The organism is Niallia sp. Kr1 (assembly GCF_050389805.1).
Classification (GTDB): domain Bacteria; phylum Bacillota; class Bacilli; order Bacillales; family Cytobacillaceae; genus Bacillus_BD.
In genome coordinates this window covers 3675145-3790487 of the sequence record NZ_CP130945.1, presented here as the reverse complement: position 1 = coordinate 3790487, position 115343 = coordinate 3675145, and the positions used below count along the sequence as shown (strand labels likewise).

At 37.5% G+C, this 115343-nt stretch carries 124 protein-coding genes, 1 other RNA gene, 2 pseudogenes, 1 riboswitch and 1 other annotated feature (1 of these 129 running past the window's edge); of the genes and pseudogenes, 107 read left to right on the top strand and 20 right to left on the bottom strand.

Annotation, left to right across the window (positions count from 1 at the left end; all coding sequences use genetic code 11):
- Positions 1–125: 125 nt before the first annotated feature.
- Positions 126–758: an MBL fold metallo-hydrolase gene (locus Q5760_RS18605; RefSeq protein WP_428909108.1), complete on the top strand. Its 633-nt coding sequence runs from the start codon at positions 126–128 to the stop codon at positions 756–758.
- A gap of 353 nt (positions 759–1111) precedes the next feature.
- The gene (locus tag Q5760_RS18600; protein WP_428909107.1) at positions 1112–2170 is read left to right on the top strand and encodes a class I SAM-dependent methyltransferase; all 1059 of its coding nucleotides are present in this window, start codon (positions 1112–1114) and stop codon (positions 2168–2170) included.
- Between the two features lie 545 nt (positions 2171–2715).
- Here the strand turns inward: Q5760_RS18600 and Q5760_RS18595 are convergent.
- Positions 2716–2961 carry a DUF2626 domain-containing protein gene (locus tag Q5760_RS18595; RefSeq protein ID WP_428909106.1) on the bottom strand — a complete coding sequence of 82 codons (246 nt, stop codon included), beginning with the start codon at positions 2959–2961 and terminating at the stop codon, positions 2716–2718.
- A 173-nt stretch (positions 2962–3134) separates the two neighbouring features.
- A complete protein-coding gene (locus tag Q5760_RS18590; RefSeq protein ID WP_428909105.1) occupies positions 3135–3836 on the bottom strand; it encodes a helix-turn-helix transcriptional regulator in 702 nt (233 codons plus the stop codon).
- A 263-nt stretch (positions 3837–4099) separates the two neighbouring features.
- On the opposite strand from Q5760_RS18590, the gene comGA reads away from it, so the two are divergent.
- The 8 genes from comGA to Q5760_RS18550 all read left to right on the top strand — a co-directional run bounded on the left by comGA (position 4100) and on the right by Q5760_RS18550 (position 8350).
- Positions 4100–5167 (top strand): competence type IV pilus ATPase ComGA, encoded by a 1068-nt coding sequence (gene comGA, locus Q5760_RS18585; protein WP_428909104.1) that lies wholly within the window; start codon positions 4100–4102, stop codon positions 5165–5167.
- Positions 5157–6185, top strand: a complete 1029-nt coding sequence (gene comGB / locus Q5760_RS18580) for a competence type IV pilus assembly protein ComGB (RefSeq protein ID WP_428909103.1) — start codon at positions 5157–5159, stop codon at positions 6183–6185. The genes comGA and comGB overlap by 11 nt, the downstream gene beginning before the upstream one ends.
- Positions 6186–6207: 22 nt before the next feature.
- Positions 6208–6507: a competence type IV pilus major pilin ComGC gene (comGC, locus tag Q5760_RS18575; protein ID WP_428909102.1), complete on the top strand. Its 300-nt coding sequence runs from the start codon at positions 6208–6210 to the stop codon at positions 6505–6507.
- Positions 6504–6953 carry a competence type IV pilus minor pilin ComGD gene (comGD, locus tag Q5760_RS18570; RefSeq protein WP_428909101.1) on the top strand — a complete coding sequence of 150 codons (450 nt, stop codon included), beginning with the start codon at positions 6504–6506 and terminating at the stop codon, positions 6951–6953. The genes comGC and comGD overlap by 4 nt, the downstream gene beginning before the upstream one ends.
- Positions 6937–7269, top strand: a complete 333-nt coding sequence (comGE, locus tag Q5760_RS18565) for a competence type IV pilus minor pilin ComGE (protein WP_428909100.1) — start codon at positions 6937–6939, stop codon at positions 7267–7269. The genes comGD and comGE overlap by 17 nt, the downstream gene beginning before the upstream one ends.
- Positions 7220–7699 (top strand): competence type IV pilus minor pilin ComGF, encoded by a 480-nt coding sequence (comGF, locus tag Q5760_RS18560; RefSeq protein ID WP_428909099.1) that lies wholly within the window; start codon positions 7220–7222, stop codon positions 7697–7699. The genes comGE and comGF overlap by 50 nt, the downstream gene beginning before the upstream one ends.
- Entirely contained in the window at positions 7689–8075 is a 387-nt protein-coding gene (gene comGG, locus Q5760_RS18555) for a competence type IV pilus minor pilin ComGG (protein ID WP_428909098.1), read from the top strand. The genes comGF and comGG overlap by 11 nt, the downstream gene beginning before the upstream one ends.
- An 86-nt stretch (positions 8076–8161) precedes the next feature.
- Positions 8162–8350: a YqzE family protein gene (locus tag Q5760_RS18550; protein WP_428909097.1), complete on the top strand. Its 189-nt coding sequence runs from the start codon at positions 8162–8164 to the stop codon at positions 8348–8350.
- 57 nt (positions 8351–8407) lie between these two features.
- On the opposite strand, the gene Q5760_RS18545 is transcribed toward Q5760_RS18550, so the two are convergent.
- Positions 8408–9193 carry a YqhG family protein gene (locus Q5760_RS18545; RefSeq protein WP_428909096.1) on the bottom strand — a complete coding sequence of 262 codons (786 nt, stop codon included), beginning with the start codon at positions 9191–9193 and terminating at the stop codon, positions 8408–8410.
- The gene (locus tag Q5760_RS18540; protein ID WP_428909095.1) at positions 9171–10859 is read right to left on the bottom strand and encodes a DEAD/DEAH box helicase; all 1689 of its coding nucleotides are present in this window, start codon (positions 10857–10859) and stop codon (positions 9171–9173) included. The genes Q5760_RS18545 and Q5760_RS18540 overlap by 23 nt, the downstream gene beginning before the upstream one ends.
- Positions 10860–11003: 144 nt before the next feature.
- Positions 11004–11092: riboswitch (glycine riboswitch) on the top strand.
- Between the two features lie 180 nt (positions 11093–11272).
- Between Q5760_RS18540 and gcvT the strand changes: the two genes are divergently transcribed.
- Genes gcvT through gcvPB form a run of 3 tightly spaced genes read left to right on the top strand, consistent with a single transcriptional unit; the run spans position 11273 to position 15212 of the window.
- Positions 11273–12376 (top strand): glycine cleavage system aminomethyltransferase GcvT, encoded by a 1104-nt coding sequence (gcvT, locus tag Q5760_RS18535; protein ID WP_428909094.1) that lies wholly within the window; start codon positions 11273–11275, stop codon positions 12374–12376.
- A 15-nt stretch (positions 12377–12391) separates the two neighbouring features.
- Complete coding sequence (gene gcvPA, locus Q5760_RS18530; RefSeq protein WP_428909093.1) at positions 12392–13738, top strand: aminomethyl-transferring glycine dehydrogenase subunit GcvPA; 1347 nt, start codon at positions 12392–12394, stop codon at positions 13736–13738.
- The gene (gene gcvPB, locus Q5760_RS18525) at positions 13731–15212 is read left to right on the top strand and encodes an aminomethyl-transferring glycine dehydrogenase subunit GcvPB (protein WP_428909092.1); all 1482 of its coding nucleotides are present in this window, start codon (positions 13731–13733) and stop codon (positions 15210–15212) included. Before gcvPA ends, gcvPB begins: the two co-directional genes overlap by 8 nt.
- An 81-nt stretch (positions 15213–15293) precedes the next feature.
- On the opposite strand, the gene Q5760_RS18520 is transcribed toward gcvPB, so the two are convergent.
- On the bottom strand, positions 15294–15641 hold the full coding sequence (locus tag Q5760_RS18520; protein ID WP_428912627.1) for a rhodanese-like domain-containing protein: 348 nt from the start codon (positions 15639–15641) through the stop codon (positions 15294–15296).
- 202 nt (positions 15642–15843) lie between these two features.
- Between Q5760_RS18520 and Q5760_RS18515 the strand changes: the two genes are divergently transcribed.
- From Q5760_RS18515 to Q5760_RS18500, 4 genes and pseudogenes are all read left to right on the top strand, one after another.
- A complete protein-coding gene (locus Q5760_RS18515; protein ID WP_428909091.1) occupies positions 15844–16680 on the top strand; it encodes a lipoate--protein ligase family protein in 837 nt (278 codons plus the stop codon).
- 362 nt (positions 16681–17042) lie between these two features.
- Positions 17043–18998, top strand: a pseudogene (locus Q5760_RS18510) (vitamin B12-dependent ribonucleotide reductase); the annotation flags it as partial.
- A 289-nt stretch (positions 18999–19287) separates the two neighbouring features.
- A pseudogene (locus Q5760_RS18505) lies at positions 19288–19905 on the top strand (vitamin B12-dependent ribonucleotide reductase); the annotation flags it as partial.
- A gap of 118 nt (positions 19906–20023) precedes the next feature.
- Positions 20024–20923 (top strand): patatin-like phospholipase family protein, encoded by a 900-nt coding sequence (locus Q5760_RS18500; RefSeq protein ID WP_428909090.1) that lies wholly within the window; start codon positions 20024–20026, stop codon positions 20921–20923.
- Positions 20924–21213: 290 nt separating this feature from the next.
- Here Q5760_RS18500 and Q5760_RS18495 read toward each other — a convergent pair whose 3' ends face one another.
- The gene (locus Q5760_RS18495; protein WP_428909089.1) at positions 21214–21645 is read right to left on the bottom strand and encodes an SA1362 family protein; all 432 of its coding nucleotides are present in this window, start codon (positions 21643–21645) and stop codon (positions 21214–21216) included.
- Positions 21646–22100: 455 nt separating this feature from the next.
- Between Q5760_RS18495 and Q5760_RS18490 the strand changes: the two genes are divergently transcribed.
- From Q5760_RS18490 to Q5760_RS18355, 28 genes are all read left to right on the top strand, one after another.
- Complete coding sequence (locus Q5760_RS18490; RefSeq protein ID WP_428909088.1) at positions 22101–22613, top strand: YqhR family membrane protein; 513 nt, start codon at positions 22101–22103, stop codon at positions 22611–22613.
- Positions 22614–22747: 134 nt separating this feature from the next.
- Positions 22748–23809, top strand: a complete 1062-nt coding sequence (locus Q5760_RS18485; protein ID WP_428909087.1) for a M24 family metallopeptidase — start codon at positions 22748–22750, stop codon at positions 23807–23809.
- A gap of 12 nt (positions 23810–23821) precedes the next feature.
- Complete coding sequence (gene efp / locus Q5760_RS18480) at positions 23822–24379, top strand: elongation factor P (RefSeq protein ID WP_428909086.1); 558 nt, start codon at positions 23822–23824, stop codon at positions 24377–24379.
- A gap of 88 nt (positions 24380–24467) precedes the next feature.
- A non-coding RNA gene (ssrS, locus tag Q5760_RS18475) (6S RNA) lies at positions 24468–24651 on the top strand.
- 179 nt (positions 24652–24830) lie between these two features.
- Positions 24831–25754 (top strand): stage III sporulation protein AA, encoded by a 924-nt coding sequence (spoIIIAA, locus tag Q5760_RS18470; protein ID WP_428909085.1) that lies wholly within the window; start codon positions 24831–24833, stop codon positions 25752–25754.
- The gene (gene spoIIIAB / locus Q5760_RS18465; RefSeq protein WP_428909084.1) at positions 25755–26270 is read left to right on the top strand and encodes a stage III sporulation protein SpoIIIAB; all 516 of its coding nucleotides are present in this window, start codon (positions 25755–25757) and stop codon (positions 26268–26270) included. It abuts the gene before it with no gap.
- A gap of 19 nt (positions 26271–26289) precedes the next feature.
- Complete coding sequence (gene spoIIIAC, locus Q5760_RS18460; RefSeq protein ID WP_009794945.1) at positions 26290–26496, top strand: stage III sporulation protein AC; 207 nt, start codon at positions 26290–26292, stop codon at positions 26494–26496.
- Positions 26497–26516: 20 nt separating this feature from the next.
- Positions 26517–26900: a stage III sporulation protein AD gene (gene spoIIIAD, locus Q5760_RS18455; protein ID WP_428912626.1), complete on the top strand. Its 384-nt coding sequence runs from the start codon at positions 26517–26519 to the stop codon at positions 26898–26900.
- 60 nt (positions 26901–26960) lie between these two features.
- A complete protein-coding gene (spoIIIAE, locus tag Q5760_RS18450) occupies positions 26961–28166 on the top strand; it encodes a stage III sporulation protein AE (RefSeq protein ID WP_428909083.1) in 1206 nt (401 codons plus the stop codon).
- An 11-nt stretch (positions 28167–28177) separates the two neighbouring features.
- Positions 28178–28810, top strand: coding sequence for a stage III sporulation protein AF (spoIIIAF, locus tag Q5760_RS18445; RefSeq protein ID WP_428909082.1), 633 nt, complete (start codon positions 28178–28180; stop codon positions 28808–28810).
- Positions 28810–29472, top strand: coding sequence for a stage III sporulation protein AG (spoIIIAG, locus tag Q5760_RS18440; protein WP_428909081.1), 663 nt, complete (start codon positions 28810–28812; stop codon positions 29470–29472). Before spoIIIAF ends, spoIIIAG begins: the two co-directional genes overlap by 1 nt.
- 4 nt (positions 29473–29476) lie before the next feature.
- Entirely contained in the window at positions 29477–30079 is a 603-nt protein-coding gene (locus Q5760_RS18435) for a SpoIIIAH-like family protein (RefSeq protein ID WP_428909080.1), read from the top strand.
- 217 nt (positions 30080–30296) lie between these two features.
- Positions 30297–30812: an acetyl-CoA carboxylase biotin carboxyl carrier protein gene (gene accB, locus Q5760_RS18430; protein WP_428909079.1), complete on the top strand. Its 516-nt coding sequence runs from the start codon at positions 30297–30299 to the stop codon at positions 30810–30812.
- Positions 30813–30827: 15 nt separating this feature from the next.
- The gene (gene accC / locus Q5760_RS18425; RefSeq protein ID WP_428909078.1) at positions 30828–32183 is read left to right on the top strand and encodes an acetyl-CoA carboxylase biotin carboxylase subunit; all 1356 of its coding nucleotides are present in this window, start codon (positions 30828–30830) and stop codon (positions 32181–32183) included.
- Between the two features lie 19 nt (positions 32184–32202).
- A complete protein-coding gene (locus Q5760_RS18420) occupies positions 32203–32610 on the top strand; it encodes an Asp23/Gls24 family envelope stress response protein (RefSeq protein ID WP_428909077.1) in 408 nt (135 codons plus the stop codon).
- Between the two features lie 458 nt (positions 32611–33068).
- The gene (gene nusB / locus Q5760_RS18415) at positions 33069–33464 is read left to right on the top strand and encodes a transcription antitermination factor NusB (protein WP_428909076.1); all 396 of its coding nucleotides are present in this window, start codon (positions 33069–33071) and stop codon (positions 33462–33464) included.
- Positions 33465–33581: 117 nt separating this feature from the next.
- Positions 33582–34922, top strand: coding sequence for an exodeoxyribonuclease VII large subunit (xseA, locus tag Q5760_RS18410; protein WP_428909075.1), 1341 nt, complete (start codon positions 33582–33584; stop codon positions 34920–34922).
- Between the two features lie 5 nt (positions 34923–34927).
- Entirely contained in the window at positions 34928–35164 is a 237-nt protein-coding gene (xseB, locus tag Q5760_RS18405) for an exodeoxyribonuclease VII small subunit (RefSeq protein ID WP_428909074.1), read from the top strand.
- Positions 35165–35167: 3 nt separating this feature from the next.
- Positions 35168–36061: a polyprenyl synthetase family protein gene (locus Q5760_RS18400; RefSeq protein WP_428909073.1), complete on the top strand. Its 894-nt coding sequence runs from the start codon at positions 35168–35170 to the stop codon at positions 36059–36061.
- Between the two features lie 57 nt (positions 36062–36118).
- Positions 36119–38011 (top strand): 1-deoxy-D-xylulose-5-phosphate synthase, encoded by a 1893-nt coding sequence (gene dxs / locus Q5760_RS18395; protein WP_428909072.1) that lies wholly within the window; start codon positions 36119–36121, stop codon positions 38009–38011.
- A gap of 5 nt (positions 38012–38016) precedes the next feature.
- Positions 38017–38844 (top strand): TlyA family RNA methyltransferase, encoded by an 828-nt coding sequence (locus Q5760_RS18390; protein WP_428909071.1) that lies wholly within the window; start codon positions 38017–38019, stop codon positions 38842–38844.
- An 80-nt stretch (positions 38845–38924) separates the two neighbouring features.
- Positions 38925–39374, top strand: a complete 450-nt coding sequence (gene ahrC, locus Q5760_RS18385; RefSeq protein ID WP_428909070.1) for a transcriptional regulator AhrC/ArgR — start codon at positions 38925–38927, stop codon at positions 39372–39374.
- A gap of 18 nt (positions 39375–39392) precedes the next feature.
- Positions 39393–41090, top strand: a complete 1698-nt coding sequence (recN, locus tag Q5760_RS18380) for a DNA repair protein RecN (RefSeq protein ID WP_428909069.1) — start codon at positions 39393–39395, stop codon at positions 41088–41090.
- A 227-nt stretch (positions 41091–41317) separates the two neighbouring features.
- The gene (gene spoIVB, locus Q5760_RS18375) at positions 41318–42616 is read left to right on the top strand and encodes a SpoIVB peptidase (RefSeq protein ID WP_428909068.1); all 1299 of its coding nucleotides are present in this window, start codon (positions 41318–41320) and stop codon (positions 42614–42616) included.
- 528 nt (positions 42617–43144) lie between these two features.
- Positions 43145–43945: a sporulation transcription factor Spo0A gene (gene spo0A / locus Q5760_RS18370; protein ID WP_428909067.1), complete on the top strand. Its 801-nt coding sequence runs from the start codon at positions 43145–43147 to the stop codon at positions 43943–43945.
- A gap of 205 nt (positions 43946–44150) precedes the next feature.
- Entirely contained in the window at positions 44151–45140 is a 990-nt protein-coding gene (locus Q5760_RS18365) for a tyrosine-type recombinase/integrase (RefSeq protein ID WP_428909066.1), read from the top strand.
- Positions 45141–45347: 207 nt separating this feature from the next.
- Positions 45348–46115: a hypothetical protein gene (locus tag Q5760_RS18360; RefSeq protein ID WP_428909065.1), complete on the top strand. Its 768-nt coding sequence runs from the start codon at positions 45348–45350 to the stop codon at positions 46113–46115.
- A gap of 74 nt (positions 46116–46189) precedes the next feature.
- Complete coding sequence (locus tag Q5760_RS18355; protein ID WP_428909064.1) at positions 46190–46855, top strand: hypothetical protein; 666 nt, start codon at positions 46190–46192, stop codon at positions 46853–46855.
- Between the two features lie 349 nt (positions 46856–47204).
- On the opposite strand, the gene Q5760_RS18350 is transcribed toward Q5760_RS18355, so the two are convergent.
- A complete protein-coding gene (locus Q5760_RS18350; protein WP_428912625.1) occupies positions 47205–47759 on the bottom strand; it encodes a recombinase family protein in 555 nt (184 codons plus the stop codon).
- A 567-nt stretch (positions 47760–48326) separates the two neighbouring features.
- On the opposite strand from Q5760_RS18350, the gene Q5760_RS18345 reads away from it, so the two are divergent.
- Positions 48327–48563: a hypothetical protein gene (locus Q5760_RS18345; protein WP_428909063.1), complete on the top strand. Its 237-nt coding sequence runs from the start codon at positions 48327–48329 to the stop codon at positions 48561–48563.
- A gap of 89 nt (positions 48564–48652) precedes the next feature.
- Here Q5760_RS18345 and Q5760_RS18340 read toward each other — a convergent pair whose 3' ends face one another.
- The gene (locus Q5760_RS18340; protein WP_428909062.1) at positions 48653–48886 is read right to left on the bottom strand and encodes a helix-turn-helix domain-containing protein; all 234 of its coding nucleotides are present in this window, start codon (positions 48884–48886) and stop codon (positions 48653–48655) included.
- Between the two features lie 281 nt (positions 48887–49167).
- Here Q5760_RS18340 and Q5760_RS18335 point away from each other — a divergent pair, with 281 nt between their 5' ends.
- From Q5760_RS18335 to Q5760_RS18275, 13 genes are all read left to right on the top strand, one after another.
- Complete coding sequence (locus Q5760_RS18335; protein WP_428909061.1) at positions 49168–49407, top strand: hypothetical protein; 240 nt, start codon at positions 49168–49170, stop codon at positions 49405–49407.
- Entirely contained in the window at positions 49404–49634 is a 231-nt protein-coding gene (locus tag Q5760_RS18330) for a hypothetical protein (RefSeq protein ID WP_428909060.1), read from the top strand. Before Q5760_RS18335 ends, Q5760_RS18330 begins: the two co-directional genes overlap by 4 nt.
- A gap of 565 nt (positions 49635–50199) precedes the next feature.
- The gene (locus tag Q5760_RS18325; RefSeq protein WP_428909059.1) at positions 50200–50418 is read left to right on the top strand and encodes a helix-turn-helix transcriptional regulator; all 219 of its coding nucleotides are present in this window, start codon (positions 50200–50202) and stop codon (positions 50416–50418) included.
- A 519-nt stretch (positions 50419–50937) separates the two neighbouring features.
- Positions 50938–51867, top strand: a complete 930-nt coding sequence (locus Q5760_RS18320) for a hypothetical protein (protein ID WP_428909058.1) — start codon at positions 50938–50940, stop codon at positions 51865–51867.
- A gap of 69 nt (positions 51868–51936) precedes the next feature.
- Entirely contained in the window at positions 51937–52071 is a 135-nt protein-coding gene (locus Q5760_RS18315) for a hypothetical protein (RefSeq protein WP_428909057.1), read from the top strand.
- 111 nt (positions 52072–52182) lie between these two features.
- Positions 52183–52782: an HNH endonuclease gene (locus Q5760_RS18310; RefSeq protein ID WP_428909056.1), complete on the top strand. Its 600-nt coding sequence runs from the start codon at positions 52183–52185 to the stop codon at positions 52780–52782.
- A 375-nt stretch (positions 52783–53157) separates the two neighbouring features.
- Complete coding sequence (locus tag Q5760_RS18305) at positions 53158–53328, top strand: hypothetical protein (RefSeq protein WP_428909055.1); 171 nt, start codon at positions 53158–53160, stop codon at positions 53326–53328.
- 172 nt (positions 53329–53500) lie between these two features.
- Positions 53501–53698, top strand: a complete 198-nt coding sequence (locus Q5760_RS18300) for a hypothetical protein (protein ID WP_428909054.1) — start codon at positions 53501–53503, stop codon at positions 53696–53698.
- 12 nt (positions 53699–53710) lie between these two features.
- Complete coding sequence (locus tag Q5760_RS18295) at positions 53711–54025, top strand: hypothetical protein (RefSeq protein WP_428909053.1); 315 nt, start codon at positions 53711–53713, stop codon at positions 54023–54025.
- Between the two features lie 49 nt (positions 54026–54074).
- Positions 54075–54692, top strand: a complete 618-nt coding sequence (locus Q5760_RS18290) for a hypothetical protein (RefSeq protein WP_428909052.1) — start codon at positions 54075–54077, stop codon at positions 54690–54692.
- Between the two features lie 166 nt (positions 54693–54858).
- Positions 54859–56868, top strand: coding sequence for a hypothetical protein (locus Q5760_RS18285; RefSeq protein ID WP_428909051.1), 2010 nt, complete (start codon positions 54859–54861; stop codon positions 56866–56868).
- Positions 56868–57047, top strand: coding sequence for a hypothetical protein (locus Q5760_RS18280; protein ID WP_428909050.1), 180 nt, complete (start codon positions 56868–56870; stop codon positions 57045–57047). The genes Q5760_RS18285 and Q5760_RS18280 overlap by 1 nt, the downstream gene beginning before the upstream one ends.
- A gap of 619 nt (positions 57048–57666) precedes the next feature.
- Complete coding sequence (locus Q5760_RS18275) at positions 57667–57888, top strand: hypothetical protein (RefSeq protein ID WP_428909049.1); 222 nt, start codon at positions 57667–57669, stop codon at positions 57886–57888.
- 49 nt (positions 57889–57937) lie between these two features.
- Here the strand turns inward: Q5760_RS18275 and Q5760_RS18270 are convergent, their stop codons facing one another.
- A complete protein-coding gene (locus tag Q5760_RS18270; protein ID WP_428909048.1) occupies positions 57938–58279 on the bottom strand; it encodes a helix-turn-helix domain-containing protein in 342 nt (113 codons plus the stop codon).
- A 265-nt stretch (positions 58280–58544) separates the two neighbouring features.
- Here Q5760_RS18270 and sipW point away from each other — a divergent pair, with 265 nt between their 5' ends.
- From sipW to Q5760_RS18235, 7 genes are all read left to right on the top strand, one after another.
- A complete protein-coding gene (gene sipW / locus Q5760_RS18265; RefSeq protein ID WP_428909047.1) occupies positions 58545–59123 on the top strand; it encodes a signal peptidase I SipW in 579 nt (192 codons plus the stop codon).
- A gap of 79 nt (positions 59124–59202) precedes the next feature.
- A complete protein-coding gene (locus tag Q5760_RS18260; RefSeq protein WP_428909046.1) occupies positions 59203–59817 on the top strand; it encodes a TasA family protein in 615 nt (204 codons plus the stop codon).
- A gap of 66 nt (positions 59818–59883) precedes the next feature.
- The gene (locus Q5760_RS18255; protein WP_428909045.1) at positions 59884–60609 is read left to right on the top strand and encodes a TasA family protein; all 726 of its coding nucleotides are present in this window, start codon (positions 59884–59886) and stop codon (positions 60607–60609) included.
- Between the two features lie 375 nt (positions 60610–60984).
- Entirely contained in the window at positions 60985–63078 is a 2094-nt protein-coding gene (locus Q5760_RS18250; RefSeq protein ID WP_428909044.1) for a hypothetical protein, read from the top strand.
- Positions 63071–63652 carry a signal peptidase I gene (locus Q5760_RS18245; protein ID WP_428909043.1) on the top strand — a complete coding sequence of 194 codons (582 nt, stop codon included), beginning with the start codon at positions 63071–63073 and terminating at the stop codon, positions 63650–63652. Before Q5760_RS18250 ends, Q5760_RS18245 begins: the two co-directional genes overlap by 8 nt.
- Positions 63625–64233 (top strand): TasA family protein, encoded by a 609-nt coding sequence (locus tag Q5760_RS18240; RefSeq protein WP_428909042.1) that lies wholly within the window; start codon positions 63625–63627, stop codon positions 64231–64233. Before Q5760_RS18245 ends, Q5760_RS18240 begins: the two co-directional genes overlap by 28 nt.
- A gap of 47 nt (positions 64234–64280) precedes the next feature.
- Complete coding sequence (locus tag Q5760_RS18235) at positions 64281–65018, top strand: glycerophosphodiester phosphodiesterase (protein ID WP_428912624.1); 738 nt, start codon at positions 64281–64283, stop codon at positions 65016–65018.
- Between the two features lie 12 nt (positions 65019–65030).
- Here the strand turns inward: Q5760_RS18235 and Q5760_RS18230 are convergent, their stop codons facing one another.
- On the bottom strand, positions 65031–65282 hold the full coding sequence (locus tag Q5760_RS18230) for a DUF2627 domain-containing protein (RefSeq protein WP_428909041.1): 252 nt from the start codon (positions 65280–65282) through the stop codon (positions 65031–65033).
- A 178-nt stretch (positions 65283–65460) separates the two neighbouring features.
- Between Q5760_RS18230 and Q5760_RS18225 the strand changes: the two genes are divergently transcribed.
- The 12 genes from Q5760_RS18225 to Q5760_RS18170 all read left to right on the top strand — a co-directional run bounded on the left by Q5760_RS18225 (position 65461) and on the right by Q5760_RS18170 (position 78672).
- Complete coding sequence (locus Q5760_RS18225) at positions 65461–67524, top strand: sigma 54-interacting transcriptional regulator (RefSeq protein ID WP_428909040.1); 2064 nt, start codon at positions 65461–65463, stop codon at positions 67522–67524.
- A gap of 184 nt (positions 67525–67708) precedes the next feature.
- Positions 67709–68809 carry a butyrate kinase gene (gene buk / locus Q5760_RS18220; RefSeq protein WP_428909039.1) on the top strand — a complete coding sequence of 367 codons (1101 nt, stop codon included), beginning with the start codon at positions 67709–67711 and terminating at the stop codon, positions 68807–68809.
- A 196-nt stretch (positions 68810–69005) separates the two neighbouring features.
- Complete coding sequence (gene lpdA / locus Q5760_RS18215) at positions 69006–70424, top strand: dihydrolipoyl dehydrogenase (protein ID WP_428909038.1); 1419 nt, start codon at positions 69006–69008, stop codon at positions 70422–70424.
- Between the two features lie 33 nt (positions 70425–70457).
- On the top strand, positions 70458–71453 hold the full coding sequence (locus Q5760_RS18210; RefSeq protein ID WP_428909037.1) for a thiamine pyrophosphate-dependent dehydrogenase E1 component subunit alpha: 996 nt from the start codon (positions 70458–70460) through the stop codon (positions 71451–71453).
- Positions 71454–71464: 11 nt separating this feature from the next.
- Positions 71465–72448 (top strand): alpha-ketoacid dehydrogenase subunit beta, encoded by a 984-nt coding sequence (locus tag Q5760_RS18205; RefSeq protein ID WP_428909036.1) that lies wholly within the window; start codon positions 71465–71467, stop codon positions 72446–72448.
- 21 nt (positions 72449–72469) lie between these two features.
- Positions 72470–73723, top strand: a complete 1254-nt coding sequence (locus tag Q5760_RS18200; protein WP_428909035.1) for a dihydrolipoamide acetyltransferase family protein — start codon at positions 72470–72472, stop codon at positions 73721–73723.
- 336 nt (positions 73724–74059) lie between these two features.
- Positions 74060–74497, top strand: a complete 438-nt coding sequence (locus tag Q5760_RS18195) for a BrxA/BrxB family bacilliredoxin (protein ID WP_428909034.1) — start codon at positions 74060–74062, stop codon at positions 74495–74497.
- A 283-nt stretch (positions 74498–74780) separates the two neighbouring features.
- Positions 74781–75554 (top strand): transporter substrate-binding domain-containing protein, encoded by a 774-nt coding sequence (locus Q5760_RS18190; RefSeq protein WP_428909033.1) that lies wholly within the window; start codon positions 74781–74783, stop codon positions 75552–75554.
- A 99-nt stretch (positions 75555–75653) separates the two neighbouring features.
- Complete coding sequence (locus Q5760_RS18185; RefSeq protein WP_428909032.1) at positions 75654–76313, top strand: amino acid ABC transporter permease; 660 nt, start codon at positions 75654–75656, stop codon at positions 76311–76313.
- Positions 76306–77028, top strand: coding sequence for an amino acid ABC transporter ATP-binding protein (locus tag Q5760_RS18180; protein ID WP_428909031.1), 723 nt, complete (start codon positions 76306–76308; stop codon positions 77026–77028). The genes Q5760_RS18185 and Q5760_RS18180 overlap by 8 nt, the downstream gene beginning before the upstream one ends.
- 104 nt (positions 77029–77132) lie before the next feature.
- Positions 77133–78134, top strand: a complete 1002-nt coding sequence (locus Q5760_RS18175; RefSeq protein ID WP_428909030.1) for an aromatic acid exporter family protein — start codon at positions 77133–77135, stop codon at positions 78132–78134.
- 25 nt (positions 78135–78159) lie between these two features.
- Positions 78160–78672 carry a L,D-transpeptidase gene (locus Q5760_RS18170; RefSeq protein WP_428909029.1) on the top strand — a complete coding sequence of 171 codons (513 nt, stop codon included), beginning with the start codon at positions 78160–78162 and terminating at the stop codon, positions 78670–78672.
- A gap of 53 nt (positions 78673–78725) precedes the next feature.
- Here the strand turns inward: Q5760_RS18170 and prli42 are convergent, their stop codons facing one another.
- Positions 78726–78827: a stressosome-associated protein Prli42 gene (gene prli42, locus Q5760_RS18165; RefSeq protein ID WP_428909028.1), complete on the bottom strand. Its 102-nt coding sequence runs from the start codon at positions 78825–78827 to the stop codon at positions 78726–78728.
- Between the two features lie 400 nt (positions 78828–79227).
- Between prli42 and Q5760_RS18160 the strand changes: the two genes are divergently transcribed.
- From Q5760_RS18160 to gndA, 3 genes are all read left to right on the top strand, one after another.
- Complete coding sequence (locus Q5760_RS18160) at positions 79228–80349, top strand: tripeptidase T (RefSeq protein WP_428909027.1); 1122 nt, start codon at positions 79228–79230, stop codon at positions 80347–80349.
- A gap of 94 nt (positions 80350–80443) precedes the next feature.
- Positions 80444–81709, top strand: a complete 1266-nt coding sequence (locus Q5760_RS18155; protein WP_428909026.1) for a DNA polymerase IV — start codon at positions 80444–80446, stop codon at positions 81707–81709.
- Between the two features lie 301 nt (positions 81710–82010).
- Positions 82011–83429 (top strand): NADP-dependent phosphogluconate dehydrogenase, encoded by a 1419-nt coding sequence (gndA, locus tag Q5760_RS18150; protein WP_428909025.1) that lies wholly within the window; start codon positions 82011–82013, stop codon positions 83427–83429.
- A gap of 312 nt (positions 83430–83741) precedes the next feature.
- Here the strand turns inward: gndA and zwf are convergent, their stop codons facing one another.
- A complete protein-coding gene (zwf, locus tag Q5760_RS18145) occupies positions 83742–85241 on the bottom strand; it encodes a glucose-6-phosphate dehydrogenase (protein WP_428909024.1) in 1500 nt (499 codons plus the stop codon).
- Between the two features lie 153 nt (positions 85242–85394).
- Between zwf and rnz the strand changes: the two genes are divergently transcribed.
- Together rnz and Q5760_RS18135 are read left to right on the top strand one after the other, a co-directional pair.
- Complete coding sequence (gene rnz / locus Q5760_RS18140) at positions 85395–86315, top strand: ribonuclease Z (RefSeq protein ID WP_428909023.1); 921 nt, start codon at positions 85395–85397, stop codon at positions 86313–86315.
- An 84-nt stretch (positions 86316–86399) separates the two neighbouring features.
- Positions 86400–86610: a binding site (T-box leader), on the top strand.
- A gap of 124 nt (positions 86611–86734) precedes the next feature.
- Positions 86735–88069 carry a sodium-dependent transporter gene (locus Q5760_RS18135; protein WP_428909022.1) on the top strand — a complete coding sequence of 445 codons (1335 nt, stop codon included), beginning with the start codon at positions 86735–86737 and terminating at the stop codon, positions 88067–88069.
- Positions 88070–88249: 180 nt separating this feature from the next.
- On the opposite strand, the gene namA is transcribed toward Q5760_RS18135, so the two are convergent.
- Both namA and proC read right to left on the bottom strand, forming a co-directional pair.
- Positions 88250–89269: an NADPH dehydrogenase NamA gene (gene namA, locus Q5760_RS18130; RefSeq protein ID WP_428909021.1), complete on the bottom strand. Its 1020-nt coding sequence runs from the start codon at positions 89267–89269 to the stop codon at positions 88250–88252.
- A gap of 60 nt (positions 89270–89329) precedes the next feature.
- The gene (gene proC, locus Q5760_RS18125) at positions 89330–90175 is read right to left on the bottom strand and encodes a pyrroline-5-carboxylate reductase (protein ID WP_428909020.1); all 846 of its coding nucleotides are present in this window, start codon (positions 90173–90175) and stop codon (positions 89330–89332) included.
- Between the two features lie 87 nt (positions 90176–90262).
- On the opposite strand from proC, the gene Q5760_RS18120 reads away from it, so the two are divergent.
- Positions 90263–91060: an SDR family NAD(P)-dependent oxidoreductase gene (locus tag Q5760_RS18120; protein WP_428909019.1), complete on the top strand. Its 798-nt coding sequence runs from the start codon at positions 90263–90265 to the stop codon at positions 91058–91060.
- A gap of 34 nt (positions 91061–91094) precedes the next feature.
- On the opposite strand, the gene Q5760_RS18115 is transcribed toward Q5760_RS18120, so the two are convergent.
- On the bottom strand, positions 91095–92273 hold the full coding sequence (locus tag Q5760_RS18115) for an MFS transporter (RefSeq protein ID WP_428909018.1): 1179 nt from the start codon (positions 92271–92273) through the stop codon (positions 91095–91097).
- Between the two features lie 531 nt (positions 92274–92804).
- Between Q5760_RS18115 and Q5760_RS18110 the strand changes: the two genes are divergently transcribed.
- The 10 genes from Q5760_RS18110 (at position 92805) to Q5760_RS18065 (ending at position 101564) form a co-directional block, all read left to right on the top strand.
- Complete coding sequence (locus tag Q5760_RS18110) at positions 92805–93596, top strand: amino acid ABC transporter substrate-binding protein (protein WP_428909017.1); 792 nt, start codon at positions 92805–92807, stop codon at positions 93594–93596.
- A 67-nt stretch (positions 93597–93663) separates the two neighbouring features.
- Complete coding sequence (locus Q5760_RS18105) at positions 93664–94323, top strand: amino acid ABC transporter permease (RefSeq protein ID WP_428909016.1); 660 nt, start codon at positions 93664–93666, stop codon at positions 94321–94323.
- Positions 94324–94338: 15 nt separating this feature from the next.
- Complete coding sequence (locus Q5760_RS18100) at positions 94339–95085, top strand: amino acid ABC transporter ATP-binding protein (protein WP_428909015.1); 747 nt, start codon at positions 94339–94341, stop codon at positions 95083–95085.
- Between the two features lie 211 nt (positions 95086–95296).
- A complete protein-coding gene (locus Q5760_RS18095; RefSeq protein ID WP_428909014.1) occupies positions 95297–95743 on the top strand; it encodes a DUF1641 domain-containing protein in 447 nt (148 codons plus the stop codon).
- A gap of 27 nt (positions 95744–95770) precedes the next feature.
- Positions 95771–96952, top strand: coding sequence for an NAD(P)/FAD-dependent oxidoreductase (locus tag Q5760_RS18090; RefSeq protein ID WP_428909013.1), 1182 nt, complete (start codon positions 95771–95773; stop codon positions 96950–96952).
- 106 nt (positions 96953–97058) lie between these two features.
- Positions 97059–98483, top strand: a complete 1425-nt coding sequence (locus Q5760_RS18085; RefSeq protein WP_428909012.1) for a tetratricopeptide repeat protein — start codon at positions 97059–97061, stop codon at positions 98481–98483.
- 115 nt (positions 98484–98598) lie between these two features.
- Complete coding sequence (locus Q5760_RS18080; RefSeq protein WP_428909011.1) at positions 98599–99858, top strand: DNA polymerase thumb domain-containing protein; 1260 nt, start codon at positions 98599–98601, stop codon at positions 99856–99858.
- Positions 99859–99900: 42 nt separating this feature from the next.
- Entirely contained in the window at positions 99901–100233 is a 333-nt protein-coding gene (locus Q5760_RS18075; RefSeq protein WP_428909010.1) for a YolD-like family protein, read from the top strand.
- Between the two features lie 94 nt (positions 100234–100327).
- Positions 100328–100660, top strand: a complete 333-nt coding sequence (locus Q5760_RS18070) for an iron-sulfur cluster biosynthesis family protein (protein WP_428909009.1) — start codon at positions 100328–100330, stop codon at positions 100658–100660.
- Between the two features lie 73 nt (positions 100661–100733).
- The gene (locus Q5760_RS18065; protein WP_428909008.1) at positions 100734–101564 is read left to right on the top strand and encodes an MBL fold metallo-hydrolase; all 831 of its coding nucleotides are present in this window, start codon (positions 100734–100736) and stop codon (positions 101562–101564) included.
- A gap of 15 nt (positions 101565–101579) precedes the next feature.
- Here the strand turns inward: Q5760_RS18065 and Q5760_RS18060 are convergent, their stop codons facing one another.
- From Q5760_RS18060 to Q5760_RS18050, 3 genes are all read right to left on the bottom strand, one after another.
- Positions 101580–102515, bottom strand: a complete 936-nt coding sequence (locus Q5760_RS18060) for an alpha/beta hydrolase (RefSeq protein ID WP_428909007.1) — start codon at positions 102513–102515, stop codon at positions 101580–101582.
- A gap of 219 nt (positions 102516–102734) precedes the next feature.
- The gene (locus Q5760_RS18055) at positions 102735–103670 is read right to left on the bottom strand and encodes an alpha/beta hydrolase (RefSeq protein WP_428909006.1); all 936 of its coding nucleotides are present in this window, start codon (positions 103668–103670) and stop codon (positions 102735–102737) included.
- Positions 103671–103756: 86 nt separating this feature from the next.
- On the bottom strand, positions 103757–103888 hold the full coding sequence (locus Q5760_RS18050; protein ID WP_428909005.1) for a hypothetical protein: 132 nt from the start codon (positions 103886–103888) through the stop codon (positions 103757–103759).
- 141 nt (positions 103889–104029) lie between these two features.
- Here Q5760_RS18050 and Q5760_RS18045 point away from each other — a divergent pair, with 141 nt between their 5' ends.
- Positions 104030–104266: a YqkE family protein gene (locus tag Q5760_RS18045; protein WP_428909004.1), complete on the top strand. Its 237-nt coding sequence runs from the start codon at positions 104030–104032 to the stop codon at positions 104264–104266.
- A 31-nt stretch (positions 104267–104297) separates the two neighbouring features.
- Here Q5760_RS18045 and Q5760_RS18040 read toward each other — a convergent pair whose 3' ends face one another.
- Positions 104298–105218 carry an aldo/keto reductase gene (locus Q5760_RS18040; protein WP_428909003.1) on the bottom strand — a complete coding sequence of 307 codons (921 nt, stop codon included), beginning with the start codon at positions 105216–105218 and terminating at the stop codon, positions 104298–104300.
- A 77-nt stretch (positions 105219–105295) separates the two neighbouring features.
- Complete coding sequence (mciZ, locus tag Q5760_RS18035; RefSeq protein WP_428909002.1) at positions 105296–105493, bottom strand: Z-ring formation inhibitor MciZ; 198 nt, start codon at positions 105491–105493, stop codon at positions 105296–105298.
- Positions 105494–105564: 71 nt separating this feature from the next.
- Between mciZ and Q5760_RS18030 the strand changes: the two genes are divergently transcribed.
- The 12 genes from Q5760_RS18030 to sigF all read left to right on the top strand — a co-directional run.
- Positions 105565–106113, top strand: coding sequence for an NUDIX hydrolase (locus Q5760_RS18030; RefSeq protein ID WP_428909001.1), 549 nt, complete (start codon positions 105565–105567; stop codon positions 106111–106113).
- A 2-nt stretch (positions 106114–106115) separates the two neighbouring features.
- Positions 106116–107288 (top strand): TIGR00375 family protein, encoded by a 1173-nt coding sequence (locus Q5760_RS18025; protein WP_428909000.1) that lies wholly within the window; start codon positions 106116–106118, stop codon positions 107286–107288.
- Between the two features lie 81 nt (positions 107289–107369).
- Positions 107370–108011 carry a stage II sporulation protein M gene (spoIIM, locus tag Q5760_RS18020; RefSeq protein ID WP_428908999.1) on the top strand — a complete coding sequence of 214 codons (642 nt, stop codon included), beginning with the start codon at positions 107370–107372 and terminating at the stop codon, positions 108009–108011.
- Between the two features lie 100 nt (positions 108012–108111).
- Positions 108112–108570 carry a Fur family transcriptional regulator gene (locus tag Q5760_RS18015; RefSeq protein ID WP_428908998.1) on the top strand — a complete coding sequence of 153 codons (459 nt, stop codon included), beginning with the start codon at positions 108112–108114 and terminating at the stop codon, positions 108568–108570.
- 143 nt (positions 108571–108713) lie between these two features.
- Positions 108714–108941, top strand: coding sequence for a YqzK family protein (locus tag Q5760_RS18010; protein ID WP_428908997.1), 228 nt, complete (start codon positions 108714–108716; stop codon positions 108939–108941).
- A gap of 5 nt (positions 108942–108946) precedes the next feature.
- Positions 108947–109840: a site-specific tyrosine recombinase XerD gene (gene xerD, locus Q5760_RS18005; RefSeq protein WP_428908996.1), complete on the top strand. Its 894-nt coding sequence runs from the start codon at positions 108947–108949 to the stop codon at positions 109838–109840.
- Positions 109841–110217: 377 nt separating this feature from the next.
- A complete protein-coding gene (deoB, locus tag Q5760_RS18000; RefSeq protein ID WP_428908995.1) occupies positions 110218–111417 on the top strand; it encodes a phosphopentomutase in 1200 nt (399 codons plus the stop codon).
- A 7-nt stretch (positions 111418–111424) separates the two neighbouring features.
- Positions 111425–112732 (top strand): pyrimidine-nucleoside phosphorylase, encoded by a 1308-nt coding sequence (locus tag Q5760_RS17995; RefSeq protein ID WP_428908994.1) that lies wholly within the window; start codon positions 111425–111427, stop codon positions 112730–112732.
- A 320-nt stretch (positions 112733–113052) separates the two neighbouring features.
- On the top strand, positions 113053–114219 hold the full coding sequence (locus Q5760_RS17990; RefSeq protein WP_428908993.1) for a D-alanyl-D-alanine carboxypeptidase family protein: 1167 nt from the start codon (positions 113053–113055) through the stop codon (positions 114217–114219).
- A gap of 134 nt (positions 114220–114353) precedes the next feature.
- A complete protein-coding gene (gene spoIIAA, locus Q5760_RS17985; protein ID WP_428908992.1) occupies positions 114354–114704 on the top strand; it encodes an anti-sigma F factor antagonist in 351 nt (116 codons plus the stop codon).
- A gap of 3 nt (positions 114705–114707) precedes the next feature.
- Complete coding sequence (gene spoIIAB, locus Q5760_RS17980; RefSeq protein WP_428908991.1) at positions 114708–115148, top strand: anti-sigma F factor; 441 nt, start codon at positions 114708–114710, stop codon at positions 115146–115148.
- Positions 115149–115160: 12 nt separating this feature from the next.
- Positions 115161–115343: the 5' portion of an RNA polymerase sporulation sigma factor SigF gene (sigF, locus tag Q5760_RS17975; protein WP_428908990.1), read on the top strand. 576 nt of this gene lie beyond the right edge of the window; the window shows 183 of its 759 coding nt (coding positions 1–183); the start codon lies at positions 115161–115163; its stop codon lies beyond the right edge, outside the window.

Genomic DNA, 115343 nt, shown 5'->3' with positions numbered 1-115343 from the left:
TGAAAGTTTGTCGAGATTAAAAAGTAAGACTTTTCTAAATAGTGCATATAAAATCAATCATTTCGCTTTTATTTGTAGTTAGTGTAAAATAATTTTGAATAGTTAAAAGGGGAGGAACTTGTTAAATGGAATGGAAGCAAATTCCACTAGGACCAGTGCAAACGAACTGCTATGTCCTAAAGAGGGAAGATTCATCGTGTTTAATTGTCGATCCAGGAAGTGAAGGAGAAAAGCTGATTCAATATCTTCAGAAAGAAGATTTAAATCCAGTTGCTGTCGTATTAACCCATGCTCATTTTGATCATATTGGGGCGATAGATACAATTCGAAGTGCCTATCATATCCCTGTGTATGTACATGAAAAGGAAAAGGACTGGCTGTCTTCACCAGAGCTTAACCTATCTGAACATATGCAAGTTGGAAAAGTTCAAGTAAATGGAGCAGATGAAATCATCAAGGGAGAGCAAGAATTAACGATCGGTTCATTCACATTCCAAATATATGAAACACCTGGTCATTCACCAGGGAGTATTTCTTTATACTTTGAGAGTGATGGGATTATCTGCAGTGGTGACGCTTTATTTAAAGGTAGCATTGGACGAACGGACTTGCCAGGGGCTAATCATGAACAACTATTGAAAAGCATTCATGAAAAGCTATTAACCTTGCCTGAGGACACGGTTGTTCTATGTGGACATAATGATGTTACAACTATCGGGAATGAAATGAACTCAAATCCATTTCTCAATGGTTTTTAAGAGACGAATCTGTAAAAGGGATTGTTGATTTTTGGATGACTGTTAGAAAGCAGGAAGACTCTTGCGGAAGAAGTAAAACCAGACAAGCCACCTTGGAGAAGAAGCGTCAAGGTGGCTTGGTATAGCTAAGCAGAAAGTAATGTGTCTGAACGGAAAATCAACAACCCATACAGTCTTAAGAAATAAATCTTTTTCTTAAAACCAGAGAAAATAGAAAAACCCTTTCAATAAGAAAGGGTTTTTCTGGGGATATTCGAATTCTAGTAATGGGAGGGTTATTGTTTTGCTATTACATATACAATATAACAAACATAACACTATGTCAATAGTGTTTACTCGATTTGGTGATAAAAATGCAGAAAATTCTTAATGATCTTATTCTCTCTAAATCATCTAAGATGATCACTTACCATGAATATATGAATTTGGTCTTATACGATCCACAATATGGTTACTATATGAAGGAAAAAGAAAAAATCGGTTCTAAAGGGGACTTTATAACATCTAGTAATTACGCAGACATCCTCGGTTACTTATTCGCAAAGTGGTTTGAAAAGAAAATCAAAGAAAACTCGTTAGCCCCTATATTTTGTGAGATTGGGGCAGGGAATGGTCGATTTGCTAAGGCGTTTATGGAAGAATGGTATAGCTGTCCCCGAGAAGAGTTAACGTATATCATTATTGAAAAAAGTCCATATCATAAACAACTTCAACTAGATCAATTTGAAGAAAATTGGAATGTAAGATATGTAAATAGTGTCCAAGACTTAAATCAATTTAAAGGAATGGTTTTTAGCAATGAATTATTTGATGCATTTCCCGTACATGTGATTGAAAAAGATCAGGGACAGTTATATGAGATCATGGTAAGTATTGAAAATAACCTTTTGGTAGAAAAAAAAGTGCCGTTAACAGATGAGGCTATTTTTAATTTTATCGAGGATTACGACATTATCATCACGGACGGACAGCGAATCGAAATTTCGCTTGATATGGAAAATATGATCTCTGATATCAGCTCCGCCTTAGAGGCTGGGTTTGTTGTTACGATTGATTATGGGTATTCCAATGAAGAATGGCAGGTACCTGTTCGGAAAGAGGGAAGCTTGAGGGGATACTATCAACACAAGTTAGTAAAGAATGTGCTAACACATCCTGGAGAAATGGATATGACGAGTCATATTCATTGGGATGCATTGGAGAAGGTTGGTGAAAAATACAATCTTCAGAAAATAAATAGATGGAGACAACATGATTTTTTACTCTCAATTGGCATTTTAGAGGAATTGAAGAATCATGGGGACTTAAACCCGTTTTCTGAAGTAAATAAACGGAATCGTGCCATCCGCAGTTTGATTATGCCGCAGGGAATAAGCGATGCTTTCCATGTGTTGCTGCAGAGAAAGATTTAACATCATTAAGCAGAAGTCTTCCAGTTCTATACGTAGAGGATGATGCTGAAAGGTTCTAATTCAGTGGGGTTCAAACTCTAGCTGAATGAAGTTAAGCCTCAGGCGAGCCTTGCGATTTTTTATGGTATTTTATCGAGCGAGCTCGGTAAAAATTAGGGCGCAAATTTGATTCCACCCATATAAAAAAGTGATGTAGTTCCACATCACTTTTTTATATGGGCTTTTCTAATGTCCAGCTCCAGCGCCTACCCCCTCGAGGTCGCAAGCGTGTCTAGTGTCGGCTCCTAGGGACTGGGGTCATAAGCCAAGTACTTCTGAAGGCAAAGAACGCCTTAAGAATTACTCGTCTAGACCTGAGTCCCTGGACAGTCGCCTATACATTTCTTACAATTCCGTCAAGAAGATTAAGAACAATCTTCATGCCGGCTCGTCTTGCGCTTGGCCTTACAGGCATAAGTGCAACTACTCCTCTGTCTTCGCCTAAAGGCTTGCCAGTCGGAGAGTTTTCTTTATCGGGGGTGAGTGAGCAAGGCGCTTGCGCATTTCTAATGTCCGTTGGCACCAGGGATCATCATAAACGTTGTCCAGTATGTGAACCCGATGAAAAAGACCGTTAAATATGCCCCAAAAATGTAAATATACATACGCTCAGTAAGTTTTAAATAGCTAAGAAGTACGAAGAAACCTGTTTGTACGAGGAAAATTAAAGAAGTTGTATACATATCTCCTACATAAAACATAATGGTAAAGATTCCTGTCCAAAAACCAAGTACTCGAAACATTCGATCCAAGCGTATACCCCCTTTATAAACGTGTGACTTAAATCAGTTCACCACTATTATAATGAAGTATTCTGAAAAAGTAAACAAATCTTTATATTTAAAATAATTCAAAAAGAAGAAGCTGTGTGTTAACTTCTTCTTTTTGAAAATTATTAGATTTTAATTTGTGCTTACATAGTTAATTAATGAGCAAAAACAGCTTGGTATGTACAAGCCTCGCAACCTTTAAGCATGTTCTCGCCTTCTACTAATTCAATATCAGTAAATAGGGCTTGGAACATTCCTTTTAAGAATTGAACATGCATTTCACAAACATTTTCCATATGTTCTTGTGCGACTTCTTTAAATGGACAATTAAAAATCTGGAAATGTACTTTCTTTTTGTCGTCGCTCACTTGAAAATCTGGTGAAAGACCTGCAATCATAGATGCTGTTTTAATAATGTTAATTTTCTCATCAAAAGTTAATTGATCAACGGACTGAAGATTTTTAGCAAGCTCTTGCTCGATCAATTCGAGACCAAATTTTCTGCCTGTATCATAAAGAGCTTTTTGTCCGACTTCACCTAATGAGGCCATCGTTTCAATCGCAATGTTTGATAGCAGCTGATAATCACGATATGGAAAATGTAGCTGAATGACCTCGTTTGAAAGTCGATAGAGTCTACTAGGTCTTCCACCTTTACCTGTTTTTTTTGTTTCCGACACCAACATATTGACATCTTCAAGTTTTGTTAAATGAAGCCGTGCAACATTAGGATGAATGTTAAAGTTATCTGCAATTTCTTGAACCGTAACTTCCTGATGTTTTGTTGTAATGTAATTATAAATATAATATCGCGTTGGATCAGATAAAACATTTGTTATCTTTAGTGTTTGTTCCATGAAGTTCACCTCGGGGTCACTTTACTTTACTCTATTATAATACTGGTTTTAAAGGTTTACACTATATTCATCATAATTTTAGAAAATGTTCACAATTGACGTTTACATTTTGTAATATTTTGTTAATTAGACGGCTAAATGGTTATGAATAATTTGTGAACATTCATCAGAAATAATGTATTTATTTTCTTGAAAAAAGGAGGAAAAGACAAAGAAGAGGAGAATCTATCTTGGTATAATAATAAAAAGGCGGTGTATGTTAGTTGAGTTTAATCGAAACCCTTGCTGACAAAATCATTACAGATGCTGTCAGAAGCCATGCCACTGATGTCCACATTGTCCCACGTCGAAATGATACGCTTGTCCAACTTCGAATCTCCAACAAATTAGTGCCAAAGCTTCATTTACCAAAAGATGAATGCGATCGACTTGTATCCCATTTTAAATTCACAGCTTCCATGGATATAGGAGAACGGAGACGTCCCCAAAGTGGTGCTTGTTCCTATGTAATTGATGGTAAAATGGTAGGTCTTCGCCTATCGACTCTCCCGGCATCTCAAAATGAAAGCCTAGTTATCCGACTACTCCCCTTACATGAACACATTCCAATTTACCAAATTTCACTTTTTCCATCTATGACTAGAAAATTATTAGCATTATTAAAACATTCACATGGTTTGATTATTTTAACAGGTCCTACAGGAAGTGGGAAAACCTCAACCTTGTATTCACTTCTTAATGAAACGTCCCACTTATATAATCGCAATGTAATCACCCTCGAGGACCCCATTGAAAAAGAAAATGAACTTGTCTTGCAAGTCCAAGTAAATGAAAAAGCAGGGTTAACATACACGACAGGCTTAAAGGCCATATTACGGCATGATCCAGATATAATCATGGTTGGGGAAATTCGTGATGCCGAAACAGCTAAAATTGCGATTCGAGCTGCATTAACAGGTCATTTGGTACTAACTACAATGCATACAAGAGATGCAAAGGGGGCGATTTATCGGTTAGTGGAATTTGGAGTCAACTGGCAGGAAATTGAGCAGACGCTGGTCGCCATAACGGCGCAACGACTTGTTGAGTTGACTTGTCCTTATTGTTCAGGAGAATGTTCCCCATTTTGTTTGAGCTACGACAAAGCCAAAAGAGCGAGTGTTTTTGAATTACTTTCAGGCAGATCTCTATCATCTACATTAGGTGAGGTGAGAGGAGTAGGTAGTGGAGACCATTATCAAACATTAAAGGAGGTCATTAGAAAAGGAATTGCTTTAGGGTATGTAAAGGAAAGTGAGTATGATCGATGGGTGTTTTCAGATGAAGAGTAAATGGTCCTTACTTGAACAGTCCAATTTACTTAAAATGACAGGAGAATTATTGTTAAGAGGGTATCCTTTAGCGGAAGCTCTTGAATCCGTCATCTTTCATTTGCCGAATCACCGACGAAGGGAAATCAAAGAGGTTCTTGTTACATTGAAAGAAGGTTATCCCTTTTATCAGATTTTACAAAAGTTGAGATTTGATAAGCATGTTATCGGCTATGTCTTTTTTGCTGGGCAGCACGGCAGTCTAGCGATTGCCTTTATTGAAAGTAGCAAAATGATTCAAAACCGAGCAAATGACTTATTAAAATTAAAAAAATTATTATCTTATCCATTATTTCTTGTAGGGACGACCATTTTATTATTCGTCTTTGTCCAAAAGTATTTATTACCACGGTTTTCTACGCTATTTTCATCCATGAACCTAGAAGTGAATGTTTTTATCAAGCTACTCCATTATGTTGAGCATTTCTTACCTTTCATTTTCGTTCTTTTCCTTTTATTAATAGGGGTCTATGTTTTTTATTATTTGTATCGGTTTCGCAAGCTGTCACCCCTGGAACAAAAAAATATTTTAATGAAAATACCTTTCATTTCTACGTATTTACGCTTATTTTATACCCACTACTTTTCTGCGCAATTGAGTTATCTATTAGCTGGGGGATTAAGCGTCTATGAAGCATTAACGATGTTCGAAAACCATGAGGAGCAACCTTTTTATCAACAATTAGGAGAAGTGGTAAAAGGAAATCTAAGAAGGGGAGATAAATTGGAGAAGATTCTCCTACAATATTCTTTTTTTGAAAAAGAGTTAGCGACGATCGTAAAACACGGTCAAGAAAATGGAAAATTACCAGAAGAACTTATGTTTTTTGCTTCGCAATGTTTGCAGCGTTTAGAGGATAAGACGGAAAAATTAATGAAACAATTACAGCCGATTTTGTATAGTTTTATTGGCATTTTAATTGTGTCCATGTATTTAGCTGTATTGCTGCCGATGTTTCAATTACTAGATGGAATCTAATTTAATTATGGGAGGGCTTAATATGTTAAAAAAACAAGCGGGATTCACGTTGATTGAAATGATGATCGTTTTGATGGTGATTTCTATTCTGCTATTGATTACGGTACCGAATGTAACAAAGAACAATTCTAGTATTAATAAAAAAGGATGTGAGGCCTATTTAAAAATGGTTCAAAGTCAAGTACAGGCCTATCAAATGGAAAATGGAAATCAAACACCTACAGTTGAACTGCTTAAGCAGAATCAATATATTAGTACTACTACGTGTCCATCTGGTGAAACCATTGTGATTGTAGATGGAACTGTACAACTGGAACAATGAAAAATAATCAATTTGGTTTTACTTTAATCGAAACTCTGATTGTCTTAAGTGTTTTTCTGCTAATCGCCTCTCTATCTTTGTTCTTCCTGAAACCTCATTATGATTTTATTGAGAAGGAACGGTTTGTTTCATTATTTACCTCTGACATTCTTTATGCTCAACAGTATGCTATTTCTACACAAAAAGGTTTATATGTCTTTATTGAACCGAATCAACGTATGTACTATGTAGAAGAAAAGTACTCTCAAAACTATGTTGTGAAACGTGAATTACCGGCTTCTATTAAATTAGAACGGGGGTCATTAGGAGTTCGAACGATTAATTTTGAAATATTACCCGATGGCGGGGTTACAGATTTTGGGACATTTTTCTTTATTATTGGAAAGAAACGATATAAAGTGGTTTTTCAAATTGGAGCGGGGAGATTTTATGTTACGAGAGAATAAAGGCTATTTTTTACTTGAACTACTCATTAGTCTTTCCGGATGGATCTTAATCGCAAGTGTATTCGTTCCGATGATGATTGTATTCAATAAGCAATCAGTTGAGACACAAGAGAAATCAGAGGCACTACATATACTTTATGATTATTTGCAAGAAGCAGTCGTTGAAAATTCTGAGAGAAACGATTTTAGTGTGATTCAACATAATAAACGATACGACATTGTTTGGAGTGAAGGAAATGGGATAAAAAGCGAGGTATCCATTCAGTATGAAGATGTGTTCGGTAAAACCGTGCAAATTTCTGAGTCTATTCAGTAATAAAGGTTTTACATTAGTTGAAATGCTAGTTGCCTTTTCTATCTTTTTGATCATTGCCTCTTTTATTCCACTTTCTATTAAGATGATGATCCAAAACGAGATCGTAGATGAAAGATTACAACGGATGGAGTGGGAAGTGTTTATCTCACAAGTAAAAAAGGAAGTGCGAATGAGTGATACGATTACGATCAATCATAATCGATTGCTGTTAAATAGTAATGGGAAAAATATTATCTATGAACAATACGGTCCAAGTATTAGACGGCGGGTTGATTTAAAGGGGCATGAAATTTATTTGCAAAATATTAAAAGTGTTACATTTGAAAAACTGAACCAAGGGGTAAAAATTTCAGTTCAAGATATTTATGACCAAAATGAATCTAAGATCATTCGAACATTATTGAGAAAGGAGGAGGTCCATGCTCCGTAATCAAAAAGGTTTTACCTATCCCGTCACACTAGGTATCATGATTTTGTTATCCACTTTATTAGTCACCCAAATAGAGCAGTTTTTAATAGAAAGAAAAATGTTGAATGCAACAGAAAGCATATTAAAACAAGATTATTATTTATTAAGTGCGGTGGAACAAATACAAACTCAATTAATGAAAGATGAAAATGCAGCCAAGAATGGTACGTTTCATTTTAAAGAAGGTGAAGTTAGGTATCAAATATTGGAAAGATCGGAAGGTGTATGGGAGATAGCAATCAATATCATAATCCATGATAAGGATACGCTTTTTAAGGGGACGGCTGTCTATGACAGAAATCTAAGAAAGATCGTTAAATGGACGGAAATTAACTGAACGCTCGCCATTGTTTTAAAATGGTTCACTTTCGGACATACTCGTACTGATTAAGATGTCTTTATCCATAGGAGGAGGTATGTCTTTTGAAAACCAATGATTATGTTAAATATCTTACCCAGACTGTCGTTCAATATATTGATCAACCGAAAGATGAGCGAAAAAAACTACGCCAAGGAAAAAAGGAAGAAAGAGCCGATTTCCTGTATAGGTGGTTTGGGATTATTCCGTATGCATTAATGTTAAATTTTAAAAGAAAAGAAGAGAGAGAATGAAAGGTTGCTCCGTAAGTGAGCAACCTTTTCTATATTTTAAGAAGCGCCTGGGCTTATCTAACGTACTAAATAAAACAATCCACCATTAATGATTGAAATCACAATTTTAGGCTCGTATTGATCTTTTAATGCTTGTTTTTCGATATCATAATTATCGCCTTTTTCGTCTTGATCCTTATAAAAATGCTCGAGTAAATCCAAGTCCTTTTGCCAACGTATTTTTGCTTCTTCTGCCCAAGATTGATCTTCTTGTTCAATTTTGAATCTTAAATAATTTTCGATTCTTTTTAAACCGCTTTTTGGCATAATTAAAGGAGAAAGGGTAAAGGAGTAATCTGGAATTTTCGGCGTTAAATCTAATTGTAAAAGATTATCATGGAAATCTTCAATAAATTGACCGGTCATTAAGTTAAGACCTATGGAATGAAAAACATCTTTTTTTCGGTCGCATTGATAGGAAACCTTTAAATTTACACCAATCCATGGTTTTAATGGTGTCTGTTTATTTGGTAGAGCCGACGACTTTTCATATAGTCGAATGTAACCTGCTAACTTTTTCGTTGAATTAAAAATTTGATGCAGTCTTGGAGAACCAAAATGAATCGTTTCCCCATTTATTTGATCAGACACCTTATTAGGATCCGTAATAAGGGAGAGTTTCATTGGATTCGGTTCTCCCCCTGTTTTCTCAAGATAATGCCAATAAAAGGGGCGATTCATCAATTCTTTATCTAAATCAATGGTTAATTGAACATTCACATACCCTGGGCTATTTTCGAGAATTTCACATTCGTTTGCTATAAAATAACGTTCCAAAAAATTATGAATTTCCTGCTGCTGCATGATTTTCTTCTCCCTTCAATTCTTGAGCAAATTGGATCATGGAAGTAAGGTTATCCATTTTGATTTTCATTTCACCTTCAGAAGATGAGTGGTTGAAAATGTCCATTAAATGATCTTCGATATTTCCGAATTCTAGTTTGGTTAAAATGTCATCTAGTTCACCGATTACATTTTCAAACAAATTGATCTTTTCATATAATAATTTTAAAATATGATCTTCCACCGTTTCTTTAACTGCAAAATTATAGATTTTTACGTCCTTTTCTTGACCAAGACGGTGGATTCTCCCAATTCTCTGCTCAAGCCGCATTGGGTTCCAAGGCAAATCATAATTGATGATATGGTTACAAAATTGCAAGTTAATTCCTTCTCCACCAGCTTCAGTTGCGATGAGAACTTGGGCATTATTTTTAAATAGCTCTCTCATCCAATCTTTCTTTCCACGTTTAAAGCCGCCACGGAATGGAACGGAAGTAATGCCATGCTGTTTTAAGAACCATTGTAGGAAAAATTGGGTTGCCCGATACTCAGTAAAAATAATGACTTTATCATCGATTTCTTTAATTAATTCCAATGCCTTCTGTGCTTTTGAATTTGAATCCACTGCCTCTATTAGGGAAATTAAATGTTGAATTTTCCCTTTAAACTCTTCTGTAGGATTCTCTGCCTTTTGAAGCATATTTTTAAGTGTATAATAAACGGATTCTCGACTGCTGCAGGCTTCTCTTTGTAAAGTCATGATGGAAAATTGACTTTTATTGATCAGACCGTTCGATTGACCAAATTCTGAAAGTGCTTCATATAAATTCCTTTCTTTCTCCGTAAACTCAATTGTGATTGTTTCTACAATCCGTTTTGTCCATTCAATTCCAGTATCGGCACGCCTATTACGGATCATTACTTTATTCACTAGTTCTTTTAAATGCTCATTATCATCAAGGGAACGGGAATCTTTTTTATATTTATTATAAAAGTCCGATTCACTACCAAGATGCCCAGGCTTTAAAAGAGAAACTAGGTTAAAAATTTCACTAATTCGATTTTGAATTGGAGTAGCTGTTAATAGTAGACAAAATTTCTTTTTTAAGTTCTGCACAAATTCATAGTTTTTGGTTTTATTGTTTTTAAGCTTGTGAGCTTCATCAATAATGATTAAATCGTAATCTTGTTCATAAATGATTTCTCTGTGAGGAGATCTTTTAGCTGTATCAATTGAAGAAATAACGACATCACATTGTTCCCATACATAGCTTTTCCTTTGTGTAACAGCTGGAATAAAAAATTTTGTGTTGAGCTCAGATGCCCATTGAGTAACAAGGGATGCAGGTACAAGGATTAAAACCTTTTTAACGAGTCCACGAATCATATATTCTTTCAGAATTAAACCTGCTTCTATTGTTTTCCCAAGTCCCACTTCATCTGCAAGGATAGCTTTTCCGTTCATGTTTTCAACTACTTGTTTTGCCACTTCTAGTTGGTGTGGGAGTGGAGTTAAATGTGATAAATGTTTAGGTGCCAGAAGTCCTTCGAATTCGGGAATGACGGTATGCTTTTCTACCTCAACAGCTAAGTTAAATAATTCCCAGTTTCCCCAGGGACCATCATGATCCATTCGAGTCATTAATTCCTCTTGCCACGAGTGATCAAATTCAATATGCACCGACATTTATAACACCTCTCAAAATTTATTGACTATAATTTGTTCGACATGGTAGGATGAGGTTAAGAGAATATAAATGATTTAGAAATTTCCTATAATGTCGTTTATTAGCTTAGTATGATCTAAATGTTACAATTTTATGAATGGCGGATGAAAATAAGAGGAGAGACTACATTCGTAGCGCCGAAGGAGCAAGCAACATTTGTGAATCTCTCAGGCAAAAGAACTCTTGTTTGACGCAACTCTGGAGAGAGCTTTCTTTGATTAGGCCACCCAAGAGGAAAACCAATTATTTGGTAAACTTTCAGGTGAAAGGACAGAGACCCTATTGTTAAGGGGGGTCTCTGTCCTTTTTTGGTTCTAATGTAGTGAAAGCTAAAAATTAAAAATTTTCATTCATCTATGAAGGGGGCGTATACATGTCAGAGTTAAAGCGAACACCACTTTTTGACGTATACAAAGAATTTGGGGCTAAGACAATTGATTTTGGAGGATGGGAACTTCCTGTTCAGTTTTCAAGTATTAAAGAAGAACATGAAGCAGTCAGAACGAAAGCTGGATTATTTGATGTTTCACACATGGGAGAAATCACTGTAAGTGGAACTGAAAGTTTAACTTTTTTACAAAAAATGATGACTAATGATATTAGTAAAATAAAAATCGGTACAGCGCAGTACAATACCATGTGTTATGACAATGGGGGTACCGTGGATGATCTACTTGTTTATAAACTAGAAGAAAATTACTATTTGCTTGTTGTCAATGCATCTAATATTGAAAAAGACTACAATTGGTTAAAAGAGCATTGTGAGGGAGATGTAGCTCTTGAAAATATTTCAGATCAATTTGCTCTCCTTGCTTTACAAGGTCCATGTTCACAAGAAATCTTATCAAAATTAGTCGAAATTGACTTATCACAACTGAGTCCTTTCGCATTTGAAAAAGATGTTTTGGTTGCTGGCTATAAAGTTCTTGTTTCTAGAACAGGATATACAGGAGAGGATGGATTTGAACTATACTGTCAGCCATCAGATGCAATTGAATTATGGCGTAAGGTTTTAGAGGCAGGTAGTGAGTTTGGAATCTTACCTGTTGGTCTTGGGGCAAGGGATACTCTTCGTTTTGAAGTAAAGCTTGCTCTTTATGGTCAAGAGCTTTCACCAGAAATTACTCCTCTTGAAGCGGGAATTGGTTTTGCCGTGAAGCTAAATAAAGAAGCTGATTTTATCGGAAAAGCAGCATTAAAACAACAAAAGGAAAATGGAGTTCCAAGGAAATTAGTAGGAATTGAAATGATTGATCGAGGTGTTCCTCGCCATGGATATCCAGTTTTTGTTGGGGATGAGGAAGTCGGAGTTGTCACAACTGGTACACAATCTCCTACATTGAAAAAGAATGTAGGTCTAGTCTTGTTGAAATCAGAGTATGCAAAGTTAGAGCAAGAAGTCTCAGTGGAAATTCGTAACAAACAAATCAAAGCAAAAGTTGTTCCAACTCCTTTTTATAAAAGAGAAAAAAACTAACTGGGAGGTTCAATCATGAAGCATCGCTATTTACCTATGACAGAAGCAGACAAACAGGCAATGCTGCAAACAATCGGTGCAGAATCTGTAGATGAATTATTTAATGATATCCCTGAAAAAGTTCGTTTTAAGGGAGAATATAAGATTAAAAAGGCAAAATCGGAATCAGCGTTGTTAAAAGAATTAACACAATTAGCAGCTAATAATGCTGATTTACGTAGTAATACATCTTTTCTAGGTGCTGGTGTATACGATCACTATATTCCAGTTATCGTTGATCATGTAATTTCACGTTCTGAATTTTATACGGCTTATACTCCATATCAGCCCGAGATTTCCCAAGGAGAATTACAAGCGATTTTTGAATTTCAAACGATGATTTGTGAGCTAACTGGAATGGATGTTGCCAATTCATCCATGTATGATGGAGGCACTGCTTTAGCTGAAGCAGCTATGCTTTCTGCAGGGCATACACGCAGGAAAAAAATTCTCATTTCAAGTACGGTCCATCCGCAATCAAAGGAAGTTTTATACACATATGCACATGGACAGAATCTTGAGGTCGTGGAAATTCCTCATCAAGATGGTATGACAGATATTTCTGCGCTTAAGGAATTAATCGATCAGAATGTAGCATCCGTGATTGTTCAATATCCAAACTTTTTTGGCGGAATTGAACCATTAAAAGAAATTGAAGAATTAACCCATGCGCAAAAGTCCTTATTTGTTGTTTCAAGTAATCCACTTGCTTTAGGCGTTTTGAAACCACCTGGTGAGTTTGGTGCTGATATTGTGGTTGGAGATGCCCAAGTATTTGGAATTCCTACTGCATTTGGTGGACCACACTGTGGTTATTTTGCAACAACAACTAAATTAATGAGGAAGATCCCTGGACGTTTAGTTGGGCAAACAGTCGATGAAGAAGGTCAACGCGGTTTTGTATTAACTTTACAAGCTCGTGAACAGCATATTCGTCGTGATAAAGCTACATCAAATATTTGTTCCAATCAGGCGCTTAATGCATTAGCAGCTTCCGTAGCAATGACAGCTCTTGGTAAAAAAGGAGTTCGTGAAATGGCTGCAGCTAATATTCAGAAAGCGAATTATGCGAAAAAGCTGCTGAAAGATAAAGGTGTTGAGATTGCCTTTGACGGACCAATTTTCAATGAATTTGTTGTGAAATTAAATAAGCCAGTCAAAGAAGTAAATCAAAAATTATTAGAAAAGAAAATCATCGGTGGCTATGATTTGGGTCGTGACTTTTCAGCGTTGACTAATCACATGTTAATCGCAGTTACAGAATTAAGAACCAAGGAAGAAATCGATGCATTCGTGGCAGAATTGGGGGATTATCATGCATAAAGAAAATCAACCGTTAATTTTTGAAAATAGCGTTCCGGGTCGTGTTGGGTATAGTCTTCCTGAATTTGATGTACCGGAAATGGATTTAACAGAGCTTATTCCAAGTGGTTACATTCGTGAACAAGAGCCTGAATTACCAGAAGTATCTGAGCTTGATATTATGCGCCATTATACAGCATTATCAAAACGGAACCATGGTGTGGATTCAGGATTCTATCCACTTGGGTCTTGTACAATGAAATATAATCCTAAAATGAATGAAACAGCAGCACGTATGAATGGGTTTGCTCATTTACACCCATTACAAGAGGAAGATACCGTACAAGGAGCTCTTGAGCTTATGTATGATCTACAAGAACATCTTGTAGAAATTACAGGTATGGATGCTGTAACACTTCAGCCTGCTGCAGGGGCACATGGTGAATGGACTGGACTAATGATGATCCGTGCTTACCATTATGCAAATGGGGATAAGGGTAGAACAAAAGTGATTGTTCCTGACTCGGCACATGGAACCAATCCTGCATCAGCTGTAGTTGCAGGGTTTGAAACGGTCACGGTTAAATCTAATGATCAAGGTCTAGTTGATCTTGAAGACCTAAAACGAGTGGTAGGCCCTGATACGGCAGCACTTATGTTAACCAATCCAAATACGCTTGGCTTATTTGAAGAAAATATTTTGGAAATGGCTGAAATTGTTCATGGTGCTGGCGGTAAATTATATTACGATGGTGCTAATTTAAATGCCGTAATGTCTAAGGCGCGTCCTGGTGATATGGGCTTTGATGTTGTTCACTTAAATCTCCATAAAACATTTACAGGTCCACATGGTGGCGGTGGTCCAGGTTCTGGTCCTGTTGGTGTAAAATCTGATTTAATTCCATACTTGCCAAAGCCTGTTTTAACGAAAGAAAATGATAAATTTGTTCTAGACTATGATCGTCCATCATCTATTGGTCGTGTGAAACCTTATTTTGGAAACTTCGGTATTAATGTTCGTGCCTATACGTACATACGTACAATGGGACCAGATGGATTAAAAGCCGTAACAGAATATGCTGTTTTAAATGCGAATTATATGATGAGAAGATTAGCTCCATATTTTGATTTGCCATATGACAGACATTGTAAACATGAATTTGTTTTAAGTGGTAGTCGTCAGAAGAAATTAGGCGTACGTACATTAGATGTTGCAAAAAGATTGCTTGATTTTGGTTATCATCCACCAACAATTTACTTCCCGCTTAATGTTGAGGAATGTATCATGATTGAACCAACCGAAACAGAATCGAAGGAAACCCTTGATGCCTTTATCGATGCGATGATTCAAATTGCTAAAGAAGCTGAGGAAAATCCGGAAATCGTTCAAGAGGCACCGCATACTACTGTTATTGGTCGATTAGATGAAACATTAGCTGCTCGTAAGCCAGTTCTACGTTACAAAAAAGAAGTTGAAACCCCTCAAGAGGTTTAATTTCCTTGGGCGTATGGCTCAGATTTATTAGTGGAAATTCAACAGGCGAATTTTGATTCAAAAAAAGCTGACTCATTTGAGTCAGCTTTTCTTTGTCTTAATTCTTCCTGTCCATTTTTTAAAGCCACCTTTTAATTGATAAAGGTCTTTATAGCCTTTTTTGTAAAGTAGCTGTGCCGCACGACTTGATCTTTGTGTGTTTTGACAATACAAATAAACGGGCTTGTCTGGACGGATTTCCTGTAAACGCATTTTCATTTGTGATAGAGGGATATTTCTAGCCCCTAGAATATGTCCATTTTCAAATTCATTTGGTTCACGAACATCAATTAACTGTGCTTTTCGATACCCTTCTCGAAATTCCTCTTCGGTTAAGGTTTTTAAAATCCTACGTTGTTGTAACATGTTAAATAAAATATAAATGACCATGACCCCAACGATGATTAATAAAAGATATTCCAACTATAATTACTCCCTTCCAAGCAAAATACGCTAATTATTATTATATAGTTGATTTGCTCAGAGAGTAAAGAGAGATGAACAAAAAACTTTCGTACGAAAACATACTTTGTTTTTTACTATTATTTTGTTAGACTAATATGGTTGAATGAAAAGAAAATGGGGCGATTAAATGGAGAAAGAAACATGGAGGTTTATTGATTCTGGTAATGGTTCACCATCCTTTAATATGGCGTTGGATGAGGCATTATTAGAATGGAACAGCCAAGGAAAATTTCCCCCAGTCATACGTTTTTATGGATGGAATCCAGCCACTCTTTCTATCGGATATTTTCAAAAGGTAGAAAAGGAAATTGATATGGAAGTCGTCAAAGATCAAAATATTGGTTTTGTTCGTCGACCTACTGGTGGTAGGGCTGTTCTACATGAGCACGAGCTCACCTATAGTGTGATTGTGTCAGAAGAACATCCTGATATGCCAAAAACGGTAACAGAAGCATATCGGGTGATTTCAGAGGGAATTTTGAAAGGGTTCCACCAACTTGGTTTGGATGCCTATTTCGCTGTTCCAAAGACAGAAGAGGATAGAGAAGCTTTAAAAAGTCCGCATTCTGCTGTTTGTTTTGATGCTCCAAGCTGGTATGAACTTGTTGTGGAAGGTAGGAAAGTAGCCGGGAGTGCTCAGACTAGACAAAAAGGGGTTATCCTTCAACATGGTTCGATTTTGATTGACTTGGATGAGGATAAGCTTTTTAGTTTGTTTAAATATCCGAATGATCGAGTTAGAGAACGAATGCAACGCGCTTTTAAAAATAAAGCGGTAGCGATTAATGACCTTAGTTCGAAAAAGGTAACGCTGGATGAAGCGAAGCGCGCGTTTAAGGTTGGTTTTGAAGAGGGGCTAAATATTAACCTTGAACCATACCAATTAACAGATGATGAATTAAAAGTCGTTATGGATATTGCTAAAAAACGCTATGAAAGTGATGAATGGAACTTCATGAGATAGAGGAAAACTACTATCAGGTTCTAACATAGTTTAAATAAAGCAGAGAGAAATATTTCTGCTTTATTTTTCTGTGCAACTTCGGAAAAAGAGCGAAATTTATCATTTTCTGCAGATATTCGTATTATTACTCTAGTATTCTCTTATTTCTAGTAATTTTTGTGTTTGACAAATATATGTTTTTTTGATTTTAAATCAACATGTAGTGTCTTTTTAAATATTTATAACACAATATATTGATTTAATAGATTGGGTATGATATTTTAGGAATACATGAAAAGAAACATAGTCAACCATGAATGCTTATTGTTTAAAAATCACACCTAGTGTAGAAAACATGGAAACTATTTGAAGGAGTTGTATATATGTCTGTGGTGCTTGGACAAAATATGAGTTTGGATGTGGAACGATTAAACAAGGATATTGGACTATTTCCTCAGGTTCACCCCATTACTCCAGATATGAATATTACACATAAAGGGGTTTCTCGCCTCGTTATGCTTGATCGTTATACGTTCAAGGATACTGAAAAAATCACCTTGGCTAACGGAGATTTTGTTGTTTTAACAATTAAGGAAGATCCGAAATTTCCGGCGCGTGGTCTTGGATTTATTCTTGATATTGATTGGGAGAAGAAGACGGCTAAAGTATTAGTTGAAGAAGAGTTCAGGGCAGTGTTAGATGACCCAACTGAATCAAAAACAGGTGTCATTACCCGTCCGCTTGATGTCATCGAGAAACCGCTTGAGATCTATTATGAACAAATCGCTAAACGGAATGCAACTGGGCTCGCTTCTGTGGAAGAAACAGAGGAAAAAAGAAAAGAATGGTTTGGAAAGTTTTACCATGAGCTAGTAAGTTTAAACTTTATTCCAGCTGGACGTGTTCTATATGGCGCAGGCGCTGACACAGACGTAACGTATTTTAACTGTTATGTGATGCCTTTTGTCCAAGACTCACGTGAAGGCATATCAGAACACCGTAAGCAAGTTATGGAAATCATGAGCCGTGGCGGTGGGGTTGGAACAAATGGTTCAACATTAAGACCTCGCAACACATTAGCAAAAGGAGTCAACGGTAAATCATCTGGTTCCGTATCATGGTTAGATGATATTGCAAAACTGACTCATTTAGTTGAGCAAGGTGGTTCGCGCAGGGGAGCTCAAATGATTATGCTTAGTGACTGGCACCCTGATATCATTGAATTTATCATCTCAAAAATGCAAAACCCACGCATTTTACGTTTCTTAATCGAAAATACAAACGATGATAGTATTAAAAAATTAGCTAAAGATAAATTAAAATTTACTCCATTAACTGAGCAAGAAAAAGCGATGTATCAAGGAATTATTAATTATAAGCACATTCCTGGATTAGGCGGTTTCAGCGAAGGGATCATTGCTAATGCTGAAGAAACACTAGCAACTGGCGGAACATACTCTGTTCACAATCCAGAGTTCTTAACAGGAGCAAATATTTCTATTTGTTTAACAAAGGACTTTATGGATGCTGTTGAAAATGATGCAGAGTATGAACTTCGATTCCCAGATGTAGAAAGCTATACTCCAGAAGAAATGAAAATTTACAATGAAGAATGGCATAAAGTTGGCGATGTACGTGAATGGGAAAAACTTGGTTATAAAGTACGCACATACAAAAAAATCAAAGCAAAAGAGCTTTGGAATTTAATCAACATCTGTGCAACTTACTCAGCAGAACCAGGGATTTTCTTTATTGATAATGCGAACGACATGACAAACGCAAAAGCGTATGGTCAGAAAGTAGTTGCAACTAACCCATGTGGCGAGCAACCTCTCGCACCATTTTCAGTCTGTAACCTTGCTGCGGTGAACTTAGCTGAAATGGTTGATAAAGAAACAAAAACAGTTAACTTTGAAAAATTAAAGCAAACTGTAGAAGTTGGCGTTCGCATGCAAGATAACGTAATCAACGCGACACCATACTTCTTAGAAGAAAATAAAAAACAAGCACTTGGAGAGCGTCGTGTTGGTTTAGGTGTTATGGGACTACATGACTTACTTATCTATTGTGAAACAGAATACGGTTCAGAAGCAGGAAATAAACTTGTTGACCAAGTATTCGAGGTTATTGCGACAACAGCTTACCGTACATCTGTTGAACTTGGAAAAGAAAAGGGAAGCTTCCCATTCTTAACAGGTAAAACACAAGAAGAAACAAATCGTCTTCGTGAGGCATTCATTAACACTGGTTATATGAAGAAAATGCCTGAAGACATTAGAGAATCAATTCTAGAACATGGAATTCGTAACTCACACCTATTAACTGTTGCACCAACGGGTAAACACGTTGCCCCCTACATTTGTAAAAATGTAGCGTAAACTTGGCTGTATGCGGGAAACTCTGGCGTATCTTTTACTACCTAGCCTTGCCAGCTGATATAAGGTAAAAATGTAAAAGTGATGGTTAAACCTACCAGACAATCCGCAGGGAAGTCGTGGCTGACCCCTCAACGACTACATGCCGAGCAACCGAAATCATTCGGTTGATGATATAGTCTGACCCATATGGCGACATATGGAGCGGGTACTAATAACCCCCGCCCTCTAGAAATAGAGAGTAACAATTGTGAGCACTGGTACAATGGTAGGTGTATCAACAGGACTTGAACCATACTTCTCATTCTCATACTTTAGAAGTGGACGTTTAGGTAAGTTTATTGAAGTAAAAGCAGATATTGTTCAAGAGTATTTAAACCAACATCCTGAAGCAGATTCGGAAAATCTTCCACATTGGTTTGTAACAGCTATGGAATTAAAACCAGAAGCCCATGCAGATACACAATGTGTCATCCAACGTTGGATTGATAGCTCTATTAGTAAAACGGTTAATGCACCAAGAGGCTATAGTGTAGAACAAGTAGAAAAGGTATACGAGCGCCTTTATAAAGGTGGAGCAAAAGGTGGTACAGTCTATGTAGACGGTTCACGTGATACTCAAGTACTAACACTTAAAGCGGAAGAAAATCATATAGAAGAAACATATAGTAAAGAGGATACTCATACACATACAACAGAAAAACCACATGTTGTATTACTTGATACCATCAATGATTTACGTTCAACTTCTGTTACCATTGGTTCAGAAGTAGGCGATACTTGCCCAGTATGTCGCAAAGGGACAGTCGAAGAAATTGGTGGATGTAATACTTGCACAAACTGTAACGCACAATTGAAATGTGGACTTTAATATAGATAGAAAAGATGGAAACGAATTTGTTTCCATCTTTTTTCTTTGTCCTCTGTACTATTTCTTCCATTGCCGGATTAAAAATGTAAAAGTAAATACATCTTTGGGAGTGACTGCTGTGTATGTAGATGGTGTTTTTTCTGGAGGAGGTATTAAAGGAATTGCTTTAATTGGAGCTATCGAAGAAATTGAAAGACGTGGATATCGTTTTGAGCGTGTAGCAGGAGCAAGTGCTGGAGCCATTATTGCTTCTTTAATTGCCGCCCGATATACAAGTAAGGAAATTGATCAGTTGCTTGACGAACTTGATTTAAATATATTACTTGATGAAAGAAAAACCATCCTGCCTTATTCTATTGCAAAATGGATCACACTCTATTTTCGACTAGGTCTATATAAAGGAAATGCACTTGAAAAATGGCTTGCAGAAATTCTAGCAAGAAGGGGTCTTTATACGTTTGCCGATTTACCTCAACAGCATTTAAGATTTGTTGCATCCGACTTAACCAATGGTCGATTGATTGTATTACCTGATGATCTAATTAAATATGGAATTGATCCTCAAAGCTTTCCAATCGCAACAGCCGTCAGAATGAGCTGCAGTCTTCCTTATTTTTTTGAACCCGTCACATTAAAATCAAACGGAGAGAAGAGCATTATTGTCGATGGGGGAGTATTGAGTAATTTTCCACTATGGTTATTTGATGAGGATCATGTTGATCGGGTTAGACCTGTCATTGGCATAAAACTTAGCGCAAACCTAGAAGAATTTCCGAAGAATAAAATTAATAATGCGATTCAGCTATTTGCCGCCTTATTTGAAACCATGAAAGATGCCCATGATGCGCGCTATATCTCGAGAACACATGAAAAGGACATTATCTTCGTTCCAACAGCAGGTGTGGCCACAACAGAGTTTACCCTAACAGAACAAAAAAAGAAGATCTTGCTGCAGCATGGCCGAGATAGCGCTAGAAAATTTTTTGAAACCTGGAGATTTAATAAAAAAGTGATCTAGAATCATATCTAATAACAGGTAATAGGTTCTTTTTACGGTGCAAATAATGGCTTATATCTGAGGTTAGCCCACCTTTGGACGATAGCAGGTAAAAGACAATGTTTAGAGTCTGAAGTAAGCTCACCTTCAGACAATAGCAGGTAAAAGACAATGGTTAAGGTCTGAAGTCACTCCACCTTCGGGACATCTGAAGGCAAGCGGTCATAAGAAATAACTAAAGCCTATAAAAGGAAAAGTGAATCTAAGCTAAAAAACCAAATATTTAACTGCTTAAAAGAAAAAAACGTGTCTCATAGAAATGAGGCACGATTTTTTCTCTTACTTTTTCCTTTTTTTCCTTCAATAACGGTGAGTTGTGGGCGCGCATTTTTCTTCTTAAGTGCACGAGCACTTTTGATGGAAGTTAAATTCGGTTTCTTTTTCATCTGGTTCTTTTTCTGCGTCTTCATCATCATCCGGTTTTGAGGTTTAGCGTCCTTTTGGTTTCTTTTTGCGGATCTTTTAGCAGCTTTTCTAAATGCCTGTTGCTCACGCTTTGCTGGGCTAGGCTTATATAAGAGCTTAAAGAGTAAGAAAACAACTGCTGCAATTCCAATGATAATCGCGATCCCTTTGAAAAAACCGGCTGGATTACTAAATAACTTTGAAAGCAAGCCGATTATGGCTAGACCAATAACACCATATACAATGTAGTTTGTAGTCCGATTTTTCAAGAAAGCCACCTCCCTATTGAGCATAATGAGCAATTTTTATAATTTTTAAACTTGTATACATAAGGAATTAGCAAATTTATTCGTTAAACAACATAATAAAGTTGATTAGAAGAAACATTCTATAAAGAATATTCGGAAAAAAATAGGCGAAATCCTTCTTTTTTTCGAATCTGGGGATAAATTTAAAGTATCTTCATTTAAAATCCATTTGGGCTAAATGTCAAATGTTATTATCTTTCTCACCACTATTTTACTCCAAAAAAACGATTACGGCTATCATCTAGCATCGAAATATTATTATTTTAATAATTATGTATCAATTTTCTGAATAAATCAATAACTAAATATACAATAATTCAAAAATGATTAAAAAGCCTGCAAAATATAGCGGTTATTCAAGAAATCTGTCAAATCATGCAAAGAAAATCAGCAAGAAGGACATACTAGTTTTGGAGGTGTTATTCATGAGTGAAGATATTGCAAGAAAAGAAAAGCTAAAAGAAAAGCCCATGTCATTTTTGACACTTGTAGTGATCACAGGGTTCACTGGTGGGATTTTGTTAAGTGGTTTGGCCTATTTAGCCTATGTGTTTGATTTTACAACCATTTCACCTCGAGTGATTTTAGAACCTTGGACAGTTGGGGATTGGAAGAAAAGTTGGTTAGGTACAGTCATCTCCATTCTTTTAATTGGAGCAATCTCCATCCTTGTAGCACTTATTTATTATGGACTGTTAAGGAAGTTTAAAAGTATGTGGGTCGGAATTGCTTATGGTCTGCTTCTGTTTTTACTTGTATTTTTTGTGTTAAATCCGATATTTCCTGGAATACCGCCTTTTAATGATTTAAATGTTAATACGCTAGTAACATCAATCTGTTTATACGTCCTTTACGGATTATTTGTTGGATATACGATTTCCTATGAGGAATTAGAAATTAATAGCAGAATATCGAAAGAAGATGATGTAAAAGCTTAAAGGCACTTCAAGTGTATAAGTTTTGCTAAAGAATCCCATATGATAAAATAAGGAAAAAAGGCTCTTAGAAGCCTTTTTACGTTTAGGCTGGAAAATATCACTTTTTCATGCCGCTTGAAAAGGAGAGGATGACCTTGGAAAGAATAGAAAAGATCGTTTCTGCATTAGAAGAACAGGGATTAGACGGTATTTTAATTACAAGTCCTTATAATCGACGCTATGCTTCGCATTTTACCGGTACGGCAGGTACTGTTTTGATTAGTCGGAGCAAGGCGGTTTTTATTACGGATTTTCGTTATGTAGAACAAGCGGAAAAACAATGTATCGGTTATGAAATTGTTAGACAAAAGGGGAGCATGACCGAAGAAATTGCCAATAAAATTACTGAACTCGGAATCAAAAAGCTAGGTTTTGAACAAGACTACGTGACCTTTTCCACCTATAAAGAATATGAGTCCTCATTTAAAACAGAATTAATTCCAGTTTCAGGGATCATTGAAAAATTACGCTTGATTAAGAGTGGCTCAGAGATTAAGATATTAAAGGAAGCAGCAAGGATTGCTGATGCTGCCTTTGACCATATTATTAAATTCATTCAGCCCGGTATTACTGAGTTAGAAGTTTCGAATGAATTAGAGTTCTTTATGAGAAAAGCGGGAGCGACTTCATCTTCATTTGATACGATTGTCGCATCTGGTGTTCGTTCTGCGCTCCCACACGGAGTTGCAACAGATAAAGTCATTGAAAATGGGGAGTTTGTTACCCTTGACTTTGGTGCCTATTATCAAGGATATGCATCAGACATTACTCGAACCATTGCAGTCGGGAATCCGAGTGACCAATTGAAGGAAATATATCAAATTGTACTTAATGCACAATTACGTGGATTAAATGGGTTAAAACCAGGCATGAGCGGGAAGGAAGCCGATGATCTTACCAGAGATTACATAAATGAAAAAGGTTATGGTGAGTATTTCGGACATTCAACCGGTCATGGCATCGGGCTTGAGATTCATGAAGGGCCTAATCTTTCCATGAAGTCAGAATATACATTAGAACCTGGAATGGTTGTAACGGTTGAACCTGGAATATATATCGCAGGTTTAGGCGGAGTAAGAATTGAAGATGATACGTTAATCACTGATAAAGGAAATGAGCGCTTAACCTATTCTACAAAAGAACTGATTATACTTTAGGAGGATAAATACATGATTTCTGTTAATGATTTTCGTACAGGTTTAACGATTGAAGTAGATAATGGGATTTGGCGTGTTCTTGATTTCCAACACGTTAAGCCAGGAAAAGGAGCAGCGTTTGTTCGTTCCAAACTTCGTAACCTTCGTACAGGAGCGATTCAAGAAAAAACGTTCCGTGCTGGTGAAAAAGTAGGAAAAGCTCAAATTGATAACCGAAGAATGAATTACTTATATGCAAACGGGGATCAACATGTATTTATGGATAATGAATCCTATGATCAAATTGAATTAGCCGAAACTGCTATTGAGTACGAATTGAAATTTCTGAAAGAAAATATGGAAGTACATATTATGATGTACCATGGCGAAACCATTGGGATCGAACTTCCAAACACGGTTGAATTGGAAGTAACAGAAACAGAACCAGGAATTAAAGGTGATACTGCTTCAGGTGGTACGAAGCCAGCAACTCTTGAAACTGGACTCGTTGTCCAAGTTCCATTCTTCGTAAATCAAGGTGACCGCCTAATTATTAATACAACAGAGGGAAGTTACGTATCTCGAGCATAATAAATGAAAATCAATATACCTTAAAATGCTATTTTTAGATGGATTTACATCTTGCTCTTGATCTAGATTTGAGCTAAAATAAAGTCAAATAAAGCTGCGTTGTTCGCAATCGTATAAAGTTTCAACCTTTAGTAGAATTAAGGGAGTTCAATATGTAAAAATGAACAACATGCCTACACTGTTTAGGACGTTGAACATTTTTCTGAGGACACCCACCTGGTAGAGCAGGTCTTGAAACTCTATACAAATAAAGCGGCAATGGCGGCATAAATCTTCATAATCAAAGAGCAGTAGTGAATATCACTACTGCTTTTTTGCGTTCCCTCGAATTTATCCTTCAAAAAAAATCCTTCATCACTCGTTCCTCCATAATTCAAAGTCATAATGTGGTCAAGCAGGCATACATTTTAAATGAGCGATATTCATATTTGAGTGGAGGAGGAACCAAACAGTGAAATCAGTCTTATCCTATTTACCGAAAACAATATCCGAACAAATAAATAAAATCCCTCCGACTTTACTAAATGAAATTGAAGAGATACGGGTACGAGTGAATCGGCCGCTTGAGGTTTCTTCTAAAGGATTAGTACAGTTTTTTCCCTATACGGTGCAGACTGAGGATGCCCTACATTTGCTGAATAAAATTAGTCATCATTCTATTTATGCCTTAGAGGAGGAATTAAAACGAGGCTATATCACAATTGAGGGAGGGCATCGTATCGGATTGGCTGGGAAGGTCATTCTTGAAGAAGGAAGAGTGAAAGCCATTCGAGATGTATCTTCTTTTAATATTCGAATCGCAAGAGAGAAAATTGGAATTGCCGATAGGGTCATAAAGGATATATATAAAGGAAACTGGCTTCATACCATGATTGTGGGTCCGCCGCAAACAGGTAAAACCACATTGCTTCGGGATATTGCCCGCATCATTTCGGGAGGGGAGATACATTCTCAAAGAAAAGCAATGAAGGTGGGCATTGTCGATGAGCGTTCTGAAATCGCCGGATGTGTATCAGGAGTTCCGCAAATGACTTTCGGACATCGTGTAGATGTATTAGACGCATGTCCCAAAGCAGAAGGCATGATGATGATGATTCGATCCATGAGTCCTGACGTACTTGTTGTCGATGAAATTGGTCGATCGGAGGATTCAGAAGCCATTATGGAAGCACTCAATGCAGGTATTAAGTTAATTATGACCACCCATGGTAACTCATATGATGAAATCAAAAGACGCCCCACTTTAAAAAAATTGTTAGATGAAAAAGTGTTTGAACGATTTATCATTTTAAGCAAAACATCAACACCTGGAACAATTACAAGTATTTTAGATAGTGAAGGGAATAAGGTTACAAATAAAGTGAGTGTGTTATAAATGTTCAAAATTGTAGGAGCTATCTTAATTTTATTCGCTACAACATGGACAGGGTTTGAATTGGCCAAGCAACTATCAGAACGACCTAGGCAATTACGGACACTGAAAACAGCATTACAATCATTGGAAGCTGAAATTATGTATGGTCACACCCCGCTTCATGAGGCATCAAGAAGACTCTCACAACAGTTATCACCACCTATATCAGATTTTTTTACAAGTTTTGGAGATAAATTGACGCAAACTGAAACGACTGTAAGGGATGCATGGGAAGAGAGCTTAAAAGATATATGGGGGAAAACCGCCTTAAAAAAAGGTGAATTTGAAATCATGAAGCAATTTGGAGAAACACTTGGTCGGCATGATCGGGTTTCCCAGCAGAAGCAAATATTGCTTACCTTGACCCATCTAGAAAGAGAGGAGACTGAAGCAAGGGATAAGCAAGTAAAATATGAAAAAATGGTAAAAAGTATTGGTTTTTTATCAGGACTATTATTAATTATTTTACTCATGTAGCGGTAAGGGGGAGCAAGAGATGGGGTTAGAGGTTGATATTATTTTTAAAATCGCTGGGGTTGGGATTGTGGTTGCTTTCTTACATACAATCCTTGATCAAGTTGGGAAAAAAGAATACGCCCAGTGGGTAACGCTATTTGGGTTTATCTATATTTTGTTTATGGTTGCATCCATTGTAGACGATCTCTTTCAAAAAATTAAGTCTGTCTTCTTATTTCAAGGGTAAGGGAGGGATCTCCGATTGAAATTCTTCAAATAATTGGAATCGCCTTCGTTGCTACATTTCTTGCTTTAATTGTAAAAGAACAGAAGCCAAACTTTGCATTTCTAATTATTGTTTTTACTGGCTGTGCGGTTTTTCTGTTTTTAGTTGATCAAATCGCTGCGATTATTTCCATGATTGAAAAGTTGGCGATCAATGCAAATGTTAATTTAATTTATTTAGAAACGATCTTGAAAATCATTGGAATCGCCTATATCGCCGAGTTTGCCTCACAAATTACAAAAGATGCTGGACAAGGATCCATGGCTGCAAAGATTGAATTGGGAGGGAAAATTTTAATATTAGCAATGGCGATTCCGATCATCACCGTCTTAATTGAAACGATTGTTGAGCTCATCCCAAGTTAATTTTGTTTAATTTCATCAACGGACTAACACCTTATGTATTTCTAATTAGAGGTGAAAGAAATGAAGCAACGGTTATCTCTGATTCTTCTATTATTTGCTATATTCACTTTTCTCCTCGTTCCAAGTGTACAAGCTTCACCGCAAACACCACTTGAAAATGATCATGTGGAGTATGGCCTGCAAGATGCGGTCAATTCCCAATTGGAATCATTAAATTTAGACGAATTGAGAGGGTTTTGGGAGGATGTGATGGACGAGTATGGTGGATTCCTACCAGAAAGTCAAAAAGGGAGTTTATATGACTTTTTAAAGGGTGAAAAAGAGTTTTCCTTAAAAGAATGGCTTACAGGTGTTTTAAAGTTTGCCTTTCATGAATTTGTAGCCAATGGAAAGCTACTTGGGGCATTAGTGATTCTAACTGTTTTCAGTATGTTTTTACAATCGTTGCAAAATGCATTTGAAAACGGGGCGATCAGTAAAACAGCCTATGCGGTTGTATTTATGGTGTTATCGATCATCGCTTTGAACAGTTTTTATGTAGCTACGACCTATGCGGTAGAAGCCATTACCACCATGACAAGTTTTATTATGGCGTTGATTCCATTACTATTGGCCTTAATTGCCGCATCAGGTGGGTTAGTATCAGCAGCTTTTTTTCACCCGATTATTCTATTTCTTATGAATATAAGCGGTTTATTTATAAAATCCATTGTTTTACCGCTTTTGTTTCTCGCTACTTTATTAAGTGTGGTTAGTACATTAAGTGAGCAATATAAAGTATCTCAACTAGCTAAATTATTGCGAAATGGAAGTATCTCCCTTTTAGGATTATTTTTTACCGTCTTCCTTGGCGTTATTTCCGTTCAAGGTGCCTCTGCGGCAGTTACAGATGGGATCACGCTTAGGACGGCTAAGTTTATCACAGGAAACTTTATTCCTGTGATTGGTAGGATGTTCTCTGATGCTACCGATACGGTTGTCAGTGCCTCAGTGTTATTAAAAAATACAGTTGGCATTGTTGGGGTAGCGGTTCTTTTAATGATTGTTGCATTCCCGGCAGTGAAAATATTAATGATTGCCTTAATTTATAAATTTTCAGCGGCAATTTTGCAGCCATTAGGTGGGGGACCGATCATCTCATGTCTTGATATTATCGGAAAAAGCATTATCTATGTATTTGCAGCTCTGGCCATTGTGTCATTTATGTTCTTTTTAAGTATCACTGTCATTGTCGCAGCTGGAAACTTAACAGTGATGGTTAGGTAGGTGAGCGAGTAGTGGAATTTATAAAAGAATGGGTCACGAATATCATCTTATTTGTTCTTTTTGCAACATTGATCGATATGCTCCTGCCCAACTCGAAATTTCAGAAGTATACAAAAATGGTGGTAGGGTTACTTTTAATCTCTGTGATTTTAACACCCATTTTTAAGTTACTTTCAACTGATTTTGAGGAATCATTTACGGCTGCGTTGCCTCAATGGGAAGAAAAAAAAGAAAATGAAATAAAAAATTTAATAGATTTGCAGAAAAATGAAATACAAGCCTCCCATGATGCATATATTTTAGAACAGATGGCTGTCCAACTAAAAGAGGACGCAGAAGAGGAGTTGATGGATCAATTTGATGTAGCGATTGCAGACCTTGAAGTAGTAGTAGATGAAGAAGACGTCCGTCCCTTCCCAGAAAATTTGCAAAAGGTAGTGATTCAATTAAATGGGGAAAATGAAGAAGCAGAAACAGAGGCAGTTGAAGTAGTCAAATCAGTAGAGATCAATACAAATGAGCCACTACAGGAGGAAACAAAATTTGAACATAATGATAGGATTATTAAACTCTTAGCTAACAAATGGAGTATTGATGAGGAGATCATTGAACTTCAACTAGAAGGGGGGGACAAGGAACAATAATGGAAAAGGGACCTTTCTCATGGCTGAAAAAGCAATTTTCAAAGGATGATCATCCTTCCGAGCAGAAAAAGGCGAAATATCCTTATTTAATATTGGTTCTTCTATTTGGAACAGGGTTTATGCTTGTTAGCAATCTCATTTCAAATGATTCAACCTCAACAGAAGCCGTTCCAACTTTTAGCAACAAGGATGAGGAAAAACAAGCAGATGAAGAAACATTCGGACAAAAGGGTTCAAGTAAAGATAGTTTAATAGACGATTATGAAAAAGCCTATGAAGCGCAGTTAAAAGAAGCTCTTGACGCCATTGTCGGAGTTGACGATGTGACAGTTGTCGTGAATGTTGATGCAACAGAAAAGAAAGTTTTTGAGAAAAATAGGAATACACAAAATCAATTAACGGATGAAACCGACCGTGAAGGCGGTAAACGAAAGGTGGAAGACCAATCCACAGAAGAACAGCTTGTAATTATTCAAAATGGTGAAAAAGAAGTACCGATTGTCACAGAAACCAAAAAACCAGAAATACGAGGAGTCCTTGTCGTTGCAAAAGGTGCCGATAATATTCAAGTAAAGAAATGGATTATCGAGGCTGTAACAAGGTCACTGGATGTTCCAAGTCATAGAGTGGCTGTCATGCCGAAAAAAACAAAGGAGGAATAAATCAATGCTATTGAAAAAACAAACTGTTTGGTTATTAACAATGTTGAGCTTGGTCGTGGTGTTATCCGTCTATTATATTACTTCTCCGGAGCAACAGCAAAATGAATTAGCAGCAGTGGATCAACAGGAGGAAAAAGAGCAAACCGGTGAAGAAACAGAGGAAACGCCAAAAGACGGTGAAGAAAAAGAAAAAGCTCCAGAAGCAGAAATGGAAGATGCAGGATCAAAGGATGCTGAAATTATCACAAATGCAGCTGGTGATGAAGCATTTGAAACGATGCGTATCCAATTAATGGATGAGCGTAGCCAATTGAAGGAAGAATTAGAGAAAAAGATCGCTTCAACAGACCTTCCTGCTGAGGAGCGTAGCGAAGCAAAAGAACAAATGGATGAATTGAATGAAATTGCGAATAAAGAATTATTGCTTGAAACGTTAATCAAAGCAATGAATTACGAGGATGTTTTAGTACGTGCCGATGACAAACAAGTAAACATTACAGTTAAAGCGGAAAAACAGTCTAAGACTGAAGCGAATAAGATTATTCAAACAGTAAGAAGTGAATTAGGACCATTGCACGCAGTTGTAGAATTTCAAAATGCCCAATAATAAAAATGTGGAGAGGAAAGGTTATTCTTTTCTCTCCATTTTTATTCGTTTTCCGCTTTCCTAATTCCTCCAACAAATTTTTGCGAAATTATACCAAAACCGATTGTTGTAATTGCATTAGGTCTTATCGTATGATATTAGTATCTAGTGTTAAATGAGTTTTTAATGTTAAAATGACTATCTAGTGTTAAATTTTTGTACAGGAGGATTTTAATCCATGTTAAAAGTCCAAGAAATTAGGGAATTGATTGAAGTGATTGATCAATCATCTATAGAGGAATTTACATTTGAACAAGAAGGTTCAAAAATTAAGATTAAAAAGAAATCAGAAGGAAAATCTGTCATCCACTCCATTCAACCAATGGAATCAGTTGCCGTACAACAACCGGTAACGGTTCACCAACCTGTTGAGCAGAAACAAACAACCCCTGCTCCTGCAGTTGCTGTGAGTGAGCAAGTTCAAACGAACACGAATGAGGTAGCACAAGAAAATTTACATAAAATCACATCACCAATGGTGGGAACATTCTATCACTCACAATCCCCTGATGCGGATCCATATGTAAAGGTTGGAGATAAAGTATCAAATGATACCATTGTCTGTATTGTTGAAGCGATGAAATTATTTAATGAAATTGAAGCGGAAGTAAATGGCGAAATCGTAGAAATTCTCGTCAAAAATGGACAACTGGTTGAATTTGGACAACCATTATTTTTAGTAAAACCGGAGTAAAGAGAGGCTTTTCATATGATAAAAAAATTATTAATCGCAAACAGAGGAGAAATAGCCGTAAGGATCATCCGCGCCTGTCGGGAACTGGGCATTGAAACTGTGGCTGTTTATTCAGAAGCCGATAAAGAAGCGCTCCATGTCCAGCTTGCGGATGAGGCCTATTGCATTGGTCCCATTTCTTCGAAAGACAGCTATTTAAACTTTACGAATATTATTAGTGTAGCTACATTAACAGGTTGTAATGCGATTCATCCCGGCTATGGGTTTTTAGCAGAAAATGCCGACTTTGCTGAACTTTGCCGTGATTGCAATATTATTTTTGTTGGTCCATCGCCAGAAGCGATTACGAAAATGGGAACAAAGGATATTGCTCGTGAAACGATGAGAGAAGCAGGCGTTCCGATTGTGCCTGGATCAAGAGGAATTATCGATACCGTTGATGATGCGATTGAGCTAGCGGAACAAATTCAGTATCCTGTCATCATAAAAGCAACAGCTGGTGGTGGCGGTAAAGGAATCCGTGTAGCTCGTAATGAGGCTGAGTTAGTAAAGGGAATCAATATTACTCAACAAGAGGCGTTGACAGCCTTTGGAAATCCTGGCGTCTACATTGAAAAATATATAGAAGATTTCCGTCATGTTGAAATTCAGGTCATGGCAGACAATTACGGGAATTGCATTCACCTGGGTGAGCGTGATTGCTCGATACAAAGACGTTTACAGAAGTTGTTAGAAGAATCTCCGTCCCCGGCATTAGACGGTGAAATGCGTGCGGATATGGGAGAGGCAGCTGTAAAAGCGGCCAAGGCTGTTGAATATACTGGAGCAGGTACGGTAGAATTTATTTATGACTATAACAATCGTCAATTTTATTTTATGGAGATGAACACTCGAATCCAGGTAGAGCATCCTGTAACAGAGATGGTAACAGGTGCCGATCTAGTGAGGGAACAGATCTTAGTGGCTTCAGGTGAAAAATTAAGCTTAACCCAAGAAGAAGTTACGTTTAATGGTTGGTCGATCGAATGCAGAATCAATGCTGAAAACCCGGAGAAGAACTTTTTACCTTCAGCAGGAAAAATTAATATGTATTTAGCTCCGGGTGGTTTAGGCGTTCGTGTAGATTCGGCTGTATATCCAGGCTATTCCATACCTCCTTATTATGATTCGATGATCGCTAAAGTGATCACGCACGGAAAAACACGTGAAGAAGCGATCGCAAAAATGAAAAGGGCGTTGAGTGAATTTGTCATTGAAGGGATTCATACGACCATCCCTTTCCATTTGAAACTTTTAAATCATGAACAATTCGTCAAAGGTGAATTTAATACGAAGTTTTTAGAATTCAATGATGTGATGAAATCCGAATAAATTCTTAGGAGGTACCATGATGACAGTGAATAATATTCTAGAAATGAGTTCAAGTAATAACAACCTTGGGAAAGTGGAAATCGCTCCAGAAGTAATTGAAGTAATTGCAGGTATTGCTGCATCTGAGGTAGAAGGTGTGGCTCAAATGAGAGGAAACTTTGCTTCAGGTGTTGTAGAACGTTTAGGTAAAAAGAATCATGGTAAAGGTGTAAGAGTTGAACTTCTAGAAGAAGGCATTAAAGTGGATGTCTATTGTGTCATGAAATTTGGTGTTTCCATTCCTAATGTAGCACAAGGAATCCAAAACAATATTCGTCAAGCATTACTAGATATGACAGCTTTAGATGCAACAGAAGTTAATATTCATGTTGTGGGAATCCAATTTGAAAATGCAACACCAGAACCTGAAATCGAAGAAGAAATGTAAGCAAAATACCAAAGACAACTGTCTTTGGTATTTTTATTAAGTTCAAAATAGTATTAGTTTTTTGAAAGTAGATTGATGTCTAGCGCAAGCCCATCCCCCTCGAGGTCACAAGCTTGTCTAGTCCCTGGATAGTCGCCTATACATTTCTAACAATCCGTCAAGAAGATTAAAGGACAATCTTCATGCCGGCTCGTCTTGTGCTTGGCCGTACCGGCATAAGTGCAACTACTCCTCTGTCTTCGCCTAAAGGCTTGACAGTCGGAGAGTTTTCTTTATCGGGGGTGAGCAGGCGCTTCCGCTTTTCAAATCATTACTATTTTAATAATAAAAACAGAAAGGAATGTGATTATCCCTTTCATTTATGCTATTATCTTGTTAGGCTAAATTGGATAAGATAGGAATACATATGTGTTATGCAATAATAGCAAACACTTTTTTTAATTAAAGGAGTTAAAAGCATGAAGAGAAGAACTGCAAGAGAAAAGGCGCTACAAGCTATTTTTCAAATTGATATGAATGAAACAACACCAAACGAAGCGATTGAATACGTTTTAGATGGTCAATCATCTGATGAATATTTAGAAAAGCTTGTTGTAGGCGTGATCGAAAAACGGGCTGACATTGATGCCATTTTAAAAGACCACTTAGAAAAATGGACGATTGATCGGTTAGCCAACGTTGATCGAAATATATTAAGAGTAGCCATATACGAAATGACGGAATGTGCTGAAGATGTTCCCGTAAATGTTGCGATCAATGAAGCAATCGAAATCGCAAAGACTTTTGGGGATGACGAGTCAAGTAAATTTATTAATAGTGTTCTTTCTAAAGTCAAACAAACGATGGAAGATTGATCAGTAGAATTCCAAGGATAATGCTATAAATCCATGTCAAAATGATATAATTGTAAAATATAGATTTACATTCGACTTCTACTAAGTGATGAGTGAGCAGATAAGGGAGTTTTTAGAATGGAGAAGCGTTACTTAACCGTTGGGGCCTTAACGAAATACATTAAACGAAAATTTGATGCTGATCCTTACCTAAACGATTGTCTAGTAAAAGGGGAAATCTCTAACTTTAAGCAACATTCTAGCGGACATATGTATTTTACTTTAAAAGATGAAAAAGCAAGAATATTAGCTGTGATGTTTTCAAGTGCTAACCGAAAAATAAAGTTTACTCCTGAAAACGGGATGAAAGTATTAGTTCGTGGGGATATTTCGGTTTACGAAGGAAGTGGTCAATACCAGCTATATGTGCAGGAAATGCAACCTGATGGAATCGGGGATCTTTACTTAGCTTTCGAACAATTAAAAGAAAAGCTAGGGAAAGAAGGTCTTTTCTCAACTGAACATAAACAGCCCATTCCTAAATTCCCAACGACAGTGGGTGTGATTACTTCTCCAACAGGTGCTGCAATACGGGATATTATTACTACGGTCAAGAGACGATATCCGATTGCAAAAATCTTAATCATTCCTGCACTTGTACAAGGAGATCAAGCAGGTCCTTCTGTTGCCGATGCTATTCAAAAGGCAAACGAAAAACAGTATGGAATAGATGTACTAATCGTTGGACGTGGTGGTGGTTCGATCGAAGAGTTATGGGGCTTTAATGAAGAAATCGTGGCAAGGGCGATCTTTCATTCAAGAATCCCCATTATTTCGGCTGTGGGTCATGAAACGGATTTTACCATTGCTGACTTTGTGGCTGATTTACGTGCCCCAACTCCTACAGGTGCAGCAGAACTGGCTGTGCCCCATATCGATGAATGGGTTGAGCGAGTGTTAACAAAACAAACTCGATTAATGAGAGCGATGAAGGAAAAGGTTCATTTTCAAAAAAGCAAACTAGAACGGTTGGAAAAGTCGTATGCCTTTCGTTATCCCCATCGTTTATACGAACAAAAATTGGAACAACTAGATCGAGCAACAGAATCTCTTGTTTCCAATTCAAAGAAACTATTAAGTACAAAAATGAACGAGTGGGAACAAATAGAAAAACGAATGATTCGGAATCACCCAGAAAGCAAAATTCAGAAGGCGTTAGAGGAGCAAAGTAAAGCCAAAAAGGCTTTAGAACGGGCGATGTCCATTATATTATCTAAAAAACAGACGGAATTTACAAATCGTGTAAAAACGCTTGAAGCATTAAGTCCTTTAAAAATAATGGAACGCGGTTATAGTCTAACGTACGACCAAAAAGGCAGTCTAGTAAAGAGTATTCATCAAGTAGAAAAAGATGAAATGGTGAAAATTGTCTTAACAGATGGAGAGTTAAACTGCCAAGTAGTTGAAAAAGAGGAGTGATGAGGATGACAGAGGAAAAGGAAACTGTCACATTCGAGGAGGCAATGGAACAGTTAGAAACGATTATCGAAAGGCTTGAAGAAGGTGACGTACCTTTAGAAGAAGCCATTACGATTTATAAAAAGGGAATGGAGCTTTCAAAGCTCTGTCACGATAAATTGAAAAATGTTGAAGAACAATTGACACAAATCTTAACAGCCGATGGTCAAAAACAAACGTTTTCCATTCAAGAGGAGGAATAAGGATTGTCAAACTCCCAACTAGACTTATTTTCTAATCAATATAAAGAGTTAATTGAAGATCAATTTCAAAAAAGTATTAATGGACTCGAGGCACCGAATATTTTAAAAGAATCGATGCTGTATTCATTAGAAGCAGGTGGAAAACGAATTCGTCCATTACTATTATTCGCTACAATTGATGCGTTCCAAAAGGATCCTAAGATTGGATTACAGGCGGCTTGTGCCATCGAAATGATTCATACCTATTCGTTAATTCATGATGATTTACCAAGCATGGATGACGATGATTTAAGAAGAGGAAAGCCAACCAATCATATTGTTTTTGGAGAGGCCAATGCGATTTTGGCAGGGGATGCTCTTTTAACATATAGCTTCCAGTTAGTAGCAGAAACACCTGAGGAGACTGTTTCTCTAAAAAACAAATTAGATCTAATCAAGTTACTCTCCCATTCCGCAGGAGCTGAAGGGATGGTGGGTGGACAAGTTGCTGATATGATCGGAGAAGAAAAAACGCTAAATCTTGAAGAGCTTCAATACATCCACCTTCATAAAACAGGGAAATTATTATCATGCAGCATCCTATCAGGTGCGATATTAGCAGAGGCTACCCAAGAGCAAAAGTCGAATTTAGAAAAGTTTGCTTATCATTTAGGACTCGCTTTCCAAATTAGAGATGATCTGTTAGATATCAGTGGGGATGCAAGTATTATTGGCAAGCCGGTTGGCAGTGATTCGGAAAACCACAAATCAACCTATCCATCTCTATTAGGCGTTAACGGTGCAGAGGAAGCGTTAAATGAACACTATCAACTCGCTATGGATGCTCTTTATAAAGTAGGGGGAAACACTGGACTATTAGAAGCATTAACCGAGATGATTGTGAAAAGAAACCATTAAGAAAAGTATCTACAATGATTTTTGGAAATTAGTTAAGGAAAGTGAGTGATCCAAAAAATGGATCTTGAAAACATCAAAGACCCATCGTTTTTGAAAGACCTTTCTATTAAAGAATTAGAACTTTTAAGTGATGATATACGAAAATTTTTAGTTCAAAAACTCTCCGTTACGGGTGGTCACATCGGTCCGAACCTAGGAGTGATTGAACTAACAGTTGCCTTACACAAAAGCTTTGATAGTCCACAGGACAAAATTCTTTGGGATGTTGGGCATCAATCCTACGTTCATAAAATCCTAACAGGAAGAGCAGGCGAATTTGATACCCTTCGGCAATATAAAGGCTTAAGTGGGTTTCCGAAAATGGCTGAAAGTGTACATGATGTTTGGGAAACAGGCCATAGTTCGACTTCCTTATCCGCTGCAATGGGCATGGCAATTGCGAGAGACTTAAAAAATGAACATTCCTATATTATTCCTGTTATTGGCGATGGTGCTTTAACAGGTGGAATGGCATTAGAAGCATTAAATCATATTGGTGACGAAAAGAAAAATATGATTGTCGTTTTAAATGATAATGAAATGTCGATTGCGCCAAATGTCGGAGCATTACACGGTGTGTTAGGACGGTTAAGAACAGCTGGTAAATACCAGTGGGCAAAAGATGAACTGGAATATTTAATGAAAAAGGTTCCTGCAGTTGGTGGTAAACTGGCTGCAACGGCCGAACGAATTAAGGACAGTTTAAAATATTTACTCGTTTCCGGAGTTTTCTTTGAAGAAATGGGCTTTACGTATTTAGGTCCGGTTGATGGGCATAACTTTGAAGATTTATTCGAGCAAATCAGCTATGCCAAGAAAACAGAAGGTCCTATCCTTCTACATGTGATTACGAAGAAGGGTAAAGGATATAAACCTGCGGAAAACGATCGAACAGGGAATTGGCATGGTACAGGTCCTTACAAAATTGATACCGGAGACTTCATTAAACCGGTTGAAGCACCTCCAGCTTGGAGTAAAGTTGTCAGCGAAACCGTTAGGGAACTAGCAAGAGAAGATGAGCGTATTGTAGCGATTACTCCAGCCATGCCAGTTGGTTCTAAACTAGAGGGATTCAGAAGTGAATTTCCTGAGCGCATGTACGATGTAGGAATTGCGGAGCAGCATGCTGCAACCGTTGCTGCAGGACTAGCAACGCAGAATATGAAACCTTATTTAGCGATTTATTCAACTTTCCTTCAGCGTGCCTATGATCAAGTAGTACATGATATTTGTAGACAAAATTTAAATGTGTTTATTGGAATTGATCGTGCCGGTTTAGTGGGATCAGATGGGGAAACGCATCATGGGATTTTTGATATCGCCTTTTTACGCCACTTACCGAATATGGTGTTAATGATGCCTAAAGATGAGAATGAAGGGCAGCATATGGTCAATACCGCATTAAAATATGATGATGGTCCAATCGCGATGAGATTTCCACGTGGAAATGGCTTAGGGGTTCCATTAGATGAAACGTTAAGAGAAATTCCTATTGGGACGTGGGAGGTCTTAAAAGAAGGTCGTGATGTAGCAGTAGTAACATTTGGAACGACGATTCCAATGGCTATGAAAGCGGCAGCGATTTTAGAAAAACAAGGCAGATCCGTTAAAGTCATCAATGCTCGCTTTATTAAACCTTTGGATACAAAGATGCTATTATCGCTACTGGATTTAAATATCCCTATTTTAACAATTGAAGAAGCATGCTTGCAAGGTGGTTTTGGTAGTGCAGTTCTTGAATTTGCCCATGATGGAGGCTACCACCATGCAGAAATTTCTCGGATGGGAATCCCAGACTATTTCGTTGAACATGGAAGTGTAAAAGAGCTTTTCTTAGAAATAGGATTGACACCAGAAGAGATCGTGAATCGGATTAATTCGCTCGTCATTAAAAAACAAAAAAGGGCTTGAACAGAATGAAGAAAGAACGTGTAGATGTTTTATTAGTAGAACAAGGACTTTTTGAAACAAGAGAAAAAGCAAAAAGAGCGGTGATGGCTGGTATCGTCTATAGCAATGAAGTGCGCCTAGATAAGCCTGGAGAGAAAATTCCAGCTGATGCGATTCTAACGATAAAAGGAAAAACTCTCCCCTATGTGAGTAGGGGAGGGTTAAAGTTGGAAAAAGCACTTAAGGAATTTGATTTAGATGTGAAAGATAAAATCCTACTTGACATTGGATCATCAACTGGTGGTTTTACCGATTGTGCTTTACAGAATGGTGCAACAATGTCTTATGCCGTAGATGTTGGGTACAATCAGTTAGCTTGGAAGCTTCGTAATGACGAACGCGTTAAGGTAATGGAGAGAACAAATTTTCGTTATGTGACCCCCAGCGATCTAAATGGTCCGATGCCTAATTTTGCCTCTATTGATGTTTCATTTATTTCATTAAAATTAATTCTCCCTGTATTGAAAACTCTATTAGTACCTAATAGTGATGTAGTGGCATTAGTGAAGCCACAGTTTGAGGCAGGAAAAGAACAAGTTGGGAAGAAGGGAATCATTCGAGATGCAAAAGTCCATGAAGAGGTTGTTGAAACCATCATCGACTTTTCATTAGAAACCGGTTTTGATGTGAAAAACGTATCCTATTCCCCGATCACAGGCGGTGACGGTAACATCGAATTCCTGCTTCATCTACATTGGTCTGGAAGAGAAGACAATGAAAAAGGGTTAAATGAATTAACCGTTACACCGAATGAAATCGTTCGAAATGCCCATATAGAATTTCATGCAAAATAGTGAAAAATTATGCAATTTCCGCTTAAATCAGTTATTATTATTTTAGTAAGAAAGGCTTGGGCAGTTGAAGAGGTGAGACGATGTCGAAAGGACAACGACATATTAAAATTAGAGAAATTATTGCGAATAATGACATAGAAACACAAGATGATTTAGTATTTGCATTAAAAAGTGCAGGTTATAATGTGACACAAGCTACCGTTTCTCGAGATATAAAAGAACTACATTTAATTAAGGTGCCACTTTCAGATGGGCGTTATAAATACAGTTTGCCAGCTGACCAACGATTCAATCCATTGCAAAAGCTTAAACGAAGCTTGATGGATGCTTTCGTTCGGATCGATTCAGCCGGACACCTTCTAGTACTCAAAACGTTACCTGGAAATGCCATGGCGATTGCAGCTTTAATTGACCATTTAGATTGGGATGATGTGCTTGGTACGGTTAGTGGGGACGACACCATTTTAGTTATTTGTAGAACAGAAGAAGATACAGAAATCGTGTCAAATCGTTTTCTTGATTTGCTCTAATGGGGAGTGGATTTTTTCATGCTAAGCGAATTATCGATTAAAAACTTTGCGATCATTGAAAAGCTTTCAATTTCATTTGAAAAAGGATTGACCATTCTAACAGGTGAAACAGGTGCAGGAAAGTCCATTATTATTGATGCGATTCATTTACTTGTGGGTGGAAGAGGTTCTTCAGACTTTGTTCGTCACGGGGAAGATCGAGCAGAAATTGAAGGACTCTTTTTACTTGAAAAATCGAGTCATCCCGTTATTCCTAAAGCTCAGGAGTTAGGGATTGAAATTGAAGATGATATGGTCGTTTTACGTCGTGAGATTACAAAAAGCGGTAAAAGTGTTTGTAGAATCAACGGGAAATTAGTAACAATTTCCATTCTTCGTGAAATCGGCGGTACTTTAGTGGATATTCACGGGCAACATGAACATCAAGAATTAATGGATGAAACGAAACACCTTTCACTTCTTGATCAGTACGGAAAAAATAAAATAACAGATGCACTTACTGAATATGGACAAGTCTTCGAAAAGTATGAACAGGCTTTACGAAGATTAAAAAGTCTGAATGAAAATGAACAACAAACTGCTCAAAGAGTGGATTTATATCAATTTCAATTAAATGAAATTGAACAGGCACAATTAAAGCTAAATGAAGATGACTTATTAATAGAAGAGAAAAAGCGCCTATCGAACTTTGAGCGGATCTTTGAAGCCGTACAAGCTAGTTATAGTGCCTTAAAAGATGAACAAAAGGGTCTTGATTGGATTAGTCTTGTAATGGGGCATATGGAGGATGCGGCAGAATTAAGCCCAGAATATAAAGAGCTATCAGAAACGGTTTCAAATAGCTATTATATGCTCGAGGAGGTAGCTGCAACTCTTAGGGGCGAATTGGATAACCTTGAATTTGATCCTGGAAGGCTCAATGAAATTGAAGACCGATTAACGGAAATCAATGGATTAAAACGGAAATATGGTCAATCGATCTCAGGAATTTTAGAATATGGTGCAAAAATTGAAGAAGAATTGGAAACACTATTGAATAAGGAAAGCCACATTGAAAAGTTAAAAAAGGAAATTTCCTCGTTCAAAAAAGACTTATTCATTGAAGGCAACGAGCTGACCACGCTAAGAAAGAAATTAGCGAAAGAATTAACAGATGCCATCCATCGTGAGTTAAAAGAATTGTACATGCAGAAAACCGTATTTGAAGTAAAGATCGACAGCGGTGAAACGCATATCTCTAGAAATGGAATGGATGTAGTTGAATTCTACATTTCCACAAATCCAGGTGAACCTTTAAAGCCTTTGTCAAAGATTGCCTCTGGGGGAGAACTATCCCGAATCATGCTTGCCTTAAAGAGTATTTTCTCGAAACATCAGGAAATTACCTCGATTATATTTGATGAAGTGGACACAGGTGTCAGTGGAAGAGTAGCGCAGGCAATTGCGGAGAAGATATATAATGTATCAACAGATTCTCAAGTCCTGTGTATTTCCCATTTACCACAAGTAGCCGCCATGGCAGATTCTCATCTATTTATTGAAAAAGAAACACTTGATGGACGTACAAAGACAAAAGTTAAAAAGCTTGATGAAGAGGGCAAAATAAAAGAAATCGGACGAATGATCTCAGGTGTAGAGATTACCGATATTACGAAAGAACATGCAAAAGAATTATTGGAAACGGCCAATGACATGAAAACACAAAAATCTCTGTAGCCATTTGGTTTCAGAGATTTTTTAACACTTTTTATGAATGTATCAGTGGTTTTGAGCTCGACTCCAATGTAAATACGCTTCTTTTTCGTTTGGAAGTAAAATGAGTTTTTTACGAGATATTTCCTACTTGTACAGTTTTTTTATAAAAGGTTGAGTTATAAATGTTCACCTTGCAGGCAAAATTAAAGATGTAGCCATTAAGACGGTTTGGACTAGAAGCGAGGAGAGTGAATGTTTTGAATAAAGACTTCTTTAGAAAACTAATTGGTGGAATTCTCCTTGTTTCATTAATTGCTATATGTTTCATTAAACCTATTCAGGAGTATATCAATATTCCTACCCATATTACGTTATTTGAAGGACAGGAATTAAATATAGAGAAATCTGTCCCTGTTTCAGCATCAATAGCAAAAGAATCATCCATTGTTGCCCTTAGCCAAAATGAAAAGTCTGTGTCACTTCAAGCCAATCAATCAGGAAAGAATGAAATGTTTTTAGAACTTGCTGGGTTACCAGTGAAAAAAGTCGATGTGAATGTATTAAAGGATTTTAAAGTGATTCCTGGTGGTCAGTCCATTGGGGTAAAACTAAATACCCTTGGTGTATTAGTCGTCGGACATCACCTTGTTACAACGGATGAAGGAAAAGTCTCTCCTGGAGAGTTAGCCGGCATCCAAGTAGGGGATATTATCACTGAAATTAACGGCAAGAAAATAGAGAAAATGTCAGATGTCGCACCGTTTGTACAAGAAGCAGGACAAAATAATAAACCTTTAAAGCTAATCGTTACAAGAGAGAATGGAAAAATAGAAACTGAATTAATGCCGCAAAAAGAAAAAGGCGATGAAAATTTTAAACTTGGTTTATATATCCGTGATTCAGCAGCTGGAATTGGTACGATGACTTTTTACCATCCAGAATCAAAGAAGTATGGCGCATTAGGTCATGTTATTTCAGATATGGATACGAAAAAACCGATTGTTGTGGATGATGGTCAAATTGTAAAATCCACGGTTACATCAATAGAAAAAGGAAGTAACGGGAATCCAGGAGAAAAATTAGCGCGATTCTCTTCTGATAAAGAGGTTATTGGGAACATTAAGCGTAATAGCCCCTATGGAATCTTCGGGGAACTCAATCGTGACATGCAAAATGGGATTATGGACGAGCCAATGCCAATCGCTCTATCCCATCAAGTAAAAGAAGGACCTGCGCAAATCTTAACGGTAGTAGAAGATGATGAAGTAAAATTATTTGATATTGAAATTGTTAGCACCATTCCACAAAAATTCCCAGCCACAAAAGGAATGGTGATTAAAATAACCGACCCTGAGCTACTCGGGAAAACCGGAGGGATCGTTCAAGGCATGAGCGGAAGTCCGATCATCCAAAATGGAAAAGTGATTGGCGCTGTTACCCATGTTTTTGTCAATGATCCAACAAGTGGTTATGGAGTTCATATCGAGTGGATGCTGGATGAGGCAGGAATAGATATTTATGAAAAACCTCAACAAAAAGCATCGTAAATAGAAAAGCGAAAGCGCCCTGCTCTACTCCGTATGGACTGCCTAGCACAGGATGTCCCCTTTTGAGATAAAGGAAACACGATCAGCACGTATGTGCGAGTCGATGTTGACGTAATCATTTCGGAAGAAGAAGCTGGAAGTCTCACTAGGAGTTAGGTGCTGAAGCTAGACAATCAATCTAACTTCAAAAAAACTTTTATTCTTTTTTAATTAGACGGAGAGATCCGTCTTTTTTTGTCTTTGTGTAATACACTTAATGGTGGTATCATTAAAGTGTATAGAAGTTGAAAATAAAGATTTTTCGACATTAACATGGATTATGTCGAAAATAAGAGAAAATTAAAGAAAACAAAAGATTTTATGGATTTATTCAGAAAAAATAAAAAAAGAAAAGGATTTTTGATACCATTGTCGAATTTCTCTTAAAGATAAGTTGAACAAAATGGGAACTTGCATAAATGCATTTTGTTCCTTTGAATGACATGCATTTACAACAGCGAGAAACTTGGAACGAGGAGGAAATAAGTGGTGAACAAAATTAAGGTATGTGTGGTTGATGATAATCGGGAACTTGTAACCTTATTAGAAGAGTTTATTAATTCCCAAGATGATATGGAAGTTTGCGGAACGGCTCACAACGGTCAGGATTGTTTAACAATGCTTGAAAATGTGAATCCTGATGTTATTGTACTAGACATTATTATGCCTCATTTAGATGGACTCGCAGTTCTTGGGAAAATAAGAGAAATGGGGAAAAATCCAACTCCAAACGTCATCATGTTAACAGCGTTTGGTCAAGAAGATGTAACGAAAAAAGCGGTTGAATTAGGAGCATCCTATTTTATTTTAAAACCATTTGATATGGAACATTTAGCAAGTAATATCCGTCAAGTAAGCGGGAAATCAGCTCCAATTATTAGAAATTCTTCAAATAATGGCAACTACCGTCCACAAACAACAGAACCAGCCAAACCAAAGAATTTAGATGCAAGCATTACAAGTATTATCCATGAAATTGGGGTTCCAGCCCATATTAAAGGCTATATGTATTTACGAGAAGCCATTTCGATGGTTTACAATGATATCGAACTCCTAGGCTCGATCACAAAAGTTCTTTATCCAGACATTGCGAAGAAATTTAACACAACCGCAAGCCGTGTAGAACGTGCGATTCGCCATGCGATCGAGGTTGCTTGGAGCAGAGGAAATATTGAATCCATTTCTTCTTTATTTGGCTACACGGTTTCAATGTCAAAAGCAAAACCAACAAATAGTGAATTTATTGCGATGGTTGCCGATAAGCTTCGTTTGGAGCATCGTGCTTCTTGAAAGGGCGGTACATCAACGTTTTAAGCACTTTTCGAAACGTTATGAACGCACAAACAAAGCGATAAACTAGGTTCGCAAACCCTACAGTAGAATATACGGAGACAAATAAGCGTTTTAATTCGTTTATTTACGTCTATAAGTCGTTTAAGAGCGTCTTCCTTTATTGGAGTATTTAAAAATACTTCGGTAAGGGAGGGCGCTTTTTTTGCGTTTACAGACTAATTTCAACGAAATATTACTGGAATTTGATCGCTATATGATGGATTGCAATAGTCGAGGGTTGTCCGTAAAGACGATGAGGAGCTACGAGCAAACATTACGGTTATTTATCCGTTATTTAGAGGAAAAGCACGAAATAACCGAGCCACAAAAAGTTAAATCGGAGCATATTAAAGCCTATTTTACCTACGTAAGAGAACGTGGAAAATATAAGGCATTAGCCGACGATAGAACGGCAGCCATTAACGGTCCACATAATCGACCGGATTACGGTAAGCCATTAAGTGAAACGACGCTAGCCAATTATCAACGGAATATTAAAGCGTTCTTTAATTATTTGAAAATGGAAAAGATTATTCGTAAAAATCCTTGCGAGGGTATTCCGAATATTAAGCCACAACGAAAAGTTAAGACGTTGCTAACCGAAAATGAACTATCGTTATTTTTTAGGTCGTTCGATGTTTCGAAGTTCCACGACTTTAGAGACTGGATCATAGCGAGAATGATTTTAGATACGGGAGCAAGAATTGGCGAGTTAGTTTCAATCGTTCCTGGCGACATTGACCTACGTAATGGGGCGTTGTTACTTCGAGAAACAAAAAGCGGAAAAGAACGTTTTGTCTACTTCTCGCAGAAAATGGGGCGGAATTTAAAGAGCTGGCTAGAGTATCGCGAGAGATATACAGATAGTCCTTATGTATTTCCGACAACTAGAGGCAATAGGATGGACATTCGAACCGTGGAGAGTTCGTTTAAAAAACATAGTCGTCTAGTCGGACTTGACGTACAACCGCACCAACTACGGAACAACTTCGCAAAGTATTACTTGTTAAATGGCGGAGATTGGGCGACGTTAAGCCGTATTCTCGGACATGCAAACGTAGAAGTAACGCAACAAGCCTATTTAGACTTTAACGATAAGGAAGTCAATCGGAAGTATCAACGACATTCACCGTTAAACAACCTAAATATATAACGAAGTTTTATGGAGATAAAACGAAAAAAAAGACACAAAAAAAGACGTGCATACACCCGAAGGCGATATACAACGTCATACGCTAATGTCAGTATATCAAAAAAATTCGGATATGTAAAATTGGATCAGTCCGTCTATTGAACAGAACATTTGTTCGGTGAATGGATGACCTTTATTTATGCACGCCTTCAAACGGAGGCAACGATAATGAAAGTAATATCAAGCAAGTTATTTAGTCAAATGCAGTCATATAAGACGTTTGAGAGCAGTCAAAAAGAACGCCGACAAATGAAGTATAACTTTATTGATCGGATAAAGGATAACGTCTCTATTCGTTGGAATCGTGCGAAAAAGCTACTAAGTGTTATCGACGAAATCATATATAAGGCGACTGATAGAGGTTATTCTTTTAACGGTAGGGAAACACTAGCAGAACTATGTAAGGTCGGATTATCGACCATAGATAAGGCGATAAGAGTATTAAAAGAGTCAGGCGAGGTAATCGTAGTTTATCGAGAGAATCCGAATAGTAACGGATGTAAGACGCCAGTAATCATTTTAAAAAATCATCCGCATTTTAAGTACTGGAATGAGTTATTAAATCTAGAACAAAACCTAGAGCAAAAAGTAGAAAATGCCAAAATACCAACGGACAGTAGGGACGAGCAACCGCAAAAAGTTTCTACCTATTTATTACCTAAAAAACAAGAAAATAATATAAATAAAGTCGTTAGGTACGTTTCTAATAAAATTATGGACGTAGTTAACAAAGGAATAACGATTAATTACTTATCGTCATACGTTGATACCGTTGTACGATCGGAAGAACGTAAAGCCTTGTATTACGAGAACATGCGACTAGAGAAGGCAAAACAACAACAGGAGCAAGAACGATCACGTTTAGCCGTTAAACTCGGAATAGTTCCGAAACGAGTCAAACTAGAGGACGTTTACTATGATTATTATAAAGAATAAATCTCAATTCTAATATAAAATTTATCTTTTTCATTGGTATAATGTAATTAAATATATTGAGGGAGGTCGATTTCTTGACTTCATTTAAATATGATTCAAGAATTCATTATTTTGAAATTACTTTAGATAATCTTGAAAGTTATGCAGTAAATATAGAGGAATTTCTAAATGATAAATATGAAGAGGCTGTTTCTAACAAAGGTGGTCATGTTAAACCTATTGCTCAGTACGGTGTTGAATTCCCAAACATAATGAGAACTTCTTTATTTTATTCCTGTTTTGCCTATTTAGAAAATTACCTGTTAATTATATGTAAAGAAATTCGACGTTTCAAAAAAATAGAAATTGAAATAAATGATATTAGACATAAAGGGATAGAAAAAGCACAAGTATATCTTAAAAAAATTGCAGGACTAAAATTTCCTGACCAATCTTCAGAATGGAATCATATAAAGAAGTGTAATAAGGTAAGAAATATTTTAATACATAATGGAGGAATCATTGAAAACAATAACAAAAATGTTATCAAAGAAATAGAAACTTTGAACAGTGTATTTATCGTAAATAATTTTAATAGAAACGAAATAAATTTAACGGCGTCTTTTTGTTTCGAATTTATTAATAGTGTTCGCGAAGTTTTAAGGAAAGTATATGAAGAACTAATTTTAATAATTAATCCTATCGGTAAATACCAGTTAATGATAAATAAGTTAATGAAAGATGTAACAGATAATACCTAAATGACAATAACGTCAAGGGTTCGGAGCCTCTTCGCAACCTATTCGAGTTAGCCGGTTTATTCCGAATGTGTAACGGTAATACTTTAACGTATTACCGTGATATATAATAGAAGGAACTCGTCATAAGACGGTTATTTATCGTACACAATTTTACACGTAAAGTAAATTCCCATAGGGGTTACGAAGGCATACGGCAGTATGTACGAGTGATTCGAAACGGTAGTAACGGTATGTCTACCGATGGTAATACCGTATGATATAACGATATTTACTAGGCGACGCCTTCACGGCGGACACACTCCGGAAATATCGAGGGGTAGGGACGTTTTGCAACGAAAAAAGGCAGCCATTATTCAGCTACCTTCTTTTTAGCACGGATTAACGTACTTTTCGATATTCCGGTCATTGATTCGACTTGTTTATAGGAGTTCGTTTCTAACAGTTTTAAGGCGTGTTCAATCTGTTGTTTCCCGTATTTGTTCGGACGGCCTTCTCGAAAGTCCTCTTTTTGTTTAGCGATGGCCTTTCCTTCTTGTGTACGTTCTACGATCATATCCCGTTCAAACTCCGCAAAGGCTAACATAACTGATAATATAAGACGTCCAGTAGGAGTATCCTCGACTAGTCCCATATTTAAGACGTGAACCTTTACACCACGTTCAAACAGTTCCTTTACGGTGTTAATGCCGTCAGCCGTGGTCCTGGCGAAACGGTCTAACTTAGTAACGACGAGGGTATCACCTTCTTTTAATTCGTTCAATAACTTGTTGAAGTTCGGTCTATCCGTCTTTGTACCGGTAAACTTATCCGAGTAGATTTTGTCGCAGTTCTCTTTTTGTAGCGACTGTAATTGCGATTCTAAATCTTGATGTAACGTTGACACGCGAGCATATCCGTATTTCATTATGTACGTCCCCATTTCTCCGTTATATTTATGACACTAAGTTATGACGCCTTCCGATGCCTTGATAATACTACATCGTCAAAACGGTGTCAATACTTTTAAGTTATGACACCGATATAAACGTAAATGACACGGTTAAACGGCTTATATTCGGATATAACACGTAGGGAAAAGGCTACCGACGTCAACAAGCGAGGATCACTCGGAGAGGCTAACCGACTAATCGCGGTCAAAATATCGTTGCATGGGGCGGGGGCGTATCGTAGAAGTCGCTTCGACCGGACGGCTAACAATTTGCTATAAATTCTGATAACTCGATATTAAAACGTCAACCCTACGCAACCTCTCCGTTAAAAACGCGCTCCCCATTCCGCAAAGTCCCAGGAAAAAATTTTCGCAGAATTTTTTAAACTCGGACCTGATCGTCTATTTACGTTAATTTATCGTCTATCGGTCGTTAATTTACGTCAATTTTCGTTCAATTATAAAAATTTTGACGAATAACGAATCTTGTAATATATTTACTAATGTACAACGAAGAATTAACATAAGGGAGAGACGAAAAGTATGACAATAACTTGGATGTTACACGGTGGTAAAGATACGGAACAACTAGCCGAACTATTAGAACGATATGATGCGATTGAAGCGGAGAAAAAGGAAATCGATAAAGAAATAGTAGATTTCTATTTTCGTATACATAACTTACCTAGTTTGATAGTAGAAAAGAACGTAAATTTACGTTGGTCTAACCGAGAATTTAACCTAATGCTAAATCGTTTACGTAAGATAAGAAAATATTAATCATTTCATAGCCGAGGGGTATCCGTACTTCTCGGCTTTTTACGTTAATGCCTCCGGAATCTTTACTAAATAAAAAAAAGACGCAGAACTCACTCCGCGCCTTCCTCGATCACTTCTTCGATGTCGAATAAATCCTCTATACGCTTGCCTAACGCCATACTTACAGATACTAATACGTCTATGTCATAACGCGCTTGTTTGTCAAAACGGCTGATCGTTGCTTCTTTTACGCCAGCTTTTTCAGCAAGTTCTTTTTGCGTATCTAAATTTCCTAATTTAAGCAAGTCCTTCATGTTTTTTGGTGTAGCTTTATATTTCGCCATATACAAACACCTTCTTTCTTATTCCTAATTACATATTACACATTCGTAATATTTTATTCAATAAATACTTGACTTACCGATTACTAATTAGTAATATGGAATTAAATAATTACACATTAGTAATTAGTAAGAAACGGAGGTAATCGAAATGGGATTTATCGCAACGGCAGCTATCTTATTCGTTTCAACTATCGCAGTTATAACCGCATACGAACTCGCACTAACGCAGATCAAAGAGGGAATAGACGAACTACTCGAAAATAATTAGGAGGTTAGGCGATATGCACGTATTAAAGCAAGTAGAAACAGACACCGTTTATTATTTGTCTGTTGAATCGCATTACTTTGATATTAAGGACGCAAAAGGCGAAGACGACGCAGTAATATTCTCGATAGGCAAATTGAACGAACGTATAGAAATCGACGCAGTAATAACGGCTAGTGTAGAAGGGTCCAGGGCGTTTGCTAACGCTATTTTAAAGTTATGTGACGAAATTGAGAACGGAGGGGAATCGGAATGAAACGAGTAGTAACGGTGATGTACAAATTCGACGATCTGATATTAGAGCAGGAAAACGAACGGGGCGTACTTGTCGGAAATCAAGTGTTTGTTTGCGGTAAGGATCGGATGCCAGGACTTTATAACGCTAGTCCAACGGAGCAGAAAGACGTCTATCTAGTCGATTTAGATTCGGATGGGCGCGACTATTTTGAATCAGAGATATTTACGGAATTGATAACGGCTTAGTAACGTTGATTGGAGCGGTTGGCGACGCTCTTTACCGTAATAAAGGAAGGCGCTGGACGCACTCTATAGGCGAGGGTGTGTCTGGTAGATACGATTTAAGGCTATCGTTTGGCGGCGATGGCTTTTTATTTTAAGGTGGTCTTTTTTCGTCCAGTTGTCCCAAAACGGAGGGCGATATGAGGATATTCAATAGTAGAGGAGGTAAAAAGTTTTGTTTTGATATCGAATTTTACACCTTTTAGTTAGGCTATTATTTGAGGAATATAAGATATTACGAACATAACGTTACTTTTTACCACCACAGCTATACTATTATATGAAGGAATGTAATAATTTCGTTTCGGACGTTATATTTTAGCCGTCTATGTATCCTATTTAGAGAAGGAAGTAAAAAAAAGTTTAAAACGGCTACCACCTTTTAACCGTATATGTATCCTATATAGTGAAGGAATGTCGTTGTATTTGCTTTATTCCGCCAATATACGTAGGGCCGGTTTTATATCGGCTCTTTTTTATTTTGGCGTAATAGTAAGAAAATCGAATAAATATCAAGGAGGTTGACGAAATGACACGAAATCAAATGAAGTATTTACGCCTATATCACGGGCTAACACAAGCGGAGTTTAGCCGAGAAACAGGCGTATCTCCGAACTTAATCGCTCTTATCGAGGCAGGACACCGAGACATTAGTACGACAACTAAGGCGAAAATTCTACGTCGATATGACATAGCAGATACGGAATTTTTGACGTTTTGTGAGCGTATGAAAGTAGTCGAAAAGTAACGCCTATTAATAACGGATAATAACGAGAACTGTATATAACGTAGATATTCCGCGGTTTGAAATAACCCCTCAATATCTGCGATAGATATTCACGGTTAAGAGATTCCGATCTATAAGAACGGTTAATAAGGTATTAGACGGTTATCTTGTGAATCTTCGATTCACTCGTGATTCAAAGAATCACGACAGTATGATAATACTAACGATTATAACGAATAAGTAATATCGATGAGTCGCAAGGTCTTAAAGGTTTTATTAAGGACTTATTAAACGCGGAACTATGTTCCTACGGAATAAGTATCGTATTAGTATTACCTTTTCGGCGGTCTTTTCTTATAAAGAGTAGACTGATAAAGATATACAAATGAGAAGGAAAGTTTAAAAAAAGTGGTTGAAAACATTGTTATATAAGGGTTTTTTAGGTGATAGATAGAGAGTTTCTAAGGGACGTCAAAGCAGTATAAAAGGTCAATAATGGGACGTCAAAGCAGTATAATTTTGGGAAATGGGGGAAATGAGATGGTAAATGTAGACAGAATCGAAGAACAAAGAGCATGGGGCGACCTACATCCGAAAGTTAAAAGAGGAGTTCTAGCAATAAAAGAGAGTGTAGAATTTAAAACGGCTGATGGTAGGGACGTATCTCATATGTTTGATGTTTCGTTGCGAACTACAGCAAAACAAGTACGATCATTAAAGGCAATTGACGAAATGACCGAGCATGAAATAGAAAACGGCAAATTTATCTTTGCGTTTTTCCAAAAAGCACAAACAGTGGAAGCGCGATTCCCAATGTTAACGAGCCAAGATACTGCCCGTTTAATGTTCATCGGTACTTACGTAGCATGGGAAACAAATCGGCTACAATCGGATAATGGTAAGAAGGCGTACAACAAGAAGGATTTAGAAAAGCTAGTTGAAATGTCAACGAAACGATTTAATGACTTTTTTAAACGATTAAAAGACGCTTATATTATCCATGAAGCAGATACGGGGGAACTATTCGTTAATCCTACGATATTTTATCGCGGAGACTTGAAAAGCCATGAATACGACATAAGCGACTTACAATATACGCGGTTGTTTAAGAAAACAATTAGGGACCTATACGAGCAATTTAAAGGGCGTAAATTAGGACAGTTAGCGACAATCTACTCCGTATTGCCGTTTTTAAACTTCAATACGAATATAGTTTGTTTTAATCCGGAAGAAACTGACGAAGATTTAATACGACCTATGAATCTAGAAAACTTAGCTGCGTTGTTAGGTTCTCAAGATACGCATAAGCTAAAAACCGCCCTAAATAACATAAAAGTTGAAGGGAAACCGGTATTCACGTTTGTTGAAGATCCATATGACAGACGGCAAAAAAGAATCATCGTTAACCCTAGAGTTGTATATGGAGGTAACGGAGAATCATTGAAAGCAATAAAAGCGTTATTTAATTAAAGGCGCCAAGCCATAACGAGCAAGGCGTTTTTATTATACCTAATTTACATATGAAGGGAGTGTATCGGAATGGACAGAGCGAACATATTGGCGATTTATCTCGTAGGCCTTGCTATTTTACAAGGGAATGGGAAGACCTACGTACACCGCGAGATTGAAACGGCTATGAAAGAGATTCAAAAAGAAATGAACCTAAAAAACTAACAAAATGAATGGAGTGTATTGGAATGATTGAACTAATTGGAGCGAGTATTTACGCATTTATAATTATTGACATTATTAGACGTGGAGAAAAAGCGTTAGGGGGCGGTATTAATGAATAAAAACGCAACCTTAACCGAACTAGAAACGAAACAGTGTCGGAAATGTAACGGAGTATTAAGTATCGAGGGATTTTACGGACCCGAGCGCAGTTATTGTAAGGCGTGTGAAAAGGAGCAGAAAAAGGAATATCATTCTACTTTCCGCGGTAAAGCATACGTAGCTTTAAACGATTCCAGGAAAGCGGTTCGTAAGGTTGAGCAAGAGCACGGCGTCAAAGTCGAGGATACCTTAACGTTACACGAAGTTTTATGGACGTTATCGGAAACGGAGTGTGCCTATTGTGGACGAGAGACACCGGTGAATGAACGCAGCCTCGATCATATAACGCCTATTCGATACTCTCATAAGAACACATTCGATAACGTTTGTATGGCGTGTAGTTCATGCAATAAAAGTAAAAACGATATGCCGGTATTAACATATACGATTCAATCGGTTGCCCCTTACGAGGCGAGAGCATTATTTGACGAAATATCACAACGGGCATTACAGACATTCGAGGAAACTATCGAAGAACATGCCGAATATGCAAAACGGTATTACGAGGCTAAAGCATTAGAAGCCTGGGAGAAGGTGAACACCGATGAGTAACCAACTATGGCGACTTGAAACGGGATACATCGGAGGATATACGGAAGATCGCGATTTGATAAGACGCATTAAACGATACAAGAGCAAAAACGACTGGCGGATCATGGCTGATTACTTCCGAGGTAATCGGCTTATTGGCGTTCAATTTAAAATTCCGATTGAACAGAGGCGCCCAGCCGAGCGTATGTTCAACGTAAAGCTAGAAAAGTAGAATAGCAGATTTTTCGGTCAAATACACGCAACGAGCGCTTTTTTATTCGAGGGTGAACAAACACTCGCGGATAAGTTAAAAGGCGCTTATTTGGCGTGATTATTAACGGAAATCTGTCAAATACACACTTTTTAAAAGAAGTTTACCGAATGGAGGGAGAAAGCATGGAAAAGCAACAAAAACGCAATAAAAACCGCAGAGGTAAGAGAGGTAATAGGGTACCAAAGCGAACCACCTACGCAATTCAAGACATGTTACCGGAGGAAGTCGTTACAAAGTTAGAAGCGATCAAAAAGGCGGTGCAACGAAATGAAAAACATAAGAATAGTCGATAAAGGCGAGCGGCCGCAGTTTATGGATTGGGACTTGTATACGTATTCTAGCGATGTTACTACGTACAACCTATACGAGCAGGATTGGGCGGACCTAGAGGCGGAGGGGTTGACGTATTTATTCGAGGATAGGGACGACTTCGAACGGCGGAAAAAAGAGCGGAGGGGTTAAGGTATGGCGAGTAAAAACAGTAGGCTTCGAACTGAAAAGGATTTACGACAACGGAAGAAAATGAACGGGTCGAGCGCCTGGGAAAATCGATTACTTGCCAGTCTATCCGAGGAAGAGCCGGAGCAGCCGAAAGCAAACGAGCATAAGCGGAAGAGAGGCAAGCGAGATACGGCTAAGAGATTGAGCGCAGATAATTTATAAGGCGGTGAGGATATGGGATTATTCGGAAAACTAAAAGAGTCGGAACTTGTCGAGGAAATGACGGGACTTGTACGTGGTAGAGTCGAGATTAAACGACTTGACCGAAATACGAGGAGCGTTAAAGCGTATCTCGTTTCGTGTGATACTTCAAAAACCATTTACAAAGTGGAATATGAAACGAAAGCGAAAACGGACTTTTTCGCATACAATCACGCATACGAAGAGTTAAAGCGAGTTATAAAACGTGAAGATTATATTCTCTTCGATGATGTATCGACGAACGCAGAACTACCTGGAATCGTAACAACCTCAAAACGGATGCGCTAGGAACGGCGCAAATAAAATAAAAATTAACTAATGAAAAGGATGATTATGAATGGAACAATATTCAAAAATGATCGAAAGCGAAACGGCAAAGTTTAGAAAAAGCGTTGATAAAATCCGCACCAGTGAAAATCCTTACTATGCTGACGTCAAAGTACAAGACTATGAAATTCGTCAATTAAGAGAGCAACTAGAAAAGAACGTCCAAGAAATCAACGCAAAGTTTACCGCAGACATTGACGCTAAAATCGCAGAAATGGAGCCAGTCGCAGCTAAGAGTTATTTCAAGCCAACGGAAACCGATCGTAAGCTAGTTGACGAGTTTATCTCCGAATTTGTAGCGGACGCCAAGCTAGGTTACTCCCAGAAGGATAAACTTGAAGCCGTTGAAAGATTCGAACAGAAACTAGGATACCTAGACGAAAATGGCTTAAGCCTTGTAAGAAAACGACTTCCGGAAATAGCCGATAAGTTAGGCGATGATAAAACCATACAAAGTAAGCTACGTAGCATGAACGCTACTTTTAGGGAGTTACAAACGGCTGAACAAATGAGGCTAGACGAGTTAAAAGAACAGAAAAGTAATGGAGTTGATTATAAATTCCGAACTCTTCGTCTTACTCATCCGGCATATAGCGATTACAGGAACAACCGAGCAAATCTTAAGTAACAACGGTAACACTTGCGATTGAACTACGTTAATCTCGTAGGAGCAAGCGCAGTACGTTCGAGCAATATCTTGAAGGGCGCCTAATTGGCGCTCATTTTTTATGCCTAGATTTCGTTTATATTCCGGAAATAAACGACTGAACGGCACAACAAAGGAGAGGGTGAAAGTGGCAGGAAATAACACGAAAATGAATATTAGCTACACCATTAAGGCGATAGACCGATTTACAGCCGTTCATAAACGGTTGACTAAGCAATTGACGTCTATTGAGCGGATAGCAGAGCGAGTAGAAGGTGTTAAAACGATAGAAATTAACGCGGATACAGCAACCGCAACGGCAAAACTCGAAAAGGTCCAAAAGAAGGTGGACTCTATTCCCAGGCGGATTACTACGCATGTAAAGCTAGAATATAGCAATTGGCGAAAAGGAATGGACAGACTCGCAGACGCCGGCAGAGATTTCGGAGAGATTACGCAGAATCTCGGAAGAGGAGCGCTATTTACAGCTTTACCGGCGATGGTTCCAACGGTAGGAGTATTAGCCGGAGGAGTTGGGGCGTTAGGTTCTGCGTTTACAAGCGCCGGACTAGGTGCCGTAGGGTTTGCCTCGGTGGCTATTCCTTCAATTTCAAAGGTTTTTGAGGCTAACGAGGAACTAGCAAAAGCGCAAGAAAAAGTAGACAAGGCGAGTGATCCAAAGAAAAAGGCGGAGGCACTAGCGGAACTAGAGGCGGTACAAAAGCAGTATAATACAACGCAAATGAAGTCCGTTGAGGCTCTCCGGAAGTTCAATAGTTTCTTCTCGGATTTTAGAAAGAAATTCGAGCCTGGCGTCCTAAACATATTTAATAAGTCGTTAGGTTCGATTCAGTCGGTATTAGTCTTATTAGAGCCGGCAATTCAAGGAACAGTTAAGGCGGTAACAAACCTATTCGACTCTTTTGACCGTAATCTAGAGGCGGATGATATGAAGGTGTTCTTCGATTGGGTCGGACAAACGGCAGGTCCTAATTTAGAGCGATTGGGAAAAGGTGTAGGAAACTTTTTAGCCGGATTCGCTAACATGATGGTTGCCTTTGATCCGTTAGCACAAGGTTTTATTGACGGATTTTTACGCATGTCCGAGCAGTTCCGAATTTGGTCGCAAGGGCTATCCGAAAATCAATCGTTCCAAAACTTCATCGCATTTGTACGAGAGAACACTCCGACGGTATTATCTTTAATCGGAAATATCGTAACCACGTTAGTAAATCTAGGTGTAGCGATGGCGCCAATCGGAACCAAAGTTCTCGAAATGGCGGACAAGTTCTTCGCATGGACTTCCGAACTCATTAAAAATAACGAATGGATTGGGACGGTTATCGGCTCTTTAAGTGTTATTGGCGGAATAGTTACGATGTTAGCGCCTTTAATTATAACTTTGACGAGCGTATTTAAATTCTTATGGCCGGTTATTAAAACGGTATTTGGTTGGGTTACTAAACTATCCGGACTATTCAAAGGGAAGTTTGTATCGACAATACTAAAAGCCGGCACTACTTTGCTACGTTTTTCCAATCCAATAGGTATAATCATTTCTGCCGTTCTATTATTAGCGGATATTATTATATCAAATTGGTCGGAGATTTCCTCTTGGACTAAGGAAAAATGGGGCGAGATTCAAGACTTCTTAGAAGGTATTGATTTATCGTCAATTGGATCGGCAATCATGCAAGGTTTAATTAACGGAATCAAAAGAGTTCCAATCGTAGGAGCGCTAGTAAGTTCGGTACAAACCGCAATAGCTGCGGCAAAAAAGGTACTCGATATTAATTCTCCGAGTAAGGTATTCGAAGAAATCGGCGCTTTTACAGGTGAAGGATTTATCGTCGGTATGGATAAAATGGCGTCAAAGGTTAGCAAAGCATCAGCGAAAATGACCGCAGTATCCATTCCGCAGCAATACAAAGGCGTTACGAATAGTTATCCTAACAAAAGTAACGAAACGGCTCAGCTACTAACCGCCTTAAAGGGATTTCAAGTTCAATCGAGCGGAGGAAATCACGACACAATTAAGCTAGAAATTCCGTTAATAGTAAATGGACGAGAGTTTGCACGGGCAACAGTCGCAGATATTTCGCAAGAACTGGGAAAACAGAAGAAACAAGTACAGCGAGTTCAGGGGGTTAAGGCATAATGAGCGATCAAAAAACAGTAACGCAATTTACAAGGACGGTATACAGTACGGAAGAGTTTAACGACTTGCAACGATATGCCGAGCAAGCTGGCGCCACAATCGTCGGAACAAAGGCGATGAGTGACGGACGGGGCATAACGGTTTACTTAGAGATGGACGGAGATAAAAGGCAGTTCTAACGGGGTGACTTCTTAGCGGAGTTTGTCCCGTCTTTTTTTTGTTTAAGGCGGAGGTAGTACCGGTATTAGCGAACACATGCCTCCTCCCTTCCGTTGGTGTAGCGATGCAAAGATGCGCGAATACGCTTGTCAAATGGGATTACGATTGCAAAGGCGGATTAAAAAGTGGGGAGCGGACATACCAATTAAATACGATGTTGCTACGGAAGGATTAGGCTTAACGAAAATCGTTTTGACGGGTGTTTGTCCGTTTAGTTCGGTTAAATGCCTTGTAATATTCGGATAGATACGGTACAATTACGCTAACAAATAAATATTAATATTCCGATAAAGGAACGTTAAATATAAACTGACAAACACCGTATAAACTACCGTAAACCCTAGCGTTTAGAGGTTCCGAGCCACAACAAATAGTGAATTTATTGCGATGGTTGCCGATAAGCTTCGTTTGGAGCATCGTGCTTCTTGAAAAAATGAATAAGGGTTAGAACATTTAGAAATAAATCATAATAGACTTTTTTTAAGACCAATGAATTTAATTCATTGGTCTTTATTTTTAAACTGTAAGTACTGAGCTTCTATTTGTTTGATATAATAAAAAGAAAATCGGAGGAAAGAAATGACAAAAGAAACGAAAACGTTAACTGGACTTAGCTTTAATATGTGGAAACAAGATGAAAATACAATCCATCTTTCCATTAAAAATCCTCACGAAGGAAAAGATTCATGGCTGACAAGCATTGAACATACGGATAAGCATGAAGGAAATCAAATGGCAAGAACACATAACAACCTATTTAAAGATTTAAAGACCATTTTAGAAGAAAACGGAAAATGGTGAAAATTATAAAAAAGCGACCGATTATTTGGTCGCTTTTTTATTACGTACTCTATCTGCCATTTTTAAATTTAATAAAGTGATGCATATTTCTCAATTCCTCTTTCTTTAATCCATCTTGAATTGCACTCTTAAGAATTTGCGTCCATTCTGGATCCAATGTGATTTGTTCGTCAGGACTAGGCGTATTTGGATTTTGTGCGTTTCCTAATAAATAATCGATACTTGTATCTAAAGCATCCGCCAATTTAATTAAAATTTGATAGGATGGGTTATTTTGCAGATCACGTTCGATATAACTGATATATGACTTTGAGATCCCAGTCAACTTTGAGAGCTTACTGATCGAATATCCCTTCTGGATTCGCAACCTCTTCAATCGTTCCCCAATCATTGAGCACCACCTTATTTATTGAATTTATTTTTGTTCTGTTGTTCATTATATAGAATTATACGTTCTTTATAAAATATAAAATAGTTAGAAAATAAGAGCAATTAGGAGAAAATCACAGCGAATTGTTCGTTATAACGAAAATATGGCTATTTTTGAAGATTTCCAACTGGGACAGCTTACCTTATACTCAAGTTGTGAGTTCGATAAAGAGAATGAAAAACGAAATATTAACGAACAAGTGAATCAATCTTAAAGAGGTGGAGAAATGAAAAAGGTATTAAAAATAACGAGCAATCTAATTACGCTCTTATTATTTGCAGTTCTTGTGTTAATGGCATTTCTAGTGATTTCTACTAAAGCATCTGGAGGTGAACCACAGGCCTTTGGATACCAATTTAAGAGTGTTTTATCAGGTTCAATGGAACCGACCTTTCTAACAGGATCAATTATCGCGGTAGAACCTGTTGAAGGTGAAGATAAAAAGAACCTTAAAGAGGGCGATGTTATTACCTTCGTGGATAGTGAGGAAAGGTTGATTACGCACAGAATTATTGGGATTGAAAAAAGTGGAGAGCATGTTATGTACCAAACAAAAGGCGACAATAACAACACTGCTGATATGGAACCAGTTCTCTCTGATAATGTGCAAGCAGTATACGCAGATATAACTATTCCATATATTGGATATTTTATAGATTTTGCTCAATCTAAAGAAGGAGGAGCACTTCTCCTAATTATTCCGGGATTACTACTATTGGTTTACTCTGGGTTCAGTATTTTTAAAGGACTAAGAGAACTTGATCCAAAAGATAAAAAAACAGATACAAAAGAAACACCCGTTTAAATATGGTTGAATCCCTTGGTAAACAAGGGTCAATATAAAAAATTACATACCCAAAAAGGGGTAGAGGAGGAAATTGAACATGAGCATTAAGAAAAAATTAGGTTTAGGAATTGCATCAGCTGCACTAGGAATGTCATTAGTAGGTGGAGGAACATTTGCTTACTTTAACGATGTAGAAACATCAAATAATAAATTTACAGCTGGGACACTAGATCTTGCTGTAGATCCAATAACAATTATTGATGTAGACAATATTAAACCAGGAGATTGGATGAACCGTACTTTTGAACTTGGAAATAGTGGATCATTAGATATTGCAAATGTATTATTGAAAACAAGTTATAATGTAATTGATGCTAAAGGTGATAACGTTAGTGACTTTGGTGATCATATTCGCGTCAATTTCTTCTTTAATGATGATAAAGCAGTATTACCAGGGTTTTTGCCAGCTGACCAAGTTGTCTACCAAACTACTTTAAGTGATTTACAAAGTATGACACCTGATGCAGTAGCGAATAGAATTTTTATACCTTTCTTTGAAGAAAGAGGAGGTTTAGTAAGTGGAGATACTGATAACCTTTATGTGCAATTTGAATTTGTAAATAATGGTGCAGATCAAAATGAATTCCAAGGGGATGCTTTAGAACTTAAATGGGAATTTGAAGCAGTACAAACTGCAGGACAAAGCAGATAATACTTCAATAATAAAGGTGGGAACTTGTTCCCACCTTTTGTAAAATTAAAAAGTAGTGAGGTATTTATGAGTAATCAAAATCTATCATCAATATCACTAAAATTTTTGATAATATTTTTTCTGTTTTTATCATTTTCAATAACTACCAATGCTGAAGAAAAAGAGGTTGATATTAATACAAACCCTAATGGTTATTTTTTTGAAGTAGATAATTTAAAACCAGGTGACTGGATGCCAAGATATATAACAATAATAAATGATGGTACAAGGGATTTTAAGTATACAGCTATCGTTGGAGAAAAGAAATCAAAAAAAGGTTTGTTAGAGGAACTGGAACTGCTCGTGGAAATGGATTCCAAAGTATTATATGAAGGAAAATTAATTGAGTTTGAAGGATTTAATCCAAGGAATCTTGCAACAGGTACATCTGAAACAATGCTTTTTCAAGTAACTATGCCGTATGATTTAGGAAATGAATTTCAGAAATCTTCCGCAGAAGTTGAAATCCTGTTTATTGCTGAACTAGTAGAAACTCCAGGAGGTGGAAATCCACCTGAAGACAGTGAATCACCAGGAGGCAATACTCCAAGTGATGGGGATTTTCCGGAAAAAGTAAGCGATCATAATAGTAGTTCAGAAGAAGGCATAACTGTTACTCCAGAAATAAGAGAAAATATACTTCCAAATTCAGCTACAAATACATACAACATCATATTTATTGGCGTCTTTTTATTAGGTGCCGGTAGTCTCCTCGTATTTTTCCATAATCGTAGAATGCGTCGTGATCTTTAATAGCGACCTGAGGGAACGCTCTTCAAGGTCGTTTTTTAGATTATATTTAATTCTATGCCTAAAGAGCGTAATAGCTCTAGTGCAAAGTTCTACATTTAATCATTGACAAATATACTCTATAGAATTAATTGTAATTAGTAAAAGGTGTTCTTTATAAAAAATGCATTTGTGAAATTTAGAGATATCAAGAGCATTTTATTGTTATGAGGCTCATTATAATAAAACACAATCGATTTTGAGGTTTTTATTTCGTATAGAAAGTGAATAAACTATAAATAAATAGTTCTTTATAATGAACGAAATGAAACCTAATATAGATTTAACAGATAACCAAACATTACAGACTTTTCCAATATATAGGAGGTGTAGAAAAGGATGAGAAAAAAACGGGCATCAACGCATAGGAAGCCTAAGAATAAAACAAATAAATCTCTTATTCAAGCAGCTAGCTTAGCTTCTATTGCGGCTTTTGGAATGGCACAAGTATTACCATCATCACATGCCGCTTTTACCAATACAGAAACCGTGATAGACGGGGATATTTCATTATCATTTGTTTTCCCGGAAACTATTCAAGAACTGATTAAGGGAATTGAGGAAGAAAACCAAAGTATTTTTAAATCCAAGAATCTAGCTGTTGAACTTTTAAATAGCATGATGGGAGCCGAAAGTTCTGAAATCGCCAGGGGATATGCGGTTGAAATAGACAAACTGTTAGAAAATGCTATTGGTGTTCAAAAAGCCATTTCAGAACAGGTTAATGGACTACATACTCATTATTATGAGAAGGCGCTGAAAGAAGCTAAAAATAATCAATCTACACAACAAGTTCTCGAAATGATTGAAAAAGAGGGATTAAAGCCAGCTGAGAAAATAACTGCAGAATTGGAGAATTCCATAAAGGAAATAAAAGGAATTCAAGAACAGGCAAATAAAAAGGTAAGTAATTTAGAGGATAACGAAAAACTCTTAATAACAGAACTTACCAAGAAGGCGTTAGAAAGCATGAATAATTCTAATAACCAAGCTTTTCAAAGAGTAGATAAATATAAAGGAGACCTCAACATAATTGAACTACAAACTTTAGCTAGGGAGCTTTCAAGCTCACAAAATGATTTACAAGCTTCTATAGCTACCGCCCAACAGAGCATTAAAGATCTAGAGAATTTTATCAATCATCCAGGAAAATATACGGTTGTAGTCATTGAAGAAGCAAAACAAAATCTTGAAAAAATCAAATCTAACCTAAAAACATTAGAAGATAATAAGGCTAAAATTCAAATAACACAAGTAGCTGTTCAAGCAGGTATTTGGCAAGATTCAAATAACGTTGTTTCACAAATGCTAGCCCAATATAAAGAAGGTATGGGGATAAATGAACTTAAAGCTTTCTCTACAGAACTTTCTAAAACTGAAGACCATTTGCAAACGGTTCTAAATGAAGCGGAAGCATACACAAAAGGCTATAATGTATTTATAAACCAAAACAAAAATTCATTTACGGAAGCAAAGCTAAAAGAGGCGAAACAAAGCGAGGAGCATTTACAATCAGTAATTAAAACAGCAAAAGAAAATATCATAAATATTAAAATAACACATGCAAAAGTACAGAGTGATATCTGGAAAAGCTTAAATCTTCAAGCATCCGAACTAATAACGAAGAACAGAGAAAAAATGGATGTAAAAGAGCTTGAAACACTTATTACCGAGCTCAATAAAACACAAAGTCAAATCCAATCGGTTTTAAAGGATGCAGAAAAGTATGAAAAAGAATATGAGAAGTACTTAAATAATAATAAAAAATCTTTCTCTGAACAGATCTTAAATGAGGCAAACAAAAATCATCAGAAAATGCAAACCGAAATAAACAGTCTTAAGATTAATGTTGAAAAAATCCAAATAACAAATGCTGATATTCATGTGTCTATTTGGAAATATAGTAATCAACAGGCTTCTGAATTATTGGCAACCTATAGAGAGGACATGGAACTCAAAGAGTTGGAAACTTTTATAACGAAACTTTTTGAATACCGAGAAGATATGTTTGCTCAATTAAAAGAGGCAGAAAAATACACAACTGATTATTTGCAAAACATAGATGGTAAAGGGACCAATTTTTCTAAAGAATTAATGGAAGTAGCAAAAATAAACTATGAAAAGCTTCAATTGGAGATTGCAAACTTCAAGAAAAATATTGATCAAATGAATAAAATCTATGCAGATATTAAAGTAAAAATAGATCAAAAAAAGCAAAAACAGGAAGCGAAAAAAGTACAAGAAGAAAAGCAAAAACAATCTAACCAACCAAAACAGGAAAACCTAAATCAAAAAGACAAGAGTGAGTCTTCCAACGAAGTACAAGATACAATAGCTCCAGAAGAAACTAAAGTAGAAACAGAAACGATTAAAGAAACAACGCAAACTGAACCATCATCAATTGAAAGTGAAAGTGCAAATGGTGATGAGTAAAAAAGTAATAAAAAGGATTGTGTATACTCTATTTATTGGGTTTCTTTTCATATCTTTCTACCTAACATTCTCTAGTAAGTTAACAGGTGTAACTCCTCAAATCGCTGGTTATCAGTTGATCACGATTTTATCGGGTTCAATGGAACCCACGATAAAACCAGGATCGTTAATTCTTATCAAAGTTATTGACGATCCACACCGTCTTAAAGTAAATGATATTATTACGTTTCATTCACCAAGAAATCACAACGAGCTCATTACACATCGAATTGTAGAAATAGATAAACAAAATTCAGAGATTTATTTTACAACAAAAGGAGATTCCAATAAGACTATCGATACTAAAACGGTAGAAGGGATGAATGTATATGCAAAGTATCAGAATATTCATATCCCTTTCGCTGGTTACCTATTACATTTTTCAAAATCAAAAATAGGATTTATCCTATTCTTCCTTATACCAGTCATAACCTTGATTTTTACTAGTATCGGAAGTTTTCGCTCACCTTTGAAACGTAGACAAGTTAGTGACGTTGAGAGGCAAATATGTTCAGAAGAACAGGTGATGAAATGAAAAAATTAAAAACAGTAAAAAATATAACACTTCTTTTAGTAGGGTGTTTGTTAATTTTAGCTGCTGTCATACCTAGTGGAACCTTTTCGTTTTTTAGCTCAAGCAAAGCTACTTATTCAACTTTAGCTATCGGTTCATGTAAGCAGAATGTGAACTCTGATGTAAACTATCAGTTAAATGATCTAATTCCAGGACAGGAACCTCAAAAATTGAACATTAATATTCAAAATGATGGAACACTCTTGATTAATCATTTAGTATTAACCACCTCAGTTGTAGATGTAAAAAATAAACCTGGAAAAACTGTGCCAGGTCAGCGTCAGCTAGACAGCGAATTTTTATCACATTTTAGTGTTGATATTGTTTCAAATAATCAAACAATAAAAAGTCTACCGTTATCAAAATTAAATGAAGGAATAGATCTTACGCAATTAGAACAATTGAATTTAACGAAAGGCTTGGATGTAGGAGAGAGTTTGAATATCGATTTACTTGTGAAATTTAATAAGAAAAATGAAAATCAAGCAAAATTTGAAAACTGGTCTTTATCAACAAAGTTTTTTATTGAAGGTACTTGTTAAGGAAAGTAGAATGAAAGTATAAATACTTTCTAAGGATGTGATCCAACATAACTATAATCTTTGCCCATCGCGGCTACTCCGTAAAATACCCAGAAAACACGATGCTCGCCTTCCAAGAAGCAGCAAAAGAAGGAGCGGATGGCATTGAACTTGATGTCCAACTTTCAAAAGACGGGGAAGTAGTCGTCATCCACGATGAAAAAGTAAATCGAACGACAAACGGGAAAGGCTACGTAAAAGACTTAACACTCGAAGAGCTTCGAAAATTAGATGCAGGTCACCTTATGAAATCAATCACTAAGAAACAGCCAATTCCATCATTAAGAGAAGTATTAGAATGGATGACCACCAACGAAATCATCTGCAACATTGAACTAAAGAACAATGTTCTTCCGTATGAGGGCATGGAGGAAAAAGTGATTCAAATGGTTCGCGAGTATCATCTTTCTAAGAGAATCATCATCTCATCCTTTAACCATTACAGCATTGTAAAATCCTATCGAATCGCACCTGAGATTGAGATCGCTCCACTGTTGGGGAATGCGGTTTATATGCCGTGGGTCTATGCCCAATCTATCAGGGCAAAGGGAATTCATCCAAAATACACGGCCTATCGATCTGACATTCTCCAATCTACATTAGAAAATGGAATTGAAGTAAGACCATATACGGTTAACAAGGAAAAAGACATGGAGAAACTGTTTGAAAAAGGGAGCTCGGCCATTATCACAGATGATCCTGTTCTTGCTTTAAAAGTAAAACATAAAAGTAGCCTAGGAAAATAATACATCCTAGGCTTATTTCATGTCACTTTCTATTTTTTGAAATCGAGACTGTACTTTATTTCTTTTTCGATCGCGGTGAAGAATGAACCCAGCAATAAATCCAATTCCACCCACAACCATTAATAATCCAATAAAAAATTGTAACCATAAATAAGGAATTGGAGTATGTAAGATGCCAAATACCATATCCCTCATGAACTTAACCCCATACGCAGCAATTACTCCAGGAATCACTAATATCAAAAGTGCTATGATTCTAATCATCTTGATTATCCTCTCGTTAACATATTCTGTTTATATTCAATATTAAAAATTTTCTACTTAATAAAATCATAAATTATTAAAGAGATTTGTCAAGAAAGAACATAATCATTACAATAAGGAGTATGAATTTCTTTTCAGGTTATAGAGTGAAAAAGATTGCACGAAGAGGGTGTGTATTATGCAAAATGTGATGGTCGTTGGAGCGGGAAAAGGTGGTATGGCGATTCTGCAGCTCGTCCAGGATTCTATCGTTTTAAATGTACAAGCTGTAATTGACTTAAAAGCTGATGCCCCTGGAATTCAATGGGCAAAAGAATGTGGAATTGAAACATCCTCGGATTGGCGTCCATTTGTAAACGAAAAAATTGATATGATTATCGAAGTGACAGGAAATGAGGAAGTATACCGTGATTTAAGAAAAGCTTTTTCACGGGAAACCGTACTCATTCCAACGAGTGTTGCTCGTATGCTCATTAAGCTTTTTAAAGATAAGGAAAGATTAATTTCGAAAATTCAGCAGGAAACCTATAAATATAATCTTATTTTTAATTCTGTCGATGATGGAATGATGGTGATTAATAACGACGAGAAGGTCATTCTTCTCAACCATATTGCAGAAAAACTAATCGGGATTCCAAGAGAAGAAGCACTTGGGAAACATATTTCAACGATAGTACCAAAGAGTGAGTTACCAAGGGTGCTTCGAACAAGGACCATTGAAAGTAATAGAGAAGTACAACTTCCCAATGGATTAAGCGTGATATCTACAAGAATTCCTATTATTGATAAAAACGGATTATTAATGGGTGGTTTTTCCGTTTTTAAAGATATATCCCAAGCTGTAAGTATGGCTGAAGAAATTACCGATTTAAAGGAAGTTCAAACAAAGCTTGAGGCGATTTTTTATTGTAGTGATGAAGCGATTTCCGTTGTGGACGAAACTGGAATAGGCATCATGGTAAACCCTGCTTATACAAGAATTACGGGTTTATCCGAGGAACAAGTGATAGGAAAGCCGGCAACAATCGATATCGCGGTTGGTGATAGCGTTCATATGAAAGTATTAAAAACTAGGAGAGCGGTTAAAGGTGTACCGATGTTGGTTGGACCCCATAAACGCGAAGTCGTAGTGAATGGCGCTCCGATTATCGTGGATGGCAAATTAAAAGGTAGCGTCGGAATTATTCGCGATGTATCAGAATTGAAAAACTTGGACCGAGAATTATATCGCGCCAAGCAGATGATCCGCACATTAGAAGCGAAATACTCTTTTGATGATATTATCGGCAGTTCTGATGTCATGAAAATCGCTATCGAACAAGCGAAATTGGCAGCGCAAACGCCTGCAACTATTCTTTTACGCGGAGAATCTGGGACGGGGAAGGAACTATTTGCCCATGCTATTCACAATGCTAGTGACCGCAAATTTAATAAATTCATTCGCGTGAACTGTGCATCCCTAAGTGAATCTTTACTAGAGAGCGAATTGTTTGGTTATGTCGAAGGAGCTTTTACCGGTGCTAAGCGAGGAGGAAAAAAGGGGCTCTTCGAAGAAGCGAATAATGGGAGTATCTTTTTAGACGAAATTGGCGAGTTATCTTTAAATACACAGGTAAAATTGTTGAGAGTTCTTCAAGAAAATGAAATTACAAGGGTTGGTGGGACTGAAGCAATTTCTTTAAATGTTCGAGTGATTGCGGCGACCAATGAAAATTTGGAGAAAGCGATGGCAAATGGAGAATTCCGGGAAGATCTTTATTATCGACTCAATCAAATGCCGATTTTTATCCCGCCATTAAGAAAAAGAAAAGAAGATATCAATTCCCTTTGCATTCGATTAATCGAAAAGATTAATGGAGAATATGGAAGAAATGTAGAAGGCATTACGAAAAGTGCATTGTCCCGTCTTCTTCATTATGAATGGCCCGGAAATATTCGTGAATTAGATAATATCATTCGTAGAGCGATCATTTTCATGAATTATAATGAAAAATTGGTTGATTCTAAACACATTTTTGAATTGGGGAACCAGCCACCAACAGACTCTGAAACGCCAATTGACTTGCATTCAGAAGCTACACTTTCACAGCGTCTTGAGGAGTATGAAAAAATAATCATTAGGAAAACATTGGAAAAGAATAGTGGAAACAAAACAAAAACAGCGAAGGAATTAGGGTTATCTGTAAGGAATTTATATTATAAATTAGAAAAATACAACCTTGCAAATAATAGCATGAAATAAGTTGCGTGGTTTCTGCAATATTTTTCATAGTTAAAATAGTGGAAGTTGGATTTTACTGAGGTTTTAATTTTGGCATAAAACTTGCATGTATTTATGATATTCACTATTTTTTCTATAAATGTACTGAAGTGTTTTTGGGTAAGGGGTCAATTACTTATTGAAAGTATCATTTGGAGGTGTACAAATGCACCAAACAAAGTATCGCATCTTAACAATCAATCCTGGAACCACTTTTACGAAAATCGCTATTTTTGAGAATGAAATATCCATTTGGGAAAAAAAGATTCTCCACGATATTGAAGTGACGGAGTCTTATGTACATATTATCGACCAATTAGAGTTTAGAAAAAATGAAATCTTACAATCCCTTCATTATGAAGGGTTAAATCTATCTAGATTCAATGCGGTTTGTGCCAGAGGTGGATTACTTCGCCCGATTGAAGGGGGAACCTATCTCGTCAATGAAACCATGCTTGCGGATTTACGTGCTGGTTATGCAGGGGAACATGCTTCTAACTTAGGTGGAATTCTAGCTCATGAAATTGCCGCTGGTCTTAATATTCCGGCCTTTATTGTGGACCCTGTTGTCGTAGATGAACTCTCGGAAGTGGCAAGAATTTCAGGTTTGCCATTGATTGAAAGAAAAAGCATTTTTCATGCCTTAAATCAAAAAGCAGTAGCACATCGAGTAGCAAAAGAACTGGGAAGGCGTTATGAAGAGCTGAATTTAATTGTCGCCCATTTAGGAGGAGGCATCACCATTGGTGCCCATCAAAAAGGCAAAGTCGTTGATGTGAATAATGGTCTTGTTGGAGAAGGTCCCATTTGTCCAGAACGTTCTGGCTCAGTACCGGCAGGAGATATCGTTGAACTTTGTTTTTCTGGGGAATTTTCAAAAGAGGAAATTATGAAGTTGCTCGTTGGTAAAGGCGGATTTATCGGTTATTTACATACAAACGATCCTGAGGAAATCGAGAGAATGATGGATCTAGGAAATGAATTGGCCCAATTAGTGTACAAGGCGATGGCGTATCAAATTTCCAAAGAAATTGGTGCAGCCAGTACGGTTTTAGCTGGTGATGTCGATGCGATTATTTTAACAGGTGATCTTGCTTATCGTAAAAAACTAACGGGTGAAATTATGGATCGAGTGAATTGGATCGCAGATGTCTTTGTCCATCCGGGAGAAAATGTATTATTAGCATTAGCTGAAGGGGCATTGCGTGTGCTAAATGGGGAGGAAAAGGCAAAGGAATATCCTCAAACGGCGATTAAATTTGAATAATACTTCCGAAAAAGTTGAAAAGTTCAATTAGCGCTCGATTTGGTCCAATTCCTGCCTATTTTGGTTCAATGACCACTGAATTTGGTTCAATTCCAACATCACAAAGCGGAAACTAACTTTAGTTTGTTCTATACGCCAGCTAATTTTTTTAGATTGTTAGCTCTTTTTATAAAAATAAGCCATGGGAGGGATAACTTTGGCAAAAGAATATGATTTGGTCATTCTTGGCGGGGGAACAGGCGGATATGTAGCTGCGATTCGTGCTGCGCAACTCGGACTAAAGACCGCCATTGTTGAAAAAGAAAAACTGGGAGGAACATGTCTTCACAAAGGCTGCATCCCATCGAAAGTCTTGCTTCGTAGCGCAGAGGTATACGCGACGACGAAACGAGGGGACGAATTTGGAGTTCAGATCGAAGGCGTTTCCTTGAATTTTTCAAAAGTACAAGAACGAAAAGAGAAAATCATTGGGCAACTACATAATGGTGTTCAATACCTTATGAAAAAAGGCAAGATTGATATATACGAGGGGACAGGACGGATTTTGGGACCTTCTATTTTTTCGCCTCTGCCAGGTACGATTTCGGTTGAGATGAATAATGGAACGGAAAATGAAATGTTAATTCCGAAAAATGTCATCATTGCAACAGGTTCAAGACCAAACCCATTAAATTTTCCGATCGATCGACAATATGTCCTCACGTCGGATGAAGCCTTGGAGATGGAGTATCTACCTAAATCGATTCTTATCGTTGGCGGAGGGGTCATTGGTGTAGAGTGGGCTTCGATGTTGGCTGATTTTGATGTGGACGTCACGATTCTAGAGTATGAGGATCGAATTCTCCGAACAGAAGACAAAGAGATTTCAAAGGAAATGCAACGACTGTTTAAAAAGAAAAAAATCAACATTTATACAGGGGCAAAAGTCTTGCCAGAAACCCTACGAAAAGATGACGGCGTATCGATTCAAGCTGAAATTAATGGGGAAGTCCGCTCCTTCCATGCTGAAAAGCTGCTCGTTACGGTTGGAAGGAAAGCAAATATTGAAGGAATTGGCTTGGAAAATACAGCGATACAAATCGATAAAGGTGTTATTAAAACAAACGACTTTTATCAAACAAAAGAAACCCATATGTATGCAATCGGGGACGTCATCGGTGGACTGCAGCTGGCACATGTGGCTTCACATGAAGGCATTATTGCGGTTGAACATATCGCTGGTTTAAAACCACAACCACTTGATTACTCACTTGTGTCGACTTGTATCTATAGCCAGCCAGAAGTAGCAAAGGTCGGCTTAACGGAAGAAGAAGCTAAGGAACAAGGCTATAAAGTTAAAATAGGAAAGTTTTCGTTCCGTTCAATCGGGAAGGCGCTGATTTTTGGAGAAAGTGATGGGTTTGTCAAAATGGTTGTTGATGAAGAAACCGATGATTTACTAGGTGTTCATATGATTGGACCACATGTGACAGAGTTGATCTCTGAAGCTGGACTAGCTCGTGTTCTTGATGCAACACCTTGGGAAATATCCCAGACTATTCATCCGCATCCAAGTTTGTCAGAGGTAATCGGAGAAGCTGCGCTTGCTGTTGATGGCAATGCTCTCCATGGATAATCGTTAATATGTAAAATACAGGAGGTTACATATATGAGTGAAAACCGTCATCATGCTTTAGGTTTGAGTGATGATCAAGTCTTAGAAATGTATGAAACGATGCTTTTAGCTAGAAAAATCGATGAACGGTTGTGGCTATTAAATCGTGCTGGAAAAATATCGTTTGTTGTTTCTTGTCAAGGTCAAGAGGCAGCACAGGTAGGGGCAGCTTTTGCTTTGAATCGTAAGGAAGACTATATTCTCCCTTATTATCGGGATTTAGGTATGGTCCTTGCGTTTGGAATGACGGCAACAGAGTTGATGCTTTCCAATTTTGCTAAGGCGGAGGATCCGAACTCTGGAGGAAGACAAATGCCGGGTCATTTTGGGCAAAAGAAAAATCGGATTGTGACGGGATCTTCTCCTGTAACAACTCAAGTTCCCCATGCGGCAGGCATTGCCCTCGCTGCGAGAATGGCTGGTGAAAACAGTGTTACGTTTGTGACATTTGGTGAAGGGTCATCCAATCAAGGAGATTTTCATGAAGGAGCCAACTTTGCAAGTGTGCATAAGCTTCCGGTTATCTTCATGTGTGAAAATAATCAATATGCGATTTCGGTTCCGCTAAGTAAACAGGTGGCATGTGAACGTATTTCGGATCGGGCGATTGGTTATGGCATGCCAGGAGTAACGGTTGATGGAAATGATCCGTTAGCTGTTTATCAGGTCGTTAAAGAAGCGGCTGATCGCGGTAGACGTGGTGAAGGACCGACTTTAGTTGAGGCACTTGTCCATCGTATGACACCTCACTCCTCTGATGATGATCATCGCAGTTATCGAACAGATGAAGAGATTTCAAAAGCAAAAGCGGAAGATCCGCTGCTTTCTTTTTTAACCTACTTAAAAGAAACGAATGTAATCGATGATCAGAAGGAAATGGATATAAACATCCGGATTAAGAAATTAGTGGATGATGCAACGGATTATGCTGAAAATGCTCCGTATGCGAGTCCTGAACATTTAATGAAATATGTATACGCGGAAGAATAGGGGGGATCAGAGTGGCGAATATTTCTTATATAGAGGCCATAACGATGGCGCTCCGAGAGGAAATGGAAAGAGATTCAAAAGTTTTTATCTTGGGTGAAGATGTTGGAAAAAAAGGTGGAGTATTTAAGGCAACCGTTGGTCTATATGAACAGTTTGGCGAGCAAAGGGTAATTGACACGCCATTAGCTGAATCTGCGATTGCGGGTGTCGGGATTGGTGCGGCGATGTATGGAATGCGACCAGTGGCAGAGATGCAATTTGCTGATTTTATTATGCCTGCTGTCAATCAAATTATTTCAGAGGCGGCTAAAATTCGTTATCGTTCCAATAATGACTGGAACTGTCCGATTGTCATACGTGCTCCATATGGCGGCGGCGTACATGGTGCCCTGTATCATTCACAATCTGTTGAGGCTGTCTTTGCCAATACACCTGGTTTGAAAATTGTCATGCCTTCAACTCCATATGATGTGAAAGGATTACTTAAAGCGGCAATTCGTGATGATGATCCTGTCTTATTTTTTGAACATAAACGAGCTTATCGGTTAATAAAGGGAGAAGTACCGGAAGAAGATTATGTATTACCGATTGGAAAAGCGGCTGTAAAGCGTGAAGGCGATGATATTACGGTTATTACATATGGTCTTTGTGTTCACTTCGCTCTACAGGCTGCAGAAAAATTGGCCGAAGAAGGGATTTCGGCACATGTTTTGGATTTACGAACTGTTTATCCGCTTGATCAAGAGGCGATTATTGAGGCTGCGACCAAAACGGGTAAAGTTTTGTTGGTAACGGAAGATAATAAAGAAGGCAGTATTATTAGTGAAGTGTCGGCCATTATTGCAGAGCATTGTTTATTTGAATTGGATGCTCCGATACAACGTTTGGCGGGTCCAGATGTACCTGCGATGCCGTTTGCACCAACGATGGAAAAGGAATTCATGGTGAATACGGAAAAAGTGGAAAAAGCCATGAGAGAGCTTGCGGAATTTTAAGGAGAGGGGGAGAAATAATTTATGGCAATTGAAAGGATTACGATGCCTCAATTAGGTGAGAGTGTAACGGAAGGATCGATTTCTAAATGGTTGGTCACAGTCGGCACCCCTATTAATAAATATGAACCAATTGCTGAGGTCATCACAGATAAAGTAACGGCAGAAATTCCTTCTTCTTTTTCTGGAAGTATAAAAGAAATTCTTGCCGGAGAAGGCGATACCCTGCAGGTTGGCGAAGCTATTTGTATCGTTGAAACGGATTCAGTACCGGAGGAGGTAAGCCCTGAGGAAGTTGGTGGTAATGTGAGTGAAAATAAACAAGTTCAAGAGGAAGAGTCACAAAAAGCCCGCTATTCTCCCGCAGTTCTCAAATTATCACAAGAACATGGGATTGATTTAAATACTGTAAATGGGACTGGATTAGGTGGACGGATTACGCGAAAAGATTTATTAAAAGTCATTGAATCTGGTACATCCCAGAAGAAGACGGAAGAAACCGTTCCACAGCCAATCCAACAAGGTGCAGAGGTTACTCAACCAGTCAAGCAGGAAGATAACGTTGTACCGGTAAGTACGGGTGATCTTGAAATCCCAGTAAATGGAGTTCGTCGAGCCATTGCGAATCAAATGATTAAAAGCAAGAATGAAATCCCCCATGCGTGGATGATGGTGGAAGTCGATGTGACAAATCTCGTTCAATATCGAAATGAAGTGAAGGACGAATTTAAGAAAAAAGAAGGCTACAATATTACCTATTTTGCTTTCTTTGTTAAAGCTGTTGCCCAAGCTATGACAGATTTCCCAGAGATCAATTCGATGTGGGCAGACGATAAAATTGTGCAGAAAAAGGATATTAATTTAAATATCGCTGTTTCAACCGAGAAGGAACTATTTACACCGGTAATTAGAAATGCGGATGAAAAATCCATTAAAGGGATTGCTCGCGAAATCAATGATTATGCAGTAAAAGTAAGAACTGGAAATTTACAGGTTGAAGACTTACAGGGCGGTACGTTTACTGTTAATAATACAGGTACAATTGGCTCTGTTCAATCGATGGGAATTATCAATCAGCCGCAAGCAGCCATCTTGCAAGTGGAGTCCATCATCAAACGTCCAGTTGTAATCGATAATATGCTTGCCATTAGAGATATGGTCAACCTATGCATTTCACTTGATCATCGCGTGCTCGACGGATTCATCTGTGGAAAATTTATGCATCGAGTCAAAGAAATTCTCGAAAAAACATCAAGAGAGAATACACCAATTTATTAAGAATGTAATGAGGTGACAGGCACCTTCCACAAACTGGAAGGTGCCTGTCACCTCAACTTAGTTACTTTAACTTAATCCTAATGATTGCACTTTATTTAAAAATATTGTTATGATAATAATATATTTAAGTTTTTTACTTTTTTACTTCCTTCAGTAGATTTGTTCTCTTACATGAATGGGTATTTATCTATATTCAGTATGGGGTCAAACCATTGCAGAATGAAGTTAAAAGCCTCCGGCGGATGCCATAGATTTTCAAAGGAAGTTGTCGAGCGAGCTCGACGAAAATCTAGGCGAAAATTCTCCCAGGTGAATTCTATTAAAAGGAGCGAGGAAATGAATATCGATTTTAATTTATTCATGAATGATCATGTTCTTAGAGCAAGACAAGAGATTGTTGAAGCTGGATATACAGAATTAAAAACACCGGAAGAAGTGGACGAAGCATTAAATAAAAAAGGCACGACACTTGTGATGATTAATTCTGTTTGTGGTTGTGCAGGTGGAACCGCTCGTCCGGTTGCAGCTCATGCGCTTCACTATGATAAGCGCCCAGATCAATTGGTGACTGTTTTTGCGGGGCAAGATAAAGAGGCAACGGAAAAAGCTCGTTCATACTTCACAGGTTATCCGCCGTCCTCACCATCTTTTGCACTACTAAAGGATGGGAAGATTCTTAAGATGGTAGAGCGCCATGAAATTGAGGGTCATGAGCCTGCAGCGGTTATGCAAAAATTACAACAATATTTTGATGAATATTGTGAGGAAGTATAAAATATTCATAAGAAATGTCCATTATTATTGATAATAATGGACATTTTTGTGTGAAACATGAAACCTAGCGAAAACGTACTACGAAAGAACTTGTCTGATATTTCATTGAATAACAGCCAATCAGAATTTTAGAATTTTACTTTTTCACCTATTTTTCTGTTGCATATTCATAACAATGTGTTAAAATGCATTTAAGTGAATAAATATTCGTTCCTAATAATATTATAGTACAAGAGGAACACTATCTAATATAACAAGGATTTAGATTTGAGGGGGAAGAACCGTGAAAAAATTAATATCTATTTTATTTATGAGTATCCTAGCGATGGGAATACTGGCTGCGTGTGGTACAGGAGAAAAAGACGCAGGAACAGCTGGTGACAGCGATAAAAAGGTTTTAAAAATGGCAACATCAGCCGATTATGCACCATTTGAATATATTGATACTGAAAAAAGTAGCGACATTGTTGGGATTGATATTGATATTGCAAAAGCCATTACAGAAAAACTTGGATACGAACTTCAAGTACAAGATATGGACTTTGGCGGATTGATTTCTGCGTTACAAAATGGACAAGCTGATTTTGTGATGTCAGCTATGTCAGCAACAGAAGATCGTAAAAAGAATGTAGACTTTAGTGATGTTTACTATACATCCAAGCACGTGATTGTATCGAAAAAAGGCAGCGGGATTGAAACAAAAGAAGATTTAGCTGGTAAAAAAGTAGCAGCACAAATGGGGTCAATTCAGGAAGAAAAAGGGAAAGAATTAGCGGAAGAAGTTGGGTTTTCCATTGAAAACCGTAACCGTATCCCAGAGCTTATTCAAGAAATTATGGCTGGACGCCTTGATGCTGCGATTATTGAAGATACAGTAGCGCAAGGATATCTTGAAGAAAATAAAGATATTGCTGGATTTACGATTGAAGACGCTGACGGTGGTTATGCCATTGCATTCCCTAAAGGTAGTGACCTTACAGACGAATTTAATAATGAATTAAAAGCAATGATAGATAGCGGTGAAATTGATACGATTATTAAAAAGTACTTTGAATAATCGTATTGTAAAACGTTCAGAAAATCGTTTCTGAACGTTTTTCTCCGTTTAATCGAATATAGATTTTTTATTTCAATACATCCTGAGAGGATTGGTACAATGAATTTAGATTTTTCATCCGTTCTCCCGTCATTTCCTTTTATTTTAGATGGAGTTTGGATTACACTTCAAATTGCGTTTTTTGCGGGGATTATCGGATTTGTCGGTGGAATTATTTTATCATTATTTAAAATTAGTAATATTAAGATATTAAATTGGTTTGCGGATGTGTATACGTCCATTTTCCGTGGGACGCCGCTTGTATTACAATTGATGATCATTTACTTTGGTTCTCCGCAAGTACTTGGTTATCAAATTGAACCATTTACAGCAGCGATTGTTTCCTTTGGATTAAATTCGACCGCTTATATTTCTGAAATTATTCGTGGTGGAATTTTAGGAATTGACAAAGGACAAAGTGAAGCAGCCATGGCTTTAGGGGTTCCTTATCGTCCAATGATGATTAACATTGTTTTACCTCAAGCACTTAAAAATATTTTACCTTCATTGATGAACGAATTTATTACGTTAACTAAAGAATCTGCGATTGTCACAACCATCGGTGTAATGGATATTATGCGTCGTGCTTACCAGGTTGGCGCTGATAAATTCCGTTTTATTGAACCGCTTCTTTTAGCAGGGATTATCTATTATCTTTTAGTTATGGCATTAACCTTGATTGGAAAGGCTGTCGAAAGGAGAATGAGAAAAAGTGATTAAGGTAGAGGGGTTAGTCAAACATTTCGGCAAGCTTGAAGTTTTAAAAGGAATTTCAACTACGATTCAAGAAGGTGAAGTAGTCGCGATTATTGGTCCATCTGGATCAGGGAAATCGACATTTCTTCGCTGTTTAAACTTATTAGAAAAACCGACTGGTGGTCATATTTATATTCATGGTTCAGATTTAATGGATAAGAAAACAGACATTATGAAAATCAGGCAAAATGTGGGCATGGTATTCCAACATTTTCATTTATTTCCTCATAAAACCGTCATGGAGAATATAACCTATGCACCGATGAAGGTGAAGAAAATGAGCCGAGAAGATGCTGAAAAAATCGGCATGGATTTATTAACAAAAGTAGGGTTAGCTGAAAAAGCTTCTGAGTATCCGAGTCGTTTATCTGGTGGGCAAAAGCAGCGTGTAGCGATTGCTCGAGCGTTAGCGATGGAACCTAAAGTCATGTTATTTGATGAGCCAACATCAGCCTTAGATCCAGAAATGGTGAAAGAGGTGCTAGATGTTATGAAATCACTAGCAGACTCCGGGATGACAATGGCGATTGTTACACATGAAATGGGATTTGCCCGAGAAGTCGCAGATCGTGTTCTCTTTTTAGAGAATGGTCAATTAGCCGAAGATTCCCCACCAGAAGAATTTTTCGCCAACCCAAAGAGCCAGCGCGCCAAAGACTTTTTAGAAAAAGTATTATAATCTCGATAAAAAGGGGAAAAGATGACGATAATCTTTTCTCCTTTTTATTTTTAAAGGGAAAAACATGTTAAACTGAAGGAAAAAGACAAATAGGGAGAAGTACAATGAAATTTCGAATTGGCCATCGTACGCTAAAAACGGCGGTTGGTGCAGCACTAGCTATTTTGATTGCACAAAGCTTTCATTTAGATAATTACGCTTCTGCTGGAATTTTAACGATATTATGTATTAAGATTACGAAGAAAAAGTCACTAAGAGCATCATGGGACCGAATTCTTGCCTGTTTAATCGCGATTGTCTTTTCAATCGTATTCTTTGAGTTCATCGGTTATCATGCTGCTGTGATCGGGTTATTGCTCCTCTTTTTTATTCCAACGGTGGTAATATTTAAAGCAAGCGATGGTGTTGCTTCTAGTGCTGTTATTATTTTGCATTTCTATTCGGCTGGCGAGGTAACCGTTTCTTTTATCTTTAATGAATTGTTCATCATCTTGATTGGAATTGGAATTGCTTTAATGGCGAACTTATATATGCCAAGCTTAGATCGTCAAATTGAAGAGTATCAACGAAAAATTGAAGGGAATTTTAAAATCATCTTTCAAGAGATTGTCCATTACTTAGGACATGGTGATCATAATTGGGATGGGAAGGAAATCCCTGAAACAATTCAATTGATTAATGAAGCAAAGGCACTTTCATTTCGAGAAATGGAGAATCAATTTTTTCACAATAATGAGGAGCAACTCTATTATACGTATTTTAAAATAAGGGAAAAGCAATTTGAAATTATCGAAAAGGTGCTGCCTAGCATTACTTCCATCTCAAAGACGGTTGAGCAAGGAAAAATGATTGCCGATTTTATAGAGGAGCTTTCAGAACATATTCATGCTGGAAATACGGTAGATATCAATTTAGAAAAGTTAAATAACATGCGACTTTCTTTCGAGAATATGGAACTTCCCAAAACAAGGGAAGAATTTGCTATTCGCGCGGCACTGTTTCACTTTTTGAACGAAATGGAACAATATCTTCTTATAAAGCGCTCTTTTAAAGGAATCTATAAACAAAATGATATGAATAAAACCCCGGTAGGTGAAGGAAACTAAATCAAATGAATAGAGAGGTGATGCTATGGTTAAATTATTATCCACTCTAATCTGTGCTTTATCTCTTTCACCTATATGGCCTCTAGGTGTCAATCCATTGCCAGGCGATCCGTTCTTGATTGTCAATAAGAACACGAATGAGTTAGCGTTTGTTTATGAAAATCGTGTTGAAATGGTCGTTGATGCTGCAACAGGGGTAACCGACGATTTAACCCCAGAGGGCTTATTTACGATCACGGTTAAAGCGGAGAACCCCTATTATATTAAGAAAGATATACCTGGTGGAACGCCGGAAAACCCTCTAGGTTCGCGCTGGATTGGATTTGATGCTAAAGAAACAAACGGGCGTATTTATGGCGTTCATGGAACAAATAACCCTTCTTCTATTGGAAAGAGGGTTTCACAAGGTTGTATCCGTCTACAAAATGAAGTTATTGAATCACTTTATCCGAAAATTCCTCTTGGCAGCAAAATTCTTGTCATCTCCACAACAAAGACATTTGAAGATTTAGCAAGAGAATATGGAGCAATAAAATGAAAAGTGAAAGTGCTTGGCCATCTGCCAAGCACTTTCACTTTCATTTCTATTTATTAAATAAACATTAAGATCCCTGTTAAAATCGTTGAAGCTAACATGGCAAAGATCATTAAATAAACGACGATTTTTTGTGTTTTCTTTCTTTTTTTAGACAACTAAGTTCCCTCCAACATGTGTATTTATTGATTGTCTGCAATCATAAACGAGATTCAATATGTTTATTTTACTAATAAACATTCTTTTGGACAACTATCAAACCAAAGATGGATGATTTTGCTTTTATTCTGGAACTATTACTTTTCGGTACTTCTCTTTCGCGGACGACAAACTACCTTGATACTTGTATTAAGGTGGCTTGTCGGTTTCGCTCTCCCACTTGAATCTTCATGCTTTTCATTCAAATAAACTTAGAACATTGCTTCTATTTATCATGGATATGATCTTAAAACGACTGAAATCAATTTCTTATTTTTTAAGTGAGCGGGTCGTAATTTGAAGCAGGATTATAAAAAGAGGTATACTAGAAGAAAAGAGAGTGTAAGGGGTCGTTAGATAATGGTCAACCAAGAACGTTTATTAAATGAATTTTTAGAACTAGTACAAATTGATTCTGAAACAAAATTCGAAGCAGAAATTGCGAAAGTATTAAAGCAAAAGTTCACGGATTTAGGGGTTGATGTAATAGAGGATGATACAACGGGGATCACAGGTCATGGTGCTGGAAACTTAATTTGTACATTAAAAGGGACAAAAGAGGGAGTGGATACCATTTATTTCACTTCACATATGGATACAGTTGTTCCGGCAAAAGGTGTCAAGCCATCCATTAAAGACGGTTATGTTGTGACAGACGGTACAACGATCCTAGGTGCAGACGACAAAACGGGCTTATCGGTTATGTTGGAAACGATTCGAGTCCTCAAAGAACAAAAGATTCCACATGGTGATATTCAATTTATTATTACTGTTGGAGAAGAATCGGGGTTAGTTGGCGCTAAAGCTCTTGATCCAACGTTAATCAAAGCAAAATATGGGTATGCACTTGATAGTGATGGCAAAGTAGGAAATATCATTGTTGCAGCTCCAACACAAGCACATATTAAAGCCACTATTCTTGGAAAAACGGCACATGCCGGTGTAGCCCCTGAAAAAGGAGTATCGGCGATTACAATGGCGGCAAAAGCAATTGCCAAAATGCCACTTGGTCGGATCGATGAGGAAACAACTGCCAATATTGGTCGATTTGCAGGTGGTCAAGCAACAAATATCGTTTGTGATCATGTGGAAATTTTGGCTGAAGCTCGTTCGCTCATCCCAGAGAAAATGGAAGCTCAAGTAAAAAAAATGAAAGATGCTTTTGAAAGTACCGCACAAGAAATGGGTGGAAAAGCAGAAGTAGAAGTGCAAGTAATGTATCCTGGTTTCAAGTTTGGGGATGGGGACCATGTAGTGGAAGTGGCGAAAAAGGCTGCCGCTAAAATTGGTCGAGGTTGTGAGTTATTACATAGTGGCGGTGGTAGTGATGCCAATGTCATTGCTGGATTTGATATCCCAACCGTTAATTTAGCAGTGGGATACGAAGAAATTCACACAACCAATGAAAGAATGCCGATTGAAGAATTATATAAGCTAGCAGAAATGACAATTGCCATTATTCAAGAAGTTGCTGGGGAATAAAACTGTTGTTCTAAAAGGCTCGTGGGTATAGCGAGTCTTTTTGCCATTTCGTGTTACAATAAGCTTAGTGAAATTGTATAGAAGGTGTTCGGTTATGAAGGAGATGTATCCTAAGAATGGGAAAGTGATCCTCCATGTAGATATGAATAGTTTTTATGCCTCTGTTGAAATGGCGTTTGATCCAACATTAAAGGGAAAGCCTTTAGCCATTGCGGGAAATCCAGAAGAAAGACGGGGAATAATTATTACATGCAGCTATGAGGCACGAAAATTTGGGGTTAAAACAACGATGCCTCTGTGGGAAGCGAAAAAGCTTTGTCCGCAGCTGATTGTCATGACTCCTAACTTTGAACGTTATCGTGCGGCCTCATTTGGGATGTTTAACATTCTTAGACAATATTCCGAACTTGTGGAACCTGTTTCAATAGATGAGGGCTATATGGATATTACGGAAAGTTTTGAATTAGGAACTCCTCTAGAAATTGCTGAAAATATCCAAAAACAAGTATTAAATGAATTGGATTTGCCATGTAGCATTGGAGTGGCACCTAATCGTTTTTTAGCAAAAATGGCTTCAGATATGAAAAAGCCCCTCGGTATTACGGTATTACGTAAACGAGATGTTAAAAATGTTCTATGGCCTCTTCCAGTTGGAGAAATGCATGGTGTCGGGAAGAAAACTTCTGAAAAGTTGAATGGCATCGGGATTATGACGATCAAGGATTTGGCAGAGGCGAACAAAATGCAATTAGAAGGTCTTCTTGGTATCAATGGGGTTCGTTTGAAGGAAAGAGCAAATGGGATAGATGAAAGACCGGTTGACCCAAATGCAGCAGCAGAGATTAAAAGTATTGGAAATTCTACGACTCTGCCAAAGGATGTTACCAATCAACAAGAACTCCTTCATGTTCTCGAAGGATTATCTGAGAAGGTAGCAGCCCGTATGAATCGTAAAAAGGTACTAGCAGCCTCCGCTGGCATTACGATTCGTTACAAGAATCGCAAAACGATTAATCGAAGTAAAAAGCTATTAAATCCAACAGCACAATACCAAGAGTTGTTAAAAGAAGCAAAGGAACTATTTTTAAAGCATTGGAATGGAGAACCTGTCCGTTTACTCGGTGTAACAGGGTCTGATCTTGTTGAAAAGAAGCGAGCTGTAAAGCAGCTGGATCTTTTTACTTATGAAAATGAAGCAAAAAAAGAACCTTTACTAAAAACAGTTGAAGGACTGCGTGCAAAATTTGGTGATAAGATTATTGAAAAAGCACAAGATAAAGTAACGGAAAAAAAAAGTTCGAAAAACACAGCTCAAACAAGTTTTAGTAAAGATTTTCTCGACTTTTTTCCAAAGGATTAAAATGATCACTTCATTCAGCTGAAGTCCTCTTTATTGCTAAAGTTAAGGTATCAAAACTACTTTTGTTGATTTAGTAGGCGGTCAAACCCTGCTGAGTGAAGTTAAGCCACGGCAGATGCCTCGGATTTTTAAAGGTATATTATCGAGTGAGCTCGATAATAATCCGGACGCAAATTCAACAGACGAATTTGATTGTAATTAGTTTGGTATACTATACGTGAATCAGATTTTTTGCTAATTTCGACAAATATTGCTAAAGTAAAATGGTTATACATAGTTTTGCAAGAAAGGATGTAAAAACATGACAAAACAACAGTTTGGTGTAGTAGGAATGGCTGTAATGGGAAGAAATTTAGCCATGAATATTGAGTCACGAGGGTATTCAGTAGCAATCTACAATCGTTCTCGTGAAAAAACAGATGAAGTCCTAGCTGAAACCAAGGGTAGAAACTTCAAGGGTACTTATTCAATTGAAGAATTTGTGAATTCCTTAGAAAGCCCTAGAAAAATTATGCTGATGGTCAAAGCAGGTCCAGCCACAGATGCAACGATTGATCAATTAATCCCGTATCTGGACAAAGGGGATATTCTCATAGATGGTGGAAATACGTTCTTTAAAGACACGCAACGCCGAAATCAAAGACTAAGTGATCTTGGTATTCACTTTATTGGTACTGGCGTTTCTGGTGGGGAAGAGGGCGCTTTAAAAGGACCTTCAATTATGCCAGGAGGACAGAAGGAAGCGTATGAATTAGTTGCACCTATTTTTAAAGATATTGCTGCAAAAGTAGATAATGATCCATGTACAACTTATATTGGTCCAGATGGAGCGGGGCACTATGTAAAAATGGTTCACAATGGGATTGAATATGGGGATATGCAGCTTATTTGTGAAGCTTACTTCCTCATGAAACATGTCCTTGGTCTAAATGCAAATGAGCTTCATGAGGTCTTTGCAGAGTGGAATAAGGGTGAACTTGACAGCTATTTAATTGAAATTACGGCTGACATTTTTACGAAGCTGGATGAAGAAACAGGAAAACCTCTTGTTGATGTGATCCTTGATACTGCAGGTCAAAAAGGGACTGGAAAATGGACAAGCCAAAACTCTCTTGATTTAGGTGTTCCACTTCCAATTATTACAGAATCCGTATATGCTCGATTCATTTCTGCGATGAAAGAAGAACGTGTTGCGGCAAGTAAGATTCTAAAAGGACCAGATGCAAAAGAATTTTCTGGGGATAAACAAGCTTTCATTGAATCTGTTCGTAAAGCCTTATACATGAGTAAAATTTGTTCTTATGCCCAAGGGTTTGCGCAAATGAGGGCCGCTTCTGAGGAATATAATTGGGATCTTCAATATGGCGATATTGCGATGATTTTCCGTGGAGGATGTATCATTCGAGCGCAATTCTTACAAAAAATTAAGGATGCTTATGATCAGGATCCAGGTCTAAAAAATCTTCTCCTTGATCCATACTTTAAAGAGATCGTTGAAAGCTATCAATATGCTTTACGTGATATTGTTGCACAGGCGGTTCAATTTGGAATTCCAGCTCCATGTTTCTCTTCTGCACTTGCTTATTACGATAGCTATCGAACAGAAACATTACCAGCTAACCTATTGCAAGCTCAGCGTGATTACTTTGGTGCACATACGTACCAACGTATTGATCGTGAAGGTATTTTCCATACACAATGGTTCCAAGAAGAAAATTAATACAAAAACCTCTTTGCACATGCAAAGAGGTTTTTGTATTAACTAAGAAGTATAAGTGTTTAAAGTTAGATTGATTTCCAGCTCAAGCGCCTACCCCCTCGAGGTCACAAGCTTGTCTAGACCTGAGTCCCTGGACAGTCGCCTATACATTTCTAACAAGCCGTCAAGAAGATTAAAGAACAATCTTCTTGACGGCTCGTCTTGTGCTTGGCCGAACCGGCATAAGTGCAACTACTCCTCTGTCATCGCCTAAAGGCTTGCCAGTCGGAGAGTTTTCTTTATCGGGGTGAGCAAGGCGCTTGCGCTTTTTTATTAACAATTGTCAACTTCTAGATTGGTAATCGGCCACCAGAAAAAGCCATCTCTTGCAAGGAGAATATCACTTTCTTTTGGACCTGATGAACCTGATTCATAGTTTGGAAAGTTGGCATAGGTATTTTGCCAAACATCCGAAATATTATCAACAAAGCTCCATGAAAAGGCGACTTCATCCCAGTGAGTAAAGTTCGTTGCATCACCCTTCATGCAATCAAATAATAACCTTTCATATGCCTCAGGTGTATTAATTCCATCTACCCCTTTATTGGCATAGCTTAATTTGACAGTTTGGGCATCCATGCCTTGTCCTGCTTTTTTAGCGTTTAAATGAAGAGTGATCCCTTCTTCTGGTTGGATATGAATCACCAATAGATTTGGATTTAGGGTTTGTTCTGTTTTATAATACAAATTCATTGGGATATCCTTAAATTGGACAACAATTTTCGTTGATTTCATTTTCATTCTTTTACCGGTACGTATGTAAAAAGGAACTCCAGCCCAACGGAAATTATCAATCATTAGTTTTCCTGCTACATAGGTTTCTGTGTTTGATTCAGGATTGACCATTTGCTCGTTTCGATATCCTGGAACTAATTCTCCATTCACATACCCTGGTCCATACTGACCGCGCACAAAATATTGCTTCACTTCGTCACCTTTTATTGGTCTCATGGCACGGAATACTTTTACTTTTTCTGAACGAATTTCATCCGTGTTTAATCGAATAGGTGGTTCCATTGCGAGTAGTGCAACCATTTGCAGCATATGGTTTTGAACCATGTCGCGAAGGGCACCACTGTTTTCGTAATAGCGACCGCGCTCTTCTACACCGAGTGTTTCACTTGAAGTGATTTGGATATTGGAAATATAACGGTTATTCCATAATGGTTCAAAGATCGCATTGGCAAAACGGATAACCTCAATGTTTTGGACCATTTCTTTACCTAAGTAATGATCGATTCGGTAAATCTCTTCTTCATCAAAAGCGGTTCTAATTTGATCATTTAATTCTCTTGCTGATTTAAGATCATGACCAAATGGTTTTTCAATGACAAGTCTCTTAAATCCTTGTACATCGGTTAGTCCATCTTCCTTTAAGTGTATGGCGATGGTTCCAAAGAATTCTGGAGCCATGGCTAAATAAAAGATTCGATTGCCTTTTGTTTGGTAATGATCATCTAAATCATTGATAAGTTCTTTTAATGCAGTATAGGAAGCTGAGTCTGTAACATCATGGGAATGATAATAAAAATGGGATGCAAACTCATTCACCTTCTCCTGATCGTTTGAAACAGTTCCAACGGATTTTATAATATTTTGTTTAAATTCATCATTTGAAAGGGATCTTCTCGCGACACCGACAACAGCGAAATTTTTAGATAGATTTCCCTTGCTAAATAAATTATATAGTGATGGGTATAATTTTCGATTGGCCAAATCCCCTGTAGCACCAAAGATGACAATTAAAGATGCCGGATTTTCGTTTTGAGTCATGATGTAAACCTCTTTTCATTTTAAAAATAGTCGCTTTACGGACAAAAAAATAAATACTGCTATCGTCAAATTTTAACGATATCTGTCTAAATATGCAAATTCTTTGTCTTTCGATATAATAACTTTAATGACTATGGATAAGGAGAGTGACCTATGGAAGTCTTTTTTCTAGGAACGGGTGCAGGGATTCCTGCAAAATTACGAAACGTAACATCCATTGCGTTAAAACTTTTGGAAGAACGTGGAACGATTTGGTTATTTGATTGTGGGGAGGCCACCCAGCATCAAATTTTACATACATCCATTAAACCTTCAAGAATGGAAAAAATATTTATTACCCATTTACACGGTGATCATATATATGGATTGCCAGGTTTACTTTCCAGCCGTTCGTTTCAAGGTGGTGAAACAGAATTGACTGTATATGGACCTAAGGGATTAAAGGATTATATCCAAATTAGTTTAAAGGTCAGCGGAACCTATTTAAAGTATGCGCTAAATATTGTGGAAATAGAAGAAGGCATTATATTTGAAGATGACCAATTTATGGTTGAAGCAAAGCTGCTTGATCATGGAATTCCTTCCTATGGATTCCGAATTGTAGAAAAAGATCTACCAGGGACGTTGCTCGTTGATAAATTACAGGAAATCGGGGTCCAACCAGGTCCGATTTATAAACGGATAAAGGCTGGGGAATCTGTTACTTTAGAAGGTGGGACTGTGATAAACCCTGAACACTATGTTGGTCCAAGGCAGAAGGGAAGAGTGGTGACCATTCTTGGGGATACGAGAATGTGTGAAGCGGCCATTACGCTTGCAGAGAATGCAAATTTACTCATACATGAGGCAACCTTTTCACAAGGGCAAGAAGAGTTGGCAAAGGATTATTTTCATTCAACCACCTATCAGGCTGCTCAAACGGCAAAAGGTGCGGGAGCCAAAAAGCTTTGTCTTACCCATATTAGTTCCCGCTATGATCGCGATGCGTCTGATGAATTAGTCAAGGAAGCCCGTGAGATTTTCGTTGAAACCGAAATCGCCCATGATTTTAAATCCATTGAAATTCCGAGATAATTATATAAAAATAATGATTTTTAAGTAAAATAGGATTGATTTATTGTGTTAAAGAGCTTATAATTCGTCTATGAATATTATTGTAATATGGCTTTGAAGAGTGTTTATTAAGCTATAAACTCCCTGTAAGAGAGAGTCAGCGGATGGTGCAAACTGATACAAAGGTTATAGTGAATTTCAGCTTGGAGCTTATTTCTTTGTACAAAGGAATCGGTCATTTACCGTTATTAAATTTTGAGTGGAAAGTCACAAGCTTTCAATAAGGGTGGTACCGCGTGTTCTTCACGTCCCTTATCAGAGCTTGTGACTTTTTTGTTTGTTAAAAATGAATGAAGGATGAGGATTCTAACTGGTTTTTTGAAAATGTTCTAATCAGTATGGGTATAGAAATGGGATATAAGAATAAGGAGGTATAAATGGTGGAGAAGACAGAGCAATGGTCATCAAAACTTGGTTTCATCTTGGCATCAGCTGGTTCTGCAATTGGAATTGGAGCCATTTGGAAACTGCCATATGTAACAGGAACGAGTGGCGGAGGAGCCTTTATTCTCATATTGGTAATTTTTTCACTTTTAATTGGGCTTCCCCTCTTACTAGCTGAATTTGTCATTGGGCGAAGTACACAAAAGGACGCAATCACTGCTTATAAAACAATTGCTCCCGGTACAAAATGGCATTGGATCGGTTATCTAGGGATCATCACATGTTTTATTTTGCTTTCATTTTATAGTGTGATTGGTGGATGGATCCTGCAATATATTCTCTACAGTGTAACTGGACAAGTGGGGCAAGGCAACGTCAATTATGAGGTTCTATTTAATGAAGCTGTTTCAAATCCAGTGATTGCTGTTGGGATGCAAGCGGCGTTTCTTATGATTACCATATTCGTTGTAGGTAAAGGAGTTCAATCTGGGATTGAAAAGGCAAGCAAATTCATGATGCCCGCCCTATTTATTTTGTTTGTTGTTTTAATGGTCCGTTCGCTTACTCTTGACAATGCAATGGCGGGTGTAGAATTCTTCTTAACCCCTGATTTTACAAAGTTAAACTCTCAAAGTATTTTATTTGCGCTTGGTCAATCCTTCTTTTTATTGAGTGTCGGGGTTTCTGTCATGGTCACGTACAGTTCATATTTATCTAAAGAGGCAAGTATCGTACAACCTGCCCTATCGATTGTGGCAATGAATTTACTGATTTCGCTTTTTGCAGGATTAGCCATTTTCCCTGCGGTCTTTTCATTAGGTTTCGAACCAACTGCAGGTCCTGGTTTACTTTTTATTATTTTACCGTCTGTTTTTGAAAAAATGATATTTGGGAATTTGTTCTTATTGATTTTCCTTGTGTTATTTCTCTTTGCAACGCTGACTTCAGCCTTTTCTCTACTCGAAATTGTTGTAGCGTCTATTTCAAAGGGAAGAGGAGGTAGAAATCGATTATCTTGGATAATCGGGACTCTTGTATTTATTGTGGGAATTCCTTCTGCTTTATCCTTTGGAGTTTTATCAGATATCGCCATTTTTAATAAAAGTATCTTTGATGCGGCTGACTTTCTTGTCAGTAATATTTTAATGCCAATTGGGGTATTTCTTATTTCAATCTTTGTTTCTTATAAAATGAAAAAGGATGTTTTGAAAAACGAATTGATTCAAAACTCGAAATATCAGGGATTATTTCAGGTTTGGTATTTCTTATTACGTTATGTGGTCCCGCTTGTGATTATTATTGTCTTCCTCGATATCATTGAGGTGATCTAGCAGGAGGCGGTTGGAGATACCCGTCTCGTCTTCTATATTTTAATGGATGAGTGATGGTCAAAAGGACTTTATGGGATTAGTCTAAGTGATAAAATCCGTGAGCGAGGCCCTAAAGAACAAAATTGATAGCATCCAATAAAGAAAGTCCATGAGACTAGAATCTCATGGACTTTTTTCTATTTATCTCCAACCTCTTTCATATTGGACAGGACTTTCAATGCTCACTCGAAGTTCCTCTGCTGCGCTTCTTGGCCAGTAAGGATCACGTAATAGAGCACGAGCGATGAAAACGAGATCAGCTCGCTCACTTTGAATAATTTCTTCTGCTTGCAGACCAGATGTAATCAGTCCAACCGCACCTGTTGGAATATCGGAACCATGCTTAATTTTTTCTGATAGAGGGACTTGATAGCCTGGATAAATATTGATTCTAGCTTGAACAACTCCACCCGAACTTACATCAATGAGGTCAACGCCTTGTTCTTTCATCAGCGTACAGTAGGTAATATAATCGTCTGCAGTTAAACCATCTTGATGGTACTCATTAGCAGACACTCGAACAAATAAAGGTCCATTCCAAACCGGTTTAACGGCTTCAATAATTTCTTGTAAAAACCGATAACGATTGGTAGCATTGCCACCATATTCATCTTGTCTCTGATTGCATAGAGGTGATAAAAATTGATTGATTAAATATCCATGTGCTCCGTGAAGTTCAATTACTTCATAACCAGCTTCTTTTGCTCGCTCTGCTGCTGTCTTAAAGGCTTGGATGGTTTCTTGGATCTGTGCTACTGACATTTCATTCGGTACTTTTGAATGCTCATTAAAGGCAATTGCCGAAGGAGCAATAATGTCACCCTCAATTTCTGCCTTTCTCCCTGCATGACCAAGTTGAATTCCCGGAACAGCCCCATTTTCTTTGATTTCATTTGTTAATTTTTTGAGTCCTTCAATATGTACATCATCCCAAATTCCCAAATCTCTTTGTGAAATTCTCCCCTGTGGGGTAACAGCTGTTGCTTCTTGAATAATTAATCCAACGCCACCGACAGCTCTGCTAACATAATGAGTAAAATGCCAAGGAGTGACCATGCCATCTTCTTTCTCGCATGAATACATACACATTGGGGACATAACAATTCGATTATTTAACGTAACGTTTTTAATTGTTAATGGTGAAAATAGTTTTGAGTTCATGTTCATCAACCTCCTTGTTTAAGTATAACAAGAATCCAAAACAGAAAAGAAATAATCTGTTTATCGTTTTACGACTTTACTTTCCATTTCATGACTAATCGCCTCACCAAGTCGCTTTGATTGAGCGGCTGCTTCCTTGATACAACTGATGAGCGCCTGTTCAACCCCGTGATCGGCAAGAGTCTGTAATCCAGCCTCCGTTGTACCGCCTGGGCTTGTCACTTCCTTACGAAGCTGTCCAGCTGATTTTGTTGTCGTTGACAACATTTCAGCGGCACCTAAAAAGGTTTGAATGATTAAATCTTTTACTAACTCCTTTTCCAGACCGAGTTCAATGGCACTTTTCTCCATGGCTTCAAAAATATAATAAACATAAGCGGGACCACTTCCTGACAGACCTGTAACCGCATCTAGTTGTTCTTCTTTTACAAATTTACTTAATCCCACCGTTTGAAAGATTTGTTCTACCATAACCGATTGATTGGTTGAAACGTGTTCATTGCATGCTAAAGCCGTTGCCGATTTTCCGATGGTAGCAGATGTATTTGGCATCGCACGAACAATAGCCATCGGTTTTGTTAAAATACGCTCAATAGAGTTAATAGAAACCCCTGCTAAAACGGAAATAATGACAGTCTGTGATTGCAGAAGGTCTTTAATCGTTACGAGCGCATTCAATGCATCTTTAGGTTTCATCGCTAAAATAATGGCATCTGCATCTTGACATAGCTCTTGTAATTGATAGGATGTTGACACACCGTATGTATTTTTTAATTCCTGAAGCTTTTCTTGGTTGCTTCTATTTGTAACCCAAATATTACTTGGTTCAAGAAGTTGATTTTTTACCATTCCTGAAATTAAGGCCTCTGCCATTGAGCCGGCACCAATCATTGCTATTTTTTTCATTAAAGTTCCCCCTCATACTTGACTTCATATCATTCATAGTAGAAATTAAAGATATTGGTTATACATAAACGCTAGTAGGTGAAAATGATGAAAAATGAACGTTTGCGTCATAAAAATATTATCATAACAGGAGCTTCAAGTGGAGTTGGACTTTCGATTGCAGAAAAATGTGCCACAAGCGGAGCTAACGTGATCCTCCTTGCAAGAAGATTAGATGTATTAAAAGAAATTCAGGAAGATTTACAAAATCGTTACTCTGTTCGAGTTATGATATTCAAATTAGATGTGTCCGATACAGATGAAGTGAAAAATGTTTTTCAACAAATTTTTCAAGAAATTGGTGAAATTGATATTCTCGTCAATAATGCGGGGTTTGGAATTTTCCGTTCTGCCCATGAACTGTCGATCGAAGAGATTAAAGGAATGTTTTCAGTAAATGTGATGGGGTTAATTGCTTGTACAAACATGGTGCTTCCGATCATGTTAAAACAAGGAAAGGGGCATATTATCAATATTGCTTCCCAAGCAGGGAAAATTGCAACGCCAAAATCAAGTGCATATGCCGCTACTAAACATGCAGTCTTAGGATTTACGAATAGTCTAAGAATGGAAGTTTCGGACCGGAATATTTTTGTGACTGCTGTTAATCCAGGACCGATTGAAACGAACTTTTTTAAAAGGGCCGATGAAACAGGGAACTATGAAAAAAGTGTTAAAAGAGTGATGATTACTCCAGATTATGTGGCTAGCAAGGTAGTAGGCGCCATGTTAACAAAGAGAAGAGAAATTAATCTTCCGGGATGGATGAATGCAGGAAGTATCCTCTTCGCCTTATTTCCAGGATTGTTTGAAAAAGCGGGGAAACCATTTTTAAATAAAAAATAACCTCATGAAAATAACTTTTTCATGAGGTCTTCTTTTAGCGTAATCCAGGTGTATGTACCTTTGAAACTTGAACTTTATAGACAAAGTAGAGAGCCAAAGCGACAAATGATAGAATGATTCCAGAAATATAAGGGAGGTTGATTGAAATTTCATAGAGCCATCCTCCAACAACAGGTCCAATAATTCTTCCTAACGAATCAAAGGAAGAGAGGAGACCAGTTTTACTTCCGTGTCCACTGCCGCTACTTTTCGTTAATAACGCGGATACTGTTGGTCGAATTACACCATTCCCAATCCCAAAAATGGTAATGAAAACAGCAGCTGTTAAGAAGTTATAGGTGTATAAAATAAGGAAGAAACCAAGAGCTGATACGATAATTCCTCCTGCTATGACTGCACCTTCACCAAATTTCTTTGTTAACTTTCCAATCAATCCACCTTGAACCACTGCACTAGCTAGTCCCATAATCATGAAGGTGTAACCTAGTTCAACTGTACCGATATTTGCTTTAACGGCTGCAAAATAGGCGAAAGTTGATTCAAGACCTGAAAGAGAAAGAGAAATAAAGAGCTGTAGAAAAAATAAAAACGATTGTGCTCCGTTAAACTCTGACAGAACGGATTTCTTTTCTACATGTGACTGGTTTCGTTTTTCCGCTGTTAATGATTCTTTTAATAGGAACCAAACAAGGAAAAACGTTAATAATGATAGACCCCCGGCAACAAAAAACGGGGTATTCAAACTTACTTTTGAAAAAATACCCCCGATCGCTGGACCAAATACAAACCCTAATCCAGTTGCGGCTCCAATAATTCCCATGCCTTTTCCACGATCTTCAGCACTCGTAATATCAGCTACATAGGCCATGGCAGTCGGCATATTGGCAGAAGACAGCGTACCACCAATAATTCTCGCAACAAATAGCATCCAAAGCTCAGTCGATATTCCTGTTAAGAAAAAGGAAATCGTTAACCCTAAAATCCCAACCATAATCACGGGTTTGCGACCAATACGATCGGAAATTCGTCCCCACATCGGAGCAAATATTAATTGGGTGAGCGAATATACGGCCATTAGCAACCCTAATTGTGTAGGTGATGCGCCGACCTCTTCTGCGTAAAAGGGCAGCACTGGAATGATAATTCCAAAGCCGGCCATAACTAAGAACATAACGGCAAATAGAATCGGTAATGCTTTTTTATTCTGATTCATTCATTGTTCACTCCATTTCTCGACTATTATAATGATTTCATAGTCGCACAGTCAATTTATCCCGTCATAACTGGTAGTAAGTCCCTACCTCTAGATACTGAGAAATTGTTATACTTGCTAGGTATGGGGATCAATTGCTAGTAAAGATCCGGAAAATAAACACAGACTAAAAACGCCTGCGGCAACGTTTGTGTGACCAGCGTTCTGCATGCCTCAACTAACCAACAGTAGAGAGGAGAGAAACTAGTAACGTAAGTATGTCACTACGTCTGCACTAACAAATTATTTTATCTATAAACACACTGTTGGAAATTTCACTTTATGATAATAGAAAATGATAATATAAAAAGTGAAGTAGAGCACAACTAATGTTAAATATAGCAGAATCAATCGATAAATTCAGTTGTTTTTTTGCAATATTAAAATAACATTTTAGGGGTATATCTCCTACATGTTTTATGTTAATCTAATATAGTAACGTACTAAAGGATTTATCATTTAATTATTAATTTTATTATAAGGGTGGTTTTTATGAAAAAACGCATAGTAAGTGTTGGTTTATTGATTGCCGCATTATTTGCTATTTTAGTTGGATGTTCAAATGAAGATAATACGAAACAAGCAGGAGATTCAAAAGAGCAGTTAATCGTTGGAATTGATGATACATTTGCTCCAATGGGATTCCGTGATGAAAATAATGAAATCGTAGGTTTTGATATTGATTTAGCTAGAGCAACCGGTGAAAAAATGGGAAGAGAAGTTGTATTTCAGCCAATCGATTGGAGCTCAAAAGAATCTGAATTAAGCAGTGGAAGAATTGATTTGATTTGGAATGGTTATACCATTACAGAAGAAAGAGCACAAAAAGTTTTATTGACAAAGCCATATTTAGCAAATAATCAGGTTGTTGTTACGTTAAAAGACTCTGAAATTGAAAAATTAGATGATTTAAAAGGGAAAGAAATTGGAATTCAAGCCCAATCTTCCGCAATTGATGCTTGGAATGGAACACCAATCAGCAAAGAAGTTGCTGGATTACATGAGTATAAAACAAATGATCTTGCATTAATGGACTTAGAGAACAATCGCGTAGAAGCGGTTGTGATTGATGAAGTGGTTATGGATTATAAAATGACAAAGAAACCTGATACATTTAAGGTTTTAGGTGAAAAATTAGCTCCGGAAGAATATGCTGTTGGTGTTGCCAAAGGCAATGAAGAGTTGTTAAATGAACTTCAAGAGGCAATTGATGCCATCATTGCTGATGGAAAAGCAGCTGAAATTTCTGAAAAGTGGTTTGGCGAAGATAAAGTGTTAAAATAAAATCATGCAAAAATAGGACAAACAGGATTTCCTAAGGAAACCCTGTTTTGTTTTGGAGGAATTTTTTATGTCTGTTGATTATTTAATAACAATCCTGAGGCCGATGCTTGAAGGTGCCCAAACGACCATCCTATTATTTTTCATCGCCATCATCGTATCGATCCCATTAGGATTTATTTTAACGCTCGCTGTGAGAAGCAGGTTTAAGCTACTGTCATGGCTGGCACAGGCCTATATTTATGTCATGCGTGGAACACCGCTTTTGCTACAATTATTGATTATCACATTTGGATTACCAATGATTCCGGTCATTGGTCAGTATTTAATTCTAGATCGTTTTGTTGCAGCAAGTCTTGGATTTATTTTAAATTATGCGGCTTATTTTGCAGAAATTTTTCGTGGCGGATTACTTGCCATTGATAAAGGGCAATATGAGGCAGCAAAAGTACTTGGTTTAAGTAAATGGCAGACGATGATTAAAGTCGTTTTACCACAAATGTTTCGGATTGCCCTTCCTTCTGTTGCGAATGAATCGGTTACATTGGTGAAGGATACTGCGCTTCTGTATGCTGTTGCCGTTCCAGAATTATTACACTATGCACAAACAGCGGTTAACCGTGACTTTACGATTTTTCCTTTCTTTGTAGCAGGTGTGATTTATTTACTTATGACAATCGTGTTAACCATGTTCTTTAAGTGGCTTGAAAAGCGATTTAAATTTGAATAAAAGGAGTAGTTATTTGTGGCTTTCATTGAGGTAACTGGGCTCAAAAAATCTTATGGCGACTTAGAAGTATTAAAAAGAATTACTTTTGATGTCGAGAAAAATGATGTGGTCGCAGTCATTGGTCCATCTGGATCGGGAAAAAGCACGATGCTGCGCGGGTTAATTCATTTAGAGGAAATTGACGGGGGAAGTATTTGTGTTTCCGGTGATTATTTGGTTAAGGACGGCGTTTATTCAAAACCACAGGAAATGAAAAAAGTAACCTCCAAGATGGGTATGGTTTTTCAACATTTTAATCTTTTTCCTCATTTAACGGTTAAGGAAAATCTTGAACTTGCACCCAAAATGGTCAAAAAAGAACTACAGGATGTCATTGATCAACGAAGTAAAGCTTTGATGGATAAAATTGGTTTGCTTCAACATGCCAATAAATTTCCGAGCAATCTATCTGGAGGACAGAAACAAAGGGTTGCGATTGCAAGAGCCCTAATGATGAATCCAGATATTTTGCTTTTTGATGAACCTACTTCAGCATTAGATCCAGAATTAACAGGGGAAGTGCTACAAGTCATGAAAGATCTGGCAAGAGAACATATGACCATGGTTGTGGTGACACATGAAATGGAATTTGCCAGAGAAGTGGCTAATAAGGCCATCTTTATGGACCAAGGTGAAATCGTTGAATCAGGAAACCCACAGGATTTATTCTTTAATCCTAAATTTGATCGGACAAAAGCATTCTTGAATCGTAGTCTTAAATAAAAAAGTGTACACTTTGAAAAGGGGAATCTTCCAGTACTTGGAATATTCCCCTTTTATTCTTTTTAAAATCACTTGTATACATGTTCACTTTTTAACAAATTTATGTATAATATTAATTGTAAAGCACTTGTAAATGATAAATATCACTTTATAGGGCGGTTTGTGAAAAGTGACACAAAAAATTCAATTTTATGGCAAAGGGGAATGAAATATGTCAGAAACTAGTACACTAGATAACTTTTCTGAACAACAAAACTTGTCTAAAAGACAAGAACAGCTGGATATTCTAGAACAGCTATTAAAGCCAGAAGTACAGGACTCGTTAACTATATTGGTAGAGCAGCTTCCTAAACTTACTGAAATGGCTCAAGCTTTAACGAAGTATTACGATGTTGCTCAATCGCTTGCAACAGATGAAACGCTTAAAAATGATACGATTAGTGCTGTATCAGAAATTGCGGCTCCAATCGTTGGAACGGTTAAAAACGTGGCGGCAACAGCAATTGAAGCTAAAGATCGTGCGGAAGGAAACCATGACGTTATTGGTCTTTTTGGTATGTTAAGAATGCTCAAAGATCCACAAGTTCAAAAGATGTTTCGCTTTGTAAACGCATACCTTGAAGTTGTTTCAGAACGTGAAAGTGAAAAGAAGTACTAATTAAGTTTTAGGACGGGGGATTTTTTTATGTCAAAACATATTGTTATTTTAGGCGCTGGTTACGGCGGTGTGCTTACGGCTTTAACTCTACGAAAATATTTAAATAGTAATGAGGCATATGTAACTGTAGTTAATCAGTTTCCTACCCATCAAATTATTACAGAATTGCATCGCTTGGCAGGTGGTACTGCATCTGAAGGAGCTGTTGCACTACCATTAAATAAGCTTTTCAAAGGGAAGGACATCGACCTTAAAATCGCAAAGGTTAATAACTTCTCAGTTGATAAAAAACAAGTTTCATTATCTGATGGTTCTACTTTATCTTACGATGCACTAGTTGTTGCATTAGGAAGTAAAACTGCTTACTTCGGCATTCCAGGGCTTGAAGAAAACAGCATGGTCTTAAAATCGGTTGAAGATGCGAATCAAATTTATAATCATATTGTTGGACGTATTCGTGAATATGCACAAACGAAAAATGAAACAGATGCTACGATCCTAATCGGTGGCGGTGGTTTAACAGGTGTTGAACTAGTAGGTGAAATCGTTGACAATATGCCGAAAATTGCGAAACAATATGGTGTCGATCCAAAAGAATTAAAAATTAAATTAGTGGAAGCAGGTCCGAAGATTCTTCCAGTATTACCAGACCATTTAATCCAACGTGCACAGGAAAGTTTAGAAGCTCGTGGGGTTGAATTCCTAATTGGTCTTCCCGTAACCGGTGTAGAAGGAAATGAAATTTCATTAAAGAATGGCAGCAAAATTGTTGCAAATACGTTCGTATGGACAGGTGGAGTTCAAGCTCTTCCAGTTGTTGCTGAGTCTGGTCTTGAAGTAGATCGTGGTAAAGCAACGGTTAATGAATTCCTACAATCAAAATCACATGAAGATGTATTTGTTGTTGGGGATAGTGCGGTTGCATTCCCTCCAGAAGGCGGACGACCATATGCACCAACAGCACAAAATGCATGGCAAATGGGTGAACTTGTTGGCTATAACTTATTCGCTTATTTAAATGGCAAATCAATGGAAAAATTCGCTCCAGTAAACTCTGGTACACTTGCTAGTCTTGGTCGTAAAGATGCTGTTGCAGAGGTTGGTGGAAACTCAACTCCACTTAAAGGAATTCCTGCATCTCTTATGAAAGAAGCAAGTAATGTTCGTTATTTATCACATATTAAAGGCTTATTTGCACTAGCTTATTAATTTCATAACACAATTTAACTGCCGTTAAAAGACCCAGCCAATCTTTTTCAGGCAGTTTTTTTTATGGTACAATGAGGTTAATAAAATAATCAAGGGGTGGATAAGGATGGATAAAGAACGTATGAAACCGATTGAAATAACCATTAAGCATAAGAAAAATCAATTAATCGGAAGGATTGCACAAGTTGCTATTTTTTTACCATTTAAAGTTGTTGAAGTGAATATGCTATTAACCGATGACACATATTTTCTCATTTTTTACAAAGATGATTTTGTTTACGGAGATCGATTAGAAAAAGTTTCGGCAGGTTCTTTTATTGATTTGGCTTTTCAAAAAGGTATTGTTTTACCCTCACACCATCCATTTTTACCTGTAATGATTCCTCACAAATCAACCACGATTCCCAATGGGCAAACCTTATTTTCCAAACTACAAGCCCGCTATAGCCTTTTAGAAATGGCTTACCTCGCAACAACATTTGATTCCTTTATTACAAAAGATCAACTGATCAAGACAATGGATAAAATTTACTTCCATTACCGAAGAAACGGCAGCTTTTTTAAGGCTTATCAAATTTTAAGAGTATTGATGAACTTTTCCCCAGAATATCATTCAGCACACGAGCGTCTCCAGGCACAAAAATTTTCTTCTTATATGAAGTGGTATCACACCAGCCCTCTTTCACTTATCTATGAGAAAGATCCTCTTTTCGTTGAGCTATATAACTTCAACAATCGAATGAATCCAGAAGTATACGAGCCGTATATACACCTATTGAATGAACACGGCCGGTCCGTCGAGTTATTGCTACTTTGGATGGAAAAGGTTGCAATGGGGCAAGAAACAGATTCTTTTGACCACTACACAAGCTTGGCACTACAGTTTGTTTCCATGGAAGGGTGGATGGCTGTTTTAACCGATATAAATGTAAATCCATTTCAGCGATTTCCAGAAGCCAAAAAGGTCATTCAAAAAATGATGTCTGAGAAACGATATGAAAGTGCGGCATCTTATTTGTTTCGCTTTATAGATGACTTGCCGGCTTCCTACGAGGATTTACTAAATGATCTTTGGCTTCATCTCGATCCTGAATTTGCTGCGGCTCATTTAGATGATGTGCTATCCGTATTGCAAAAACTTGCCTCGAGGGCTGAACTGGGGTCTTTTGAACAAACATTATTGCTACTGACACGAAAGTTGCTACAATCAAATTCACTTCCAGCTGTATATGAAAAACTAAAGCCGATTCACGAGCTTATACCTAATTCTCCTGTCTTGAAAAAGCTAAAGCGGATGATGCTATTAATCGAGGACCCTGATCACATGATGGAACTAGGACAATATTATGCAGAGTTCAAACAATTTGATGAGGCGATTGAATGTTTTGCTTGGGAAATGGAATTACACCCTGAGGATTCTGCTCCTGTACGAGAGCTTAGTAAAATGTATCATTTTAAAGGAATGGATGAGGAAGCATCGGCTTACCAACAGATTTATACGCAAATAAAAAAGGATCAAGGAGTTGGATAAGTGCTTGGAAGAAAATTCTATTGAATAAGAACGTATATTCGTTTAAAATAGAAATAGAATATAGAACAGACGTTCTTAAGAAGAGCACTTGAATATTTCTTGGAGGCTGCGGTTGATGTTTGATTATAGTAAAATGCCGCAACAACATATTTTATGTGTGGACATGAAAAGCTTTTACGCAAGTTGTTCTGCTGTGATGGAAGGGTTGGATCCACTGCAATGCTATTTAGCTGTAGTAGGGGATAAGGAGCGGGAAGGTAGCATTGTGCTAGCAGCTTCTCCTAAAATGAAAAAGGAATTTGGGATTAAAACAGGATCTCGAAAGTTCGAAATCCCCGATGATCCACGGATTGTCGTCGTTGAACCGAAAATGGCTACCTATGTTCGAGTTTCCATGGAAATCTTACGAGTATTTAATCGCTACGTACCAAAAGAAGCGATTCACGCTTACAGTGTGGATGAAAGTTTTCTCAAAGTAGATGGAGCGGGTAAGCTTTGGGGAGATCCTCTCACGATCGCTCAAAAGATAAAAGACGATATTGAACGGGAATTTCAACTAACATGTGCAATTGGCATCGGTCCTAATTTGCTGATGGCGAAGCTTTGTCTTGATTTAGAAGCAAAGAAAAAAGGAATTGCGCATTGGACTTATGACGATATTCCTGAAAAACTTTGGCCAGTTTCTCCATTGCGTGACATGTGGGGCATTGGAAGAAGGGTAGAAAAAACATTAAATGGCATGGGGATTTTCACAGTCGGTCAGTTGGCCCAATACGACTTAAAAACGCTTGAACATAAATTTGGCATTATGGGAAATCAATTGTATCACCATGCCTGGGGGATTGATTTATCGGAAATAGGCGCTCCCATTATGGAAGGACAGATCAGCTTTGGTAAAGGTCAAGTGTTGCTGCGAGATTATAAAGATGAGGAAGAAATTAAGCATGTGATTCTCGAGATGTGTGAAGAAGTGGCAAAAAGGGCTCGGAACCACCGGAAAGCAGGAAGGACGATTAGCTTTGGTCTGAGTTATAGCCAGGATGAATTAGGAGGCGGATTTTACCGTTCAAGAACGATTGAGAATCCGACCAATGTTACGATGGACATTTATCATGTTTGTCTGGAACTTTTTCATGAGCATTATGAAGGGAAAACGGTAAGAAAAATTTCCATGTCATTAAGTAATATCGTTGAGGATACAGCCTTTCAATTAGATCTCTTTGATCCGGGGGGATGGAAAAAACATGCGTTGGGATATACGGTTGACCAGATTCGGAATCGGTATGGATCAGATTCTCTTCTGCGGGCCGTTTCTTATACAAAGGCCGGTACAGCAAGACAGCGTTCCAAACTTGTTGGAGGGCATAAAATGTAAAAACCCTATAACCTGTTAGATTCAAAGGAAGGAAAGAACAAAATGATACGAGATCGCGGACGGATTAAATGGGTATCGATGATGCTTCCTGAACATGTTCATATTTTGCGAGAATGGGCGGAAGAAGATACGTATAAAACCAAGAAAATATTAGATGAGCAACAGTTGGAAATCTTAAATGGTGTGATTTGTGAAGCGATGGAGTTTGACTATCCTGTGACAATTGTCCACTATCGCGATAAAAAATATGAACTGTTAGTGGGGAATGTTCGTCGCTGGGATCCGCTAGAGCATAAGCTATCTGTGATGGATCACTTTGGCGAAGAGCACCGAATTGCACTTCACGACATTATGGATGTTCAAATCAATAAATAAGCAAGCATGTTCGTAAGCAATGGAATAAATAAAAAAACGATTGTGTGCTACAATGAAAGGAATCCATAATGTTAGATGAAAGGATAATAAATTCATGGAAATTTTGATTACTGATCGTGCACAGAAAGAAATCAACGAAAGAATGAGTGATAAAAAAGGGTATATCAAGCTTAAATATGACACAGATGAATGTGGTTGTGTCATGTGTGGAGTGTCCAATTTATGGCTGGTATCCCAATTAGATAGCGATGATTATGAAGTAAAAACGAATCAAGACAGTATCTATATGGAGAAATCAAAAGATGTTTTTTTCGATGAAAGCTTGACGATTGATTTTAACGAGAAAAGCTACTGCTTTGTATTGAAAAGTCCTAATCAATATTTAAATCCACGAATGAGCTTTATTGATAAAACAGCAAAAAGATAAGGAAACTACGAAAAAGATTCGTGGTTTCTTTTTAGATTCATCCATAAAATGCTAAACAAGGAGGGAAATTGCTGTGATCGTTTGGAAAGATGAACATGTAACTCTTTTTCGTAGTGTTTTATACGAAACCATCTCATCTGTGATTGTTACGGAAGACTGTGTCATTGTTGTGGATCCATGCTGGCTTCCGCATGAAGTGGAGGAAATCAAACAGTATGTTGAAACCGTTAAGGAAAATCGCCCACTTTATTTACTATTTACCCATTCCGATTATGACCATATTATCGGTTATGGGGCGTTTCCAGAAGCGAAAGTGATTGCAAGTGCAAGCTTTGCGAACAAAAAGTTGGAGGAGAAGGAAGCGATTGTCGAAGAAATCAAGGCTTTTGATGACGAATATTACATAACTAGAAACTATAACATCGTTTATCCCAAAGTCGACCTTCCCATTAAGAGTGAAGAAGAAAGTCTTTTGCTCGGAAACACAACCTTAACATTTTTCCAAGCTCCAGGACATAATGATGATGGAATGTTTACCCTTATACAGCCTTTAGGAATTTTGATCGCAGGGGATTATTTTTCAGATATTGAATTTCCTTATATTTACTTTAATAGCAAAAGGTACGAGGAGAGTATTTTAAAGCTCGACTATATGTTAAACAACTATCGGATAAAAATCTTAGTAACAGGGCATGGAAATCCGACAAGACATGTATCCAACATGAAGAAACGACAACAAGATTCACTCCAATATATTGAACAGATGAGAAAATGGGTAAGAGAGGAAAACGAGGAAGAAATTAAGAGGATCATTGCAGGTTGTCGATTTCCGAGAAATATGAAAAAATCCCATCAACAGAATAAACGATTATTCCAGCGAGAATTAGGAACAGAAACCACGTAAAAATAACCGTGGTTTCTATTCATTTGAAGGTTTTTTTGAAAAAATAAATTCCTGTAAAAACGAATCAATGGCTGCTTCGTAATCTTCTTTATTTTCATTTAATGATTGGGCATGAGCCCCGTTTTCAGCAAGAAATAGTTTCTTGGGTCCTTTTTTCTTTTCGTATAATGCTTCTGTCATGGCTGGTAAAATATAATCATCTTTTTTGCTGTGAATAAAAAGTACTGGGTGTTTAATGTTATGAACAAATGAAATCGGTGAAATATCATGGAGCGAATACCTTTCGCGAATCCGTAAAAAAGTATTCGTAAGTGGCAAGACAAGCTTAGGTGGTACTTTTATGTCTTTTTTTAATAAATAGGATATTTGTTCGCTGAAATCGGAAAAAGCGCAATCGGAAATGTAAAAGTCAGCCCCATCTTCAACCGCTCCAGCGTATAACAGCATGGTTGCTGCGCCCATCGACTCTCCGTGAATTCCTAAGAGAATATCAGAACCTTTTTCATTTTTTAACCAATGAACAATAGCCTTTAAATCAAATTTCTCATAGTATCCATAGCTAGTCGTTTTCCCGCCTGATTCCCCGTGGCGCCTGTGGTCATAAATCGCCACATTAAAACCTCTCTCAAGAAAAAGCTTCATATATTTAATTGAATTTACTTTATTCTCTGTAACCCCATGGGAAATGACCATATAACGGTTTGTTTGATGAGGCTCTACAAGAATGACCTTTAAATGATACCCAAATGGAGAAGGGACTGTGACATCTTTTCTAGGTACATCTTGAAAGTCTTCTGGACGGAAGCGACCTGAAGATGTTTCTCGATTCAGAATCGTTTCATCATCTTTTTTCTTAATGTACATCATACGATTTGTAATGAAGACCCCAAACGAAGACAGAAACAAGAGGAAGGAAAAAAGAAAACGTACTATCTTTGCGAATTTTTTCATCGTATACCTCCCGTTATCTAGGTTCCTATTTATATTATAGTACCATAAGTAAAAAAGTGCCTATGCTAAAGAGAGGTGAAAGTGAAGAAAAGCACCCAAGGAACTTTTTAAGGGTTCCGCTTTGAAGTGCTTTCTTAAATACGTGCTGAATTGACAGTCGTATGGGGTATATAAAGCTAGTCCTCAAAACGGCACCCTTTAAAAAGATTTGAATGCTTTTTAATTTGCTTGTTGCTCAATCGTATTAAAGACATACCGATTTAAAAAGTCATCGACCGTTGCTTCATAAGATTCTTTATTTTCATTATAAGAGCAGGCATGAAAACCGTTTTCTGCAAGAAATAATTGTTTGGGTCCTTTTTTTCGTTTAAAAAGTTCTTCCGTCATTGAAGGTAGAATGAAATCATCTTGTTTTGTATGAATAAATAGAATTGGTTTTTTAATTTTATCAATCACTGAGATAGGCGAAATGTCTTGAAGTGTATAGCGATCACGTAACCGTAAGAAAAAATTAGAAACAGGTAGAACAAGATTTGGAGGCAATTTAACCTCTTTTTTGATGACGTAGGTAACTAGTTCCTTAAGGTCCGAAAAAGGGCAATCAGCAATATAAAAGTCTGCTCCGTCTTCCAACATCCCAGCATAAAGGAGGAGTGTAGCCGCTCCCATGGATTCACCGTGAATACCGAGTAGAAGATCCTGACCGACTTCTTGCTTTAGCCAACGAACAATCGCTTGAAGATCATATTTCTCATAATACCCATAGCTGGTTGTTTTTCCCCCTGATTCTCCGTGTCGTCGATGATCATACATCAAGACGTTAAATCCCCGGTCTAAGAAGAACTTCACATATTTAATCGAGCTCAGTTTATTCTCCGTGACCCCATGAGAAATAATGATATAACGATTCGTAACAAGTGGTTCAACAATAATCATTTTAATACAATAACCAAATGGGGAAGAGATCGTTACTTTTCTTTTCTTTAAAGCGTTAAATTCGTCCGGATTCATGCGACCTGCGTTTTTTTCACGGCGGATAATCACATCATCATTTTTTGTTTTCATATACATAAGCCGGTTTGTCGCATAAATCCCAATGGATGAAAGAAACAGTGCGGCTGATAAAGACAATTGAATCACTTTTTTCTTCTTCATCATGTTGCCTCCGATTTTTAATAGAATCTTTATTAGTATGAAAAAAAGGAAAAGTTTCATTCAAAAAAACCGCTTATAGAAGCGGTTTATGATTCTGCGTTATGTCTTTTTGTTGGATGGATCGCGGTTTCTAAATCCTCTGCAGCAATTGTTTTCTTCACTGTATCGCTATTTGGCTTTCCTTTTTGGCTAGCACCTTTTTCACGTTTTTGGCTCACGTTTCCTCATCTCCTAACTATAAGAATCAAAATCATTCTTTAACATGGATGAAACAGGATGAAATTATACGGCTAATCGTTACAGAACAGAAAGTAATGTTATAATAGGTTCGAATATCTGATATTAAAGAGGGATTTGACATGAGAAAAAAACAACAGAAAAAAATAGTAGAAAAACCTGCAACATTAGGGGATCTTTTAAATGCTGAGTTAGTAAAGGAATTAAAGGATACGAAAAAGGAATTAGAAATGAAGGAAGAACAAAAAAAGAAGGCGGAAGAAGAGAAGAAAAGAGAGGAACGCCGCTTAAAGGAGAAAAATAAATCCTTTGAAGAACTACTGAATGAAAGTGACTTTAATTGGAAGGATTTTAAGTGACAAGCACCTTCCATTTTATGGAAGGTGCTTGTCACCTATGGTCTTGGTAAATAGTTGATTTTGTAAGGGATCGGAGTTGATTGATTTCATCGGTTGTTAGTTCATTGCTTTTGATGGCTTGTACATTTTGCTTCAATTGTTGTACGGAGCTTGCTCCAACTACGACTGAGGCGACAGCAGGATTTGCCAAGTTATAGTGTAAGGCAATTTCATTCAGTGGGCGATGAAAAGCTACTTTTAGTTTTTCGACTAAAGCGGACACCTCTGAAAAGGAATAATCCAAGTATCCTTTTTCCCCAATGGAAGGAGAGGTTTTCTCTAACATGCGGTCGCTTAATAACCCTTTTGCCAAGGAACCTCTCGTAATGACACTAATTCCATTCTGATGTAAAAGAGGCAGAGCCTCTTCTTCTGGTCTTCGATCAAGAAGACTATATTGCATCATGACTGATACCATGTTTGATTTCTGTACATATTCCCGAATTACATTCGGTCGAATGGAGGAAATGCCATAATAGCGAATAAACCCTTCAGCTTTTAATTCTTCAAAGGCTTCAATCGTTTCGTCAATCCGGTCTTCAATCGTTCCGCCATGAAGTTGATATAAATCGATATAATCAGTGTTTAATCTTTTTAAACTATTCTTTACAGCTTCTTTTATATAGGTTTTTGATGGATCCCACTGCCAACCATCTTCACCTTCATTCCAGCGATTTCCCACTTTTGTCGCTAGAATCACTTTGTCTCGAAAAGGCTGCAAAACGCTACCAATAATTTTTTCATTTTCACCAAAATCATATAAATCAGCAGTATCAAAAAAATTAATGCCTTCTTCAATCGCAGTTTTAATAATAGATTCAGCTTGGCCTTTGTCAGTACCTAAAGACATGCACCCTAAACTAAGTTCTGAAACCTCTAAATCAGACGTTCCTAATCGTCGTTTCTTTAACAAATTCGACACCTCCTTCCTTATTTATAACACTTCATCATTGCCATTTTCCAGAAAAAGCCTCATTTGATATTGTAGACTCAAGTCGAATCATTCTTTTTCTTATAGTTCATGATTAAAGCAGGCTTGTGATAAGCTATATGGGAAGTATTCGTGGACAGAGCTTCAACCCAATCTGAAACAAGCTCAAAGCTTTTACGATACTCTTTTAATTTCTGGCGTACTTCCCAAGCTTTTCCTGTTAGGGTGATTCCTTTTTCGTGTACATAGATTTTCATCACATTTCCTCCTAAACTGAGTATGGTAAAATGTATGAGAGAATTAATTTGATAGAACTGAGGGGTAGAAAATGAAGAGTCTTGAAGAAAAAACATTATCGACACAACCAATCTTTAAGGGAAAAGTGGTTTCTTTACAGGTTGATGAAGTAGAGCTTCCAAACGGAAAAAAGGCAAAACGTGAAATAATTAAACACCCAGGTGCAGTGGCTATCATTGCGATCACCGAGGAGAATAAACTAGTGTTGGTAGAGCAATATCGAAAAGCCTTAGAGCGTACGATTGTTGAAATTCCAGCTGGTAAGCTCGAAAAAGGTGAGGCTCCTGCAGAATGCGCCAAACGTGAGTTAGAAGAGGAAACCGGATATGAATGTCAGACCCTTGAACTTGTAAACTCTTTCTATACATCACCTGGTTTTGCTGACGAAATTGTCCATGTATATTTAGCGAAAGGGCTGACGAAAAAGGCGAATGCGGCAGAACTGGATGAAGACGAATTTGTCAACTTATTAGAGTGGAGTCTTGAAGAAGCTCTACAAGCCATCGAAGAAAAACAAATTTATGATGCCAAAACGGTATTTGCTGTCCAATATTTACAATTACAAGAGGGATTAAAATAAAGATGAATCAATATTTTGCTGATTTACATATTCACATTGGGAGAACTAAATATGGCAGAGCTGTTAAAATAACAGGTGCAAAGACGTTAACCTTTTCAAACATTATCGCTCACGCAAGGGATGAAAAGGGTCTAAATATGATCGGCATCATAGATTGTCATTCTCCCGAAGTCATCATTGAAATGGAAGAGTTAATGAATGAAGGGGAATTAATCCAGTTAGTAGAGGGTGGGTTAAGTTATGGTGGCTTGACGATCATCCCAGGGTCAGAGTTGGAAATCTATGATGAAAACTGTCATGGTCCTATTCATGTTCTATGTTTTTTACCAACCATTGAAGCATTAAAGGTCTTTTCTAACTGGCTGAGTGGGCATTTAAAAAATATTCATTTAAGCTCACAAAGAATTTATGTTAGTGGGAAGGAATTACAACAAAAGGTAAAGGAATTACAAGGTCTATTTATTCCGGCACATGTCTTCACACCCTTTAAAAGCTTATATGGGAAAGGTGTGCGTTCAAGTTTACAGGAGGTGTTCATCCCTGAGTGGATTGATGGGATTGAACTTGGCTTAAGTTCGGATACCTATATGGCCGATGGTATTGCTGAACTGCATTCATATCCATTTCTATCGAATTCAGATGCTCATTCACTAGGGAAAATTGCTCGCGAATATCAGATAATTGAAATGGTAGAGCCTACATTTAATGAATTTGGAAAAGCACTACGAAACGAAGATGGAAGAGGGATTGTTGCCAACTATGGTTTGGATCCACTACTTGGAAAATACCATCAAACGGTTTGTGAAAAATGCCTGCATCCTTTTCTTCCAGAGGTAGAAGGTGTTTGTGAGAATTGTGGACATTCTAAGTATGTAAAGGGAGTAGCTGAGCGAATCGCTGAACTATCTGTGGAAAATGGTCATAAACCAAAACGGCCGCCCTATATTCATCAAATTCCACTAGAGTTCATCCCAGGGCTTGGACCAAAAATACGAGAAAAACTATTGAATCATTTTGGAACGGAAATGGCGATTTTGCATGAAGTATCTTTTGAGCACTTGAAAGAAGTGGTGCCTGAGAAAATGGCACAAATGATTGTCCTCGCAAGAACAGGCAAATTATCGTTATCTGCCGGTGGAGGCGGAAAATATGGAAAAATCTCGATGAGGGATTAATTCTATTATTAAAAAAGTCAGCGTCATAGTTTTCTACCTCCTGCATAAAATGTAGTAACTGATTAGCAGGAGGAAGAGCACATGAAGAAAAAAATGTACCAGAACATTGTAGCCACCCATTTTCGCGAGCATTCCTCAATCTATTTATTTGTGGTCGTCTTATTTCTAATGGGGGTTATTTTTGGAGCAGTCGTCGTAAACAGCTTAACGTTTAGTCAAAAGGAAGATTTAGCGTATTATTTATCCCAGTTTTTTGGACAAGTTTCGGACGGGAAAATCGCAGGAGCAAAAGATGTATTCTCACAAAGTTTTTTTGATAATGGAAAGTTTATTGGAATGATGGGAATATTAGGGATATCCATTATTGGATTGCCAATCATTTTAATTGTTTTATTTATGAAAGGACTAGTTATTGGTTTTACGGTAGGATTTCTCGTAAATCAAATGGGGTGGAATGGTTTTCTATTATCATTTGTTTCGGTTCTACCGCAAAATTTTATCATCATTCCCGTCTTTATTATCACCGCAACTGTAGCGATTAATATCTCTTTGAAAATGTTCAGAAGACAATTTATGAAGAAAATAAGCGAACCGATCTTGCCATTATTAGGAAGATATGCTTTAGTATTTGTGATGGCTGGATTATTTCTGGCTCTTGCAGCCTTATTTGAGGCTTATGTATCTCCCTCGTTAATGAAAACTGTAATTGATACAGTGTATTAAATAATAATTATTATCAACTGTAGATTGTAATAATTTTAATTGACTCCTTCTCCTCATTTGTTATAATTGAGAATGGGAGGAAGAGGAGGAACTTTTCGTTATGGAAACAAGAATTGAAAGAATTAAGAAGCAATTACACTCATCAAGTTATAAGCTAACACCACAACGTGAAGCGACTGTGTCGGTATTATTAGAACATGAAGAAGATCATTTAAGCGCAGAAGATGTATACCTCCTTGTGAAAGAAAAGTCGCCAGAGATCGGTCTTGCTACAGTATACCGGACATTAGAATTACTAACAGAATTAAAAATAGTTGATAAAATAAATTTTGGTGATGGTGTTTCAAGGTATGATCTTCGCACAGAGGGAGCCGCACATTTTCATCATCATTTGGTGTGTATCGAATGTGGAACTGTTGATGAAATTCAACAAGATTTATTGGATGAAGTAGAAGAAGTAGTAGAACGTGAGTGGAAATTTAAAATTAAAGATCACCGACTTACATTCCATGGGATCTGTCATCGTTGCCAGGATAAAAGCAAAGAGAAAAATAAGTAAGGAATCAGCCTTTTCTATTCAGTAGAAGAGGTTTTTCTTTTTTATGAGGAGAAATTTCCTACTCGATCACTTAAAACGTATAAAACCTGTCCATCTTGGCATAAGTATAAAATAGGAAATATTTGGCCGGAGGTATGGTTAAAATGGGAAAATGGTTTAGAATGATGTTTCATACCCTCAAGGTGTTTATTTTGTTCACTGGATGCACAATCCTCTTTTATTATGGTATCATGTGGTTAAATGAAGAATACACAGAATACCACCGATATGATGAACCTCAGGGATCTGCGATCAAGGTGACAGCATCAGGGCATGATGAAAATTCCAATTGGTTTGATCGGTTGTTATTGTTTTATTTAAATGGGGAGTAATGAGAATGGAAGCAGAGTTAGAAAAGTTTACCCATTTTTTAAGAGGTGAAAAAGGGTTAGCAGAAAATACAATCATTTCGTATATAAGAGATTTAAAAAGTTATACGAAGTATTTAACGAGTGTAAAGAAGTTAAGGAATTTTACTGAAGTCCAAAGAGTTCATATTACTGGATTCTTAGGCTATTTACAGGAACAAGGGAAATCTTCACGTACCATAGCGAGACATATTGCCTCGATAAGAGCAATGCACCAATTTTTACTTCGTGAGCAATTATCAGATCATGATCCGTCCGTTTTAATTCAGCCACCTCAACTAGAACGATCCATACCGAAAGTTATGAGCGTAGAAGAAGTTGAAACGTTATTAAGCTCTCCTAATACATCTGATCATTATGGCCTTCGAGATAAAGCGATGTTAGAATTATTATATGCAACGGGAATTCGAGTGAGTGAGTTAATTTCGTTACAAGTGACAGACGTTCATTTAATGTTGGGATTTGTTCGTTGTACCGGGAAAAACCATAAAGAACGAATTATTCCGATTGGTAAAACAGCTATCCAGGCTTTAAAAGAATATTTAGAAAAGGGTAGACCGGATTTCATCTCGCCCAAAGTTCAAGATGATTCTTTATTTTTAAACCACCATGGCAAACAATTATCAAGACAGGGATTTTGGAAAATTTTAAAAAGATTAGCACTAGAAGCAGGGATTAGCAAGGATTTAACACCACATACATTAAGGCATTCTTTTGCTACGCATCTTTTACAAAATGGAGCGGATATCCGTGCTGTACAAGAAATGCTTGGACATGTCGACCTTTCCACTACTCAAGTTTATACAAATGTATCAAAGACAAGATTAAAGGATGAATATAGTCGGTTCCATCCACGAGCCTAATTGATTGTATGCTGCCAAGTTAAATGGTGGCTTTTTTCTTAATTTAAACAAGTATAGGTTTTGTAAAGTTAGATTAATGTCTAGCTCCTAATGGAACTTCCTGTTTCTTCCTCAACAATTGCTTCAACATCGATTCACACTAACGGCTCAACGTATTTCATTTATCTCAGGGAAAGAACATCGACTAAAGACCGCCAAGGGCAGTCCATACGGAGCTGAGCACTCAAAGAAGAACTACTTTGAGTATACCTCTAAGGAACCAAAGACTTTTTGTTCTGAAGGCGCTTCCGCTTTTTTTTCATGAAAGCATAAAATGAAGGAAATGATAGAGTTGTATTGCTACAATGAAGAACAAGATGAAAAGCTGGAGGGATTTTATGAATACTGGAACATTTCCATTTAAACGTATCTTTCTGATTGTGATGGATTCAGTGGGAATTGGTGAAGCTCCTGACGCAGAAAAATTTGGTGACAGAGGAGCCCATACATTAGGTCATATCGCTGAAAAAATGAATGGAATACATATGCCGAATATGGCGAAGTTAGGACTTGGTGTCATAGAAGAAATCAAAGGAATTCCTGTAGTGCAAAATCCTCTTGCCTCCTATACGAAAATGAAAGAAGCTTCTAATGGAAAAGACACAATGACAGGGCATTGGGAGATTATGGGATTGAATATCAAAACCCCTTTCAAAACCTTTCCAGATGGCTTTCCTAGTGAATTAATAGATGAACTAGAGAAGAAAACAGGTCGCAAAATCATTGGGAACAAACCAGCTAGTGGTACCGAAATCCTCGTAGAACTAGGCGAAGAACATATGAAGTCCGGAGCCTTAATCGTGTATACTTCAGCTGATTCCGTATTGCAAATTGCTGCACACGAGGAAGTAGTTCCCCTTGATGAACTTTATGAAATCTGTAAAATTGCGAGAGAACTAACCCTTGATGAGAAATACATGGTAGGGAGGATTATCGCCCGACCATTTATCGGCACACCAGGGAATTTTAAGAGAACCTCGAACCGACATGACTATGCGTTAAAGCCTTTTGGCAGAACGACAATGAATGAATTGCATGATGCTGGTTTTGACGTGATCGCGATTGGAAAAATCCATGATATTTATGATGGGGAAGGAATCACGAAAAGCTTAAGAACCGTTTCCAATATGGATGGCATGGATAAATTGCTGCAAACCTTTGAGATGAATTTTACCGGTTTAAGTTTTGTGAATCTTGTTGACTTCGATGCGTTATATGGTCATCGTCGTGACCCAATAGGATACGGGAAGGCGCTTGAAGAATTTGATCTCCGCTTATCAGAGGTTTTTAACAAAATGGACGAAAAAGATTTGCTAATCATTACCGCAGATCATGGAAATGACCCTGTCCATCATGGGACTGATCATACGCGTGAATACGTGCCCCTTTTAGTGTATACACCGAAAATTAAACTGGGGAATCCGTTATCACTTCGAGAAACGTTTGCCGATATTGGGGCTACCATCGCTGAAAACTTTTCCGTTCAAATGCCACCTTATGGAAAAAGTTTTTTAAATGAATTGATTAATAAGAGGTGAGTTATAGATGAGGATGGTAGATTTAATTGAAAAAAAACGGGACGGATATGAACTTTCAACCGAGGAAATTCAATTTATTATTCAAGGCTATACAGAAGGAGATATTCCAGATTACCAGATGAGCGCATGGGCGATGGCTGTTTTATTTCAAGGAATGACTCCCAACGAACAGGCAGATTTAACGATGGCGATGGTCCAATCCGGAGATGAAATCGATTTAAGTGAAATACAAGGAATAAAAGTGGATAAACATTCAACAGGTGGTGTTGGAGATACAACCACACTTATCCTAGGTCCACTTGTGGCCTCTGTTGGGGTACCTGTCGCTAAAATGTCTGGTCGTGGATTAGGGCATACTGGAGGAACAATTGATAAGCTAGAATCGATTAACGGATTCCATACGGAAATTGAAAAGGAACAATTTATCGATTTAGTAAATAAAAATAAACTTGCGATTATGGGGCAAAGCGGGAATCTAACACCGGCTGATAAAAAGCTTTATGCGCTAAGGGATGTTACAGCGACCGTCAATAGCATCCCATTGATTGCAAGCTCAATTATGAGTAAAAAGATTGCTGCAGGTGCCGATGCCATATGTTTAGACGTTAAGACTGGAGCAGGAGCTTTTATGAAGACCCTTGAAGGTTCGAAAGAATTGGCACAGGCAATGGTACGGATTGGTCAAAAGGTCGGACGAAAAACAATGGCTGTGATTTCGGATATGAGTCAGCCGCTCGGAAATGCCATAGGCAATGCTCTTGAAGTGCAAGAAGCTATTGATACATTAAAGGGTAAAGGGCCTGAGGACTTAACGGAGTTATGCTTAACATTAGGAAGTCAAATGGTTGTTCTCGCTGAAAAAGCTGACTCGCTTCATGATGCAAGGGAAATGCTTGAAAAAGCAATTGAGAACGGGAGTGCCCTAGACCAGTTTAAAATCTTTATCGCTTCTCAAGGTGGAGATCCTACTATCGTGGACCATCCTGAAAATCTTCCGCAGGCAACATTTCAATTTGAATTAGAGTCAAAAGAAGCAGGATATATTGCGGAAATGGTTGCAAATGAAATTGGAACGGCTGCAATGTTATTAGGTGCTGGCAGGGAAACAAAAGAATCAGTGATTGATCATTCTGTAGGTCTTGTTCTCAGGAAGAAGATTGGTGATTATGTCCAACAAGGAGAATCTATTGCAACGATTTATAGTAATAGAGAAAACGTAAATTCAATTAAAAAATGGCTTCATGAAAACATTAAAATTTCTAATGAGAAGGTAGAAGCTCCACCTCTAATTTATGAGATTTTTACGAATGAATAAAAAAACACGGAGAAGAATTCTTGTTCGCTATTTGCAAACGGAAATTCGTCTCCGTGTTTTTTTTTACTGCATTCAACAGGAAACCTGCACTACTAAAGTGAAGGGATGGATGCTAGGTGGTTTTTTGATTCAGTTGGGGGTTAAACCTCACCCATTGAAGGTAAGCCTCCAGCGAGCGTTGCGATATTATTATGTATTTTATCGAGCAAGCCCAAGTATTAAATCACGGTACAAATTCGGAGGACCAATTTAATTATGGCTGTATAAATTTGGTATTTATGGAAAAAATGGAAACGAAGAAAGAATGGAGGGATTTTGTGATGAAACGAGTCGTTTCAGTCATGCTCACGGTCTTATTATCGCTATCAATCATTGCTCCAATAGCATCTGCTGAGGAAAAAACAGGAGTTGAATTAGCTGATAACGTAAGATCTGCCATATTAATTGAGCGTGATACAGGTAAAGTATTATATGAAAATAACAGCAAAGAACAGTTACCACCCGCTAGTATGACAAAAATCATGACGATGCTCTTAATTATGGAAGCACTCGACAAAGGAAAAATTTCTTACGATGAAAAAGTGCGTGCCAGTGAGTATGCAGCCTCCATGGGAGGATCACAAATCTTTTTAGAACCAGGAGAAGAAATGACGGTTGAAGAACTGTTAAAAGGAATTGCCATTGGTTCTGGGAATGACGCTTCTGTAGCAATGGCCGAAAGAATTGCCGGTTCAGAAGAAGGATTCGTCGAGATGATGAATAAAAAAGCAAAAGAATTAGGTTTAAAAGATACAAAGTTTCAAAATACAACAGGATTACCTGTGGATGAACATTACAGCTCCGCCTATGATATGGCAATTATGGCGAAAGAATTACTAAAGTATGAAGGCATCACAAAGTTTACAGGTCAGTATGAAGACTACTTACGTGAAAATACCGATAAAAAATTCTGGCTTGTTAATACCAATAAATTAGTTCGTTTTTATCCAGGGGTAGACGGCTTAAAAACCGGTTTCACAAGGGAAGCCATGTATTGTTTGACCGCAACCGCCGAGAAGGATGGGATGAGAGTCATTGCCGTCGTATTTGGCGCACCGACTCCGAAAGATCGGAATGCACAAGTAACAAAAATGCTTGACTATGCTTTTAGCCAATATAAAACGCACCCAATGTTTGAACGAAATCATGTAATGGGTTCTGTAAAGATAAGTAAAGGAAAAGAAAAAGCAGTGGAAGTTGTAACAAGTGAACCGATTTCGTTATTAACGAAAAAAGGTGAAAACATTGAGGATGTAAGTCAAAAGGTTACCGTTAAAAAGGACTTAAAAGCTCCAATTAATAAAGGAGATCAAGTTGGAACCCTTATTATTGAAAAAGATGGGGAAACATTAGTAGAAAGTCCATTAGTAGCAAAAGAGGATATTGAAAAAGCAAGCTTGTGGGATTTATTCAAACGATCCTTTGGAATTTTTACGAAAACGGATTGACAAATCAAGTAATTTTTTAGCGAATTACCACTAGTTTTGTTTTTAAGAAGGAAATAAAAAAGGTTATATAGAATTGACTCACTATTAGGTGCCATTTATGTATGTAGGATATGTAGGAAAGGGGCAACGAAAAAGTGAGTCTGAATATTGAATTACAAGTCAAACAAGATGTTTTATGCATTCGTTTAGCAGGAGAGTTGGATCACCATACAGCCGATGAACTCCGCAGTAAAGCCGTTCATGCCATTGAAAGTCACGACATCCGCCATATCGTCCTAAACTTGGAACATTTATCCTTTATGGATAGTTCTGGCTTAGGGGTTATTTTAGGCCGTTACAAGCAAATTAAACAGGTTGACGGTGAGATGGTCGTATGTGCAATCTCCCCTTCTGTTCAAAGATTATTTGATATGTCAGGCTTATTTAAAATTATTCGTCTTGAGCCTACAGAAGAAAATGCTTTGCAAAGACTGGGGGTTGCCTAAGCGATGAAAAATGAGATGAAGCTTCAATTTAGTGCATTGAGTCAAAATGAATCTTTTGCGCGCGTTACCGTTGCGGCCTTTATTTCGCAATTGGACCCAACCATGGATGAATTAACGGAAATTAAAACCGTTGTATCAGAAGCTGTAACAAATGCAATTATTCACGGATATAATAGTGATCCAAATGGGATTGTCTACATTTCTGTTTCTCTTGAAAACGGGTTTGTTGAACTGACCGTTAAGGATGAAGGAATTGGAATTCTAGATGTAGAAGAGGCTAGACAACCTCTTTTTACAACAAAGCCTGAATTAGAAAGGTCTGGAATGGGATTTACAATCATGGAAAATTTTATGGATGACATCGAAGTTCAATCGCAGCCAGGTAAAGGTACCGAGATCCGACTAAGAAAGCATTTGTCACCAAGTAAAATGCTATGCAATTAAGGAGTCTTGCCGATGGATGTGGAGGTTAAAACAGAAAAAACTCAACCTTATTTGAAAGATAATGAGGTAAAAAAATTAATTAAGCTAAGTCAAGAAGGCGATCAAAGTGCGAGAGATTTGATCGTTCAGAAAAACATGCGATTAGTTTGGTCTGTTGTCCAACGTTTTTTAAATCGTGGTTATGAACCAGATGAC

Bases quoted from the DNA above. Each gene is read 5' to 3' on its own strand.
- comGE (WP_428909100.1), top strand. From the start codon at position 6,937: ATGTTACGAGAGAATAAAGGCTATTTTTTACTTGAACTACTCATTAGT.
- Q5760_RS18275 (WP_428909049.1), top strand. From the start codon at position 57,667: ATGACAAAAGAAACGAAAACGTTAACTGGACTTAGCTTTAATATGTGG.
- namA (WP_428909021.1), bottom strand. From the start codon at position 89,269: ATGAACTCAAAACTATTTTCACCATTAACAATTAAAAACGTTACGTTA.
- Q5760_RS18110 (WP_428909017.1), top strand. From the start codon at position 92,805: ATGAAAAAACGCATAGTAAGTGTTGGTTTATTGATTGCCGCATTATTT.
- comGC (WP_428909102.1), top strand. From the start codon at position 6,208: ATGTTAAAAAAACAAGCGGGATTCACGTTGATTGAAATGATGATCGTT.
- Q5760_RS18090 (WP_428909013.1), top strand. From the start codon at position 95,771: ATGTCAAAACATATTGTTATTTTAGGCGCTGGTTACGGCGGTGTGCTT.
- Q5760_RS18330 (WP_428909060.1), top strand. From the start codon at position 49,404: ATGAAACGAGTAGTAACGGTGATGTACAAATTCGACGATCTGATATTA.
- Q5760_RS18305 (WP_428909055.1), top strand. From the start codon at position 53,158: ATGGAAAAGCAACAAAAACGCAATAAAAACCGCAGAGGTAAGAGAGGT.
- Q5760_RS18350 (WP_428912625.1), bottom strand. From the start codon at position 47,759: ATGAAATACGGATATGCTCGCGTGTCAACGTTACATCAAGATTTAGAA.
- Q5760_RS18010 (WP_428908997.1), top strand. From the start codon at position 108,714: ATGGGAAAATGGTTTAGAATGATGTTTCATACCCTCAAGGTGTTTATT.
- Q5760_RS18240 (WP_428909042.1), top strand. From the start codon at position 63,625: ATGTTCAGAAGAACAGGTGATGAAATGAAAAAATTAAAAACAGTAAAA.
- mciZ (WP_428909002.1), bottom strand. From the start codon at position 105,493: ATGAAAATCTATGTACACGAAAAAGGAATCACCCTAACAGGAAAAGCT.
- efp (WP_428909086.1), top strand. From the start codon at position 23,822: ATGATTTCTGTTAATGATTTTCGTACAGGTTTAACGATTGAAGTAGAT.
- Q5760_RS18515 (WP_428909091.1), top strand. From the start codon at position 15,844: ATGGAGAAAGAAACATGGAGGTTTATTGATTCTGGTAATGGTTCACCA.
- Q5760_RS18015 (WP_428908998.1), top strand. From the start codon at position 108,112: ATGGAAACAAGAATTGAAAGAATTAAGAAGCAATTACACTCATCAAGT.
- spoIIM (WP_428908999.1), top strand. From the start codon at position 107,370: ATGAAGAAAAAAATGTACCAGAACATTGTAGCCACCCATTTTCGCGAG.
- comGB (WP_428909103.1), top strand. From the start codon at position 5,157: ATGAAGAGTAAATGGTCCTTACTTGAACAGTCCAATTTACTTAAAATG.
- Q5760_RS18225 (WP_428909040.1), top strand. From the start codon at position 65,461: ATGCAAAATGTGATGGTCGTTGGAGCGGGAAAAGGTGGTATGGCGATT.
- Q5760_RS18540 (WP_428909095.1), bottom strand. From the start codon at position 10,859: ATGTCGGTGCATATTGAATTTGATCACTCGTGGCAAGAGGAATTAATG.
- zwf (WP_428909024.1), bottom strand. From the start codon at position 85,241: ATGACTCAAAACGAAAATCCGGCATCTTTAATTGTCATCTTTGGTGCT.
- Q5760_RS18155 (WP_428909026.1), top strand. From the start codon at position 80,444: ATGAAGGAGATGTATCCTAAGAATGGGAAAGTGATCCTCCATGTAGAT.
- Q5760_RS18315 (WP_428909057.1), top strand. From the start codon at position 51,937: ATGGACAGAGCGAACATATTGGCGATTTATCTCGTAGGCCTTGCTATT.
- gcvT (WP_428909094.1), top strand. From the start codon at position 11,273: ATGTCAGAGTTAAAGCGAACACCACTTTTTGACGTATACAAAGAATTT.
- nusB (WP_428909076.1), top strand. From the start codon at position 33,069: ATGAAGAGAAGAACTGCAAGAGAAAAGGCGCTACAAGCTATTTTTCAA.
- Q5760_RS18250 (WP_428909044.1), top strand. From the start codon at position 60,985: ATGAGAAAAAAACGGGCATCAACGCATAGGAAGCCTAAGAATAAAACA.
- spoIIIAC (WP_009794945.1), top strand. From the start codon at position 26,290: ATGGGGTTAGAGGTTGATATTATTTTTAAAATCGCTGGGGTTGGGATT.
- xerD (WP_428908996.1), top strand. From the start codon at position 108,947: ATGGAAGCAGAGTTAGAAAAGTTTACCCATTTTTTAAGAGGTGAAAAA.
- Q5760_RS18360 (WP_428909065.1), top strand. From the start codon at position 45,348: ATGAAAGTAATATCAAGCAAGTTATTTAGTCAAATGCAGTCATATAAG.
- Q5760_RS18245 (WP_428909043.1), top strand. From the start codon at position 63,071: ATGAGTAAAAAAGTAATAAAAAGGATTGTGTATACTCTATTTATTGGG.
- xseA (WP_428909075.1), top strand. From the start codon at position 33,582: ATGGAGAAGCGTTACTTAACCGTTGGGGCCTTAACGAAATACATTAAA.
- Q5760_RS18025 (WP_428909000.1), top strand. From the start codon at position 106,116: ATGAATCAATATTTTGCTGATTTACATATTCACATTGGGAGAACTAAA.
- Q5760_RS18520 (WP_428912627.1), bottom strand. From the start codon at position 15,641: ATGGTCATTTATATTTTATTTAACATGTTACAACAACGTAGGATTTTA.
- Q5760_RS18060 (WP_428909007.1), bottom strand. From the start codon at position 102,515: ATGAAAAAATTCGCAAAGATAGTACGTTTTCTTTTTTCCTTCCTCTTG.
- Q5760_RS18600 (WP_428909107.1), top strand. From the start codon at position 1,112: ATGCAGAAAATTCTTAATGATCTTATTCTCTCTAAATCATCTAAGATG.
- Q5760_RS18270 (WP_428909048.1), bottom strand. From the start codon at position 58,279: ATGATTGGGGAACGATTGAAGAGGTTGCGAATCCAGAAGGGATATTCG.
- Q5760_RS18310 (WP_428909056.1), top strand. From the start codon at position 52,183: ATGAATAAAAACGCAACCTTAACCGAACTAGAAACGAAACAGTGTCGG.
- Q5760_RS18295 (WP_428909053.1), top strand. From the start codon at position 53,711: ATGGGATTATTCGGAAAACTAAAAGAGTCGGAACTTGTCGAGGAAATG.
- Q5760_RS18255 (WP_428909045.1), top strand. From the start codon at position 59,884: ATGAGTAATCAAAATCTATCATCAATATCACTAAAATTTTTGATAATA.
- Q5760_RS18170 (WP_428909029.1), top strand. From the start codon at position 78,160: ATGGTTAAATTATTATCCACTCTAATCTGTGCTTTATCTCTTTCACCT.
- Q5760_RS18490 (WP_428909088.1), top strand. From the start codon at position 22,101: ATGAGTGAAGATATTGCAAGAAAAGAAAAGCTAAAAGAAAAGCCCATG.
- Q5760_RS18045 (WP_428909004.1), top strand. From the start codon at position 104,030: ATGAGAAAAAAACAACAGAAAAAAATAGTAGAAAAACCTGCAACATTA.
- spoIIIAG (WP_428909081.1), top strand. From the start codon at position 28,810: ATGGAAAAGGGACCTTTCTCATGGCTGAAAAAGCAATTTTCAAAGGAT.
- rnz (WP_428909023.1), top strand. From the start codon at position 85,395: ATGGAAGTCTTTTTTCTAGGAACGGGTGCAGGGATTCCTGCAAAATTA.
- Q5760_RS18185 (WP_428909032.1), top strand. From the start codon at position 75,654: ATGAATTTAGATTTTTCATCCGTTCTCCCGTCATTTCCTTTTATTTTA.
- Q5760_RS18420 (WP_428909077.1), top strand. From the start codon at position 32,203: ATGACAGTGAATAATATTCTAGAAATGAGTTCAAGTAATAACAACCTT.
- Q5760_RS18200 (WP_428909035.1), top strand. From the start codon at position 72,470: ATGGCAATTGAAAGGATTACGATGCCTCAATTAGGTGAGAGTGTAACG.
- Q5760_RS18340 (WP_428909062.1), bottom strand. From the start codon at position 48,886: ATGGCGAAATATAAAGCTACACCAAAAAACATGAAGGACTTGCTTAAA.
- Q5760_RS18300 (WP_428909054.1), top strand. From the start codon at position 53,501: ATGGCGAGTAAAAACAGTAGGCTTCGAACTGAAAAGGATTTACGACAA.
- spoIIIAB (WP_428909084.1), top strand. From the start codon at position 25,755: ATGTTCAAAATTGTAGGAGCTATCTTAATTTTATTCGCTACAACATGG.
- Q5760_RS18230 (WP_428909041.1), bottom strand. From the start codon at position 65,282: ATGATTAGAATCATAGCACTTTTGATATTAGTGATTCCTGGAGTAATT.
- Q5760_RS17995 (WP_428908994.1), top strand. From the start codon at position 111,425: ATGAGGATGGTAGATTTAATTGAAAAAAAACGGGACGGATATGAACTT.
- Q5760_RS18095 (WP_428909014.1), top strand. From the start codon at position 95,297: ATGTCAGAAACTAGTACACTAGATAACTTTTCTGAACAACAAAACTTG.
- comGF (WP_428909099.1), top strand. From the start codon at position 7,220: ATGAAGATGTGTTCGGTAAAACCGTGCAAATTTCTGAGTCTATTCAGT.
- Q5760_RS17990 (WP_428908993.1), top strand. From the start codon at position 113,053: ATGAAACGAGTCGTTTCAGTCATGCTCACGGTCTTATTATCGCTATCA.
- Q5760_RS18435 (WP_428909080.1), top strand. From the start codon at position 29,477: ATGCTATTGAAAAAACAAACTGTTTGGTTATTAACAATGTTGAGCTTG.
- gndA (WP_428909025.1), top strand. From the start codon at position 82,011: ATGACAAAACAACAGTTTGGTGTAGTAGGAATGGCTGTAATGGGAAGA.
- buk (WP_428909039.1), top strand. From the start codon at position 67,709: ATGCACCAAACAAAGTATCGCATCTTAACAATCAATCCTGGAACCACT.
- Q5760_RS18115 (WP_428909018.1), bottom strand. From the start codon at position 92,273: ATGAATCAGAATAAAAAAGCATTACCGATTCTATTTGCCGTTATGTTC.
- proC (WP_428909020.1), bottom strand. From the start codon at position 90,175: ATGAAAAAAATAGCAATGATTGGTGCCGGCTCAATGGCAGAGGCCTTA.
- spoIIAB (WP_428908991.1), top strand. From the start codon at position 114,708: ATGAAAAATGAGATGAAGCTTCAATTTAGTGCATTGAGTCAAAATGAA.
- gcvPB (WP_428909092.1), top strand. From the start codon at position 13,731: ATGCATAAAGAAAATCAACCGTTAATTTTTGAAAATAGCGTTCCGGGT.
- Q5760_RS18325 (WP_428909059.1), top strand. From the start codon at position 50,200: ATGACACGAAATCAAATGAAGTATTTACGCCTATATCACGGGCTAACA.
- comGD (WP_428909101.1), top strand. From the start codon at position 6,504: ATGAAAAATAATCAATTTGGTTTTACTTTAATCGAAACTCTGATTGTC.
- Q5760_RS18345 (WP_428909063.1), top strand. From the start codon at position 48,327: ATGACAATAACTTGGATGTTACACGGTGGTAAAGATACGGAACAACTA.
- Q5760_RS18320 (WP_428909058.1), top strand. From the start codon at position 50,938: ATGGTAAATGTAGACAGAATCGAAGAACAAAGAGCATGGGGCGACCTA.
- Q5760_RS18590 (WP_428909105.1), bottom strand. From the start codon at position 3,836: ATGGAACAAACACTAAAGATAACAAATGTTTTATCTGATCCAACGCGA.
- Q5760_RS18175 (WP_428909030.1), top strand. From the start codon at position 77,133: ATGAAATTTCGAATTGGCCATCGTACGCTAAAAACGGCGGTTGGTGCA.
- gcvPA (WP_428909093.1), top strand. From the start codon at position 12,392: ATGAAGCATCGCTATTTACCTATGACAGAAGCAGACAAACAGGCAATG.
- Q5760_RS18085 (WP_428909012.1), top strand. From the start codon at position 97,059: ATGGATAAAGAACGTATGAAACCGATTGAAATAACCATTAAGCATAAG.
- Q5760_RS18160 (WP_428909027.1), top strand. From the start codon at position 79,228: ATGGTCAACCAAGAACGTTTATTAAATGAATTTTTAGAACTAGTACAA.
- Q5760_RS18105 (WP_428909016.1), top strand. From the start codon at position 93,664: ATGTCTGTTGATTATTTAATAACAATCCTGAGGCCGATGCTTGAAGGT.
- accC (WP_428909078.1), top strand. From the start codon at position 30,828: ATGATAAAAAAATTATTAATCGCAAACAGAGGAGAAATAGCCGTAAGG.
- ahrC (WP_428909070.1), top strand. From the start codon at position 38,925: ATGTCGAAAGGACAACGACATATTAAAATTAGAGAAATTATTGCGAAT.
- Q5760_RS18545 (WP_428909096.1), bottom strand. From the start codon at position 9,193: ATGCAGCAGCAGGAAATTCATAATTTTTTGGAACGTTATTTTATAGCA.
- deoB (WP_428908995.1), top strand. From the start codon at position 110,218: ATGAATACTGGAACATTTCCATTTAAACGTATCTTTCTGATTGTGATG.
- spoIIIAE (WP_428909083.1), top strand. From the start codon at position 26,961: ATGAAGCAACGGTTATCTCTGATTCTTCTATTATTTGCTATATTCACT.
- Q5760_RS18260 (WP_428909046.1), top strand. From the start codon at position 59,203: ATGAGCATTAAGAAAAAATTAGGTTTAGGAATTGCATCAGCTGCACTA.
- Q5760_RS18280 (WP_428909050.1), top strand. From the start codon at position 56,868: ATGAGCGATCAAAAAACAGTAACGCAATTTACAAGGACGGTATACAGT.
- Q5760_RS18055 (WP_428909006.1), bottom strand. From the start codon at position 103,670: ATGAAGAAGAAAAAAGTGATTCAATTGTCTTTATCAGCCGCACTGTTT.
- Q5760_RS18120 (WP_428909019.1), top strand. From the start codon at position 90,263: ATGAAAAATGAACGTTTGCGTCATAAAAATATTATCATAACAGGAGCT.
- Q5760_RS18210 (WP_428909037.1), top strand. From the start codon at position 70,458: ATGAGTGAAAACCGTCATCATGCTTTAGGTTTGAGTGATGATCAAGTC.
- dxs (WP_428909072.1), top strand. From the start codon at position 36,119: ATGGATCTTGAAAACATCAAAGACCCATCGTTTTTGAAAGACCTTTCT.
- recN (WP_428909069.1), top strand. From the start codon at position 39,393: ATGCTAAGCGAATTATCGATTAAAAACTTTGCGATCATTGAAAAGCTT.
- xseB (WP_428909074.1), top strand. From the start codon at position 34,928: ATGACAGAGGAAAAGGAAACTGTCACATTCGAGGAGGCAATGGAACAG.
- Q5760_RS18290 (WP_428909052.1), top strand. From the start codon at position 54,075: ATGGAACAATATTCAAAAATGATCGAAAGCGAAACGGCAAAGTTTAGA.
- Q5760_RS18605 (WP_428909108.1), top strand. From the start codon at position 126: ATGGAATGGAAGCAAATTCCACTAGGACCAGTGCAAACGAACTGCTAT.
- Q5760_RS18075 (WP_428909010.1), top strand. From the start codon at position 99,901: ATGATACGAGATCGCGGACGGATTAAATGGGTATCGATGATGCTTCCT.
- Q5760_RS18070 (WP_428909009.1), top strand. From the start codon at position 100,328: ATGGAAATTTTGATTACTGATCGTGCACAGAAAGAAATCAACGAAAGA.
- accB (WP_428909079.1), top strand. From the start codon at position 30,297: ATGTTAAAAGTCCAAGAAATTAGGGAATTGATTGAAGTGATTGATCAA.
- Q5760_RS18195 (WP_428909034.1), top strand. From the start codon at position 74,060: ATGAATATCGATTTTAATTTATTCATGAATGATCATGTTCTTAGAGCA.
- sipW (WP_428909047.1), top strand. From the start codon at position 58,545: ATGAAAAAGGTATTAAAAATAACGAGCAATCTAATTACGCTCTTATTA.
- comGG (WP_428909098.1), top strand. From the start codon at position 7,689: ATGCTCCGTAATCAAAAAGGTTTTACCTATCCCGTCACACTAGGTATC.
- Q5760_RS18080 (WP_428909011.1), top strand. From the start codon at position 98,599: ATGTTTGATTATAGTAAAATGCCGCAACAACATATTTTATGTGTGGAC.
- Q5760_RS18390 (WP_428909071.1), top strand. From the start codon at position 38,017: ATGAAGAAAGAACGTGTAGATGTTTTATTAGTAGAACAAGGACTTTTT.
- Q5760_RS18030 (WP_428909001.1), top strand. From the start codon at position 105,565: ATGAAGAGTCTTGAAGAAAAAACATTATCGACACAACCAATCTTTAAG.
- Q5760_RS18335 (WP_428909061.1), top strand. From the start codon at position 49,168: ATGCACGTATTAAAGCAAGTAGAAACAGACACCGTTTATTATTTGTCT.